The sequence below is a fragment of the Streptomyces sp. NEAU-174 genome, assembly GCF_052665095.1.
Genome location: NZ_JBQTCE010000005.1, coordinates 513,364 through 605,609, shown reverse-complemented (window position 1 = coordinate 605,609; position 92,246 = coordinate 513,364). Strand labels below are relative to the sequence as shown.

72 protein-coding genes and 1 pseudogene (1 of these 73 running past the window's edge) are annotated in these 92,246 nt (G+C 66.0%); 37 read left to right on the top strand and 36 right to left on the bottom strand.

All coding sequences use genetic code 11. The features are described 5' to 3' along the window. Window positions 1–3,811, bottom strand: a 3,811-nt coding sequence (locus ACT2CW_RS18330) for an nSTAND1 domain-containing NTPase (protein WP_445517361.1), incomplete at its 3' end; no start/stop codon positions are given. A 288-nt stretch (window positions 3,812–4,099) separates the two neighbouring features. On the opposite strand from ACT2CW_RS18330, the gene ACT2CW_RS18325 reads away from it, so the two are divergent. Next, on the top strand, window positions 4,100–5,356 hold the full coding sequence (locus tag ACT2CW_RS18325; RefSeq protein WP_164433806.1) for a hypothetical protein: 1,257 nt from the start codon (window positions 4,100–4,102) through the stop codon (window positions 5,354–5,356). A 450-nt stretch (window positions 5,357–5,806) separates the two neighbouring features. Here ACT2CW_RS18325 and ACT2CW_RS18320 read toward each other — a convergent pair whose 3' ends face one another. Further along, window positions 5,807–7,951, bottom strand: a complete 2,145-nt coding sequence (locus ACT2CW_RS18320; protein WP_164433808.1) for an ATP-binding protein — start codon at window positions 7,949–7,951, stop codon at window positions 5,807–5,809. Window positions 7,952–8,422: 471 nt separating this feature from the next. On the opposite strand from ACT2CW_RS18320, the gene ACT2CW_RS18315 reads away from it, so the two are divergent. Beyond that, window positions 8,423–8,842: a hypothetical protein gene (locus ACT2CW_RS18315; protein WP_445517360.1), complete on the top strand. Its 420-nt coding sequence runs from the start codon at window positions 8,423–8,425 to the stop codon at window positions 8,840–8,842. Window positions 8,843–8,906: 64 nt separating this feature from the next. On the opposite strand, the gene ACT2CW_RS18310 is transcribed toward ACT2CW_RS18315, so the two are convergent. From ACT2CW_RS18310 to ACT2CW_RS18280, 7 genes are all read right to left on the bottom strand, one after another. Continuing rightward, on the bottom strand, window positions 8,907–9,509 hold the full coding sequence (locus tag ACT2CW_RS18310) for a hypothetical protein (protein ID WP_445517359.1): 603 nt from the start codon (window positions 9,507–9,509) through the stop codon (window positions 8,907–8,909). A 169-nt stretch (window positions 9,510–9,678) separates the two neighbouring features. Further along, a complete protein-coding gene (locus ACT2CW_RS18305; protein WP_445517358.1) occupies window positions 9,679–9,960 on the bottom strand; it encodes a hypothetical protein in 282 nt (93 codons plus the stop codon). Window positions 9,961–10,053: 93 nt separating this feature from the next. Continuing rightward, window positions 10,054–11,847, bottom strand: coding sequence for a hypothetical protein (locus tag ACT2CW_RS18300; RefSeq protein WP_445517357.1), 1,794 nt, complete (start codon window positions 11,845–11,847; stop codon window positions 10,054–10,056). A gap of 215 nt (window positions 11,848–12,062) precedes the next feature. Beyond that, entirely contained in the window at window positions 12,063–12,311 is a 249-nt protein-coding gene (locus ACT2CW_RS18295) for a hypothetical protein (RefSeq protein ID WP_445517356.1), read from the bottom strand. Between the two features lie 281 nt (window positions 12,312–12,592). Then, the gene (locus ACT2CW_RS18290; protein WP_445517355.1) at window positions 12,593–13,195 is read right to left on the bottom strand and encodes a hypothetical protein; all 603 of its coding nucleotides are present in this window, start codon (window positions 13,193–13,195) and stop codon (window positions 12,593–12,595) included. Between the two features lie 291 nt (window positions 13,196–13,486). Next, window positions 13,487–13,765, bottom strand: coding sequence for a hypothetical protein (locus ACT2CW_RS18285; RefSeq protein ID WP_445517354.1), 279 nt, complete (start codon window positions 13,763–13,765; stop codon window positions 13,487–13,489). Next, window positions 13,762–14,043, bottom strand: coding sequence for a hypothetical protein (locus tag ACT2CW_RS18280; protein ID WP_445517353.1), 282 nt, complete (start codon window positions 14,041–14,043; stop codon window positions 13,762–13,764). The genes ACT2CW_RS18285 and ACT2CW_RS18280 overlap by 4 nt, the downstream gene beginning before the upstream one ends. Window positions 14,044–14,766: 723 nt before the next feature. On the opposite strand from ACT2CW_RS18280, the gene ACT2CW_RS18275 reads away from it, so the two are divergent. Next, window positions 14,767–15,249, top strand: a complete 483-nt coding sequence (locus ACT2CW_RS18275; RefSeq protein ID WP_445517352.1) for an RICIN domain-containing protein — start codon at window positions 14,767–14,769, stop codon at window positions 15,247–15,249. A 1,014-nt stretch (window positions 15,250–16,263) separates the two neighbouring features. Here the strand turns inward: ACT2CW_RS18275 and ACT2CW_RS18270 are convergent. From ACT2CW_RS18270 to ACT2CW_RS18220, 11 genes are all read right to left on the bottom strand, one after another. Further along, window positions 16,264–16,887 carry a DNA cytosine methyltransferase gene (locus tag ACT2CW_RS18270; protein WP_445517351.1) on the bottom strand — a complete coding sequence of 208 codons (624 nt, stop codon included), beginning with the start codon at window positions 16,885–16,887 and terminating at the stop codon, window positions 16,264–16,266. A 232-nt stretch (window positions 16,888–17,119) separates the two neighbouring features. Beyond that, complete coding sequence (locus ACT2CW_RS18265) at window positions 17,120–17,320, bottom strand: hypothetical protein (protein ID WP_445517350.1); 201 nt, start codon at window positions 17,318–17,320, stop codon at window positions 17,120–17,122. Between the two features lie 404 nt (window positions 17,321–17,724). Continuing rightward, the gene (locus ACT2CW_RS18260) at window positions 17,725–18,585 is read right to left on the bottom strand and encodes a hypothetical protein (protein WP_445517349.1); all 861 of its coding nucleotides are present in this window, start codon (window positions 18,583–18,585) and stop codon (window positions 17,725–17,727) included. A 93-nt stretch (window positions 18,586–18,678) separates the two neighbouring features. Further along, on the bottom strand, window positions 18,679–19,239 hold the full coding sequence (locus ACT2CW_RS18255) for a hypothetical protein (RefSeq protein ID WP_445517348.1): 561 nt from the start codon (window positions 19,237–19,239) through the stop codon (window positions 18,679–18,681). Window positions 19,240–19,395: 156 nt separating this feature from the next. Further along, window positions 19,396–19,920 carry a hypothetical protein gene (locus ACT2CW_RS18250; RefSeq protein WP_445517347.1) on the bottom strand — a complete coding sequence of 175 codons (525 nt, stop codon included), beginning with the start codon at window positions 19,918–19,920 and terminating at the stop codon, window positions 19,396–19,398. A gap of 96 nt (window positions 19,921–20,016) precedes the next feature. Then, window positions 20,017–20,658 carry a hypothetical protein gene (locus tag ACT2CW_RS18245; protein WP_445517346.1) on the bottom strand — a complete coding sequence of 214 codons (642 nt, stop codon included), beginning with the start codon at window positions 20,656–20,658 and terminating at the stop codon, window positions 20,017–20,019. Window positions 20,659–20,750: 92 nt separating this feature from the next. After that, window positions 20,751–21,278 carry a hypothetical protein gene (locus ACT2CW_RS18240; protein WP_445517345.1) on the bottom strand — a complete coding sequence of 176 codons (528 nt, stop codon included), beginning with the start codon at window positions 21,276–21,278 and terminating at the stop codon, window positions 20,751–20,753. Window positions 21,279–21,342: 64 nt separating this feature from the next. Next, entirely contained in the window at window positions 21,343–21,726 is a 384-nt protein-coding gene (locus tag ACT2CW_RS18235) for a hypothetical protein (protein ID WP_445517344.1), read from the bottom strand. Window positions 21,727–21,932: 206 nt separating this feature from the next. Next, the gene (locus tag ACT2CW_RS18230) at window positions 21,933–22,154 is read right to left on the bottom strand and encodes a hypothetical protein (RefSeq protein ID WP_445517343.1); all 222 of its coding nucleotides are present in this window, start codon (window positions 22,152–22,154) and stop codon (window positions 21,933–21,935) included. Continuing rightward, a complete protein-coding gene (locus ACT2CW_RS18225) occupies window positions 22,151–22,720 on the bottom strand; it encodes a hypothetical protein (RefSeq protein ID WP_445517342.1) in 570 nt (189 codons plus the stop codon). Before ACT2CW_RS18225 ends, ACT2CW_RS18230 begins: the two co-directional genes overlap by 4 nt. Window positions 22,721–22,778: 58 nt before the next feature. Next, window positions 22,779–23,204: a hypothetical protein gene (locus ACT2CW_RS18220; RefSeq protein WP_445517341.1), complete on the bottom strand. Its 426-nt coding sequence runs from the start codon at window positions 23,202–23,204 to the stop codon at window positions 22,779–22,781. A 274-nt stretch (window positions 23,205–23,478) separates the two neighbouring features. Here ACT2CW_RS18220 and ACT2CW_RS18215 point away from each other — a divergent pair, with 274 nt between their 5' ends. From ACT2CW_RS18215 to ACT2CW_RS18175, 9 genes are all read left to right on the top strand, one after another. Then, the gene (locus tag ACT2CW_RS18215; RefSeq protein WP_445517340.1) at window positions 23,479–23,910 is read left to right on the top strand and encodes a hypothetical protein; all 432 of its coding nucleotides are present in this window, start codon (window positions 23,479–23,481) and stop codon (window positions 23,908–23,910) included. A 70-nt stretch (window positions 23,911–23,980) separates the two neighbouring features. Continuing rightward, a complete protein-coding gene (locus ACT2CW_RS18210) occupies window positions 23,981–24,385 on the top strand; it encodes a hypothetical protein (protein WP_445517339.1) in 405 nt (134 codons plus the stop codon). Between the two features lie 137 nt (window positions 24,386–24,522). After that, the gene (locus ACT2CW_RS18205) at window positions 24,523–24,900 is read left to right on the top strand and encodes a hypothetical protein (RefSeq protein ID WP_445517338.1); all 378 of its coding nucleotides are present in this window, start codon (window positions 24,523–24,525) and stop codon (window positions 24,898–24,900) included. 114 nt (window positions 24,901–25,014) lie between these two features. Further along, entirely contained in the window at window positions 25,015–25,437 is a 423-nt protein-coding gene (locus ACT2CW_RS18200) for a hypothetical protein (RefSeq protein ID WP_445517337.1), read from the top strand. A gap of 356 nt (window positions 25,438–25,793) precedes the next feature. Next, window positions 25,794–26,447 carry a hypothetical protein gene (locus ACT2CW_RS18195; RefSeq protein ID WP_445517336.1) on the top strand — a complete coding sequence of 218 codons (654 nt, stop codon included), beginning with the start codon at window positions 25,794–25,796 and terminating at the stop codon, window positions 26,445–26,447. A 207-nt stretch (window positions 26,448–26,654) separates the two neighbouring features. Next, window positions 26,655–27,059 (top strand): hypothetical protein, encoded by a 405-nt coding sequence (locus ACT2CW_RS18190; protein WP_445517335.1) that lies wholly within the window; start codon window positions 26,655–26,657, stop codon window positions 27,057–27,059. Window positions 27,060–27,135: 76 nt separating this feature from the next. Next, the gene (locus ACT2CW_RS18185) at window positions 27,136–27,447 is read left to right on the top strand and encodes a hypothetical protein (RefSeq protein WP_445517334.1); all 312 of its coding nucleotides are present in this window, start codon (window positions 27,136–27,138) and stop codon (window positions 27,445–27,447) included. A 76-nt stretch (window positions 27,448–27,523) separates the two neighbouring features. Then, window positions 27,524–27,787 carry a hypothetical protein gene (locus ACT2CW_RS18180; protein WP_445517333.1) on the top strand — a complete coding sequence of 88 codons (264 nt, stop codon included), beginning with the start codon at window positions 27,524–27,526 and terminating at the stop codon, window positions 27,785–27,787. A gap of 83 nt (window positions 27,788–27,870) precedes the next feature. Continuing rightward, a complete protein-coding gene (locus ACT2CW_RS18175; protein WP_445517332.1) occupies window positions 27,871–28,776 on the top strand; it encodes a phosphoadenosine phosphosulfate reductase domain-containing protein in 906 nt (301 codons plus the stop codon). Here the strand turns inward: ACT2CW_RS18175 and ACT2CW_RS18170 are convergent. Beyond that, window positions 28,725–29,510: a pentapeptide repeat-containing protein gene (locus ACT2CW_RS18170; protein WP_445517331.1), complete on the bottom strand. Its 786-nt coding sequence runs from the start codon at window positions 29,508–29,510 to the stop codon at window positions 28,725–28,727. The genes ACT2CW_RS18175 and ACT2CW_RS18170 overlap by 52 nt on opposite strands. A 151-nt stretch (window positions 29,511–29,661) precedes the next feature. Here ACT2CW_RS18170 and ACT2CW_RS18165 point away from each other — a divergent pair, with 151 nt between their 5' ends. Beyond that, a complete protein-coding gene (locus ACT2CW_RS18165) occupies window positions 29,662–29,820 on the top strand; it encodes a hypothetical protein (protein ID WP_445517330.1) in 159 nt (52 codons plus the stop codon). Window positions 29,821–29,834: 14 nt separating this feature from the next. Here the strand turns inward: ACT2CW_RS18165 and ACT2CW_RS18160 are convergent, their stop codons facing one another. Beyond that, window positions 29,835–30,128, bottom strand: coding sequence for a DUF6313 family protein (locus tag ACT2CW_RS18160; RefSeq protein ID WP_445517329.1), 294 nt, complete (start codon window positions 30,126–30,128; stop codon window positions 29,835–29,837). 218 nt (window positions 30,129–30,346) lie between these two features. Between ACT2CW_RS18160 and ACT2CW_RS18155 the strand changes: the two genes are divergently transcribed. The 4 genes and pseudogenes from ACT2CW_RS18155 to ACT2CW_RS18140 all read left to right on the top strand — a co-directional run bounded on the left by ACT2CW_RS18155 (window position 30,347) and on the right by ACT2CW_RS18140 (window position 33,327). After that, the gene (locus tag ACT2CW_RS18155) at window positions 30,347–30,634 is read left to right on the top strand and encodes a hypothetical protein (protein ID WP_445517328.1); all 288 of its coding nucleotides are present in this window, start codon (window positions 30,347–30,349) and stop codon (window positions 30,632–30,634) included. Between the two features lie 52 nt (window positions 30,635–30,686). Further along, window positions 30,687–32,489 carry a reverse transcriptase domain-containing protein gene (locus ACT2CW_RS18150; protein ID WP_445517327.1) on the top strand — a complete coding sequence of 601 codons (1,803 nt, stop codon included), beginning with the start codon at window positions 30,687–30,689 and terminating at the stop codon, window positions 32,487–32,489. 109 nt (window positions 32,490–32,598) lie between these two features. Continuing rightward, a pseudogene (locus tag ACT2CW_RS18145) lies at window positions 32,599–32,766 on the top strand (integrase core domain-containing protein); the annotation flags it as partial. A 312-nt stretch (window positions 32,767–33,078) separates the two neighbouring features. Next, window positions 33,079–33,327, top strand: a complete 249-nt coding sequence (locus tag ACT2CW_RS18140) for a hypothetical protein (RefSeq protein WP_445517326.1) — start codon at window positions 33,079–33,081, stop codon at window positions 33,325–33,327. 299 nt (window positions 33,328–33,626) lie between these two features. Here ACT2CW_RS18140 and ACT2CW_RS18135 read toward each other — a convergent pair whose 3' ends face one another. From ACT2CW_RS18135 to ACT2CW_RS18120, 4 genes are all read right to left on the bottom strand, one after another. Next, complete coding sequence (locus ACT2CW_RS18135; RefSeq protein WP_445517325.1) at window positions 33,627–34,199, bottom strand: hypothetical protein; 573 nt, start codon at window positions 34,197–34,199, stop codon at window positions 33,627–33,629. Beyond that, the gene (locus ACT2CW_RS18130; protein ID WP_445517324.1) at window positions 34,196–35,368 is read right to left on the bottom strand and encodes an MAB_1171c family putative transporter; all 1,173 of its coding nucleotides are present in this window, start codon (window positions 35,366–35,368) and stop codon (window positions 34,196–34,198) included. Before ACT2CW_RS18130 ends, ACT2CW_RS18135 begins: the two co-directional genes overlap by 4 nt. Window positions 35,369–35,418: 50 nt before the next feature. After that, on the bottom strand, window positions 35,419–35,970 hold the full coding sequence (locus ACT2CW_RS18125) for a hypothetical protein (RefSeq protein WP_037946853.1): 552 nt from the start codon (window positions 35,968–35,970) through the stop codon (window positions 35,419–35,421). A gap of 85 nt (window positions 35,971–36,055) precedes the next feature. Beyond that, window positions 36,056–36,496 (bottom strand): hypothetical protein, encoded by a 441-nt coding sequence (locus tag ACT2CW_RS18120; RefSeq protein WP_445517323.1) that lies wholly within the window; start codon window positions 36,494–36,496, stop codon window positions 36,056–36,058. A 262-nt stretch (window positions 36,497–36,758) separates the two neighbouring features. Here ACT2CW_RS18120 and ACT2CW_RS18115 point away from each other — a divergent pair, with 262 nt between their 5' ends. Continuing rightward, on the top strand, window positions 36,759–37,247 hold the full coding sequence (locus ACT2CW_RS18115; RefSeq protein WP_445517322.1) for a hypothetical protein: 489 nt from the start codon (window positions 36,759–36,761) through the stop codon (window positions 37,245–37,247). A 951-nt stretch (window positions 37,248–38,198) separates the two neighbouring features. Here ACT2CW_RS18115 and ACT2CW_RS18110 read toward each other — a convergent pair. The 3 genes from ACT2CW_RS18110 to ACT2CW_RS18100 all read right to left on the bottom strand — a co-directional run bounded on the left by ACT2CW_RS18110 (window position 38,199) and on the right by ACT2CW_RS18100 (window position 43,657). Next, window positions 38,199–39,521, bottom strand: coding sequence for a tyrosine-type recombinase/integrase (locus tag ACT2CW_RS18110; protein ID WP_445517321.1), 1,323 nt, complete (start codon window positions 39,519–39,521; stop codon window positions 38,199–38,201). Between the two features lie 1,259 nt (window positions 39,522–40,780). Continuing rightward, window positions 40,781–43,108, bottom strand: coding sequence for an ATP-binding protein (locus tag ACT2CW_RS18105; RefSeq protein WP_445517320.1), 2,328 nt, complete (start codon window positions 43,106–43,108; stop codon window positions 40,781–40,783). Window positions 43,109–43,432: 324 nt separating this feature from the next. After that, on the bottom strand, window positions 43,433–43,657 hold the full coding sequence (locus tag ACT2CW_RS18100) for a DUF397 domain-containing protein (RefSeq protein WP_445517319.1): 225 nt from the start codon (window positions 43,655–43,657) through the stop codon (window positions 43,433–43,435). A gap of 143 nt (window positions 43,658–43,800) precedes the next feature. Here ACT2CW_RS18100 and ACT2CW_RS18095 point away from each other — a divergent pair, with 143 nt between their 5' ends. Continuing rightward, window positions 43,801–47,127, top strand: coding sequence for a tetratricopeptide repeat protein (locus ACT2CW_RS18095; RefSeq protein ID WP_445517318.1), 3,327 nt, complete (start codon window positions 43,801–43,803; stop codon window positions 47,125–47,127). 633 nt (window positions 47,128–47,760) lie between these two features. Here ACT2CW_RS18095 and ACT2CW_RS18090 read toward each other — a convergent pair. Beyond that, window positions 47,761–48,231: a hypothetical protein gene (locus tag ACT2CW_RS18090; RefSeq protein WP_445517384.1), complete on the bottom strand. Its 471-nt coding sequence runs from the start codon at window positions 48,229–48,231 to the stop codon at window positions 47,761–47,763. Window positions 48,232–48,384: 153 nt separating this feature from the next. Between ACT2CW_RS18090 and ACT2CW_RS18085 the strand changes: the two genes are divergently transcribed. Further along, window positions 48,385–49,620, top strand: a complete 1,236-nt coding sequence (locus ACT2CW_RS18085; RefSeq protein ID WP_445517383.1) for an IS701 family transposase — start codon at window positions 48,385–48,387, stop codon at window positions 49,618–49,620. A gap of 238 nt (window positions 49,621–49,858) precedes the next feature. Here ACT2CW_RS18085 and ACT2CW_RS18080 read toward each other — a convergent pair whose 3' ends face one another. Further along, a complete protein-coding gene (locus ACT2CW_RS18080) occupies window positions 49,859–50,647 on the bottom strand; it encodes a hypothetical protein (RefSeq protein WP_445517317.1) in 789 nt (262 codons plus the stop codon). A 2-nt stretch (window positions 50,648–50,649) separates the two neighbouring features. Then, complete coding sequence (locus tag ACT2CW_RS18075; protein ID WP_445517316.1) at window positions 50,650–51,837, bottom strand: hypothetical protein; 1,188 nt, start codon at window positions 51,835–51,837, stop codon at window positions 50,650–50,652. A 435-nt stretch (window positions 51,838–52,272) separates the two neighbouring features. On the opposite strand from ACT2CW_RS18075, the gene ACT2CW_RS18070 reads away from it, so the two are divergent. The 9 genes from ACT2CW_RS18070 (at window position 52,273) to ACT2CW_RS18030 (ending at window position 80,852) form a co-directional block, all read left to right on the top strand. Continuing rightward, window positions 52,273–52,596: a hypothetical protein gene (locus ACT2CW_RS18070; RefSeq protein ID WP_445517315.1), complete on the top strand. Its 324-nt coding sequence runs from the start codon at window positions 52,273–52,275 to the stop codon at window positions 52,594–52,596. A gap of 266 nt (window positions 52,597–52,862) precedes the next feature. Further along, the gene (locus ACT2CW_RS18065; RefSeq protein WP_445517314.1) at window positions 52,863–53,399 is read left to right on the top strand and encodes a hypothetical protein; all 537 of its coding nucleotides are present in this window, start codon (window positions 52,863–52,865) and stop codon (window positions 53,397–53,399) included. Then, window positions 53,389–54,966: a hypothetical protein gene (locus tag ACT2CW_RS18060; RefSeq protein WP_445517313.1), complete on the top strand. Its 1,578-nt coding sequence runs from the start codon at window positions 53,389–53,391 to the stop codon at window positions 54,964–54,966. Before ACT2CW_RS18065 ends, ACT2CW_RS18060 begins: the two co-directional genes overlap by 11 nt. A 31-nt stretch (window positions 54,967–54,997) precedes the next feature. Further along, window positions 54,998–56,497, top strand: a complete 1,500-nt coding sequence (locus ACT2CW_RS18055; RefSeq protein WP_445517312.1) for an SCO6880 family protein — start codon at window positions 54,998–55,000, stop codon at window positions 56,495–56,497. 2 nt (window positions 56,498–56,499) lie between these two features. Further along, the gene (locus ACT2CW_RS18050) at window positions 56,500–57,870 is read left to right on the top strand and encodes an ATP/GTP-binding protein (protein WP_445517311.1); all 1,371 of its coding nucleotides are present in this window, start codon (window positions 56,500–56,502) and stop codon (window positions 57,868–57,870) included. Further along, window positions 57,867–59,678, top strand: coding sequence for a type IV secretory system conjugative DNA transfer family protein (locus tag ACT2CW_RS18045; protein WP_445517310.1), 1,812 nt, complete (start codon window positions 57,867–57,869; stop codon window positions 59,676–59,678). The genes ACT2CW_RS18050 and ACT2CW_RS18045 overlap by 4 nt, the downstream gene beginning before the upstream one ends. Beyond that, window positions 59,671–60,360 (top strand): hypothetical protein, encoded by a 690-nt coding sequence (locus tag ACT2CW_RS18040; protein ID WP_445517309.1) that lies wholly within the window; start codon window positions 59,671–59,673, stop codon window positions 60,358–60,360. Before ACT2CW_RS18045 ends, ACT2CW_RS18040 begins: the two co-directional genes overlap by 8 nt. Window positions 60,361–60,380: 20 nt before the next feature. Continuing rightward, window positions 60,381–60,902, top strand: a complete 522-nt coding sequence (locus ACT2CW_RS18035) for a hypothetical protein (protein ID WP_445517308.1) — start codon at window positions 60,381–60,383, stop codon at window positions 60,900–60,902. Window positions 60,903–60,956: 54 nt separating this feature from the next. Next, window positions 60,957–80,852, top strand: a complete 19,896-nt coding sequence (locus ACT2CW_RS18030) for a UvrD-helicase domain-containing protein (protein WP_445517307.1) — start codon at window positions 60,957–60,959, stop codon at window positions 80,850–80,852. A gap of 28 nt (window positions 80,853–80,880) precedes the next feature. On the opposite strand, the gene ACT2CW_RS18025 is transcribed toward ACT2CW_RS18030, so the two are convergent. The 4 genes from ACT2CW_RS18025 to ACT2CW_RS18010 form a co-directional block, all read right to left on the bottom strand. After that, window positions 80,881–82,062, bottom strand: coding sequence for a hypothetical protein (locus ACT2CW_RS18025; protein WP_445517306.1), 1,182 nt, complete (start codon window positions 82,060–82,062; stop codon window positions 80,881–80,883). Window positions 82,063–82,992: 930 nt separating this feature from the next. Further along, window positions 82,993–83,475, bottom strand: coding sequence for a gamma-glutamylcyclotransferase family protein (locus ACT2CW_RS18020; protein ID WP_445517305.1), 483 nt, complete (start codon window positions 83,473–83,475; stop codon window positions 82,993–82,995). An 18-nt stretch (window positions 83,476–83,493) separates the two neighbouring features. After that, on the bottom strand, window positions 83,494–84,039 hold the full coding sequence (locus ACT2CW_RS18015) for a GNAT family N-acetyltransferase (RefSeq protein WP_445517304.1): 546 nt from the start codon (window positions 84,037–84,039) through the stop codon (window positions 83,494–83,496). 28 nt (window positions 84,040–84,067) lie between these two features. Next, window positions 84,068–85,405, bottom strand: coding sequence for a hypothetical protein (locus ACT2CW_RS18010; RefSeq protein ID WP_385205995.1), 1,338 nt, complete (start codon window positions 85,403–85,405; stop codon window positions 84,068–84,070). 1,001 nt (window positions 85,406–86,406) lie between these two features. On the opposite strand from ACT2CW_RS18010, the gene ACT2CW_RS18005 reads away from it, so the two are divergent. The 8 genes from ACT2CW_RS18005 to fxlM all read left to right on the top strand — a co-directional run. Next, window positions 86,407–86,769, top strand: coding sequence for a hypothetical protein (locus tag ACT2CW_RS18005; protein ID WP_445517303.1), 363 nt, complete (start codon window positions 86,407–86,409; stop codon window positions 86,767–86,769). 455 nt (window positions 86,770–87,224) lie between these two features. Then, window positions 87,225–87,848: a hypothetical protein gene (locus ACT2CW_RS18000; protein ID WP_445517302.1), complete on the top strand. Its 624-nt coding sequence runs from the start codon at window positions 87,225–87,227 to the stop codon at window positions 87,846–87,848. Between the two features lie 701 nt (window positions 87,849–88,549). Further along, window positions 88,550–88,795: a helix-turn-helix domain-containing protein gene (locus ACT2CW_RS17995; RefSeq protein WP_445517301.1), complete on the top strand. Its 246-nt coding sequence runs from the start codon at window positions 88,550–88,552 to the stop codon at window positions 88,793–88,795. Window positions 88,796–88,825: 30 nt separating this feature from the next. After that, window positions 88,826–89,665 (top strand): helix-turn-helix domain-containing protein, encoded by an 840-nt coding sequence (locus tag ACT2CW_RS17990; protein ID WP_445517300.1) that lies wholly within the window; start codon window positions 88,826–88,828, stop codon window positions 89,663–89,665. A gap of 132 nt (window positions 89,666–89,797) precedes the next feature. Beyond that, window positions 89,798–90,154: a hypothetical protein gene (locus ACT2CW_RS17985; protein WP_445517299.1), complete on the top strand. Its 357-nt coding sequence runs from the start codon at window positions 89,798–89,800 to the stop codon at window positions 90,152–90,154. 13 nt (window positions 90,155–90,167) lie between these two features. Further along, entirely contained in the window at window positions 90,168–90,773 is a 606-nt protein-coding gene (locus ACT2CW_RS17980) for a JmjC domain-containing protein (protein ID WP_445517298.1), read from the top strand. A gap of 227 nt (window positions 90,774–91,000) precedes the next feature. Next, window positions 91,001–91,444 carry a DUF6082 family protein gene (locus ACT2CW_RS17975; protein ID WP_385205976.1) on the top strand — a complete coding sequence of 148 codons (444 nt, stop codon included), beginning with the start codon at window positions 91,001–91,003 and terminating at the stop codon, window positions 91,442–91,444. 470 nt (window positions 91,445–91,914) lie between these two features. Continuing rightward, window positions 91,915–92,246, top strand: partial view of a methyltransferase, FxLD system gene (gene fxlM / locus ACT2CW_RS17970; protein WP_445517297.1) — the start only. The gene runs 883 nt beyond the window's last position; the window shows 332 of its 1,215 coding nt (coding positions 1–332); the start codon lies at window positions 91,915–91,917; the stop codon falls past the right edge of the window.

Below are 92,246 nucleotides of genomic sequence, written 5' to 3'. Positions count from 1 at the left end.
CCCAGCTTCCGGTGGCCAGGGTTTTGCCATCGGGGCTGAATGCCACCGAGTTAACGGTGTCGTTGTGGCCTTTGAGTGTGGTACGGACGTTTCCTGTGTCTGTGTTCCATAGGCGTACCATGTTGTCGTTGCTTCCGGTGGCCAGGGTTTTGCCATCGGGGCTGAATGCCACCGCGGGTACGCTGCCGTTGTGGCTTTTGAGTGTAGTGCGGACGTTTCCTGTGTCTGTGTTCCATAGGCGTGCTGTTTTGTCCCAGCTTCCGGTGGCCAGGGTTTTGCCATCGGGGCTGAATGCCACTGCGAGTACGCTGCCGTTGTGGCTTTTGAGTGTGGTACGGACGTTTCCTGTGTCTGTGTTCCATAGGCGTACCATGTTGTCGTTGCTTCCGGTGGCCAGGGTTTTGCCATCGGGGCTGAATGCCACCGCGAGTACGCTGCCGTTGTGGCCTTTGAGTGTAGTGCGGACGTTTCCTGTGTCTGTGTTCCATAGGCGTGCTGTTTTGTCCCAGCTTCCGGTGGCCAGGGTTTTGCCATCGGGGCTGAATGCCACCGCGAGTACGCCACCGTTGTGGCCTTTGAGTGTGGTACGGACGTTTCCTGTGTCTGTGTTCCATAGGCGTACCATGTTGTCGTTGCTTCCGGTGGCCAGGGTTTTGCCATCGGGGCTGAATGCCACCGCGAGTACGCCACCGTTGTGGCCTTTGAGTGTAGTGCGGACGTTTCCTGTGCCTGTGTTCCATAGGCGTACCGTGTCACCCCAGCTTCCGGTGGCCAGGGTTTTGCCATCGGGGCTGAATGCCACCGAGTTAACGGTGTCGTTGTGGCCTTTGAGTGTGGTACGGACGTTTCCTGTGTCTGTGTTCCATAGGCGTACCATGTTGTCGTTGCTTCCGGTGGCCAGGGTTTTGCCATCGGGGCTGAATGCCACCGCGGGTACGCTGCCGTTGTGGCTTTTGAGTGTAGTGCGGACGTTTCCTGTGTCTGTGTTCCATAGGCGTGCTGTTTTGTCCCAGCTTCCGGTGGCCAGGGTTTTGCCATCGGGGCTGAATGCCACTGCGAGTACGCTGCCGTTGTGGCTTTTGAGTGTGGTACGGACGTTTCCTGTGTCTGTGTTCCATAGGCGTACCATGTTGTCGTTGCTTCCGGTGGCCAGGGTTTTGCCATCGGGGCTGAATGCCACCGCGAGTACGCTGCCGTTGTGGCTTTTGAGTGTGGTACGGACGTTTCCTGTGCCTGTGTTCCATAGGCGTACCGTGCCGTCCCAGCTTCCGGTGGCCAGGGTTTTACCATCGGGGCTGAATGCCACCGAGATAACGCCGCCGTTGTGGCCAGTAAGGCGGTTGCGGAGGGAATTTGCGGGGGCTGCATAGAGGGCGGCAGCGGCTTCTTTGGTGTGGCTGGTCTTCCATGCTTTGACGGCCAGGAGTGAGGCCAGGTCGGGTTCGCGACTCAGCAGGTTGGTGGACTGAGCTGCGAGTTGCCGTGACTGTGCTTCGTGTTGTGCCTTGGTGGCGGTGCGCTGCTGATAGAGGGCGACGACTGTGGCAATGAGTGCGAGGGCGAGCATCCCGGCGAGGATGGTGTTGATGCGCCGGGTGCGGCGGACCGCCGCCTGTTGGTGCTGTCGGCTGGCGGCCAGTATTGCGGTGATGTCGTGCGGAAGTGAGCGCTGGTCGGCCCAGTGCATGCCTTCTGCGAGGAGAGTTCCGTTCAGCAGGTCGCCGGGAAGGCCGCTTTGTGCGTGGCGTAACTGTTGTTCGGCGGCGCGGTGCAGCCAGAGCTGGAACTGGTGGTCTTGGGCGAGCCAGTCGCGCAGGTCGCTCCAGTCGCGGATCAGTGCGTCGTGGATGAGTTCCGCTGTGGGCTCACCGAGGGCTGCCTCGGGAGGGGCTGTGGTGGTGCCGGTGGTGATGATGCGGTAGAGGGTCAGGGCTGTCAGCACTGCGTCGAAGGCAGCATCGGCCGATGGGCCGTCGAGCTTGGGATCGGTGGCGAGGGCGCGGAGGCGGGTGAGGGCGACGGGCTGGCGAGTGGTTGGGATGCTGTTGGGTTCGTCGGCGGGGCGTACCAGTGCGGTGAGGATCCGTTGCGCGGTGGGGCGGTGATCGGCGGGCAGCCGGTTGATGGCGGTGTTGCACCAGGCCGTCATGCTGCCGGTGACCTTGCCGATTCTCTCGTAAGCCGCGTGGGTGAGGCGGCCATCGTCGCGGTGGCGTCGTTCCCACAGTTGGCGCAGGGCCAATTCGAGTGGCGCGAGCATGGTGACCGGGGCTTGTCGAGCAGCTGGGTCGTCGTCCAGGACGTCGCTGATGATGCGGTCCACCAGTCCGGCTTCAATGGGCAGGTCGACGGCTTCGGCGGGGCGAGTGATGATCGCCTTCAGCTCGGGCACGCTCAGGGTCGCGGGAACATTGAGTAACCCCGGTAGGGCCGCGTTCATCAGTTGGGGGGCGATCGCATCGAGGGAGGCGTAGAAGTCGTTGCGCATGATCAGAACCACGGTGACGGCAGCGTGGGAGCCGCTCAGCTCCGCGAGCTGGTCCGCGGCGGCCAATCGTCTGTCGGATCGGTGGCTGTCCGTGGTGGGGTCCGGCTGGGTCAGGAGTTCTTCGAACTGGTCGATGATCAGCAGCAGGCGGTCGTGATCGGGTTCGGCCGCCAGGCGGCGTTCGACCGCGGTCAGGATGCCGTCGCCAGTGGTGCCTGGCAGGCCCGCGCCTTCGAGTTCGGTGAGGAGGTCCTGGCCCGGTCGAACGAGGAGGGGGAGCCAGCGGTCGCTGCCTGGCACCGCTCCCTCGGCCAGGGCGGGCAGGACACCTGCCTTGATGAGGGACGACTTCCCCGCGCCTGATGGGCCCAACAGCATCAGCATCCGCCGGTGTCTGCCGAAGGCGGCCAGCATGTTTTCCACGGCAGCCTCCCGGCCGTGGAACCAGTCGGCGTGCTGTGCGGTGAAGGGCTCCAGACCCAGGTACGGACAGACCTGGCTGACGGCCGTCTCCGGCGGGGCTTCCTGTGATGCCTCATCGGGGGTGGCGTACGTGAGGTCCAGGTCCGTCGCGGTCGGTTGGGCGGTGAGTTTGCCGATCAGCTTGAGGGTGTCGCGGGTGGGGGCGGCTTCGGCGCTTTCGTGCATGCGCTGGGTTGTGCGGGTCAGGAGTGCGGGGATGGAGGTGTGCTGGCCGGATCCTGCGAGTGCTTGGGCGCCTAGGAGCAGTAGCCGGTCGGTGGGGGTGACCTCTTCGATGAGGTCGGTCACGGTGCGTGCGACCTGTATGTGCTGGCCGGCGCGTAGTTGTTCGGTCAGGAGGGTGTCGTAGGCGGCTTGGCGTTCGGTTTCCAGGGCGTGCCGTCGGCTGTCTGCCCATTGTCCGGTGACGTCGGCGAGTGCCGGGCCCCGCCAGAGCGTCAGGGCCTCTTGGCAGGTGCGGATTGCGTCGGGGAACCGTTCGCTGTCCCTGAGTTGGAGCGCGGCGGAGGTCTGCTGGGTGAAGCGGTGGTAGTCCACCCAGGCCGGGTCGATGTCCAGCACGTAGGCACGGGAGCTGCGGTCGCTGCGGAGCCATTCCGCTTGCCCGCCGGCCCTTTTGAGGGCGGTGCGCACCTTCCGCACGTAGTTGGTGATGGTCTGGAGTGACCGGTCGGACTGTTCGGCGGAGGTCCAGATGTGGTCGACCAGGGTGGTGACCCTGACCGGCCGCCCGGGGCTGAACGCGAGTGCGGCGAGCACGCACCGTTCCCCCGCGCGGGCTGGACGGGCCATGCCGAGCTCGCCGTGAATCTCCACCGGCCCTAAGAGCCGGATGTCCACTGTTCCCACTGTGCCCCCGTTGGTGCTGATCGCCGTGCAATCCCTCGGTGGGGGTATTCCAGCGGTCCGGCTCCGTCGAAACTTCGCAAGTCTTTTGTGCCTTGCTACCTGCGCTGCCCTCCTTCCTGCCTCGTCTGGTGCCCCGGATGCTGCCCGCCCTGCTTGTCCATGCTCCTCGCAATGCCCGGTCAGAAAGATCGCGAAGGAGCAGGAGATGACCTTTCCGCAGGGGATGGGGACACAGAACGGCCCGGACGCCGGGGCTCGCGGTGTGGGGGGTGTGCGGTGATGTCTGAGGAGCGGTGGTTAAACGGGCCGGTCGGGGTGGACGCGCACAGCCGGGTGCTGCGTACCGGGTGCCGCAGCGTGCTGGTCGTCGTACCGTTCGTCGTCGCAGGGACCCGGCTGATGGATGTGCTTCCGCTGTTGGAGGCAGACCACCGGGTCGTGGTGATGTTCACGGTGCCGCCGGCACCCAACGGGGCCAGGTGCGACGGAGCGGAGGAATTCGTGCGCGCGCACGGTGGCTTGCTGCTTCCATGGCACCAGGCTGTCCAGTGCGAGTTCGATCTGGTACTGGCAGCGAGCGATAGCGCGGTGAGCCATCTCCACGGCAAGGTGTTGCTCCTGCCGCACGGAGCCGGTTCGATGCGATCGCGGCTGCGCTCTCGGAGCGCCGGCCCGCAGGCCCTGCCTGTGCACGAACTGGACCGTGCGACGTTGATGTACCGGGGGCGGCTGGTGCCGTCCGCGCTGCCTCTGACACACGACGATGAACTCGCCGTCCTGCGGGAATCGTGTCCCGAGGCAGTACCGGTCGCGGTCGTGGCGGGCGATATCTGCTTCGATCGGATGATGGCCAGTGTGCCCTTGCGTGACCGCTACCGCGGCGCGCTGGGCCTTCGGGAGGGCCAGCGGCTGGTGACCGTCACCTCGACCTGGCAGCCGGAGTCCACACTGGGCCGCCATCCGGATCTGCTGAACCGGCTGATGCACGAGTTGCCGCCTGACGGGTACCGGGTGGCGGCGATTCTCCACCCCAACATCTGGGCTGTGCATGGGCCCTGGCAGGTACGGGCGTGGCTGGCGGACTGCCTGAGGGCTGGACTGCTGCTGCTGCCGCCCGAGGAGGGATGGCGCGCGGCGCTGGTGGCCGGCGATGTGGTCATCGGGGACTACGGGTCAGTCACCAGCTACGGCGCAGCGATCGGTGTGCCGGTCATGCTGGCGGCGTCCTTGCCGGAGGACTACATCCGGCAGGGCAGTCTGTCCGAGGCCATGGCCCGGCGAGCCCTCCGGCTACGGCTGGACCGCCCGCTGGCCGATCAGCTGTGCACGGCAGTCGAGGCCCAGGAGAATACTGGGCACGTCGCCATGGCCGAGCTGATCACGTCTCGGCCGGGCCGGGCGGCCGCCATTCTGCGCGGCACCATGTACCGCCTGCTCGGTATTCCCGAACCGATGAGGGCGGCATCGGCCCCGCCGGTCCCCCTGCCAAAGCCGGTCGCACATCCCGACGGCCTCGCTCTCAGGGAGGGAACATGAACACTCACCGGAGCCGAGGCAAGGTCGTGGGCCCGGACCCCACCCCGAGGCCGACCATCAGGATCATGTGCTGTCCGCGGCACAGCATCGTGGGGAGCGGCGTCGGCGTATGGGGCTGGAGCGTGCGGCCGCTTCCCCGAACGCCGTGCCCGTGTGAAGGGGGCGATCGGTTCATTGCGGTCACCGAAGAGGCACCCACGCGGTGGGTACAGAGTGCCGATGTCCTCATGTGCGCCGCGCAGCCCTCGGTGCGCGGTGCCCTCGGGGCGAGCGGTACCTGGCTCAGGAGCCTGCCCGGCTGCGCCCTGGTGGCCGTCCCGACCAGGCGGTACGGCACCGTCTTCCGTACCCGGGCCGAACAGATTGTTGATCCCCTAGGGGTCGGTGATCCGTGGTTGCGCGCGGCATGGGCCTATGCGTGGACCATTGCTGGGCACCGTTTGGGCGACCTCACCGGGCCGGATGCTCCTCATCGTCTTCCCGCTGCCTCGTCTCGAGACGGGTTTCCACCCGGCTCAGCGCGTCCTGCACCGGTTTCAGGTTCGGCACCCCCGCCTCTATGAAGAAGGCGCGGGCTTTCAGCAGGCGATCTCGGGCGGTGGGCAGGTCGTTGAGTCCTTCTGCTGCCTGGCCCCAGACCATCATGACGCGGGCCTGGTATTGGTTTGAGCCCGAGTTCTCCACGACGGTCCAGGCGGCCTGTGCAAGTCCGAGAGCTTCGGACGCACGATCGGCGCGCGTCAGCGCTTCGGCGAGACAGACTCTGCTCATCGCCTCCACTGCCGGGTCGGACAATCTCGCGGCCAGTTCGCACGCCCGTTTCAGCTCATCAACCGCCTGAGTGGTCTGCCCGGCCGCGTAGAGTGCCTGCCCCAAGCGTCGCTGCGCAAGAGCTTCACTGTGAACCTGCTGCGTCCGGCGGTCGATTTCCACCGCCTCGCGTAATGCCTCGATCGACTCGTCGAATCGGCCCAGGGAACGCGAGGCCATTCCTACCAACTGCAGCGCCTCGGACTCTGCCAGTTCGTGTCCAGCGGCGCGCGCTGCGGTCAACGAGTCTCTGCCTTCTTGGAGAGCCTCTTCTTCCCGTGACAGATTATGGAATCCGATCCCGAGCCGATTGCGCATCCGGGCCTTCGCGCCTTGATTACCGCACCTTTCGGCTGCTGCAATGCCCAGTTGGTAGGCGGCGATCCAGTCCTGGAAATGCTTGCGGTACAAAAACAACGACCACATAGCCTCGCACAGTTGCCACACCAACTGATCCAGCCCGCGCTCGAACGCGGCCCGCAACACCGCCATCAGATTGGGAAGCTCGGACTCCAGACCATCCAATGCCTCAAGGCTGCTCCTGTAGACGGCCGGCCCGCCGCCCTCCCGCTCGTACGCCGGCCCTACACGCCATTCCAGGGGCATCACCATGCGGTCAGCGACCACCGCGACGGACAGGTAGTACTCCGCGATGCGCTCCACCACAGCGTCGCGCTCACTCTGGCTGTCTTCTACTTCGGCGCGCCGCCGGGCGTGCAACCGGATCAAGTCGTGGAAGCGGTACCGGTCGGTTCCGCTGTCCTCCAGCACGCTGGCGTCCACCAGCGTCTCCAGAACCGTGGCGGCCTCCTGGAGGGGGAGTTCCACTCCCGCGGCAGCCGTTTTGAGGTCGAAGTCAGGGCCGGGATGAAGGGCCAGCCACCGATACGCACGCGCCTGTGGCGCGGACAGCCCTTCGTATGAGACATCGAAGACACTTGTTACCGACACTCCTCCCTCCACTGACAACGCTGCCAAGCGGCGCTGCTCATCGGCCAGTTCCCGCACCACCCGGCTGACTGGCCAGCGTGGACGCGATGCGAGCCGGGCACCCGCCACACACAGGGCTATCGGAAGCCGGCCGCACAGCCGAGCCAGATCCCCCACATGCTGACTTTCCGCATCCGTTCTGGCCCGACCCACCGAACGCGTGAGCAACTCCACCGCGTGATCTTGCGACAAAGCCGCGACCTCCACCAGCACGCCGCCCTGGGCCAGCACCCCACCCAGCCGCCAGCGACTGGTCACCAGAACCATGCAGCCAGCAGAACCCGGCAGCAGGGGAGTGACCTGTGCTGCCGAGATCGCGTTGTCGAGCAGCACCAGCAGCCGCAGCTCCGCGGTCAGCGAGCGGAACAACGCAGCCTGCTCGGCCAGGTCGACCGGCACCTGCTCCGGCGCCATGCCCAACCCGCGCAGAAACCGCACCAGTACCTCTCCCGGAGCGACCGGCTGCTCTGCGCGGAACCCACCGAGATCCGCATACAGCTGACCGTCGGGAAAGTTCTCCGATGCGGAGTTCCCCCAGTACGAAGCCAACGCCGTCTTGCCTGCGCCTCCGGGGCCGCTGAGCAGCACCAGCGCTGGCCCCCCGTCCCGCTGGCCGGCCAATGCCCCATCGAGCAGCCGAGTCTCAGTGGTTCGGTTAGTGAAATGCACAGGGGCAGCGGGCAGTTGCCGAGGCCGCAATCCTGCGAAGGACTCGTGATGAACGTGCACACCGCCGTGGATCGTGCCTGCCTGCACACTCATGCCGAACGATCCGCCGGAGATCTGATTGCTCACCGTACTCCGTGCCGTCTCGACCGCTCTGGTGGCCTCTGGCTCACCCACGCCCTCACTCCCTGGCATCAGACCCTGGTTATCACGAAGAGTACGCAGCGTAGGCACCGCCCGACACCTGCCTTCGCGCCGCCGGCGCCACCGACATTGGCATGAACGGCGCGATGGACGCAGAACTCGAAGAGGCCGACTGCTGAAAGAAGGGCTCGTGCATCCCTCGGGAGAGATATGTGCGGGCTGGCCAAGGCCACGGCCAAGAACCTCTTCAAAACGGTCCCGATGAGGGTCTGGAATCAGATGTGGATCCCCGCTATCCGCTCGGTGCCGGCGAGGAAGGTCAACAGGTGTACCGCTGGGTTTCCGAAATCCCAGGTCAGAGACTGTCTGCGTGGGGACGCGACAGTAACGGTGCGGGGCGCGCACTGTTCGGCGGCTGCTCCGACCGAGGCAGCTTCCTCTAATGAACGGAAGCGCATGACTGCCACTTCTTGGAACCCGAAGCTCACCAACGTCTCCGGCAACGACGGGACCGTCGGCTCCGGCCGCTACGCCATCTCGAACGGCATCTGTGCCTTCACCGCGATGATCGTGGCGAAGGAGGAGACGAACGCGGCGTCGAACGCCGGATTCGGTCTCACCCTTCCGATACCGGCTGCGGATGGGGTTCGCTACACCTTCCAGCTCAGCCTCGACGGTCGTGATGCCGACCACGGCGTCTGGACGGGCGAGGCGCAGATCTACTCTGGGTCGGACGGCTCGCAGATCGACCGGCTGCGTGTGACCGGCACATCAAACGGTGCCGCTCTCCAGAACGTCAACCGCCTCTACGGTGATGCCGAGGGCGCGAAGTATGCGGAGATCATCACGGTGACCGGGTCGTACCTGGTGGCCTGATCCAGCCGATGAGGGGCCGCCGGAGCACGCGTTCCGGCGGCCCTTCGCCGTTCCGCTGCGGCGCTCATTGCCGGCTGCCGTGGGGCTCCTGAACGCGGGGGCGGAGCCGCAGCCGGAACCTTCGGGGCTGGAGGGCTCGGGAGACCTCGCGGCCGAATCGGTCGAGGGCGGCGTCCAGGCGGGTAGCATCCTCCACTCTCGATGCTGCGGCCAACAGGTTGTCGACGGCGGTGGCCACGCCTTCGTCGGGGTGGCGTACCAGCGGGGCCGCGGCGGTGGCGAGGCGCAGCATCGGCCCTTGCACTGTAGCGGCGTGCTGCTTGCTCGCTCGTCGGTCGGCGCCAAGGAGGTGGGCCGCTGCCCCGAGCCCAGCGACGAACGCGAGCCGGTCAGAGCCGCCAGCAACCCGTGTGCGGGCCGCTGCTCCCGCGCAGGCGAGGGTGGCCAAGAGCCCGGAGCGGGCACGTTCAGGCCAGCCCTCGTACAAGATTCGGGCGGAGGCAGCCGCGGCCCGCACGTCCGCCACAGCGACGACCAGGGCGTCAGCCTGGATCTGGAGAGCGCTTCTCTCGGCTTCGCGATCGGCGCGCTTACGGGAGAGGTTGGTCAGCCACCAGGTCAGGACGGCGACGGTGACCGCGACCGCGAGGTCTTCAATCTTGTCCACGCGGGCAGCGTCTTGTTTGTCGCCGGGAGACCGAGTGGCTGTTGCGGCTCTGGCGCCGAACGCTGGTGTGCTTGTTACATAGCGGTCGCCCGGCACATGCCCCCGGGCCTTTCAGATCGGCGCTGGGCCTTACGGCCATCTTCCCCTCGACGTGTCGGCCGCGGCGGGTTCAGACCGTGCTCTGGCCGCTGGCGCAGATCGGGCAGCCCGCGCTCGCGGCGTCGAGGTCGGCGCAGACGACACAGTCCTGTTCGCCGTCGCCGGCGGGAGGCATGTCGCTCAGATCGAGCCCGCACAGCGCCCGGTTCGGATCGCAGCAGTAGTAGTGGGCGATCGGCTCGGTCGGCCGCGTCGCTGTCGCGGTGGGGGCCACGGCCGGGAGCTCACCGCGGACTCGCGCGACAACGGTTCGGGTGGCCTGGTCGAGAGCTGCAAAGAACGGATCCGCCATGGACAGGCAGAGTAGCGCGACGCGGGAATGCGAGTGTTGTGAAGTGCGTCGCCGTCCTCGCACGGCTTCAAGGCGTCATCGGCCACGCATTCTTCAGTTGAGGAGGCCACGGCGGCGTGGTTTGTGCAATGGCTCCGGCTCGTAGAGGGCAAGCAGCACGGCTTCGGCACGGTCCGGCGACTTCATGCCGCGCGCCTTCATCGCCCGCTTGCTCTCGACCTGGGTGTAGCCGCTCGTCGTCGACAGCAGCTTAGGCGTGGAGAGCTGCGCGGCCGCCTTCTTGTCGACGTGAAGCCGCAGCCGCCCCCGACCAGACGACGGGTCCGGCTGGAGGAGGCTCCTGGTTGCCAGCCACATCTCGTCACGCTTACGCCACGGCCGCATGACGGCGCCTGGGTCGTTCTGACTCGGGGACTCCGACACCATGACGCCGACGATTTGCGCGCGGTGCCGCCCGGTCTCCGCCCACCGCTGGAGCATCGAAACGACACCGTGGCCGATGCCGTTCTGGTCGATCTTGACGCGCACGGGATGCGGGGAGTTCAGGACGTCGGCGAGGCGCTGCGCGGCGTGGATCTCCTCGAGGACGCGCTCGGCGACGGACACCTGGTTGTCGTTGGCGGCGCCGGCAGACGCGTGCCGGAACTCGACGGCATCGCCGATGGAGCGGTACACGGTGAATTCATCACCTCCATCGGCGGCAATGTCGCAGCCGAGGCGGACCCAGGCACCTTCGCGGACGGTGTGCTGGGCGGTCTCTCCCTCCAGGCCGAGGTCGCAGAGCTGGTGCCAGCCGTTGCCCGTCGGATCCTCGTACGACATGGCGGCCTCGACCCAGCTCGGCGGGACGACGATGCCGCCACCGCCCTTCGGGAACTTGGCGAACACCTTGGCGATCACATACGGATGGTCTTCGCCGTAGGAGCGGATGGTGCGGTCCACCCAGTCCTGGTCGGGCATGTGATCGGCGAGAGAGTGCCGGGCGACGCCTTCGGGGCAGTCGGTGCAGTACGGGGCCAGTTCGCCGGTGATCGCCGGGGAGTCGAGCGAGGAGATCGGGATGGTGACGGTGGTCGGCTCGCTCGGGTCGTCGCCCTCGATGCACAACTCTTCGAACCAGCTGGCCGGGTCGTCCATCGCGGGGTTGCCGATAGCGAGCATCGCGGCGTGGCCGCCCGTCAGCAAGTTGTTCGTGCCGTGGCCGATCATCGGGGCGATACCGCCCGCCTCGTCGACGATGAGCAGCAGGTGGGGCATGTGGATGCCCTGCATCGCGGCCTCGTCGCCGGCTGGGGCGGAGAAGCCGTAGGCGGCCACGAAGTCGTTGCCGTACGGGTCGGGCATCTTGTACTGGACCGTGTCGCAATGGCCTGGCAGAGCGGCGCGGGGCACGACCTTGCGGATATGGGGCCAGAGCTGACGCTGCACCTGGCGGAAGCGGGTCGCGGTGGTGATGCACAGGGCGGTGCCGACCGGGTGCACGTTGACGAACCAGACCGCGGCGCGCGCGGCGAGGTGCGTCTTCCCGACGCCGAAACCGGCTGGGACGGCGACGCGCTTGTGGTCGACGATCGCATCGAGGACGGTGCGCTGCTTGGACCACAGGCTCTCACCGAGAACGTCCTCAACGAAGCCGCTCGGGTCGTCGCGCCACAGACCGTACAGGGAGCCCGTGGCGCGCGAGACCTCCGTCAGGACGACGGCGCGTTCCCGGTCGGTGAGGTAGTGCTTGAAAGCGTTGCGGCGCTCGGTGGGCGGAAGGCGCAACAGGATGTCGGCGACGTTGGCGGCATCGCGGGAGACGATGCCGGGGCGGGCGTGCCGCAGCTTGGACGCCGAGGGGGCCACGCGGGTGCGTGTCGGCTGGTCAGGCTGCATGCGGGACATGCGGTGGACGGTGCCGATCGGGCCTGGTTTGTGTCGCGGTCTGGCTGGGTGCCCATGCCCTGACGTCCCGGCCAGACCGCGGCTTCCGGCGCAATATGAATGTCACGCGGCATCTGCGCTTCGCGCCGGAGGTCTGGCTCGAGGCCCGCGCGACCAGAGGGGGAGAAGTCGCGCGGGCCTCGGCACCTATATGTACGTCGGCAGGCCCGATCTTGTTACGCCTGCACCATGCCGGGGGTGTCGACGGCGGGCTTATGGGCGGCGACGTCCAGCAGCGCGGCGTGCTCCTCGTTCGCGCGGCGTACCGCCTCGAGGACGATCTCCGCCTCGGTGACGGCGATGGCGCGCTCGTCGGCGCTGAGCCGGTACCAGGGTGTGATCTGTGTGCCGCACGCGGCCAGGACCTCGCGGCGGATCTCGTAGTAGTGGCGGGCCAGGGGCAGGGGGCTGGGCATGGTCGTCATGCCGGGGGGAACGTCACCTCTCCCGATTCTGTGACAGCCGCGCCAATCGCTGTGGTCGGGGAACACCGGAACCGCTCTGACACCGACGGTGCCTGAGCGAAGCGAAGGCACCGTAACTACTTGATAGTGGTGCTTGATGATCTTACTAAAGGCGCCTGATCTGCCGGAACCCGGACTCCCGGGACCCGGTTTCACCGGCGCCGGAATTTCAGGCCCCGGTCACCGGCGACTGAAAACCCGGCCCCGGTGATGCTTCAGGGCCGGATTGAGGGACGGGCGGGTCAGCGCCCGCGGCGTCGGTTCGCCCGGCTCTTCAGGTTGCGCACGTACGCGGGGGTGACGTCACCATGCGCGGCGATGCGGTCCGTGGTCCACTCGTACGGCTCCTCGGTGAGGACCAGCGTGACGTCGTACAGGAACGGCATCGCGGCCTTCCTGCGTGCCGTCGCTACCGACACCGTCGCGGCCAGGGACGGCAGCCGGTCGGCGGCGTCCTCGATGTACGGCACGCCGGCCTTCTCGGCGGCGCGGCGACGCTCCTCGGCGGTCATGCGGGCTTTCAGGTCGCCGCCTGGGTTGATCGTCGCCTTCTTGTCGCCGTGCAGGGCGATGCGGCGCATCTCGGAGTACGCATTGGGGAGGATGCCGAGAACCTTGTCCAGGCCGCGGATGCCCTCGTAGAACCACAGGGACAGGGCGGCCTGGTTGCGCTCCTCAGTGTGTGCGGCGATCTCGAGGTCAGCCTGCTGGACGATCTCGCAGCCCCGCTTGAACCGCTCGTCGGGCCGGGCGATGACGCCTAGCTCCTCCTTGACTTCGCGCTCAGCCTCGGCCCGCAGCATCTTGTGGTCGGGGATCGTGAGGTTGTGGTGCGCAGCGGGCATGACTGGCCTCCGTTGGGTGGCGGCACCGCGCGGGTACCGGGCGAAGGCTGGGGCAACCCCATGCCGAACGAACCCGGAAATAGTACAGCGGTAGACGCGGCCTTGTCATAGTGCCCGCCGCGCACTCCTTCTGAGCAGGGCGAACCCAAACCGCCCTACCAAGAACATCCCGCCGTAGACGTCGCACCCTGTACCTGGATCGCGTGGGTGCGGGGCGTCGGTGAAGGCTATCCGGCCGACCGTCGTGCGGGACCGCGGCGCGGCGCAGCACGCCGAGCCCGGTCAGACGCGTCACCACGGCCACCACCGTCGACACCGGGGGAGCGGTTGGAACTCCTCGCTCGCCTTCGCCCACGGATCGCGCTTCCGTGCCTCGTGCTCGGCGCGGGAGTACAGGGCGAAGATCGCCCAGGTGCGACGGCCGATCGTGATGGCGGGCCCGCAGACGCCGTTCGGACTCTCATCGCGGCTGTAGGTATAGCCAATCGCGAACCAGACGCCAGGCGCCGTGGTCCAGGTGCCAGCCGTCCAGCGGCCGAAGTCGATGAACCCGGGGTTTGACCGCCTCATCGGGTCGCTCCCGCGGCTGTGGTGCGCACGCCGTCCGGGGTGAGCCGGTACACGCGCCCGTCGGCGTACTGGACCTCGACCTCGTCGGGGAGCTGGGGGCGACGGACCTTCCACCCGGCCTCGTACGACGGCTTCGGGTTGTCCTCGAACCAGCCGTTGCACGTCGTGCAAACCAGCAGCAGGTTCTGGGCCTGGTTGATCCAGGGCTCGCGGGCGCCGCCCATGCCGCGGTTGACGCGGTGGTGGATCGTCAGCCGATGCAGGGAACCGCACCGCACGCAACATCCACCGTCGCGCTGGTAGACGAGGTCGCGGACTGTGTCCGAGGGGCCGGTGCGTCGTCGGGCCACGGTCGGTCTCCGTCCTGCCCGCCGTCGGGCCGCAAGGGCGGTCCGTTGGGGAGCGGCGGGGCGAGCGACAGGAGAGTGGACGGTGGCCCTGCCTTACGTCGCGTTCTCCTGGAGCCTCCGGTTGGCGGCGACGCGGGGGCAGGGCACCGTTCGGTGGTTGGCGACGCCCTGGTCGTGGCGGCGGGGGGCCCAGAAGCAGGAGGGGGAAGTTGTTGCTGCACGGACAGCGCGATACTGCACCAGGCTAAGCCGTTTCGTTTGGATCAGCGAGTCGTTGGTCCAAAAACGAAACGGCTTAGACCCCCTCAGACATCGATTCCGTCCTAAAGAAAGGGATATTATTATATGTCCCTCTTGTGAGGGATTCTTTCCTTTTCTGGAATCCGCTTCACTTGGTCGTGAGCGCGCCATTTGGGTGCTGTGAACGACGGCGGGGTTTCTATCCGGGCGTGTGTGGCTGCTGTTGCCGTGTCTGTCGTGTTGGCCTCCGGCTCGCGCTGCAACGCGGCCCGCACCGCCCTCCGAAGGGACGGAACGCGGATCAGGTATCCGTCCGCTGCGCGACGCCGCGCCCCTCCGGACGAGGCCCGACCCCTTTGGGCGCCGCAACTCAACAGAACATTTCCATGTTTTCAGCATGAGGAGGGAAACATGTCGTTCATCAAGAAAGCGGCAGTCGTGTGGAGTGCAGCTGCTGCCCTCGCGGGTGCACTGGCGCCCGCAGCGCAGGCGCAGCAGACCCAGGTACTGTCTTTCTATAACCCGGCGGTACATGGAGTGCTGGACGCCTACTGTTCCGGCACCGGCCCCGTCACCTGGACACCCGTCGGCGGGGACTCCTGTCAGCAGTGGAGGCTCGTACCCGCCAGTCAGGGGCTCCTCCTTGTCAACGTCAGCAGCGGGATGTGTGTCCAGGCACCGGCGCAGGTCAGTGAGAACCCGGCCATGGTGACCTGCGACGCACTCGACCCCACCGAACAGTGGCTGATCGAATCGGTCGGTGACCAGGTCTTCATCGCGCAGGCTTCGGCCCCGCACCATGTTCTCGCCGCCACCCAGAATGTCGACCGCATCGAATACCAAGAGAAAACGGGTGTCGCCCAACAGCTGTGGTACACCACACCACCAGTGTGAAGCCTGCCTCGGCACCCACCGTTCTGGTCCAGCAGAAGGGAGCCAGCTCCGCACCCCCGGAGCTGGCTCCGCGAAAGCTGCGCAGTTCGAACGCTGTGCCTGCCGCAGGGGCTGAGCACCGCAGATCGGGTACTCCAGCGCGTTACTATCCGCCCACCAAGGCAATTGGCCCGGCACGTTGGTGGCGGGCCAACGCAACTAGCGGCAGCTCGGGCCACTACCTGACCGGCATCGTCCCTTGGTTAACGGCGAACATCCGGCTGGCGAGTTACTCCAAGCGCTCAGAGGATCAACGACGTGCGCTTCCGTCTACCTTTCACACTCGCGGCGGAGCCGCGCTCGGCCCACTCTTCAAGGAGCCGGGCGCGGCCGCACCGCTATGTGGTCGCAACTTCGCCCTGCGCGCGCTGAAGTAGCACGCGGAGAGCGTCCGTCGCCTGCGCGGGCACCACCCCGTTCCCCAGGGCAGCGAGCTGCGCCGCACGCGGCAGGCCAGGTACGGCGGTCACCCAACCGTCGCGGAGCCCCATCATCCACTCCACGAATACCGTGGCGAGGCGGCCACGAGCATCGATTGCCAGCGGAGCCGCCCGGCCGATCCGTTGCTCCCACCTGGCGACGGCCGGGGCGTATCGCCCCCACACGGCTTCACCCGGGGCCGGGGAGCGGGGACAGCAGGCGTCGCGTGGGGGTGCGGTGAGCGGCACTGCGAGCTGGTAGTCCCCCTCGGCGCTGCCGGGACCACTGGGCGGCTCCTTGCCGTAGTGGGCAGCGCCCGGCAGCAAGTGCTCCACCTCATCGGCGAGAGTGGGTCCGTGCCCGCCCTCGCGCCGCTTGTCAGGGTGCTGGGACCCGCCATTCACCGCCAGTTGTGCCGTGGGGGTCTTCAGCAACGGCGGAGCCGACGGGCAGTCACCCAGCGACCCGGAGGGGGCCGCGTGCCGCCGCAGAGGCGGACGCCCGCGGCCGCGCTCCACCTCGGCTCGCCGGTAGGTCACGCCAGACTCGACGGCTCTATGCCGCCGGCCAGGCGAGGATGAACACGCGCTCACGGCGGTGCGGCGCTCCGGCATCCGAGGCGCGGTGCATCTTCCACTCCGCATCGAACCCGAGGGAGGCCAGATCTCCGAGTACGGCACCGAGACCTCGAAGAGGCCCGGGTCGCTGCTCGCCATCCACTGGCCCGCCTCCTGGTCCCAGGCTGCGAGCGGCCGGTGCGGAGAGAAGACCTCGGACATTTTCGATCACTACCAATCTTGGGTGAAGGGCGCGGATGGCTCGGACGGCGTGGGCCCATATACCGGAGCGGGTGCCGGGCACGATGCCCGCGAGCTGCCCAGCGAGGCTGACGTCCGTGCAAGGGAAACCGGCTGTGAGGACGTCGACGGGTGGGACAGTGCTCCAGTCGACGCGGGCGATGTCCCCGTAGTTCGGAACCTGCGGCCAGTGGTGAGCCAGGATGCGGGCGGCATGCTGTTCGGTGTCGTCGGGGTCGTGCTGACAGTGCCACACGACCTCTCCGCCAAGGAGATCTTGTATCGCCAGGTCCAGGCCGCCGTAACCGCTGCACAGGGAGCCGATACGGGGACGGGGTGGGATGCGAGGACGGGGGGTGCGCTCAGGGGCGCAGAGGTGCAAAGGGACTCCTTACCGAAGGGAGCGTGGCCTCGGATATCCGGGCGCGCGAAGGAGTCGGAAGGCTGCCGTCCATGGTCAGCTTCTGTCTGCCGGGAACGCCGCTGCCGGGCGTGAGGTCAGTCACGCCCGGCAGCGGATCAGCGGGGTTTTCGGGGCTCGGGGGTGATCAGTCGGCGCGGCCCTCGACGTCCAGGCCGAGGCGCGCTGCGGACAACCCAGCAAGGTTGCCTTGTCAGCCGCTACCGGCTACTCGGCGGCCCTTTTCTACACCTACGAGCGCCCACACTGGGGTCGTATAGACGCTCGCTTCGGAGACCGACGCCTTACCACTGAGGATGAGCACGACCCCAGCGACCAGCGCCGCCAAGGCCAGGAGGACCACCCCCTCGTTGCTTGAGGGAATTCCTGGCTGGCTCCAGTCGTTCTTGTTCATGACGCCCTCCATAGCGTCGAGAGCCGCCGGGCCTGGTTGGATGCCGTCCGGCGGCTCGATTTTTGGGTTGACTACTCCAACCCCTTGCCGAGCGATAACGTTCCCGCAGGTGAAAGGGGGGCAAGCGCACGGAGGAGGTGGAAGAGAGCCGCAGGTTTTGCCGTCAGAGGCTCAGTGCTATGTGCTCTCACCACTACAACGCAGTCAGCGGCCCAAAATGTTTCCGGTGGGGAAGGAAACCTCGAAAGCGGTCCCCAGCGCAGTCGGCGCCGACCGCCATTATGGAGTGGGACTACAGCTCATGATCGCCGCCACCCAGGCCGTCGGGAGTTCCTGGCCAAGCGTGCCGATCATGCGAGGGTGCGCCCCGACGGTCGAGCTGAGGCCACCGCGTGGTGGGTGGATCAGCGGGCGAGGATCGAGGCGAGGTGGACCAGGTGGTCAACGCCGACGCCGTGCAGTTCGGCGGAGATGGGCGCGGTGTCGCGGAGGCGGTCGCCCGGGGCGTCGGATGGGGCGAGGTAACCGAACGGACCGGTCGCTGCGCCGAAGGTGAGTCCGCCGTCGTCGAGCTGGTCGACGGGCGTGAACTGCGCCAGGTACGCGGCCACATGGCGGCCCAGGTGGGTGCTGACGGCGGGCACCGGGAAGGTAGAGGGCAAGGTGGAGGGCTCGGCAGCGGGCTCCGGCAGGAACAGCGGCAGCACTCGTTCCATGACGGTCAAGGGGCCGGTGACGGACAGGTCGCACGCCGGTTGCGCGCCGACGAGCGTCACCACGTACCGCACGCCCTGACTGCGCCACGCCACAAGGTGGCTATTCGGCTGGTCGCCGACGAGATTGCGCGGCGCAGCGCCGTGCGCGCGCATAGCGCTGCCGATCAGCTCGAGGTGACGCAGCCGGGTCCGCTCAGCCTCGGCGGGTCGGTGGGCGTACGCCAGGGCGGATGCGTCGTCCAGGCACGGCAGGATGAGCCGCAGGATCTCGCGGGCCACGGGCTCCGGGGCCATCCGGTCAAGGGATAGGTCCGGGCCATACGGCTCGCGGTCGTCGAGCTGCCACGCGATCTCGGTTCGCCAGGGGTGTTCGGCAATGATGAGCGCCCCTGGCCGCCCGGTCTGGGCGAGGCGGTAGGCAGGGCGGGTCGTCCACCACGCCGCGTACGGGGCGGTCGTCCACCCGTTGCCGTCGCGGTGCGGGAGCTGCGCGGCGACGCGATGGGCGAGCGCTGGCGGGATGGTCGCGGGGGTGGTGACAGTGGTCATCAGGCGGTTCCTCGGGTCTTGGTCGGCGGTTGCTCTCCGCCGGGAAGTGGAACGGCAGGGGGCGACTTGCGTCGCTCCCTGCCTGGGGCGGGGCTACTGGGGTGCGCGATTGAGGCAGGTGTCCACGGTGGGGGCATCACAGTTGGGCGGGCACTGCGACGGGGATACGCCCGCAAGGAGTTCGCGCACCGCGTTGGTTCCAGTGGCGTTGGCCTGCGCGGTGATGCTGTCTGTCGGGTACTCGAGCAAGGCACGCAGGATCTTCCCGGAGCGGGCGCCGACGGTGATGTGGCCGGACACGCCGTGCGGGCCGGGCGAGCTGAGGACGAGCGTGTGGGTCACCTTGCCAGTACGCCAGGTCGGTCGCAGCCGCTTGGACTCTGCCAGGTTGGCCACCCCCAGGGTGTACGGGGTGAGGCCGTCGGGCTCGGCAGGCGTGCCGACCATGAGCGTGTCCGCGCGCATGGCGAGCTTCTGGGGCGGCGTGAGCGCAGTGGCAACGTCGAGCAGGTCGCGGTACGGCGGGTGGCCGTGAGCCGGGCACCGGTTGCAGATGAGGATGTCGGGGCGGTCGCTGTCGCCGGGGGCAAGTCGGGAGTCCGGATCGGCGCAGACATAGCAGGTAGCGGGCTTCCAGATGTAGGTGTCGGTCATCAGGGGGCCTCTCAAATCGGGTCGGCCCGGCGGTTGCTGTCCACCGGGAAGGGAACGCGCGGGGCGCAGGGCCCCGCGCGATAGGGCATTTGGTTCAGCCGGTCCTGGCTGTTCCCCGGACCAAGGGCGCGCCGAGTAGGCGCGCCCCGCAGGTGGTCAGAGCCAGGAGCGGATGACGCTCGGGCACTCGTCGTAGTTCTCCGTGGCCACCTTGTGGAAGTCGGCGTCCGGGTCGTCGAGGAGCGTGAGCGCCGCGTTCACGATCAGGTTGTCCAGGTCGTCTGCGACAGTGCGTCGCTCGTGTTTGGCGGCGAGGTCGATGCCGTTGTTCACGGCCTGGGAGACCTGATCGCGGGTGTACTGCGGGTCGTCATCGTCGGTCGGGGCGGGGCCGGGCGCGTAGTGCGCGTTCCTCACGGTGGCCCAGTTCGCGGACGGCTTGTCGAGCAGCGTCATGGCGGCGGCGTGGGCCCAGACGAATCGGTCGTCGCTGCTGCTGATGTTCGCTTCGTCGGCGGCCATGGTGACGCCGTCGGTCATCGCAGTGCGGACGGCGTCGCGGGAGTACAGCTTGACCGGGCTGATCTCGGTGAGTGCCAGGATGTCGCCTGGGCGCAGTGTGCTGAGGTCGATGTCGACGATGTGAATACGGTCGTCGTCGGGGATGCCGATGATGCTCATGGCGTGTGGGCCCTTTCTGCTCGGGTCGGGCGGGCCCGGTTGCTCTCCGGGCCCGGGGCACCGGCCGGGTGGCCGGGGCGGGGTCATGGTGGGTGATCAGCCCTCGCCGTTACGGAGGCTGCGCACGGTGTCGGCGACGCGGGCGGCGAGCACGTCAAGGCCGTCGACGGCACACGCGTCGGACAGGTAGACGGTGCTCTTGATCAGGTCGGACCTGACGTACAGGTCGTCATCGATCTCATCAACGCCGAGGGTGAAGGTGCTGCGGGGCTCGCCGTCGCGGGCCAGGCGCGCCCCGACGCCCCACGGAGTGGATTCGGCGTGCCAGTCGGGGCCGAGGAGCTGCACGGTGGCGCGGCCGATGTCGGAGACGCTGAACTGGTATTCGGTGCCGGGCGCGGGGTTGTAGCGCCCGTGGTCGTCGTACGGGAGGGACGTGGCGTGCGCCGTTTCGAAGGCGAGGATGGCGTCCAGCGCGATCGCGGTGGCGGCTCGACGGATGGGGCGTCCGCCCAAGAGCGGCGTGTCGATGGCCGCGCTTACGGCGTCGATGGCACCGCTGAGCTGCTTGGCGGCGGTGCTCCAGGCGCGGCTGTTCTCGGCTCGGGCCGACGCGTGCGCCTGCATCGGGGTGATCCGCTCAATGAGCATGTCGGCGGCGTACCGGCGACGGGGGAAGGTGGCGTACACGCCGTAGGCGGCGCGGGCCTCGGGGACGAGCGTGGTGACGGTGTTCATCAGTTGGTGCCTTTCGGGTCGGGCCGGTTGCTCTCCGGCCGGGTCATGTGGTCATGCGGGTAGTGCTTGGTCCCGCCCGGTGGTTGGCGTGGTCAAGCGTTGGTGGGCTTGCCCTGGTTGCAGGGCCGTGCGTTGTCGACGCGGACGGCTCTGGCGAGCTTCATCAGGTCGCGCTGGAGGGTGAGTGCGATGGGGAGCCACGCGTCGATGGCGGGCTCGCTGGTGGCGCGTGTGAGCTTTTCGTGAACGAGGATGAGGCGGTGCCGGAGGTCGGTCTCCTGTTGGGCGAGTGCAGGGGTGGCGGGGTTGAACGGGGCGAGCGTCGGCAGGGCGACGCCGGTGAGCGGGGCTTCGATGTAGTCCGTGAAGTTCGCGGGGAACCGGGTGTCCGGGTGGAGCTGTGCCATCTCGCGGGCGTCACTGAGGATCTGGGCCGCGTCCTTGAGCGCCTTACGCTCGAATGCTTCAGCGGCCCGGTCCAGGTGGGATGCGATGAAACGGAGTGCGCCCAGGGTGGCGGGCGGGGCGAACCGGTCGCGGGCGACGTTGGCGGTGATGCGGGCGCGCAGTGCGGCAGTCTCGGTGGCGGTGAGCGTGGCGCGTGGAGCGTTGGAGTTCATGTGGTGGTCTCCGGTGTCTGGGGCCGGGGCGCAGAGTGTGCGCCCCGGCGCAGGCTTGTGTCCGTCAGGCGGCGGCGAGGGTGGCGCGGATGACCTTGTACTCGGCCTTGCGCGGCTTGTAGTTCGCGACGATCTGGGCGACCTGCTCAGCGGTGTAGCGGTAGACGGTGACCACGCGACGGGCACGGCCGTTGAAGGTGCGTCGGATGCGGGCGGCACGGCCCCGGACGCCTGCCTTGCGGGCCTGAGTGCGAAGCGCATCGGCGGCTCCGCTCACGACGTCGAGCGGGGCGCCAGTGGCGATGATGTGAGTGGCCAGTGAGCGGGGACCGGTGCGGACACGGCGGGCGGCGGTGGCGGCGGAGCGGCGTGCGCGGGCCTCAGCGCGGTTGGCACGGGCGCGGTCGCGGATGACGGTGGCGGCGCGGCGAAAGTTGGCAGAAGCCATCAGGGTCACCTTTCGGTTCGGGTCTTGTCGGCGGTTGCTCTCCGCCAACACCTAAAATAGTACAGCATGCGTCGTTGTGGGTCCAGTCGAGGTAAGTGGCGCGATGGCTAAATGCTCACTGAGCAGAGGATTCCATGACCGTTGCGCATGTGGTGGGGTGTGCGTGTCGCTGTTCAGCAACGCGCGCTGTACTACGAGAGTGTGAGTCAGAACAACGTGTCACTCTGCGGTTCGGCGGGCTGCGTCTTCCGGCGGGGCGCGGCCCGGCGCACGGGCATCCCGTCGCCGAACAGGGCGGCGGTGCCGTACGCGTCCGGGGTGGCCGGCACACGGGCGCCGGTCCGCGCGGTGGCCTCGTCGATGAGAGCGAGCGGCGCGGACCCGTCGAATTCGGCGCGGCCCATCTGCGTCCACTTGGGGCCCGTCACTGGCCCTCCTCCGTCTTCTCGGCGTTCTGCAAGTCGATCGGGGTCGCCTGGCTGTCCTCGTCCTGCACCTCCAGCTCCGGCTCCCGGCTGCTGAACGGGTACGGGCTGTCCGGGTCGTCCAGGAAGGCGAGCAGGGCGCCCGTGACCGCACCGTGCGCCGCCCAGCGGGCGGGTATGACGACAAGGAGTTCGTCGGCGTTGTTGAGCTGGCGCACCGGGTCCAGCCCCAGTTCCTGGCGCGGCCAGACGGTGAGCGTGATCGGGTCGGTGAGGTAGGTGTGTGGGTCCGCACGATGCTGGCGACACAGCTCGCACGGGCACGCAGAGTCAACGGGGCGCGGCCGGGCGGCATACGGGATGCAACCGTACGGCAGGTAGCTGACCCCGGCGTCGTGACCCGGGTCGTAGCCGTAGACCTCGCCGAGCACCACGTCCCCGTGCTGTATCCGGTCGGCGCGGACGATGCGCACGGCGGCCTGATCGAAGTCGTACGGGTGTATGTCAGCCGGGCGGGCGCTCAGGCGCACAGGGCGTACGGTCGGGTCGAGGTCGAAGAACACGGGCATGGCAATCCTTTCCGGGGACCGGGGGCGCCGCCGCGTGGCTGCGCCCCCGGCAGGGTGGTCAGTGGTGCTCGCGCCACTCGGCGTCGAGGGCGCGCAGCGCGGCCATGAACTCCGGCGTACCGGGTGTCTCGTCGAGGTCGCGCACCTGGGCGCGACCGTCGGGGTTCTCAGTGCGGGAGCCTCCGGGGTTGATCCAGCCGTACGCGGGTCGGCTCGCTACCGTCACGCACAAGTCGGTGGCGGTACCCGCGCCTTTGCACTCGTCGGGCACGTCCGGGTCGGTGCCGGTACAGGAGACGAAGAAACCGGGGTCCCCGCGCCATTCGATGCCGACGGAGCATCCGGGGGTGCCGAGGGTGGCTCCGGCGTTCTGTCCGTCGTAGACGCTTCCGAAGGTTGCGAGGATGCCGAATGCGGCAGTGGCTAGCCCCCCCCCGGCGAGGAGCGCGAGGGGGCGCGGACGGCGAGTGAGAAGGCGCGGCATGCGCATAGGGAAGTCCCCTTCAATTCGGGTCTGTTGGCCCGGTTGCTCTCCGGGCCGGTGGTGCGGAGCAGGACACTACACACCTCAACAGGATAAGTACAGTTCGCGCCACTCTCTAGGGAATCTCAAGCTACATACGTGCAGTTCAGAGGGCTTTTTTGGGTACGGTCAGGTAATCGTCTGTCGCGTCCTGTAGTATTCTCTGTGTTGGCGGGGCACACCGGCCCGCCGCCCGGAGAGCAACCGGGCCAGACCCGAACCGAAGGGGACACCCATGTCCATCTCGCTCGCCAAAACCACCCGCAGCTTCACCATCCTGATGCAGCACGGCACCGTGCACGCCGTACTCCTCACCCCCGCTGGCGACCAAGAACGCAGCAGACTGCGCGCCGAGTGGTACATGAAGGACTGCCGCGACATGATCGAGGTAAGGGCCATCGACGGCTACGACGCAAGCGTTCAAGCCATGCCTCTGGCCGAGCGTCGAGCGGTCATCAAGACCTACCTGGACCACGACGAGAACAACACATTCCGCGACGCCTCCCGCATCTACCGGAGTTTCCGCGATTACGTCCGCTCCCTGACTCCCGAAGAGCGCGCCGCGCAGTTCAACCCCGACCTCGCCAACAACCCGCCCGTCGGCCCTCTCATCCACTTCGCGTTCATCGAGACCATGCGCGATCTCGGCGAGCCCATCCCCGCCTGACCCACTCGCTCCGCCCCACCACGACCCCGGAGAGCAACCGGGGCAGACCCGAAACCGAAAGGGGCACCCAATGTCCTTGACGCCTGAGAAGACGCCCCGCTCCTTCACGGTCCTCATGCAGGACGGCACCGTGCACGACGTCCTCCCCACCCCCGACACTCAGGAAGACCGCGATCTCCTGTACTTCGACGCGTATTGGGGTGACTGCCTCGACCTGTTCGAGGTGACGGCCGCCGACGCCGACGCCGCGCGCGTCCGAGCCGTCGCCGCCCACGAGCGGACGATCGCCATCGAGGACTACATGAACCGCGTCGGCATCAGCCACCAGGCAGCATGGACCGCCTACCGGGACTGCCACGCCTGGGCCCGTGCCCTGACCCCCGAAGGTCGCGCCTCCTGGCACACCAACATCCTCAAGAGCTACGCGCCTCTCAAGCACTTCGCTCTTATCGAGGCGATGCGCGATCTCGGCTAGCCCACCACGGAGTGACCTGCCGCGCCGCCCGCCCCCTCCCGGCGGGCGGTGCGCCCCGCCCTGACACCGAGCAGCTCGGTGTCAGCGCCGGGCGCACCGCCCCCACAGCACTCCATCCCCGTACCGGAAGGACCCCTGTGTCTCTCGACGCCGCCCCCGCCTACCGAATCCGCCTCAGTAAGGAGTGGGACAACTTCCTACTCGTCGTCGACGACGAGAGCGGCTACAGCCGACTCGTCAACGAGGACGACATTCCCGAGCGGAGAGTCCTGAGCGTCGAGCGCGTCGCCGCTCACCCCGTCGAAGCCACCATGCAGCGCAATGCCCTCGACGAGGAGCTGTTCGAGGCGCCTTACAAGATCCTCACGTACACCGCGCGCAGCGAAGCGCACGCGGCCGGACTCGCGCTGCGCGACCACCACGAGGAATGGGCGCTGCTCGCCCTCGACGACGTCTTCTACGCCGACGAGAACGCGTTCCCCGGCATTGCCGCCCACTTCCATCGGGGCGACTGACCACACGCGCCACATCGAGCCGGAACAGCGCACCAACTTACGCGTGCGCGCGCGTAGAGGGCGCTCAAAACGCTCGAAATTCCATCCGCCCTCCCTTGGAAGGACCCCGTTCCGATGACCGTTTCGATACCCGTTTCTGAGCTGACCCCGGCGCAGATCACCATCACCGTCGACCAGTGGCACCGCCCCGTCGCGGTACTGCCCGACCGCATCGCCATCCGGCTGGCCGCATCGTCCCGCGAGGGCGTCAGGGACTACGGCTACTGCCACTTCGAGTCGCGGCGCTTCGACGCCGACACCTTCGAGACCCGTGCCATTCGCGCACTCCTTGAAGCCGTTGTTCAGGCGTACCCCGAGGCACAGGGTGTCAGCCAGTACCGCACGTACGACGTCGGCTACTTCTATGGCTCGATCGTCGGCGCGAGCGGCTGGGACATGGCCGCGCGCACCTGGAAGGACTACGCCGCAACGGAGCACCTGCGCGTGCGGAGGGGTATCCATCTGCACCACGACGGGCGCAGCCACTTCGGGTCGTGATCGTGCTCCGGGCGCCCGTTCCGGCGGGCGCCCCCTTCCCTACTCACTCTCCGGCTCTTGGAAGGACCCATCCGTCATGCCTGTCTCTCTCGACAAGCCCACCGTCCGTTCACCGTTGTGCACCAGCACGGGGAAGTGCGGTTGGCCGTCTGGCAGTCGGGTACATCGGGCTCCACCTCGCCAGCATGATGACCAACTAGGCCAGCGCGCTGGTTTGGCACAGCACGCAGCACTGCGGGGGTAGATCGGCCTAATTTTCCTGGGGTGAGCATCAACGTGATGACGCATGCTGTACTATTTAAGGTGTTGGTGGAGAGCAACCGCCAGCGAAGACCCACATTGCAGAAAGGCACACCATGCCCAACATCACCACCATGCTGCTCGATGCGCTGGCCACGCACGGAATCTCCGCCTTCTACGACGTGGACGAGGGCCTGCTCATCGCGCACCCGGCCACCATCCCCCAAGAGAAGGTCATGGCGGGCGAGCACATCGTGCTGACCACGCCTGGCACTGCTTCCCCCGGTTGTCACGCCACGGCATGGGCGCCCGAGGGCGCACCGGACTACCAGCAGATCGCCACGGTGTACGAGCCGCAGAGCGGATCGGCGCTCGCCGATGACGTGAACCTGTGTGCGCGGGCTGTCGCCGAGTGGTTCACCACGCCTCGCCTGACCGCCGGAGCCGTGCTGCTCGCTGCGCTGGCCGAGTGGGGCATCACCACGCATAGCGACGACATCGGCATGAGCTACGCCATCCCCCTGGACCCGGCCACCTGCACGGCGGACGTCCGAGACAGGGCCCACCTCTCCGTGGCCGACCGCGACTCGTCGGTGGAGCATGTCCCGGCCGCGCATACTGGCTGGTCGGTGTTCGTCCACGACGGGAACGGCTATCCGGTCGGCGACCCAATGTTCATCGGCGGCGACGGAGGGCCGGTGGACTGCGGCGCCGACTCGGCGGCCGCCGCCGAAGCCATCGCCGACTACCTCACCCACCCCACCCACTGACTGCCCGCCGGGGCGCGGCCGCGCCGCTGCGCCCCGGCGCCAATGCAGGCGGGAGAGCAACCCGCCCAGACCCACTCCGGAAAGGTGGCGGCAGGACAGCGCGGCTTTCCCCTTCGATCTGGTCGCCTGATCGCCCGCCGGGGCGCGACGTTGACCACCGCGCCCCGGCACTTTCTCCTCTCACATCAACTCCCGAAAGGCAGTGCCATGACCGCGCCGTTTTTGTCCGTCTTCCTGCCCGACACCGCTCGCAACCGGGACAGTCTCGCCGTCGCGTGGACGCGGATGCTGGAACTCGGCTATGCGCCGCGTGCTACCCCGGTCGACGAGCCCGAGGGTTGCACCCGCTCCCGTTGCGCGGGAGTCCATAGGGGCTACCCGGGTAGCGAGCACCGATGGGCTCTCACGTGCCTGCTGTGCTGCCAGGACATCGACGTCTACGCCAGCCACATGCGGGACCGGAAGGGCGCCAACCCGGCTCCACCGCGCCGTCACAATGGTTGCCCGTATTCCGGTCCTGGCAAGGCCGCGGCGCGCGCTGCCCGCTACGCGGAGATCGGCCGCGCCATCCCCGACTGGGACACCGAGGCCCGCGCCGCGCTTGCGGCCTGAGACTCCGGCCGAGCGCCACGTGCCCGCCGCTTCCCGGCGCCTTCCCCACCTTTCGCCACCACATCAGGAGGTAATCATGACCACCACCACGACGAACGTCACCATCAAGGACACCAGCCAGCTCGCCCAAGGCGACATAGTGCGCACCCACGGGATGCGCGTCCGGCTCGACCGCGGCGCTTCCCACGAGCGATCCGACTGCACTGTCTACGCCTGGACCGGGACCGTTCTGAACCTCGACGAGGTCCGCGAACAGGGACATGTCCCCATGTCCTTCCTGCGCACCGAGCGGTGGCAGTCCGGCCAGGGCTGGGTGACCGACCGCGAGGACGTGTGGGTCGTCCAGGGCAACGAACGTGCCGAGTGGATTGTCGAGAACCCCTCCTAGATCGCTCTGCCGGGGCGCACACCCGCGCCCCGGGCACCTCCCCCTGCCCCGGCCCGACCAGCTCCCGAGGAGCGTAATGAACTCGACGATCCGCGCCGCCCGCGCCCGGCTGGCCCGTACGCACTCCGCCTCCTTCCGCCGCCGCTTTCGATTCCTGCGCACGATGGCGCTCCGCGGCGAGTGGCGGGACAGCCGTCAAGAGGCCGCCATCCGGCAGTTCGGGGTGGGTAGCGCGTCCGCGTGGCGCAGCGGGGCCTACGGACGCCCCACTCCCAAGCCGCCCGTGGACCGTTCCTGTCTCCCGCGCGAGGAACGAGTCGGCCGCCCCGGCCGCCCGTAGCCACTCCATCGCGGGGCGCTGCTACGTGTACTGCGCCCCGCGCCCCATCTAGCCGTCGCCCTGCATGCCCTGCCGAGGACACCATGACCGCCCAACTCGCCCTGTTCGCTGGGGACCCCGCCCCGAAGAAGAAGCGCGCCCGCCGCATCCACCCGTCTGTGCCCGATGTGCCGGCCACGACCGTCCCTGCCGAGCTGCTGCGCGTCGCCGACTGGATTCTCCTGAACTCCAGTGGTGGGAAGGACTCCCAGGCGATGGCGTCCCACGTGTGCGACCTGGCCGCCAAGCTCGGTCTGCTGCACCGCGTCGTGATCGTCCACGCCGACCTGGGCGACATCGAGTGGGAGGGGACCCGCAAGCTCGCCGAGGAACAGGCCCGCCGCCTCGGCGTGCGGTTCGAGGCCGTGGAGGCAGCGGGCGGCGACCTGCTGGCGCGCACCGTCGAGAGGTTCTTCAAGCTCAAAGCGAAGGCGGAGAAGGAGGCCCGTGAACAGGGGCTTGACCCGGCCCCGGCGAAAGTCGCCCCGGCGTGGCCTTCGTCCTCTGCTAGGTGGTGCACTTCGGACCTGAAGCGGGGACCGATCCGGAAGCTGATGACGCGGCTCGTGGCCGAACTCGGCGACCTGGGGCGCCCGGCGCGCATCCTGAACTGCATGCGCCAGCGGGCCGCCGAGTCGGCTCCGCGCGCCAAACTTGCGGCCGTCGAGATCGACCGCCCGGCGAGCAACGGCAAGAGGCATGTCACGACGTGGAGACCGATCCACGGGTGGACAGATGCCCAGGTCTGGAAGGAGATCGCCCGCTCCGGTCTGCCGTACCACGAGGCGTACGACTGGGGTATGAGCCGAGTCGTTGACCGGACTACGGGAGGACACGTCGAGTGGCGCGTCCCCATTAGGTTCGTTAGGCGCCTCGGCTTGCTCGGGCGTGACTGCGCTCAGGACAACGTTCGGGAGCGGTCCGATGTGCTGTCACCGCGCACGCGGTAGGTACCAGAGCTCACCTCGTCGGACAAGCCGCGGGCCTCTTCTGCGAGGTCGTCAGGCCATGTTGTGTGAAGGTCCCATACGATGGCCGGGCGCAGTTTGAGGTGAATGGTGCCGCGCAGGTTCGCGCCAGTTAGTTTTACGCCGTTCAGGTTCGTGCCGTTCAGGTTCGCGCCTGTTAGGTCCGCCCCGGTCAGGTCGGCGCCGGTCAGGTCAACGAGCGTCAGGTTCGCGCGGGTCAAGTTCGCTCCGTTCAGGTCCGTGCCCATCATGTTCGCGCGCATCATGTTCGCGCCGCTTAGGTTGGCGTCGGCCAGGCTCGAACCGTTCAGTTCCGCGTGTACCAGGTTCGCGTCGGTCAGATTTGCGTGTGCCAGGGTGACGTTGGTCAGGTTCGCGTGCATCAAGTTCGCGTCTGTCAGATTCGCGTCGCTTAGGTTCGCGTTGTCCAGGCGCGCGTCGATGAGCTCTGCGTGGGCCAAGTCCACGCCGTTCAGATTTGCAAGCATCAGGTTCGCGCGGGCAAGACGGCGAGGTGCGTCGACGCCTTCGAGGCGTGGGGTGGCGAGGCGTTCGGCATCAGCGACAGCGTGGGTGGGCAGGTTTTCGCCGGAAGACGCTTCGGCGAGCGCGTGAGCGGTGTCGTTGAGAGCTTCTGTAGACGCGTCCGGGCATGCCAGGTAGAGCAGACCGCGCAGGATGACGGCCTGTCCCTCAGTCTCGAAATCGTCCACCACGGTCTCCAGGGTAGGGCGGTCACACGCTCGGAGCGCGGAGTCGGCAGATCGGGCAGTAGTGGCCCGCGTCCGGGTTGATGGCCAGGAGAAGCCCAGTAGCGGCCCTCTCCGCACGGCGTTCCCGATCACGGGCGCCTGACCGTGGTGGTGGATGGGGACCACGCATGAGCAGGGTCTGGATTTCACGGAAGTGGCGCTCGGCAGTCTTCCAGTCCGGTCCGGACGTTACCGCGAGATCGGAGCCGGGCACGTGGTGGAGGTTTCCGAAAGCAGTGACGGCTTTGGCAATGTCACCACCGCGCTGGTGTAGCTCGTGGAGGCTGATCACGCACCACCCCCCGGGTTGGTAGGGGCTTCTATGAGGGCGCGGAGCTCGGCTATGACGGCGTCGAAGTCGCGAGACTGGTGGCTCTGGATCTGAGAGGTGATGAGGTAGCCAGCAGCGCCACCGACGAAGGCGGGGACCGCGGCCCAGCCGATCACCGAGAGCGGCCACGTCGCCCACTGCGGGTCCACTTCGGCCGGCGACTTGATACCGATGAGGATTTCGTACGCGCTGGCCCAGCCAGTCAGCACGCCGTTCACGATGAAAGTGGCAGCGCAGACGGTGAGCACCACAGAAGCGCGGGTTAATAGCCAGTACGGGAGGCGGCTGAGAGCGTACCGACGGGCCCACCAGGCGGTGACCCTCTGCCCGAGGACAGGCCGAGGAGGGGGGACAGGCGGTGGCGAGGTAGGCGGCACAGACACGGAACCCACGCTAGAGGTGACTACCGCATGAGCGGAATGGAACCGGCGCGCTCTTAGTCCGAAAAAGTCTGTCCTGCTCGTTCTGCGTGCTCGGGTGCGAGGCGGACGTCGTCCTTGCCGCCCGGCTGCGTCCGAAGAAGGCCGCCCAGTACGTTGCCGTGGAAGCGAAGGTCCGCGCCGACTTCAAGCACGGCCTGTCCATGAGGGAGATCGTCGCGCGGGCCAAGGCACTGGACGACGAGCACGGTGAGCTACAGCGGCCCCCGCGCGGCACCGCGCTGTCCGGGTACGTGGGCAAGAAGGCCACCAGCAAGTACCTAGCTGTGCTGTCCGGGGACGTTGGTGACGGGCGGCGCGCCGTGAGGGCTGCTTGAACGGGCGAAGGGGGCCAGGTGATCGGACACCCGAAGTCGGGAGGTATGCGAAATGCAGAACGCCGAAACGGTGCTGGGTGTCCTGCGTGAGCGCGGCAGGCGTGGTCTGCCGTGTGAGGAACTGTATCGACAGATGTTCAATCCGCAGTTGTATCTGCTGGCCTACGGCCGCATCTACTCCAACAAGGGGGCGATGACGCCAGGGGTCACGCAGGAGACCGTGGATGGCATGTCGATGGGGCGGATCGACCGCATCATTGATGCGATGCGCCACGAGCGCTATCGGTTCCGCCCCGCGAGGCGAGTTCACATCCCGAAGAAACAGAGCGGGAAGACTCGACCTCTCGGCTTGCCTACTTGGTCGGACAAGTTGGTCGGCGAAGTGGTGCGGCTCCTACTGGAGGCGTACTACGAACCGGTCTTCTCCGGCAGGTCCCACGGATTCCGTCCCCGGAAAGGCTGCCACACCGCGCTTCGCGAAGTGGTCAACACCTGGACGGGGACGGCCTGGTTCATCGAGGGCGACATTGCCGACTGCTTCGGCAGCCTCGACCACGAGGTCCTGCTCGGAGCCCTGGGCGAGAAGGTCCACGACAGCCGGTTCCTGCGGCTGGTACGGAACATGCTGACAGCCGGATACCTGGAGGACTGGACCTGGCACACGACGCTGAGCGGAGCCCCGCAAGGCGGCGTGGCCTCGCCCGTCCTGTCCAATATCTACCTGCACAAGCTGGACACCTACGTCGAGCAGACCCTGATCCCGGAATACACCCGAGGCAGGCTCCGAGCACGCAGCACGGAATACCGCCGGGTGGAATCGGCAATCGCACGTGCACGCCGCAAAGGTGACCGCGCCGAAGTGCGGTCGCTCTACAAGCGGTTACACCGTCTCCCCAGTCAGGACCCCAACGATCCTGACTATCGGAGGCTGCGATACGTGCGCTATGCCGACGACACCCTCCTCGGATTTGTCGGGCCAAAGGCCGAAGCCGAAGAAATCAAACAGCGTCTGGCGACGTTCCTGCGTGAAGACCTCAAACTGGAGCTGTCGCAAGAGAAAACGCTGATCACCCATGCCCGGACAGGCAGGGCCCGATTCCTCGGCTACGAGATATCGACGGCGAGCACGGACCGCAGAACACGACGGCCGTCCGCGACGGACCGGCGCAACCGCCGATCCCTCAACGGGACGATCGTCCTGCACGTGCCCTCCGACGTGATCAAGGCCAAGTCCGCCCCTTACATGGCACGCGGAAAACCCGCCTGCCAGAACTCACTCGTGAACGAGTCCGATCACGTCATTGTCGGCAAGTTCGCCATCGAGTACAGGGGCGTCGTCCAGTACTACCTGATGGCCGGTGACGTCTTCCGACTCCACCGGCTGCGCTGGGTTATGGAGACCTCCATGCTCCGGACTCTGGCGCGAAAGCACGGCTCGACGGTGTCGAAGATGGCGGCCCGCTTCAAGGCCAAGATCCAGACACCCTACGGGCCGCGCACCTGTTTCGAGGCTCGTATGCCACGGGACAACAGGAAGGAACTGGTGGCCCGATTCGGAGGGATTCCCCTCAAGCGGCAGAAGACGGCGGAACTGACCGACCGTCTGACAGGTCCCGTCTATCCCCACAAGAAGTTGATCAGTCGACTCCAGGGAAATCGGTGCGAGATCTGCGAACGAACCGGTGAGGTGGAGGTTCACCACATCCGGTCACTCAACGACCTCAGCCGAGTGGACGGGCCGTCCCCCGATTGGGCGAATCTTATGGCCAGGCGCCGGCGCAAGGCCCTCGTGGTCTGCGGCGCCTGTCATGAGCGCATCCACACCGGGAAGCCGAAAACGACGCTCACGCAGTAGTCACTGGAGAGCCGGATGCTCGGAAATCGGGCCCGTCCGGTTCGGAGGGAGGCCGAGCGGAAAAGGCCCTGTCCGGCAGGGACCTCGCCGCTCGGCCGACCCTACCCGCACCCTGCTGGACGAGTGGGCCTACCAGCGGCCCTACACCTCAGAAGCCGAACGTCAGGCAGCGTTTCCCGGCTGGCTGGACTGGTACAACTACCACCGACCCCACACCGGAATCAGCGGCCAAACACCAGCCAGCCGCGTCACCAACCTCTCCGGACAGCACACCTAGCGCGCCTCGAACGAGGACACCTCGACCTGGCGGCCTGATACCCGATCGCGCCGCTCCACCACGGGCCGGAGCGCAACCGACCCCGCAGACCCGAACTGGAGTGACCCCACGTCCCGCACCACCCGATCGCACACCATCGCCAGGCACCTCACGGCCGGTGGCCTCGCCCACCTCCACCTCACCGAGGTCGAGCAGCAGGAGGGGCCGACCGGTCGGCACGAACACGACGGATTCGCCGTACGGCAGCACCGCGACGAAGCCGGGACCCTGGTCGTCGTCGCGGGCGCGTACGGCCCGGACTGGTTCGCCACCATGCGGGAGATCCGGTACCGCCTGGAGCAGCCGTACGTGAAGTGCACAGTCCTCTCCGACGCGCCGGGGCTCGGCGACCACGAGGTCCTGGTCCGGTGGGCGACGTCCGAGGAACTACAGGCCCGCAAGCGGGCCCAGGCCGAGCGGCAAGCCCCGCTCGTCGCGCTGCTGCGCAAGCAGGCGGCCGCCGAAGAGGCGGCCGCCGAGCGGCAGGCTCTCGAGGACGCGGGCCAATATGGGTTGTTCTGACTCTGCGGCCAGGCGGTGTCGGTGACGCCCGCGCGCCATGGTCGTCACAGGGTCTCGGAGGTTGCCGCAAGGGAACGACGGCCGCCTCCTGCTCCTGGCGCGGATCCGTACGGCGGCCGTCGGCTGGCCGACCTGCGGGGGTGCGACTGACGTGAGTGGCATAGAGCACCTTGCCGACCCTCGGCTTCGGCGCTACTGCCGAGGGTCACCAACGTCGAGGGCATAACCATCACCGCAGACAGCAGGGGAGCCCGGCCGATGGGTCCGTACCGGCCGGGCCCTGGTCGTGCGAGGAGTGGCTACAACACAACGAACGCTGCCGCAGTGGCTGCGCCGAGGGACGCGCCCGCGACGGTTTGTGCGATGGTGTGGTACGTCAGCGCAACGCGGGACCAGCACACGGCTATGACTAGGCCGTACGCGGCGATCCACCAGGGAGAGTGGACGGCGGCGAGCATCGCGACGACCGCGGAGGCGACCGCGGAGTCCACCGAGATCTTCCAGACGGCGTTCACTGCCAAGAGGCCAACAGTCATGGCCCACAGGGCGAGCATGGCGACGAGGATGCCGGTCGGCGCATGGCCGAGGACCATGGCGAGCGAGCCGAGACCGATCGACGCCAGGATGACGAAGAAAATCGGGGCCCGCTTCGTACGGTCCACCACATGCCGATCTCCCCAGGTGCCGCGCTTGCGCTCCCACTCGATGTAGGCAGCCGGGATGATTCCCGCGCATAGGGCACCGAGCAGACCCCAGGGGATGCCAGTCCAGTCGCCCGCGGCGGCCAGGCCGATGCCGAGCATGCCGATGAGGAGGACATTGCGCGGCTGGAGAACGTCGGTGACCGTCCGGGCCGAGGCGGTGCGCGTCATGCAGCCACTCCTATGGAGGTGAGCAGGTTCTGTGCCTGGGACTGGTTGACCCTCTTGTACGCCTTGGCAACGTGGAGGAGCCAAGCAACCTCGCCTTCCTGATCCATGGCCTGCTGCTGCTCGAACGCGGCAACGGGCCCCGCGGGCGTGCCCTGGCTCTTCGCGGCAAGGGCGGCCTTGATCCAGTGCGCCTGTGCGGCAGCGCCGTTGCGGGTGTCGGCCGTCTCCTGGGCGGCTACCATCAGGCCATCCGGGACGTGGTGGCGCAACCTCTCGATGGCGTCCGCCAGGTCGTTTACCCACCGGCCGAGCTGGAGATCAGCGTCGAGGTCACGGCGAGTCAGCTCTTGTCGGCGAGAGAGAGGAGCCTCCATCGGGATACTGGGGAAGGCAGCCATCAGCTCTCGCCACATCGGGTAGAGACGTACGAGCGCGTACCAGGAGCGCGCGCGGCGTAGCCCCTTTTCCGTGGCAGGGACCGAGACGCCGAGGGCGAAGAAGACGAACAGCAGTTGCTGCATGGCCTCGGTGCTGGCGTCCACGTCATAGGCGAACGTGTGGCTGGGCTGTTCGGCGAGCCAGTACCACATGAACAGCGTCCGGCCGACGGAGTACAGGACGCCGAGCACCATGGCGAATGCCATCATGCCCAGGCCGACGCGGAGCAGTTTGCGTTCCTCGCGGCGGAAGGCACCAGCCCACTGGTAGAGGCAGATTGCGGACGCACAGCTCAAGTAGGCGTAGAAAACGCTCATGTAAGCCGTGGCGCCCCACTGGCCTGCGTGGTCGGAGACGAAGCGATCGCTCGGCTCGGACCGGTCCACGATGGTGAAGAACATGACCGTCATCAGACAGAAAGCGGACAAAGCCGTCTTGGTGGCCACGCGCTGGATGATGCGGGATACCTTCATGGCACGAGCCATGTCGCCGTCGGCGGGGTACTGCCCGTAGACAGCGACGATGTAGTACAGGATCGCCAGGATCGCCGCGCCGGCTGAATAGTGCTTGATGAGGACGGAGACGTCCGTGACCTCGCTGTTGTTGAGCCCGATTCGTACGTACTGGGTCTTGGTCCATAGGGCGACGGCGAACCCAAGGAAGCAGCCCCAAAGGGATCTTCGGCGGGCGTCGGTACCGCCGAGTGCGCGCCAGATGGCGACAGCGGTCATCAGTGCGGCTACAGCGTAGCCAGCTAATTCGAGCAACGGTGGTCCTTCTGTTACGAGCGGGGGTTGGTGAACCGGCGGCGGAACCTTCGGCCGCCTACTGGCCGGGAGAGAGAGTCACCGAGGCGGCCAAGCATGTCGTCGCTCGCGACGTCCCGCGCCATGCGGCGGATCAAGCTGGCGCCGAGTTCGGCCACCTTCTCGTCCTTGCTCTCGTAGTTCGCGCGGGCCTGGATGGGGCGGTCCCCAACGAAGCGCTGGAGGAGTGTGGTGTTGAAGACCGGCATCATCTTCTGGAGGTCTTCAAGACTGAGTGTGCCTCCATGGTCAAACCACTCGTGGGTCAGCTCGTGGAGGATGACGTGGTCGGTTTGATAGACCGTGGGCCGTCGACGGAAGAGAATCATGCTGAATTCGGGGGCCTTCACGCGCAGCCCGCACGCGGTGTTGGGGTGCACCATCCGGTCCGGTAGAGGGACGAGCACGATCCGGCGGTGGCGGGCCTGTTCCATGTTGCGCACGAGGGCGGGGATGCTGAACTTCGTTGGGATGGGAAGGTTGGCTAACCCGTCTTCGCAGACTCTACGCAGCTCGCGCAGGGACATCAGCGGCCTCGACGTTGGTTTCTCTCGCAGCGGTGTGCGATAGGGGTGGGGGTGGTGGTATCGACCGGCTGTGAACAAGTGTTCGCTATGGGGTCGTGGCCTCGGGGCTGCCGTCGCCCTGTTGGAACTTGCGGACCTGCTCGAGGACGAAGTCGAGCATCTCGGCAGACATGCCCTCCTCGCCGATGCTGCGGCCCGCGATGCCGCTGATGTCGCCGGTCCGGGTTCCTGCGAGGAGCGCGAGGCCCGCCATGACGTCTTCTACGACATCGGTCTGGTCTTTGAAGAAGCGCCAGTTGGCGATGCCGAAGCCGAGGGCCAGGGCTTGCAGGGTCTCGTCGCGTACCTCGGTGATCTGGCCCTTCCGCAGTTTGCCGAAGTAGCTGTGGGAGAGGGCGCCTCCGTGGCTCTCGACGATCCGGCAGAACTCACGATCGCTCGGAGCTCCATCCGGGAACGCGTGATCCAGCAAGTAGACGATCTTCTCCTGCAAGGTGTGTGGCTCGTCTCTCTCGTCGCCACTCATTGCCGCCCCCAGCCCGTTCGTGCACCATTTGATCCGATTCGCATGCAAGGGGTTCGGGTGGTGACCCACTCCACTGAGCAAGAGTTCACCCGTCGTTCAGTGATCGATCTTGTTTGAAAACTCGATCAAGACCCGGCTTGCGTAAACATCCTACGTGACTGTTAACTCAATGACACACAGAGCCGCTCGACGGGGGTAGCGCGGCCGGATTGCGCCGTGCTCTGGCTTGATCCACTCGACGGGATGGAGTGATGGACGAACCGTGGCGATCTCCGACACCATGCCTCCGCTCTGGGCCTCCAGTCTGCGGCCCCTCGCGGCCAGGTGTGGCCCCGCTGGCTCGCAGGTCCTCGGCGCGGAGAACTCCCTCGAGTTCCGGACCGGCCCCGAACGCCAACCCACCGAAGCCATGCGCCGCTCGCGCCGGTTCGCCGCAATGGTGCTGCCGGCGCTACTCGGCGAGATGTCGGAAGCCGCAGCCATCGCCGAGTCAGTGCTCGGAGTGCTCACGGAGTTGGTCGACGTCACCGCGCGTCACCGCGCGAGTGTTGACCTGGCGGGCCGGATCTCATGCGACGGGGCGCATGTCCTGCTCACCGTCGGGGAGATGGACCGGCCCCTGCCGGATCCGGAGGTAGAGCCGGGCCTGTATCTCGTGCACCGCCTGGTCGACGACATCGGCCAGTACCGCGGCGACGAGGCTGGGTATGTGACCTGGGCGTCCGTACCGGCTCCGTCGAAGACTCGGTAGCCCCCTTCTCCTTCGCGGCCGCTACAGGAGGCTCCCTGGGCATCATCGCCACAGCTCGCCCAGAGGGCCGTATGCGGCGCCGACCTTCGACTGCTCGATGTACGTGGCTCGACGCCCGCCGCGATCACCCCTTGATCCCGCGCCTACGTTCGTGGGGTCGGGTCGACCGTCATGGAGCGACTCTTGATGGGCGAAGCTGCGAAATTCCGGATGCTTGTCGTTTCGGAAAGGGCGAGTCTCCGTTCCGGGCCCCGTCGCAGGTTCAAAGGTCGTAGCCGGGCGTGCCCACTCCGTCAGTGTGCGTGCCTCAGGGGAGGGTCGCCGACGTCTATCAGTAATCGGCTTGGATTCAATCGGGTTGTGCGTGGGGTCGGTGTGGATGGGGCCAGGCGATATGTCGTCCATGAAGAGTTGATGCCTGGCGCGGCTTGAGCCTCCGAATTCGGAGGTGATCCCGCCGGGAATCGCCTGCCTATTATTGGGGTTGTGATGCAAGCCACAGATCATGTCCACATGATGGACGTGATCTGTTTGGCTTGGTGGGCCTCCGTGGCGAAATCCTCGTCCGTGCGCGGGGCTGACGAGCTTAGGCACTTGTAGCTGCTGCGCTCGGGAAGCGAAGCGGCGCCAACGCAGGTGTGAAGCAAGGCCGGAAACGTGCGTAGCCATCAAAGTAGCCACACGAGGGGCCTTTCCGCATGTTCGCGCAGGTGGGAGCGTCGGGGTGACACTCCCCGGCGTACAGCCCGGTCTGTCCTCTCGCACCCCTCCGGCCCTGGTCAGAGCGGGTATCCGCTCCAGCCTGTGCCTCCGGGGTCGAATCGGGGTCGAATCGGGTGGGTAGACCGTTCCACGGGTCCAACTCACCCTTCGCGCCGCGATGGTTAGCCTCGTTGCGTCAGTGAGTCTTGCATATCGGGGGCCGCTGGGGTCAAGTCCCTCGGCCCGGGTTCACCCTGCCGCGCGGGCCGGATCGTCCGGCGCGTGCGGCGCCGCCTGTCCGGCGTCGGCAGGCCCTGCGGGACCGAGCTGGGCCGGAGCAAAGAGACCGCTGAACGTCGTCACCTTCACGCCCTGCACGGCCACTGGCGGGTGCGCATAGGTATCCCATGTCTCGGAGAACTCAGCGTGACGGGATAGTGCTTGCACCGTCTTCGGGTCATACCTGCCATCCGCGCCCAGCCGACTGGTGTAGAAGTGCTTCAGGTCGTGGAACCGCGTCCCCTCGGGCAGGCCGGCGAGTTCCACCGCCGCCCGCCACTTGTCGTTGAAGTGTCCGCGAGTCAAGGGCAGTCCCGCCCGAGTGGTGACGATCAGCCCCTCGTCCGGCGGCGGCGTATAGCCGCGCTGACGTCGCTTCCGCTGCCCCCTTTTGGAAACTGGTGCCGGCCCCCGGAAGCAGGACAGATGCCTGGCCAGAAGCTCGATCAGGAAGTGGTCGACCGGCAGCGTTGCCCGGCTGGCCTTGGTCTTGAGCTTCGCTGCCCGGCGGCGCTGCCGCTGCTCCTCAACGTAGAGCACGTCCTGAAGCCAGCCCACCGAGGTTTCCTTGAGGCCGAAGGCCTCGCCCTCGCGTAACCCTGCGCACGCTGCGATCCACACGAGGATCTCGTACCGCGGTTCAACTTCCCGCATGGCCCTGGCCAAGTCCCCCACCTGCTCAGGAGAGAGGGACACCTTCACACGGTCCTCGACCTCCGGAAGCTCGATCCGGGACACGATGTTGGCCGGGAGCGGGACGTCCGCGTCAATCATGTAGTTGACCAGGATGCGCCATGTCTTGAAGATCTGGACGACGTAGTGGGCCGATTCGACTCCGGGCTTGTCGATCAGGTGATCCACGAGAGCCGTCGTATCCCGGCGCTTGAGTGTTTTGGCTATCCGGTTCCCCATGAACGGGACGATATGGACACGCAGGTGTGTCGCATAAGTGTCCGTTGTGTTCTCGTTCTTATTCCGCTTCTTCCTGCCTTCGATCAGCTGGTCCGCAAAGGCTTCGACCTTCTCGTTCCCGATGTCCGGATCGACCCAGGTGCCGTTGCGGATGGCCACTCGAACCTCGTCCAGGTGGTCGCGGGCCTCCTGCCAGATGTCAAAGGACGGCCGCCGCGGCTTCCCACCGGGGTCCGTGTAGCGAGCCTGCCACTGCTGACCACGGCCGTGGTCAGCAGACGGGTACAGTGGGTTCTTCTTCGTGCCGCACTTGCAGGGCACGTCACCCTGCTTCGGATATCTTTTGTGCCACCGATCAAACGGTGCATCGGACTCGGCCATGTGCCCCTTCTTTTGAGATTTCCAACTTCTCCCTGCCCGTAACACCTAGGGATCAAGCGGTTTTGATGAGCGAGCGAGCTCACCCTTCTTGATACGCTCGAAAAGGTCATCGACCTGCTTCTCGCTGTAGCGCACCCGACTGCCATTCCTGTTCCCTCCCCGGTTGTCTCCTGGACCGGGTCGGTAGTACGGGCCAAGAGGGTAGGCGCGCAATAGACCGCGATTCGTCCACCGGCGCCGAGTTGAAGGTGAAATACCGAGTCGGTGTTCCACCTCGCGGGGCATCATATAGCGATCGGAACAATTTAAAGAAGGGGCTTCAGTCGCCTTGTTCGTATTGCTCATCGAGACACCGGAACCGATATTTTGAACGAGGCTGAAGAGGGAAACCCGCTGCGCGTGGATCTGATATCCGACAAGACCGCACCTCCCGTGGTCACATGCCCTCCATCTGTGGACGGGTGGGGCTTGCCCGCGAGGGCGTCAGAGCCATCCATCCACAGATGTTGATGAACGGTCCGACGTTAACTCACATCAACCGATTGCGGTAGGCACGGCGATTCCAGAGTGCCGGTTTCGGTAGGAATTTTCCGTAAACGTGTGTTGATGATTCCATGATCAAGAGAATCGCCGCAGTGTGGCTCGAAGGAGCGCCTGCCCATCAGCTGGCCCCTTGCCATGAAGCGGCTTGGTCACTGCGCCGTCCGGAGAATTCAGGTCCTGGAGAGCGCCCTCCGTCTGCTCCGGTGGGCGGATGGAGCCGCACATCGCCGCCTGGTCAGCAAGTTCGCCAGTCTCTCCGGGAAAGCACACGTCTGAGCTGGCTTGGCTTCGGCAGCGTCTTCGCTTGTGTGGCAGATGAGACCCCGGGATCTCGCAAGAGACCTTGGTCCTTTATTGGCCGACGAGATCGGGGACCATGATCCAGCCAGGCCACCCGAAGGGAATTGCTGTATTTTGCAGCCGGGATCGTGACTGCCCTGGTGTGCGATTCACTACCGCGCCAACAGCCATTTCGGCGGTGCTCCCGAGATGGCACTGCCTCCCGCTTCTCCACCAGCTCTTGGAGGATTCCAGCCGGTGACGTGGACCTCACGGTCGACCAGACGGTGAGCGAGCTCGCCGAGATGCATGTTCCTGGCTGGCGGCAAGAGTCGGTGCAGGAAGCAGCCGCAGATATCGGCTGGACGAGGCCTTCTGAGGATCACTGAGGAGCGTCTGCCGCTGATGGAAGGGCGCATCGTGCATGAGTAGAAAGGTCAGGGGGCGGACGGGACGTCGGTGGATGGTGGGATGAGGGTGCGGAGGCGGTTGCGTGTGCGGACGCTGTGGGGGTCGTCGAAGTCTGCGAGGAGTTCGAGGGCCTCGGTCCGGCAGGTGGTGGCCCGCTCAGGTTGGTCGGTGTCGTGGTAGGCGTCGGCGAGGTGGTCGAGAACGTGGGCGAGGTGCCAGGGGGCCTGGGGCTGGCGGTGGATGCGGGTGGCCAGGAGGTAGAAGTCGATGGCTTCGGCGGACCGCCCGAAGGCGTGCATGGTCTGGCCGATGCCGTCGTAGGCGACGGCCTCGTCGGCACGGCTGTGGCGGGCTCTCTGGATGGTTACGCATCGCCAGTAGGCCTCCAGCGCGGTGGTGTGAAGGCCCAGAGCTCGGCAGGTTGCGGCGTGCTCAAGGTGCGCGTCGAAGTCTAGGGTGGGGAAGTCGATTCGTCGGGCGATGCCGAGGGCGGTCTGTACGTGAGGGGCGGCCTGGCTTGGTCGTCCGGCCTCGCGGTGGGCACGTGCGAGGAGCAGCAGCGGGCTGATGTGCAGGCGCTGGTCGGTGCCCAGGGTCTGGTGCAGGGCGATGGATTGTTCAGCCAGTTGTGCGGCTTGTTCGAGTTGGCCGAGGTGGAGGCTGGTGCGGGCGAGGTTGCCCAGCAGTACCGCGATCCATTTGCGGTCGTCGTTATCTTGGGCGAGGGCCAGCGCCCGCTCGAAGCAGGCGTGGGCTTCGGTGGGTCGGTGCCGTTCGAGGTGGGCGAAGCCGAGTGCGGTGATGGTGTCGGCCATCGCGGGGGTATCGGCTTGGCCGGTGAGAATGTCCAGGGCGGCCTGGAGGTGTTCGGCGGCTTCGTCATAGCGGCGGCGGACGTTGCAGGCGACACCAAGGCTCCGGCGGAGAGCCGCCTGGGCTGTGTGATTGTGCAGACGCTGAGCTGCTTGCAGGCCGAGGAGGCTCATGGCGTACCAGTCGTCGAGGGGACTGCGGGCCACGTGCAGGCTGTAGAGAGTGGCGGGCAGCTGCCAGGCGATGTCGTCCAGGCCGGTGTCGGAGGCCGCGCGGGCGGTGCTGAGCAGGTTGGCCTGTTCTGTCCGGTACCAGAGCATGGCCGCATCACTCTCTTCGAACGTCAGCGGGCAAAGGCCGACAGGCGGGGCTTGGGTGAGGACCGGGGGGTAGAAGCTCTGCACAGCGCGGGTGGCGGCGTCGGCGGTGTGGAGGTACCAGCGGGTGATGCGCTCGATGGCTGCGGTGCGGTCCTGTGGAGTTTCGTCCTGGTGGGCCTGTGTGGTGGCGTAGGCGCGGAGCAGGTCGTGGAACTGGTAGCGGTCCGGGCCGGTCTGCTCCAGTAGGTGGGCGCCGACCAGGGTATCTAGCAGGCCCCGTAGCCGGGGCAGGGTCTCTTGGGTGATGGCAGCGGCGGCGGGGATGCCGAACTCGGGTCCGGGGTGGAGCCCGAGCAGGCGGAAGGTTCTGGCGACCGGGGGCGGCAGGGCCCGGTAGGACCAGGCGAACACACTGCGCACGGCGTCGGCTTCTTCCCCGTCCTCGGTGGACAGCGCATCCCACAGTGAGGACTCTTGACGCAGATCGTCGATGAGTTCCGGCAGCGGCATCCACGGGCGAGCGGCGGCACGTTCCGAGGCGATGCGTAACGCCAGCGGCAGACGCGCGCACAATCGGGCCAGTTCCCTCCTCTGCTCCCGGGCGTCGCCGGTGCGGTGCTCGGCGGTGGCGGCGGTGACCAGTTCCACGGACTCCGCCTCGCTGAGCATGCCCAGGGTCAGACGGTGGGCGCCGTCACGGGCCGCGAGAGCGGTGAGACGGTTGCGGCTTGTGATGAGCAGCAGGCACTGAGGGTTGCCGGGCATCAGCGGGCGGACCTGCGCGGCGGTGGCGGCATTGTCGAGTATCACCAGGATTCGTTTGTCCGCCAGCAGCGAGCGGTACAGGTCGGCTCTGGCTTCCAGGTCCGCGGGGATCGCATGCGCAGGCACATCCAGGGCGCGCAGGAAACGGTCCAACGCGGCCTGGGGACCCATCAAGGGTCCGGGGTCGTAGCCGCGCAGGTTCACAAACAGCTGACCGTCACAGAAACGATCACGCAGCCGGTGGGCCCAGTGGACGGCCAGAGCGGTCTTACCCGCTCCCGCTGTCCCCGCGATGATGATCGTCGAAGCGTGCGAATCGGACTGATCCTCAGCTGTCAGCGCGCCCAGGCGGCCAAGCTCTCGTGTCCGGCCGATAAAGCCGCGAACGTCGGCCGGCAACTGCCGCGGGACTGGCACGGTCGGCAGCGGAGGAAGGGCCGAGGCGTGGAAATGCACCCCTCCGTGCACGTCCCGGGCCTGGACCACATCACGCGCCGCACCCGACACATGCGAGTGCGTCCCCCCGGACGCCGGTCCGTGCACAGGCGGCCTTTCCCCCATGTTCCCCTCCGGCATCCCAGCAGCACCCGTGGAGCAGCCCCTTTGGGCACTCTACGATCGCCGCCAGTCCCTCTTGAAGAGCGGACATGGCACGCACCGAGTGAACGAGCCATGGAAGCGATCACCGGGTCCGCACAGAGAGGAAGCTCATTGAGGGGAGATGTAGAAGATCGCGCTGGCATGTCTGGAACAGCTGTTCCAGACATGCCAGCTGGCCCTTTAACGCTGGGGGATGTTGAATTCCCCGTTCCAGGCGCCCAGTAGGAATGCTTCCCACTCGGCCTGGTCGAACGTCAGCTCCGGAACATCCGGGAAACGATTGTTCCGCACTCGAACACTCTCGCCCACGAAGCGCACTTCGACGCAGGTGGCGTTGTCCGGCTGGCTGAAGCTGCTCTTGAACCAGTCGGCGTCGTCTTGAGGGAACGCCAGGCTAACCGTCATTGGGATGTCTCCTCCCGTTCGGGCCGCACCCTTATCGGCGGCCACGGGATAAGCACACCGCTGAGGGGTAACGTGAGGTCAGGCTGAACCGTTGTCATTCATGGTTCACTCATGACATACGTCCGGCATTGCAGGGGGATTGCATGGACGAGCACGACGAAACCCGCCACAGCGGGGACGAAGAGTCGAATCGCGAACAATTGTGCGGGAAATTCGGCCCTGAACAACCCGACAGCCAGGACGACCCTGACCGGCAGCACAAAGCCCAGGATGGGGGCGCGAATTCGGCGTCGGCCGGGGGTGGGGATGCGGTGGCCTTGGCCAGAGCGGCCTTCGCCGCTGAACTGGCCCACCGAAGGCTCGCTCAACGCCTCTCGCAGCAGAAGCTGGCCGGGGCAATGGGCTTCGATCCCTCCTACATCAGCCACCTTGAGTCCGGTCGGCACGCCCCTACCGAGGATGTCGCACGCCTGGCTGAACAGATCCTGGACGCTGGCCAAGCCATCTGGAACCGCTGGCTGGACTACGCCGCCGCCCGTGCCCGCGCCCGACCACCCCGCCCCATGCCTCCGCCCCCACCACCGTCAACAGCCAAACTGGCCGAAGGCCGGTCCACCGCTCCCGAAGTCGGCCAGGACCCCGCGGAGGGTGGCAGCCAGGCCAGTGCCGGGCAGGGGATCGACCTGCGCGGCGCCCAATTCGTACAGACCGGGGCAGGATCCCAGCAGTACAACTACATCTCACCCACTACATGCGTCTCCTGGCCGCTGAGAGTGGGCGCGGTGCCCACGCTGGCCACCGCCTTCCAGCCCCGCACCGCCGTCAGACAAGCGGTGGACGCCGCCCGGACCGGCCACACCACCATCGTCTTGGCCCAAGTCCTCACCGGCGGCGGAGGAGTTGGCAAGTCGCAGCTCGCCGCCTCCTACGCCGCGCAAGCCCTGACCGACCGCACCGACCTGGTGATCTGGGCCAACGCGACCGAAACCGAACAGGTCATCGACCTCTACGCCCAGGCCGCACGACGCATCCAAGCACCCGGCACGACCGGAGACCATGCGGAGAACGACGCACGGGCGTTTCTGGACTGGCTGGCCACCACCCCCCGCACCTGGCTGATCGTCCTCGACGACATCACCGACCCCCAAACCCTCGGCCCCTGGTGGCCCGCGCCCTCACCCCACGGCAACGGTCACGTCCTGGCCACCACCCGACGCCGCGAAGCCGCCCTCTCCGGTGGCGGCCGCGCCGTCATCGAAGTCGACACATACACCCCCGCAGAAGCCAACGCGTATCTGGAAACCCGGCTCACCGAAGCCGACGCCGCCCACCTTCTCGACCCACAGGCCAGCGCCGTAGCCGATGAGCTGGGACGACTGCCACTCGCCCTGTCCCACGCCGCCGCATACATGATCAACGAAGACGTCACCTGCACCGACTACCTCCAGCGCCTGACCGATCACCAGTCCCACTTGACCGACCTGCTCCCCGAAGAAGCCGACACCGAAAGCTACGGCCGACAGGTCACCGCGGCTCTCCTCCTGGCTCTGGACGCCGCCCAGCGATGCAAGCCCACCGGCCTTGCACTCCCCGCCATGCGACTAGCCGCCTACCTCGACCCCGCCGGCCACCCCCAAACCCTCTGGACCACCACCTCCATCACCCATTACCTCACCACACACCGCACCCCAGACCCCAACAGCTACAAAGCCCAAGATCACAGTGAACACGGCCGAGAGGTAAGCCCAGCACAAGCCCGAGCAGCCCTACGCCTCCTCCACCGCTACGCCCTGATCACCTGCGACCCGACCAACGGCCCCCGCGCCGTACGCATCCACGCCCTCACCGCTCGCGCCACCCGCGAAACCACCCCCACAACCCACACGACCGCAACAGCACGTGCCATCGCAGACGCCCTGTACGCAACGTGGCCGGAACACGACCACATCGACTCGGAACTATGCGCAGTACTTAGGGCCAGCACCGACACTTTGGCCACATACAGCGGCGATCTCCTCTGGCATCATGAAGCCCCCAAAGCACTCCTCCGAGCCGGAAACAGCCTGCTCGGCACGGGCCTGTATACCGCCGCAATTACCCACTGGCAGCGCCTAACTGCCGACTCAGAACGACTCCTCGGCCCCACCCACGCTGACACACTCCAAAGCCACGATGGCCTGGCCGTCTCCTACCGGGAGGCGGGACGTATCGACGAAGCTATCCCGATCCAGGAGCGGGTGGTTGCTGAGCGGGAGCGGATCCTGGGGCCTGAACACCCCAACACCCTCCGGTCCCGGGGCAACTTGGCCGCCTCCTACCGGGCGGCGGGTCGAATCGACGAAGCTACCTCCGCCCACGAGCGGGTAGCTGCCGAGCAGGAGCGAATCCTGAACCCTGAACACCCCGACACTCTGCAATCCTTGAATAACCTGGCCCTCTGCTACTGGGAGGTAGGTCGGATTGACGAAGCTATCTCGATTAACGAGCGGGTGGTTGCTGAGCGGGAGCGGATCTTGGGGCCTGAGCACCCCGACACCCTCGTGTCCTGGAGCAATTTGGCCCTCTGCTACCGGCAAGCGGGTCGGATTGATGAAGCTATCTCGATTAACGAGCGGGTGGTTGCTGAGCGGGAGCGGATCTTGGGGCCTGAGCACCCCGACACCCTCGTGTCCTGGAGCAACCTGGCTGTCTCCTACTTTGATGTGGGTCGGATCGATGAGGTCCTCTCCATCGAGGAGCGGGTGGTTGCTGAGCGGGAGCGAATCCTAGGGCCCCAGCACATTGAGACCTTCCGCTCCTGGAACAACCTGGCTGCCTGCTACCGGCAAGCGGGTCGGATTGATGAAGCTATCTCGATTAACGAGCGGGTGGTTGCTGAGCGGGAGCGGATCTTGGGGCCTGAGCACCCCGACACTCTGCAATCCTTGAATAACCTGGCCCTCTGCTACCGGCAAGCGGGTCGGATTGATGAAGCTATCTCGATTAACGAGCGGGTGGTTGCTGAGCGGGAGCGGAACCCGGGGCCTGAGCACCCCGGCACCCTGCAATCCTGGATTAACCTGGCCTTCTGCTACTTTGATGTGGGTCGGATCGACGAGGTCCTCTCCATCGAGGAGCGGGTGGTTGCTGAGCGGGAGCGGATCTTGGGGCCTGAGCACCCCGACACCCTGCAATCCTTGAATAACCTGGCTGTCTCCTACCGGGAGGTGGGTCGGATCGACGAAGCTACCTCCGCCCACGAGCGGGTAGCTGCCGAGCAGGAGCGAATCCTGGGCCCTGGACACCCCGACACCCTCCGGTCCTGGAGCAATCTGGCCCTTTGTTACCAGCAGGTGGGTCGGACCGTGGAGGCAGTGGCCTTCATGGAGAGGGCCGTAGCCGAGCGCACACGGCTGTTTGGTCCACAACATGCCGACACCATAAAGTCAGTGGAATTACTGCGGAAGTGGACGCGCGAACCGCCGTACTGACCGTCCAGCCGCAGAGCACTCTGAGTTGGCAGCCGGCATGGAGTGCTTCGCGATCCGTAGTGTTGGTTAGGTACGGCTGGACCGTCGCAGCGAAAGTCGAAGACAGAGCGAAAAGGACACCGCACAGTCACACTTCCAGCCTTGGCCATGGTGGTCACCGCAGCGGAGGGACTTCACGCTCCGCGCCGGGCGTCGTACGAATAGGCGCAGTTGGACAGAAGTACTTCGAGTGGTGCCGCGCGGGATCCGACTTCGGTCCTTGTCTGGAGGAACTGCCTCTGTGCGGCATGGGTGCGGGCGGCAGTGGAAACGGTGGTTCGCGGCGTTCTCGCCGATGTAAACCTGTAGAGGATTGCGCTCGGCCCCCAAGCGGCTGGCTCTGGCGTTTGTCGACGTTCCCAGGGGCACGAGCGGAGAAAAGTGGGTGGCTGACCTTGCGCGCAGTCCGCCGTGCCTTCCACGATCGGCATTCGGAAGGGACACCATCGGCACGCTAGATTGATCCTGGTCAGTTCACTTGCCGGTGAAGGACTTACGACAAGCCGTTAGTACTCCAGCTGTAGTTCGTGATCTTCATGTCTGCTTGCCGTCGGCGTGGAGCAAGTCACCGCAGGCGGCGGGGCGCAGACATTGTCAGGTGTTGGCGGTGAAGTATGCAGCGGCAGTGTCGATGAAGCGGTCGTGTGCGGCCCGTGCGGTGTCCTGCGCTGCGGTGAGCTTCTCGATGCTCGTGGCGGCATCGACCATGTCGTAGGTGGCGACGACCATCGCCTGTGCGGTGGCGTGGACGACTGGGGCGGGCACGAGGAGCCGCAGGGCGACCAGGGGGCGGGTGATGGCGGCGCGGGTGACATGGGACTTGGCCCGCAGTTCTTCCAGCTCATCGTTGCTGGCGCCGCGCAGCCGAGCCTCCCCACGCATCCACAGGGCCCGGCGGTGGTCGGAGCCGGCGGAGGCAAGTGTGGTCACCGCGTCCAGCTGGTCGCGGCGCAACTGCTCAGCGGCGGCTGCGCGCTCGGCGCGGCCGGCCGCGAGGTGTTGGAAAGTACCGGTGACGATCGATCCGAGAAGCGTCCCGATGACGGCAAGGACGGTGGCGATCATGATCTGCTCCTGGTCGGGCGACTGGTCCCGGCCCGGTGCGGAGACGGGCGCGACCACCGTTGATCATCGTGAGCTGTGTGGACTGACGATGAGACGGTGGCCGCGGGTCACAGCATAGATCCCACCCGATGGCGGGAGGCGTTCGAGGAGGCGATGGGCCAGATCGCGGGCCGGTTCACGAGGGTCGAACCCCGCCTGCGGGCTGGGAGGTTGGTGCTGGGCCTGCTTTCGGACCTTCCGCGCAAGAATTGCTGGACCATCGCGGAGTGGGCCGGGGAGACCAGCCCGCACAGCATGCAGCATCTTCTGTGCCGGGCCGTCTGGGATGCCGACGGCGTCCGCGACGACGTGCGCGAATACGTCGTCGAGCACCTCCACGACGAGGCAGCGGTGCTGGTGGTCGACGAGACCGGCGACGTGAAGAAGGGCACCCGCACCGTTGGTGTTCAGCGCCAGTACACCGGCACGGCCGGGCGGATCGAGAACTCCCAGGTCGCGGTCTACCTTGTCTACGCGGGCGAGCAGGGACACGCGGCGGTGGACCGCGAGTTGTACATCCCGCGCTCTTGGACATGCGACCCGGACCGCGGCCGGGCGGCAGGACTTGGTGAGGACACCGTCTTCGCGACCAAGCCGGAACTGGCCCGCGCGATGATCGAGCGGTTCCTGAACGCCGGACATCGTGTCGGCTGGGTCACCGGTGACGAGGTCTACGGCGGCAACCCGAAACTGCGGTCGGCTCTGGAGGAACAGGGCATCGGCTATGTCCTTGCGGTGGCCTGCTCGTCCGAAGTGACCGCCGGAGCAGGGGCGTTCCGCGCCGACACGTTGGCCCGGAAGGTGCCCAAGCGGGCCTGGCAGAAGCTCTCGGCCGGACGCGGCGCAAAGGGACAGCGGTTTTACGACTGGGTGGTCATCGATCTCGCCGCCTCGACGCCGGGCAACCACCAGCTGCTGATCCGCCGCAACCGCACCACGGGCGAACTCGCCTACTACCGCTGCCATTTCACCGAACCGGCACCCCTGGCCGTCCTGGTCAAGGTGGCCGGCTCCAGGTGGCGAGTGGAGGAGACCTTCCAGGCTGAGAAAGGGCTGGCGGGACTCGACGAGCACCAGGTCCGCCGCTGCCCCTCCTGGACCCGCTGGATCACCCTCGCGATGCTCGCCCACGCCTTCCTCGCGGTGGTCCGTGCACAGGAACACGCGCGCAACCCCGCCCCGGACGACCTGGTCCCACTGTCCTGCAACGAGATCCAGCGCCTGTTCACGGTCGCCGTCCAGCCTCTCCACGACCTGGTCCACCGACTCGGCTGGTCCGACTGGCGACGCCGCCATCAGGAGCGATCACGCACCAGCTATTACCGACGACAAGCCGCAGCCCAGACATGAAGATCACGAACTACAGCTGGAGTATTAGTAGCCGTTCCGGCGGCCACGCACCCAGGCCCAGAGTCCGCCGACTGCGGCTATTCCTAAAGCCTGGAGCGCAACGCCGGTATCGCCGGAGGCGCCGACGGCCTTCGATGCGGCGAGAATTCCGGTGACGATGAGGGTATACGGCAGAAGGAAGAGGACGGTGCGACCAGCACGAAAGAGACCCATACGTTAATTATCCCGAAGTTACCCCCTAGTTAGCCAGGGCTATTTTCCGTGTTTGTTGGTTGATGGCCTGCACTGTCGAGTCACTGCCGGGGATGGCGACGTCCTGAAGAAGCTTGACGATGTGATGGGTAGACGCCTTCGCATCGTCAGGCTGAAGTCGGCGCCAGCAGCCGACCGCGTTGCCGACGGCAAGGATGGTGGCGCTGTGTTGTGCACCGAGGTGAAGATGCCACGACCGGGCCATGAAGATCCAGCTTTGCAGGCCGTAGCGGAAGTCCTGGGTGAGCCATGCGATGTCCCCGCGTACGAGGCCGACTGCCAAGGTGTACGGGTGGCTGGGACCGTACTGGGTGGATAGCTCGGTGAGTAGCTGATCGGCGTCGGGGACTGCTTCGGCGAAGTGGTCCTGGCTGGCGGTTGCGCATATGGAGGCGAGTCGCCCGCGGTAGGGCTCAGGTAGTGGTTCGTACGGACGGCCGGGCGGTACAGGAGTCGCAGTAGTTGGCGACGGTATCGAGGGTTGTGGAGTTTGGGCGGTCGTCTGGGGCAAGTTGGCGGGGAGGTGCGCCTCGTTGCTCAGGAGGTGACTGGTGCCGTCGGGGTTGACCTGGATCGACGTGGTGTAGCTGGCCTGCTCGTCTTGGATGACTGCACGGATTGGCGTCTCCAGGGCGGCGGCCTCCAGTTGGAGGTGGGCCAGGACTGCTTCGTTGAGGGACGAGCCTGAGGGAGTGGTGAAGAACTCCTCGTCGATGAAGCAGGTCCCATCAGGGGTGATCCGGACCTGCACTGCGTCTGGAGGTATCGGGTTCATTTCTAGCCCGTCTTCTTGTCCGGGTGGAGTGGGATGGTGCTGGTTCCACCGGCGCTCGGGAAGCTCGGTTCGGCCCATCCGCGGTACCGCAGACGCCAGGCGCCGTCCGTCAGCTCCTTCCGTGGAACGATCGCGATCTTCCCCTGACGCGGGTGGTCGTCGGCCACGTCGTTGCTGGCGACCTGGTCCTTGCCCAGGTAGAGGGCGACATGTCCCGCATCCGAGCCGGTGTCGTAGAAGAGCAGTGCGCCTGCGGGTGGCGACGAGTCTCCGGGGTGAGCGAGTCCTGCGTCTACGAGCCTGTTCCAGTGCACGTTGGCGGTTGCGGATCCGGAGGATCTCCAGCCGTACGTCTGGGCGACGAAGTTGTCGCACATCCGGTACCAGCCCGTCCTGCCTGCTTCATTCCGGGCGCTCGCTATCGCCTGGGCAGCGGTGCGCGGGTTCCTGGCTTTGAATTTGGCGTTGGGATCTTTGCCCCCCGACGCGGCGGGATCATCGCAGCCCGTGCTGACGGAGGTCACGGCGTGGGTCCCCCACGTCTTGGCCACGAGGGAGCCTGCTGCCGATTCCCACTTGGCGTATTCGCCGCGGTACTTCTCCGCTGGGCGCTGGATGCTCGCGGCAACCTTGGTCAGTGACTTTTTCTGCCAGTTGTCGATTTTGGTGAGCCGGTCGTAGAACTTCCCGGCTGCATACACCGGGTCGGTGAGCTGGCTGACCGTCCCCCAGCCCTGTGAGGGCCGCTGTTGGAAGAGTCCCACGCTGTCCGCGTGGCCGTGGTGCAGGTTGTCGAGTGTGCTTTCCTGCATGGCGGTCGCCACGCCGATGACGGCGGCGCGAGGCGCGAGGGTCCGGGTGCGGGCGACGTTGGTGATGGTGCCCGCGTTGCGTATCTGGCGGGCAGTCCACTTCACGCTGTTCTGTGTGCCTTCCGGGTGCAGCGGCACGGTCGCCTGGGTGTTGCTGGTCTTCTGTGTGCCGTCGAACTTGGGTGCTTCTCCTCCCGCGCCGGCTCCGGTTTCCCCATCTCCGACTGGCTGGAGGCCGGTCTGGCACGTGTTGGCATTGGCCTCGGTCGTGGCGCCGCCGACCGTGAGAACACAGAGCGAGAGCACCGAGGTGCCTGCCGCGACGACTCCTATGGCGGTCTTGCCTAGCCCGTTCATCCAAACCTCAACCATAAACATGTGTGGATTGAATGAGGTCAGTGAACAGGAAGCGCGACGGAAGGGCTACCTGAGTTGCTCGCCGTGATGGCTGCCTGCATCTAGATCGGCCGAGGGTGTGGCGGTGTCGAGCCGTCTCCTTCTGCCTGCTGTCTAGGCTGTCAGGAAGAGCACCGCCGAATGGGGTCCTTCTCTGTCCGGATGGGCCAATGTGTGCTTTGAGCTGCGAATACAAGATACTGACGGAAGATTGCGTCGCTTCCGCGAGGGTGTCAACCCTCAGCGGTGATGCAGAGGGCTCTCTGGGTTCAGGGCTGCCGCCTGAAGCTCCTTCACGTCTCTCGCGGCTCTCTGTCAATCTATAAACGCTTGTTGTCAAGGTTTGCCTGTATGTACCTTTCACCGTCGTGGCCCGGTTCCGGGTCTGCCTCCGAAACGAGGGTGAAGGGAGTCGGGATGTCCGTTTCGCAGCACCCGGTGAAGCTGGCCGCGAGTGGTGACATCGGCACCCTGGTTGACGGGCTGTCCCCGGATTGGGGGCCTTTCGGTCAGCTGGAGACGACAGGGCGGACGGTGATCCAGGCCCTGATGGCGGGCGTCGTGCTCGTTCTGCTAGGGCGCGCGGTCCTTGGTGCCGTGCATCTGAAGGTCGGTGAGGGGCAGCACGACGTAGCGCAGGTCAGTAAGGGCAAGAAGGAGATCGGCGGGAGCCTCATTGGCGCATTCGTCGTCGCCTCGATCGGTACGATCTTCACGATCGTGTACGGGATGGGCATCTGATGGCCTGCCCGAGTTCCCGTGGCGGGGGTACCCGAGTCCTGGTCGACAAGTCGCCTTCGGACGCGGCAGGGAATAAGCCCTGGTGGCGGGGAACGGCCGTAACAGGAGTGATACTCCTCGCGCTGGCGATCCTTGGCGTGTTCATGAGTTTGTCCGAACGAGGTGACGGCTCCGCGTCCGGCGGTTCGTCCGGTGACCAGCGCCAGACGGCCCCGGCCGAGAGGAACGGGACCGGCGGAGATACCCAGAACACAGCGAGGAAGCTGGTGAGCGGTGTCCCGGTCGGCTATGCGCACAGCCAGGTCGGCGCTGTTCAGGCTGCTGTGAACTACCAGGTGGCACGGTCATCTGCCACGTACTTCACCGATGAGAAGGTCCGGCGCGCGACGCTCACCGCCATGATGACCCGCCGGGCGTTGGACGGGCAGATCCGCAACGACGACACGGGGATGCAGCAGGTTCTTACGTCTCTGGGTGTCACCAGTGGCAATGAGGACGAGTTGGTCGCTCGCGGTGCGGCCATGGGTACTCGGGTCACCACGTACACCGATCAGGTGGCCACCGTCGAGGTGTGGATGGCCGGACTGGTCGGAGTCACGAACAACGACGCTCCGATGCCTGTGTCTGCGTCGTGGACGACGTACACGCTGACGTTGCAGTGGGAGTCCGGCGACTGGAAGCTGGCCTCGATCGCATCGGTCAATGGTCCAACCCCCCTGGAGACGGGCAGCGACGAACCGACCAGCGTCGACGAATTCCGCTCGGCAGATAGGCAGTTCAATGCGCCCCCGTATGCAGGCTGAGACCCGCTACCGGGTGTGCACCCGGCTGACCTGGATCGTCGGCCTCATCGCCACGATCTCCGTGCTGCTGGCCCCGGGCGAGGCTCAGGCGAATGACTTCAGTGACTGGTCGTGCAAGAACATCCCGTTCGCGGACAAGGTCTGTGGCGTCGTCGAGAAGACGAATGAGGCGATCGACTTCGTGAGCGATCCCTTGGGGTACATCGCCCAGTTTTTCAACAACGCCGTGACCAGCCTCTTCACGCAGATGATGAAGGCGCTCGCTTCAACCACACGGATCGACTGGCAGGACCCGGGATTCCTGCGGACCTACACCATGGCTTTTGCGGCTTCCACCGTGCTGACTGTGATCTTTTGGCTGATCGCGGTGGCCAAACGGGCGATTCAGGGGGTGCCGCCACTCCAGGCTCTGGGGGAGTCGATCGGGTTTCTCCTTATGTCGGTTTCGGTTTCCGCCTTCGCGCCGCTAGCGGTTGCCTACACCGTGCGGGTCTTCGACCAAGCGGCGGAGGCCATGTTCAAACCCGTGGCAGGAGATGCCGCCGACATGGTTGTTACCGTCACAGCGGCGATGCTCGTGCTGATCAAGATCCCTGGTGGCGCTGTCATCGTGATCTTCTTCAGCTTGGCGTTGCTGACAGCGGTTGCCGGTGTGTGGCTGGAGCTCATCGTCCGCAATGCCTTGATCCTGTCCGGACTTGTCTTCGGGCCCACTGTCTTCAGCGGACTGGTGGACCGCGATCTTTGGGGGCACACCAAGCGCTGGTGTGGCGTGATGGTCGCGATCATCGCCTCGAAATACGTCACCTTCACCGTCATCGCACTCGCCACGGGCACGCTTGCCTCGGATTCTCCGAACAAGAGCCTGGCTCAGTCCTTTGGGACGGTCTTCACGGCACTGGCGCTGCTGATCTTGGCCTGCTACTTGCCGTTCCAGCTCTCGAAGTTTCTCCCGGGTTTCGGCGACGATCTGCGCGACATGTACACGGCGCGCGACGACCTCAAGAGCCGTGCCAAGAACGTCGGCAACCAGATGGGCGACTCCTACAGAGAGCTCAAGTCGCGTATGGGCGGGGGAGACGGCAGCGGTGGCGTGTCCGGCGGAGACGGAAGTGAGGCTGATGCCGCGGACGGTGACGCGATGAGCGGTGGAGGAAACAAGGCGGCTGAGGTGGGAGCTGCTGAAGGAGCAGCTGCGGCGACCGGACCCGGCGGCGTGGCAGTGGCCGCGAAGAAGGGGGCCGACAAGGCCAAGGACGAGGCCGAAGCCGTGGAACGTGGTGTCGATGGAGCGACGGTCGGTCTTGATTCCGGGGGCTCCTCCCCATCCTCCGGAGGCGACGGCGAACCCACGAGCAGCGGTGATCACGCGGCCAGCGGGGGCGCCCCGATGACCGGCCGCGTGAGCGCCGAGGAGGAGCCGCCGGGCCCAGGGTCCCAGCCCTGGCCACCGTCCCTGCCGCTCGACGAGGAGCCGCCAGGCCCGCGGCCGCAGCTCTGGCCACCGCCCGAGCCGCCCGTCGAGCCGCCGGAATCGCTGCCACCAGCGGACGAAGAGATGCGCTGATGCACTTCCCTCCACACGACTAGGAGTAGTCATGGCACGAACCTTCACCTACCCGCGGCCACGGCCTCGCGGACTGCTCGGGCGCAAGCTCGAAGCGGACGAGCAACTCGTGCTGGGCGCCGGCCTGGTGGGCGGACTGCTCGTGGCTTGGATCGTCACGAGTATTCTGTTGAAGATCGCCGGATTCGTGCTGGTCGCGGGTGTCTGCGCATGGGCGACCCTGGTGCCATACCGGGGCCGCACGTACCTGAGATGGTTCGAGATCCATCGCACGTACAGGAAGCTGCTGCGGGACGGATCACTGCTCTACAAGTCCAAGGTGCCGTACGCTGGCCGATTCGCGGACGGCAGGAGAGTACCCGTCGACGTGCCCGTCGGGGTCCCGAGGGACATGGACTGGATCACGGCTCGTACGGCGTTCGGCGAGATCGCGATCGTGCTCCAGCCGCACGAGCTGATGTTCACCGCGACCATCGAAGTTGAGGGCCAGCGGGACTTCGGCTCCCTTGACACGGTGGACAAGGAAGCGCTGATCAGGGCGTACGAGCACCTGCTCAAGACGACGGCCGACAGCGGCGGACGGATACGCCGCCTTCAGTGGATCAGCAGGGTCATCCCCACCGACCCCAACGCTCACGCCCGCGATGCCAGGTCCCGTAGAGACCCCGAGAGCCCGTCCTGGCTGGAGCAGTCCTACGACGAACTCATCCGGCGAGTCGCGGTCACTGCTGAGGACCGCCGATTGCTGATGGCCGTGGGAATCCCCTACACGTCTGATCTCGTTGCCGAGGCGCGCCGCTACAGCACTCTCCACGAGGGATACGCGATCACCCTTGGACAGGAGATTGAGGCCTTCATACGCACGCTGGGACGGGGGCAGTTGCGTCACGTCCGGAACCTGGACGAATCAGCCCTGGCCTCTTACCTGCACCATGCCTACGACCCCAGCCACTGGATCGACGACACCACGGGGATGGACCGCGTCACGTGCTGGCCTGCTGTGCTCGACGCACGGGACAAGAAGCACATGGCTTCTCGCAGCTGGGAGGGGTCCGAGAACTCCTGGTACTCGATGACGGCCTGGGTACGTGAGCTTCCGGTACTCCCTGTGGGCATTAACTTTCTCGCGCCTGTCCTCCTCTACATTCAGGACATCATCCTGTCGGTGTCTGTGGTCATGCACCTTGTCCCCACCGACCAAGCGATCACCGAGGCGATGGCGGACGCCACGAACGAACTCGGCCAGGCCGACAAGAAAGCCGGACGGATTGAGGACCCCCGGGAGCAGAAGGCCCAGAGCGCTTCCCTTAGCACCATGAGGGACATCGCAGACGGCGCGGCTGGCACTCGGCTCGCGGCCTGGATCACCGTCACCTCCTCCAACCGCGACGCGCTGCGGCGGGATGCGGATACCGTCCGGGCCGCTGCCATGCGAGCGGGCTTGCGTTTGGACTGGTGCGACGAGGAACACCATCGCGCCTTCGCCAACACGCTCCCCTTCACCGGCGGCTTGCTGAAGGAAGGGCTGTAGCAATGCTGGAGTTGCTGCGGCGGCAAACGCAGACGCGTAGGCGAGCCATGCACTCGACCACCAGCCACGCCTGCGGCCTCTATCCGGCGGTCGGCGCGGCCAGCATGGATCCACGAGGCGTGATCATCGGCCGGGAGGCCTACAGCGGCAAGGCATACATTTATGATCCGTTCATCCTCTACAACCCCGCGGCGCGAGTCCGGCTCGCCAGTGGACATGCCCTCATCTTGGGGAAGTCGGGCTATGGCAAGTCCGCACTGGAGAAGACCTACGTACTGCGCCAACTACGGTTCCGGAACCGGAGTTTCTGCGTACTGGATGCTCAGGGCGAGGACGGATCCGGTGAATGGGACAGTATCGCCCGACAGTTGGGGATCACGCCAATCCGGCTTGTCTACGGTGCGGGCACCAGTTCCGAAGGTGTGAGGATCAACCCACTCGACCCACGAGTGCCCGCCGAGCATCAGTTCAAGGTGCTGGTGTCGATGATGGAGATCCTTACCGGGACGCTGTCCTCTCAGACGAAGTTCGCCCTGGCCGAGGCCCACAAAATGGCGAGCGCAACAGCGCGCGAGCAGTACCGCGTGGCGACCCTCTCTGACGTACTGGACGCCCTGACCGCCCCGAAGCCAGCGAGGCTCGGCCAACAGCCTGTCGCCCCTGTGGAGCTGGCCGAGTGGGGGCAGCCCGCAGCGCTGGCGCTGGACGGGCTGTGTAACCCGGACCGTGACCTAAGTGGCATGTTCGACGGGCCGACCAGTGAGGGCATCGATCTGGGCGCGAGACTGATCGTCTTCGACTTGACGCGATTGCCACGTGAGGGTGAAGCGATGCCCCTGCTGATGGCGGTGATCGGCCCATGGCTCAGGTTCGGATGGATCCGACCGAATGACCAGATCAAGCGTACGTTGATCGTCGAAGAAGCCTGGCACATCCTCTCTCACCGGCCGGTCGCACGACTGTTTGAGGAGCTGGTCAGATACGGGCGGCGCCTGGGACTGTCCTTCTGGGCCGTATTGCATCACCTCGGGGACCTGATGCTGGAGCAGGCCCCCGAGGCTGCCGCGATCTTGAAATTGACGGCGACGAGGGTCCTGTACCACATGGACCGGGACGAGGCCGAGACCACGGCCGACTACTTGGGCCTGCCTGACTGGGCGCGCAAAGCGCTTGCCGATGGTGCCAACGTCTGTGCCCCCGGACGTGGGATCTGGCAGGTAGGAGCCCGGGTCAACCTGGTTGAACATATCAGGACGGCAGTGGAGGTCCGGCTGACGGACACAAACCGGCGAATGTCCGAGAAGATCGTTAACGACGATGCGGTGCAGCCCTCGGTTCCTATGCTGCGGTTGCAGAAGGGGACCGCAGCATGATGCCCAAGGCTGTCACCCCCAAGACAGCCGCCCGCCTTCGTATCGGGCGTGACGTGGTGTGGGTCATCCCCCTGATCGCTGCGTTCGTGCTCACGATACTGCTGTGGCTCACTGCAATCCTCTCCGGTGTCCTCGTACAGGGTCGTCCGGCGGCGATCGGATGGGACTGGTCGGGCGACGCGATGGTCACGGTCTTCCGCCACCCGGGGGATCCAGCCGAAGCCTGGCCGGCCGCCGGTGTCGGCGGCCCGTTCGTCTTCTGGGCAACCTTTGCCTTACTTCTTGCCGGGGCGGCCACTGGAGTGTGGAAGACGTACTGCTGGTGGAAGCGCCGGGGTGCCGACGGGGCGGATGGTATGGCCGCCCGTGCCCAGCTGGAGATGGCGCTGGGCGAACAACGGGCCCTGGGCAGTGCTGGATCAGTGCGTCCCGATCTCGCGGAGAAGAACGCCAAGGCCGTGACGGTCCGCGATGTCGCGGTCTACGCCGGCTGCGCCGACCCCTCGAAGATCCATCTGTGGATCACCATCGAGGAGTCCGTCATCTTGGTCGCGCCGCCGCGTGAAGGTAAGACGTCGCAGATCATCCTCCCGGAGATTCTTGAATTCCGGGGGACGGTTCTCGCGACGAGTAGCAAGACGGACGTCCTCTACAACACCGCCGTCATCAGGGAGAAGCACGGGCCTGTGTGGGTATCGGATCCCACCGGGCTGTCCGGTTGGCCCCATCAGCTGCGCTGGCCGCTCACCGCAGGCTGCGAGGAGTACCAGGTTGCTCGAAAGCGGGCCGAGACTCTCGCGTCGACCACCAAGACGGAGGAAGGAACAAAAAACGGCGGATACTTCGCGCTCAACGCAAAGACGCTGATCACGTGCTGGCTCCACGCAGCAGCCCTGCACAAGCGGCCAGCGCTGGACGTCCTGAGATGGGCCACCGATCCCGACAACCGTGAGGCAGTCGACTTGCTCGCGGCATCCGGCAAGCACATGCTTGCCGCCGCGCTCGCTGGCCAGCACACCGCGGCCGAGGAGGAGCGGTCAGCCACCTGGCGCACCGCCGAGCAGTCCTTCGTCGCCCTGTACGACGACAAAGTCGCCCAGATCTTCGCACCAGAGGGAGATGTCGAGGTCTTCGACATCGAGAAATACCTCACCGAGTCCGGGACGCTGTTCCTGATTGGCGAAGACGAGGAAGGCTCCGCGCTCGCCCCTTTGAACGCGGCCTTCGCCAAAGCCATGTTCGACACCGCCAAGCGCCTGGCCGCCCGTGGCAGAAACGGCCGCCTGGCCGTACCGCTCGGCTGCTTCCTGGATGAGTTGGCCAACGTCGCGCCGCTGCCCGAGATCCCGAGCCTGATGAGCGTCAGCGGCTCGCAGAACATTTTCATCATGGCCGTCCTCCAGGGATACGCCCAAGCCGAGGAACGCTGGGGACAGCTCGGCGTACGAAAAATGTTCGCCAGCGGCACCGTGAAGATCTTCCTCGGCGGTATCAGCGATCCCGAGGAACTCAAGGCGTACAGCTCACTGGCAGGCGAGTTCGACGAGGACGTCGAAAGCGTCTCCGACGACGGAGACCGGGTCTCGGTGTCCACCTCCGTACGCCGCCGGGCCGTACTGGAACCTGCCGACATCCGGATGGTCTCCGAGCGCGGCGGCCTGGTCATTCACCGCCGTACTCCGGCCACTCGTGTGACCTTCATTCGGGCACACGAGGGCCCGCGTGCACAAGAGATCAAGGAAGCGACCCGTCTCGCGCACGAGCGCGTCAACAACCGGGTCCGGCTGGACAAGAGCAGCCATGGCTAATAGCAACGGCTTCGACAAGATCTTCGCTGCCATCGCCTCCCAGAACGAGGAAATGATCTCGGTCAACGCCGAGATCGTGCTCCTCGGCGAACGTGTCAAGGTTCTGGAAGAGGGACAGGCCACCGGCGGCAGCGGCTCGGCGGATGGAGGTGAGGAAGAAGAGGAGCGCATGGCCGGCGCTCCCGTGTGCTGGGACGACCTGTCGGCAGTCCAGCGTGCGAAGCTGTGGCCCGAGTTCGTGGCGTGGGTGATCTGGCTCGCGGACCGGAAGGAACTGACCAACGACCAACTGCCCCGCCAGTGCTGGTGGAAGCACGGAGCCGTTGTCGACGAACTGACCGCTCTATGGACCTCCCACGAGTCCGCGTACGCGAGTGGAGAGGACGCCGGATCAGCCCCGTACCTGTGGCAGGACGCACTCGACCGCGGCATCGAGCGCATCGGCCGACGTTGGCTCGGTACCTGCCGCAACGGTCAGCACCGAGACCGTCACCGCTCAGCGTGGGCCAACGACGCGGCCTATCTCGCCGAGCTCCTGGCAGCGGTGACAACCGACTGCCACCAGACCCCCGGCGACAAGCGGGAGTCCACCGCTACCCCGTCCGGTAACGAAGGCGAAGTCTCCGCGAGCGAGCCGCCCGAGGACCCGACCGACGATGACACCCGTTTCGACGACCAGTGAACAGCATCAAGGAGCGAACGATGGCAATGAACCGATACGGCATGGAGGCCCGTGCCTACTGGAAGCGGTGGCTGCCGAAGCGCTACGCCGCACTGCCCGACCCGATCGCCTTCTTCACCAACCTCGGCGAGCAGGCCGAACAGCAGGTGGGCGACCTGTGGGACCAGCTCATACTCAAGGACGAAGCCCCCGCCGCCGAATCACACGAGCAGCGCGTCGGACGGCTGGGCCTCCTCAAAGCGCAGGCGGAGTACGAAGTCCTCGGAGAGTTGGTGCGACTGACCCCCGAGTCCGGGACCGCCGAGACCGACGAGGACGAGGGGCTGGAGAGCGACACGCAGTTCCAGGCCCGCATTCGGCGCACCCAGGCGCGCACCGAATGGCTGGGTGCCACCGCTGATGCGCTCATCGACGGCACCACCACCCTTGACGACCTCGATGACGAGCAACTGCGCGAGGTCCTGGACTACATGACGCCCTCCTTCCTGCGCCTGCTGGGAACTTCCGTCGAGGACCTGCGCACTCAGGGGCGCGACGTGTAGCGGACCACCTCACCTCGCACGCCCGACCGCACGACGCAGTGGTGGAGGACAGCCGTGTATCAAACGCCCCGTCAACTCCCCGCACTTGACGCACACGCGGCAGGCGAAGCGATCGTCTACCGCGCCTCGACCCCTCCGGATGCCGGCCCTTGGCAGTACCGTCTGTATGCCATCGGCCCGCACGGGCCCGAGGCAGCAGTCACCGAGCGCGGAAAGTTCCTGCTGGTCAGGGTCGACGAGAACGAGGGTGTTCACGAAGTCGCCGGACCACGGACGCTGCTTCACCAGCAGTGGGGTGAGCAACTTCTCGACCGCCTGTGGGAGGCGCTGGACAACGACGAACTCCCTGTTGAATCCGCCGACGCGGGCGCCCTTGCAGCAGCTGAGCAGGGCATCGTCGCCGACATCCTCAGTGGTTCGGAACCTACAGACGAGGGAACGCCAAGGCCTGCCAGGGCCGCTTCGTCAGATACCTCGAACGCCCCGGCGAATGATCAGCAGCGCTCCATCAGCGATGTGCCTGAAAGCGCCGCGGACTTCGCACCCGGTGACATCGTGTGGCACCGCGACGGAGAGACCTCGCAGGACGGTGAGGAAGAGCCGCTTGAGGCGGTCTTTGTCCAGCTGTCCGACGAGAGCGAGGGCGCCCTCCTGGTCCAGGACGTGGACGGGGACGACGAGCCCTACCTCATCCACCTGGACATGGTCGTCGCCCGCGAGCGCCTCACCGCCGGGTCGCCCGCTGGTGCCATCCGCTTCCGGCCGCGAGGCCAGAACGATCTCGGCCCGTCGGGCCGTGTCGCCCGCATCCGTGCGAACATCGCGGCACTGCGCGTCCTTCATACCCTGCGGGACGAACAGCGTCCGGCGACGGCGGCCGAACAGGCCGTGCTCGCGCGGTGGAGCTCCTGGGGTGCCGTTCCGGAGATCTTCGACCCGCGCAAGCGCGAGTTCGCCGGCCTCCGCGGCGAGCTGCGCAGCCTTCTCAGCGAACAAGAGTGGTACGCGGCCGAGGCGACCACCCGCAACGCTCATTTCACAGACGCCGCGCTGGTCGAGCCGATCTGGCAGGCGCTCAAAGACCTCGGGTTCGAGGACGGCCGACTCCTGGAGCCGGGCTGCGGCAGCGGAAACTTCTTAGCCTTTGCTCCGGATACAGCGCAGATGACCGGTGTCGAGCTCGACCCGGTCACCGCCGAGATAGCCGCTGCGCTTTACCCGGACGCCGAGATCCGCGCGGAATCCTTCGTCGACACGCGGTACCCCGAGGGCTACTTCGACGGCGCTATCGGAAACGTCCCGTTTGACGAGGTGGCGCTCACCGACCCGGTCCACAACCCGCTCCGGTTGCCCACCCACAACCACTTCATCGTCAAGGCGCTGGAAATGGTCCGGCCGGGCGGCCTCGTAGCCGTCCTTACCAGTCGCTTCACCCTGGACTCGATGGGCAAGACCTCTCGTTTGGAGATCGCCGACAGGGCAGACCTGGTAGGCGCCGTACGGCTGCCCGCTGGCGCTCACCGTAGAGCGGCTGGCACCAACGCCGTGAGCGACCTGCTCATCCTGCGGCGACGCGACGACCAAGCCCTCGACATCGTCCCGGAATGGCTGGGACTGGCCCCGGTACAGGTCGACGCGGAAACCAACGTCATGGTCAACAGGTACTTCGCCAGGCACCGCGAACGCGTGCTCGGCAAGATCAGCGTGATCAATACCCAGTACGGCCATAAGGACATCACCGTCCATCCAGACGCAGACACGCCCTTGCCGGAAGCTCTGAGCGATGCCCTGGCGACGATTACCCGGCAGGCCCGCGAGTCCGGGCTGACCATGAGCGCATCCCCTGACGCACTCCAGAGGGCAGAAGTCGAGCGTCGCGCCGAACGGATGCGCCGCGCCGAGGAGATGTTCGGTGAGGAACTTAGCCGATTCGAGGGAACCCTCCTTGACCAGGAGGACGGAACCTTCCTTCAGCTTGTCGGGGGTGAACTCGTCGAGCGGCCCCTATTCAAGAACTCCGTGGAGGAACTGCGTTCCCTACTTAGGCTGCGCGACACCTACGTCGCCTTGCTCAGCGTCGAGTCCTCCGGCGACGGTGAACGAGCCACGGCCCTGCGGCAGCAACTCAACGAGCGGTACGACGCGCACGTCGGGAGCTACGACTTCCTTAACCGGCGAGACACCCGGCGCGACCGTCGGTCGGCCCACGGGTGCTTCCGGACCGACCCGTACGCCGCGGGCGTGTACGCGCTGGAAATCTATGACAAGGAAGCGGGCACCGCAAAGAAGAGCCCGATTTTCACGCGGGCGGTCAGCAGCCCCAAGTCGGAGCAGCGCACCGCGGACACCCCGCAGGACGCGCTGGCCATCAGCCTCAACACCTACGGGAAGGTCCAGATTAGCGAGATCGCCAGCCTGCTGGGCATCGACTCCCTCGACGAGACTCGGGATGTCCTCGGCGAACTCGTGTACAACGAGCCGGGCACCCAGCGCCTCGTTCCCGCCGCGGAATATCTGAGCGGCAATGTCAGACAGAAGATCCAGCAGGTCGAGAACGTCCTACAGATGGTCTCCGACGATTCACGGAGCCAGCACCCCTTCCAGCGTAATCTCGCCGCACTGCGCCGCGTACTGCCGCCCGACAAGCAGCCCGGCGACATCGAAGACATTCAGTTCGGTGCCACCTGGATCAAGCCCAAATTCTATGAGCAGTTCCTGCGCCAGCTCCTGCAAACCACCTACCTGACAGTGACTCGTGTCTCGGGAGCGGACTGGGAGGTCGAGGCGCCCTCGAACGTGCGCAAGTCGCGTGCGGCGACTAAGGTGTACGGCACCCCAAAACGCAACGCGATCGACCTCGCTCAGCGGATGCTGCGCAGGGCCTCTCTCGTCGTGCATCCGCCCAGGCTTGATGAGGACGCTGCCGCCCAGGACATCCTTGACGCCAAGCGCTGGGCCGCTGAGCAGACCGAGCAGACCATCGCCAAGTCGGACGAGATCAACCGCCTGTTCGCGGACTGGCTCTGGCAGGACCCTGAACGTTCGGTTGAATGTCTCGCCGACTACAACCGCCTTTACAACTCGTACGTCGCTTACGAAGGCGACGGGAGCCACCTCACCTTCCCGGGTCTCTCGGACGTGATCACACCGCGCCCGCACCAGCGGGCTGGCGTCGCCCGAGCACTTTCTGAGCCCGGAGGGAGCTTCTTCGACTACGAAGTTGGTTTCGGAAAGACGCTGACCATCGCCATGACGTTGATGGAAATGAAGCGTCTGCGAATGGTTAACAAGCCCTGCGTCGTTGTCAAGAACGCCACGGTCAACGATTTCCGGAACGACTTCCTCAAGGCATATCCGGGTGCCAGGGTCCTCGCAATCGACAGCAGCGAGTTCACAAAGGACACCGCAGCCGCCTATATCGCCCAGATCGCCAATGGTGACTGGGACGCGGTCATTTTGCCGCAGTCCCTGTTCAAGCGAATCCCGATGTCGGGGCGCGGGCAGGAGCAGTTCGTCGCTGACCAGACTGCTGAATACCGGGCCCGTATTCACCAGGTGCTGACGGGCAGCGACGAAGCCCTGTCCCCGGAACTCAACCCGGGCGGCGATCCGCTCGTCTCGGAAGCGCTGGACACCGTTGCCGCCCTTGGCGGCACGAGCGGTGCAGCCCCGACCAAAGACACCGTCAAGAAAATGCAAGGCGATCTCAAGCGCCATACCCAAAGGGCAGAGAAGAACCTGGTCAAGCAGACCACGAGCGGGATCAGTTGGGAACAGACCGGCATCGACTTCATCGCCGTCGACGAGGTGCAAGACTTCGCCAACGGCGAGGTCGGCGCCAACAACAGCGAACTCGCCCTTCCCGTATCAGCTCAGGCCAAGGACCTGAAAGTAAAGATACGGACAATGGAAAAGGCCTATGGTCCCAAGGTGGCGTTAGGATCTACCGGAACGCCTTTCCCGAATGCCATGCCGCAGGCCTTCGTCATGCTCGACTACTTCCGTCGGGACCTGCTGGTAGCCGCCGAGATCGATGCATTTTCCTCCTTCCAGGCTCAATATCTCATGGACCGTGTGTCCCCTGAGATATCACCCGAGGGAATTCCCCGGATGAAGGAGCGGATCGGCGCCTTCCGTAACTCGCGGTCATTCCATGTGCTGTGGAAGACGATGGCGGATGTCAAGACGAAGCATGACATCCAGTTGCCGGTACCGAAGCATGTCAGTACAACCGAGGTCGTCGCTGCGACAAACGCTGACCGCGAGTACATGGAAGACATTGCCTTCCGTGCCGAGGTCGTGCGGGCTGGAGAAGTCGACGCATCGGTAGACAACCTGCTCAAGATCTCCAACGACGGTCGGCTTGCCGCTATGGATTTGCGGATGGTCGGAAGTACACCCGACGGCCCCGGGAAGATCGAGGCCGCTGCGGACAGGATCTTCCAGATCTACCAGGAATACAAGGACCGCGCCTACACCGACCGTGAAGGTGCTCCCAGTGCGCTCCCAGGCGCGCTCCAACTTGTCTTCGCGGATCGCGGCACTCCGTCCGACGAGAATCGCAAAGCCGGGAAGTTCATCGCCTACGACTACCTGAAGGATCAACTCGTCGAGCGAGGCATCCCGGCCGGACAGATCCGTTTCTCCCAGGAGGCTAAAAACGCCGAGGAGAAGGAGGCGCTGTGGTCCGCCTGCCGACGGGGACAAGTCGCAGTCGTAATCGGCTCCACCGACACCATGGGAGTCGGCGTCAATGTCCAGGACAGGGCGATCGCGCTGCACCACCTGGATTGCCCGTGGCGGCCAAGTGACGTCACCCAACGCGAGGGCCGGATCGTCCGCCAGTTCAACCAGCACTTCGACCAGAAAATCCCAGTCCAGGTTATCCGCTGGGTGAAGGAGGGGTCTTTCGACTCTTTCATGTGGCAGACCGTGGAGAGGAAAGCCCGGTTCATCGACCAGGTGCGCACCGGCCGGGACCTGGAGGAACAGGACCAGGCACTGGATGGTGACCTGGGCAAGGACTACCTGGAATTCGGCGAAATCAAGGCCATCGCCACAGGCAATCCATTGCTGTTGAAGAAAATGCAGGCCGAGGAAGAAGTACGCCAGCTGGAAGCGGCCTACACGAACTGGAAGCGTACCAACCAGCATCTGCGCAACGTGGTCGACACCGGGGACGAGACCCTGGCGAAGGCCCAGGAGAATGCCGACCTGGTTGGAAGGGCGGCGGGAGCATATACGGAGACCAAGGGTGACTCCTTCCGGATGGAGCTGCCCAACGGGAAGACCGTCACGAAACGCCAAGACGCTGCTACTGCTCTGCGCACCCAACTAGCACTGATGCACCGGCAGATGCGGGGCGCGGACGCCAGCTCCTGGGAGCACATGGCGACCCTCGGCGGTCAGGAGTTCCACGCCCGGATCGACGCTTTCAACGACTACATCGGCTTCAGCATCCGCGGCTTGAGGGACGTTTCTCAGGCAACGTTCACCGTCTCCGACGTTAACGCCGTGCTCAGCGACGGCAAGCCACCCCTCGGCCTGATCACCCGGATGGAGAACCAGGCTGAGAAACTCGATGGTCTGCACGCCACCCTGCTCGCCGTGGTCGACGAACTCAAACAGGAGATCGACCGAGCCCAAAAGCTCGTCGACCAGCCCTTCGCCAAGGCCGACAAACTGCGTAGAGCACGAGCGGACCTGCTTCAGCTCGAAGCAGAGATCGACACCCAGGCAGGAGCCGGTAGGGATGACCAGACCGAGGACGAAACCTCCTCCGGCACCGGTCGGCAGGACAGCGGGGCCGCCGAAGCCGACGAACTCATCCAGGTGTTCCAGGACTGGAGGGGCGCACCGACGTTCGTCACATGGCGCTTTGAAGCGAGTCGGTCCGGTAACAGCTCCGCCGAAGACTCCCAGCGCAGCCTGGTCGAAGCCGCAGGCGATGCCCTCATCGAGGAGATCCGACAGCAGCGGCAAGCCGCGGCCGCGGAAGGGCGCACCCCGGACTTCCGCGCGCTGGAGCAGTGTCAGGCACTGTTGGAAGCCGCGAGCGCTTACCTCGACGTACTGGGTAGCTTGTCCGACGACGATCTCCAGCACGACGCCCAGGAGGTGACACGGGAACTCATCTACGGCGTCAGGGACTATCTTGCGCAGGCCGACCGTGCCCCTACCGCCTCGGATACTCCTGCCGCGGCAGAGAACACACCGCACCCTGCCGAGCCGGTGCCTTCCCCTAGCCTCGCAGAGCGGGAGCCACCGCCGGCGGCAGGGCGGCCAGTGACGGTTGGTGCAGGCCCCCATCGCCGGGCTGCCGAGCCGTACGCCGACCGGACCGAATCCTGGGCCGCAGAGCAGAGCACCTTGGACACCTATCGCGCGTGGGCCGAGGAGTTCGGATCCCGTCTCGATGAGGACAGTCCCCAGGGGCAAGCTCTCGCCCGCGCAGCTCGACAGGTGTTCTCCGAGAGCTCGCAGACCCGACAGAGCCGACTCCTGGGCTTCGCAACCTTCGTGAACTGGGAGGCGGGCCAGGCCCTCGCCGACGCCGCACGCGCGATCGCTGATCAGTGGGACCGCGAACAGCAGGGCCATGCGGCAGTGAGCCGTACCTGGGAGATGCACGCGGCCGTCCGCGATCATTTCGCCCGCTATCGGGCGACCACAGAGGACCCGCAGAGCACAACGTTCCTGCAATGGGCCGGAACAGATGAGCCGATCACGCTCGACGACGAGGAAGCCCTGGAGTTCATCCCGGGCCTGTCACTATTCGATGAGTACACCGTGACGGGCCCCGACGGCATGAGGACCGACCCCGCGACCGGAGCCGACCTGGCGGCGGGCATCGCCCAACTCCTCGCCGAAGGCGTTGTGGTGGAGGAGGCCCACGACGGCCTAACGCTGACCGCCACCAACGGCACACGCTTCGACATCACCCCCAGCACGCTACCCACGTTGATGCAAGACAGCGATGACGGCCCGGGACTCCGGCCGGGCGAAGATGATGACTCCCTACTGGAGCAGCTCATCGCCCAGGACATGGCAGCGATGGCCGGGGCGGGCTGGACAGAGATAGTGCACCCATTCGGGAGCCAGCAGGAAGCCATCGCCGAGCGGGACAGGGTAGAGGCCGCCTACGAGCAGTGGGCGGCTACCCAGACGGCCCTGCCGATGCTGGTCGACGCCCAGGAAGAACTGGCCGGTGAAGAACTCGGAGTCACCAACCCTGCGGGCTACGTCGCATCGTGGCATCACCGCAGCCGTATGGCCGCCACCGCCGCAGGCCCTACGGGCGGGCGCATGGTCGTGGAGCAGTTCGAAGGCCTGGCGCAGGCCGCTCGCCGTGCGGACAGTCACCTGGCCGAACAGGGCGCGTACGACTCTGAGGCCGACCGGGCTCTCCTGATCCAAGTGGCGGACAGCGCCGCCCGGTACGCCCAGCGCCTGGCAGCCACCCTGGACGTTCTGGCGGAGCAGCGCGCCCAGGATGACCCAACTCAAGCACGCATGCACGAGGTACGGGCGCTGGAAAGCGCGATCGAGTACCTCACTGACGAGGGCGACACCTTCCGCATGAACAGGCGCCGCAGCTCGTACACCGACCGTGAGGCCGCTGGCACCCGCATGAGGCAGGAACTGCTCGACGCATTAAGGGAGTTCGCTGAACTCCCGCCGGAAAGGCAGAACCTCGACACCGACGCGCGTGTTCTGTACGGACACATCCGGGGCATCCCGCTGTATGTCGGCTGGCGCGACCTCGGCGGACCCCAGGCCCGAGCGGTGCTGGGATTCGATCAGCTGTCCCTGCTGGAACACGACAGTTTCACCGCTGCCGAGCTGGAAACTCTGACGCCGTCGCAACTGATTTACCGCATCGACGGCAGACTGGCACTCGATGCCCTGGCGGCCATCCGCGACCGGGAACTGAAGGCTATTCAAGCTCTTCTTGTGGCCGAGGCAGAAGGCGAGACCGGCGCAGGTTCGACCGAGGCGCAAACGGAGCAGCAGCCGGGCGCGGACTTCGAAGCCTCCGCTGACGGCCGGGGGGCTCCGGCTCCAGCTGCGCCGGAGGAGTCGGGGACGCCACTGCAAGTGTCCGAAGAGCAACGGACGAGCTTGAAGCCGGTCCATCAGGAGACACCGGGCACCACTCGCATCCAGGCGCAGAAACTTTCGGTGCTCCTCGGCTTCTACACCGACCCTGGCGAACTCGTCGCCGGCCGGGAACTCATACGAGAGACGGTCGTGCAGTTCCAGGAAGTGGCAAAGCAGCGTACGGAGAACACCCCCCAGGGGCCACACCTCGCGGGTCTGGTCGCAGAAGTCTCCGAAGCGAGCTACGCCCTCGACGCTGCGCCGCAAGTCTCCCCAGCCGATATCTTCCCGCTCTACGACCGCCTCGCAGCGGCTGCCTCCAGCCTCGCCGACGAGACCGACGGCGACCTTGCCCAGAAGGCCCACACACTCCTCCAGCGCACCGAGCGGCACCTCGGCCGCATGCACGCCACAGGACGAGACCTCTTCGACGTCCTCCTTGATGCGTCTGCGCTCGACACAGGTTCGTGGCCCGTGCTTGCCCGTAACGACCCCCTGAAAGAGCGGCCGACTCCCTACACCGATAACTCCCACCTGAACTTCGCGCGTCAGATCATCTTCGAGACGTACGACCGCTGGCCACAGGTGTACAGCAGCACCGGCGGCGAATTCAGCGACCTGCTGCGTGGCGCCATGTGGGAGATCCGGCAAACCAGCGACACAGCGGTCGGCACCGCTCTGCCAGACTGGATGAACGTAGTCTCTTACGCCCTGGCGGCGGCTGAAGAAGCCGACGAAGGAGTGAGCCGCAGCGTCCTGCGAGATGTAGCGCAACGCGCATACCAGCATCATCAGAGCCTTGCCTCCTTCCAACTCGCTGCCGAACGCTCGGAGCCGTACGGCGCCGAGCGGTCCTATACCGATGGAACGGGCACGGTGGCAGGCGCCTGGGACGCCTGGATGGCCACCGGCACCGCTGCCGACCTCGCCCGACGAGAGATGGCGGACCCGTCAGCAGATGCCCCGCAGTCGCACCAACGTCACGCTCAGGAAGAGATGCGTGAGGCCCTCTACGCGGCCGACTGGGCGCAGACGGACGACGGCACCCTCGACGAGGTCACCCGGCGCGCGACGAAGGCGGCCCATGCCGCGTACGCCCTCGTGCTCTGCCTTCGGGAGGGCAGCTACCGTAACCGCGAGGACGCCAACGTCCTTACCCGGCTGGTGCGGACGTGCTACGAGCATGCTGCGGCATGCCGTGTTTTCGACCCAGACGCTATCTCCGCAGTGCGTGGTCAGCTGGCGGAACGCCAGGACCAGCTCCGTGCCATGCGACCGGACGGTACGCAGACGACTACCAAGACGGAGCCGTCAGCGGCCCGGGCCTCCGACGCCGCGCTGTTGGAGATCGAGCACCACTACCGCGGCACCGTTGTACGAAGGGTGACTAACGAGGCGAGCGACACTCCAGTTCGCGGGGCGCTGGAACGCCACGGCTTCAAGCTCTCGAAGGACCAGACCTTCTGGTACCTGCCCCGGCGCTTGCTGCTGACCAACCGCGACGTACACCTGAGGAAGCTAACCGATGACCTCACCCGCCTGGGCCGCCGATACGAGGTGGACGACGAGCCGCCTCAGCAGCCACAGCCAGAGATCACCATCCCCATAGGGGAACCGTATATCTCCAAAACGGAGGCCAGCCAGGACTTCGAGGAGATATCCGCAGCCCTGTGGCGCATGCAGGACACCCCAGCCGGACGGCGCCTGATCACCCGAGGCAGAGACGCTCGTCCGGACGGCGCCGCCGTCTGGCTCGCGATGGAAGAACTGCGCCAAGGCCCCGTGGGCAGCAACCGCGACCCCTTCGTACATCCTGCCGAGGACGTCGTCAGCCGGTGCACCACACTCGCCCAAGCCGCCCTTACCCTCGCTCACAACCTCGAAGAAGAGCGCTACCGCGCTCCCGTCGCGCTGCCACATTTCCGGACTGTGACGCAGTACGCCACGCTCCTGGCCTCGCGCGTCACGGCCACCGCGGCGCAGGAAGGGCTGTGGGAGGAACTCTTCGCCACACCTGGCACGGAGACGGCTACACCGGGTACCGAAGCGGATGTCACCCCCACCGTTTCCGACACGGCAACCACCACTGGGACCGAGAAGAATGCCCCGGAGTCTGCTGGAGCCAATGAGCCCCAGGCTGCTTCCGACCTGATCGAGCCGGGCCCGGCCGTCGACCCTCTTACGGCGGGTCCCTACGGCGACGAGGAACTGCGGGCAGCTGTTGATCACCTCCAGTACCTGTACCAACAAGCAGCCCAAGCGTTGCCCACCTGGCACCGCCCCGATGGGCCGCCGGGACCGTCCGGCGACGTAGAAGCGTGGTACCGGGGTCCAGGCAAGATCGAGGTTCCTGAAGGGTTCGTGCCGTACACAAACGACGGAGCCGCCCTCAAAGTCGGTGACGTCATCCGCGAGGGACACCCCCGCTGGCTCGAATCCAAGAAACTGTCCTACAAGACAGTCGTGATCACCAGCGGCCGAGACCATGGCGACGGCTACTACCGGGCCGACCCGAATACGCGTGTGCATCCCCGAGAGATCGTTGCGGTACCTGCTGACTCTCGGCTCCTCGCCGGAGCCGAGGAAGACCGCTACACAATCCGCGGCACCTTCTGGGACCGGTGGAAAACCGCCGAGGTAGCGGGTGACGCAAGCATCCGAGGTGAGTTGCCGCTGCCCGCGACCATCGATGCGTACCGCCAAGCTGTCATCGCCACCAGCGCACTCGCACACATCCTGGACCAGACGGCGGTGCCCTACGAGGCCGAGGCCCTGCTGACACGACTGAGCGAAGCGACTGAACACCACATCGTCCGACTCACGCTCACACACCGGATCGCCGACGAGCGAGCGGAGAGCAAGCAGCAGCGGCAGCAGGAACATGAGCCGCAGCAGGCGAACGATGACGAACGGCCGTCCCCGACCGAGCGGGCTCAAAAACGCGCCGAAGTCGAGGCAATGATCAACGAGAACCTGGCCCGGACGCACGGGATTGCCCGCGAGCGGGCTGTACAAGTTGCCTTGGCGGACCCCTATGTGCAGTCGATATTCGAGGGCGCATCCAAAGAGGAGATGCGCCCGCGCTTCCGCGAATGGCTGCGGGTCCGGAACATCCCCGACTCCGACGGTACGGAAGGACGCTTCCAGGACTGGTACCGCGACAGCGGGCCGGACGCCGAGGACACTGGCGCTGCCGAAGTGTTCGAGCAGGTGTACGCGGAGCTATCCGCGGCAGCAGGGCATGCCTCCAACCAGTCCATCGCCGCAGCCCCGCAAAACGAGACACCAGACGCATCGACACAGCCGCAGTTCGACCAACCCGCCGCCCTCAGCGCTGAGCAGAACGTGCTGTTCGACACACTCGATGGCGCTGACGCGCAGACAGCCGCAGCAGCGCCGGCCGAGGCCCATGCTCCCTCCGCCAGCAGTGACCCGATGGGCACACCGCTGGCAGAGGAACACCTCCAGTTCCTGCCACATCGCCCCGAACCGCGGCGTGAGGACGATGCCCGGCTAGCTGTTGTGACGACACTGAATCTCCCCGATGGCCAGGTCCGCGATGTCCTTCTGCTCCTTCAGGCCGTCGAGGTAGCCCCCGACACCGGCGATGGCCCGATCGTGCGCGGAGCGCAGATCGTCCCGGCCAACGCGCTGATATCCACCAGTCTCAATGGCCGGTGGCTCCCCGCAGACCTGTTGGCCATGGCCGACGCACGGGTGCTGCCTCTCGCCGCCCCCATTCCGTGGCCCGAAGTGGAGCAGCTCGCCACGCTCCCCGCACATCGAGCCCGACTTGCGCTGCCCTTGGGAACCTCGGCGACCGACAGCACAGACGCCGCATCAACGGCCCGCACCGAGCGCCAAGCCCCACGTCAGGCTGCGGAGCCCACACAGGCACCCGAACAGGGTGACGCGCTGCGACAGCAGTTCGACGGACTCGCCGGTCGACTCATCGTCGGCCACATCGGCGCCGGCATGCCGACGGAGCACCCCTCTGCAAGCCCTACGCCTCACACAGCCGCTCCGGATGGGGAAGCCCCGCAAGCTGAAACAACAGCAGCCGACCAACAAGCAGCGATCGGCCCCCGGCAGGAGGAGGCCCCCGAGCCGCCACCGACGTCAGAACCGGCCAGTAAGCCGCAGCAGCAGGAGGAGAGCGTGACGGTTACCGAGCCGGAGCCGACGCAAGGCCCGTGGACCAGCCGCATCAAGATCATCATGGAAAGCGGCGCCACTTTCGTCACGGGCACAGGCGGTGATTTTTGGACGCAGGAGAGAGATCTTCGTGAGCTGCTGAAGAAGAACAGGAACTTCGCGTTCCGGGGCGGCCGGTGGCGTTACCAAGGTCGGGCCGCCAACCGTGAGCGAGTCCTCGACGAGGTCAGGGCCTTCCTCGCGGCCAAGGACGCTCAAGAAGCAGCCGCTGCTCCAGCCCCCTACAAGGAACTCCCGCCCACCGAACAGCAGCAGAGGATCATCGACGCCTTCATGGCGGGCCAGGACATTGTGGTCCAGGCCCTCGCCGGGACCGGTAAGACCTCCACCTTACAGATGCTCACGCGGCGGACTCCGGAGCAGCGGTTCGCATACGTCGCGTTCAACAGCAGCATCGCAGCCGAGGCCAAGCGGAAGTTCCCCAACAACGTCACCGCGAGGACCAGTCATAGCTTTGCCCGAACCGCCATGCAGAACACCCCATTACGGAAGAAGATCGAGACAGCTGGCCGCAACGGAGGCGCGCGCCGCCCCAAGGACGTGGCCGCCGCGCTGGGTATCACCGAGCCCTTCGTCGTGGCGCGGGTCAAGGGCCAGACTCAACACATGGGTGCGGAGGACGTCGCCCGGGTGGTCACGGGCGCGATACGCCGATTTCGGGAAAGCGCGGACGCGGAACTCGCCCCCCAGCATCTCGGCGAAAAGTGGGCGAACAGCCCCGCCGCCGCAGCCCTGTTAGACGTCGCCCGCCGTGCCTGGGCAGACATTAAGGATCCCAACAGCGACAAGCTGTTCTTCTCGCACGACGACTACCTCAAACTGTGGGCGCTCACCAACCCCCGGCTGAACTATGACGTGATTCTCTTCGACGAGGCTCAGGACATCAACGCCGTCCTTAAGAAGGTGATCCAGGACCAGAGCGCCCAGACCATCGTGGTTGGCGACTCCAACCAACAGATCTATGAGTTCCGCGGAGCAATCGACGCCCTCAAGGGCTGGCCGGCGGACATCGTGCTCCCGCTGACGCAGTCCTGGCGGTTTGGCCCCGAAGTGGCCGAGGTCGGCAACGCCTACCTCAAGATGCTCGGATCGGACCTGCTGCTGGAGGGCAACCCGAACCGGGACACCGCCCTGGGCCCGGTGGAAGAACCCGACGCCGTCCTGTGCCGGACCAATGTCGGGGCGATCTCCGCCGTGTTCGCCGGGTTCGAGGCAGGCAAGAGGGTGGCACTGGTCGGCGGCGGCCGCGACATCGAAGACATCGCCAAGGCCGCACAGGACCTACTCCGAGGCCGTCGTACGAAGCACCCGGAACTCGCGAACTTCGAGACGTGGCGTGAAGTCCGGGAGTACGCGGAGACCGACGAGGAAGCCAAGACGTTGCAGATGTTCGTCCGGCTCGTCGACCGCTACAGCCCAGAAGGTCTTCTCGGCATGATCGGGGACCTGGTGCCGGAAGACGCGCGAGATGAGGAGACCCGTCCAGAGCTGGTGGTCTCCACCGCTCACAAGGCCAAGGGCCGTGAATGGGATCTCGTGCGCATCGGCGCCGACTTTCCCCAACCCAAGGAGAACACCGAAACCGGCGAACTCGACTTGCCGTCGGCGGAGGAACTGCGATTGGCATACGTGGCCCTCACCCGTGCCAAGCAACGACTGGAGACCGGTTCCCTCGGGTGGATCTACGACATCGCCGACATGAGTCCCCGGCACACCAATCAGACTGCCATCACCGCACAGGTAGAACAGCAGACGACGACCGAAACCGAACCGGTACCGGAACCGGAGCCGACCAACAAGACCCCCACCGCGGCCGAAGCCACTGAGGACGAGAGAACGGCGATCATCCACGAAGGAAGCGAGAGCCGCACCGCCACGCAGGCGGAAATCGCCCAGTCGCTCGGCGACATGACCAGCGCCGACGGGACCTCTTACCTCGACCTTTTCAACGAGTCCCTTGCAGAAGGCCGGACAGGCGGCACCTCTCAGGCCGAGGATCTCACTGCCGACGAGCCCTTGCCACGTGATCCGAAGGAGCTGGAAGAGCGGGTCTCGGCCGACTATGCGGCCATGGCCGCCGGCCCGCGCTCGGCCGACACCGGCGGCGACGGCTCAGGGGAGGCAGAACACAGCGATGCCGAGCTCGCCTCTGCGGCGCAGGCTGCGCAGGTGGCCCCACTGCCATGGGACGAAGACAAGATCCGCAAGCGGACGCAGGCAGGAACCCGAAGGAGCGCGTCGAACGGCATCCCCAACCTGGCGCGCGATATCAGTCAGGCGGTAGGGGACAACCAAGCGCGTGCCGTCTGGGAGCAGGACCACCCCTTTGCCCAGTACGAGACAAACCTCCACCACACATTGGCCGCGTTCGACGCACAGGACACGGCAACCCGGTCCCTGGTTGAGGAGGTGGCCACCCAGCTTCAGAACCAGATCGGCCGGATCGCCTCCCGGGCGGCCGAGCACTACAACAGCCTGATCGCCCCCAACGGTGGAGATCCGATTCTGCTAGCGGCACTCGACGAACAGTTGACGGCCGACAACCGCCTCCCCGAGCTGAACAACCCCCTCGTCCGCGAGGCCCTGATCCTCGTGCTGCGCACGATCGACGAATCCGAGCGCACGGCCCGAAGCCGCAAGCTCAAGCCGACGGCTGTCCGCAACGCTCTTGACCAAGTGGTGGGATTGGCCGGGAGCACCAGCGTCGACGGCGAACTCTTCCCCCACCTAGATGCTGCCCTGGCCCCGGTCAAGGTCCAACTCGATACGGCCCGCGAGCGCATGGCGGAAATGGGCCTTAATGCCACGGTCCTGGACAAGTACACACACCTACGCAGGCTGATCACCACCCATCAGGAGCAGGCTGCCCAGGACGCAGGGCAGGCCGAGGGTTCCTCAGATGCTACAGAACACGACGGAACCTCGGCGGCGGAGAACGAGCAGGAACAGCAAAAGACGCCGCCCGGGCCGCTCACCGATCGGGACATCGCCGCCGGACTCAGCCGGATCTCGAACTGGGACTTCGGCCAACTGATCCTCGACATGGATCGGGACAAGAGGAGGTTTCCCGAAGTACAAGACGGCTACTTCCGGCTGCCGGTCGGTCCCGGCAATGAGGAAGGCCGCGATCGGGGGAGCGCCTATTCGTCCCGTGCAGGGTTGGACATCGAGATCAAGGACGTGTCCGACACGAGGCTTCGGGCAGGGCGGGTCACCTGGAACAAGGCGCTGGCCTGGATCGCTCCGGCGCTGACTCCCCTCCGGCGTGCGCTGGTGACCGAAACGTGGCGGACCAGCAATCTCCTGGAGCGTACGAAGGACGCCTTCTTGGCAACAGGGGAGTACGGCCGCTACGCGGCTGTTCACCAGGAAGTACGCGATCTTCTCGGCTTTATGAAAGAGACGATCACCACCGAGTCACTGGAGGCCCACCTCACAGGGCGGGTCGAGAACCTGAAGGCCAAGAACCGTCTGTCAGCCCAAGAGACCGGTGACAGCCTCATCAGTGTCGACGAGCTTGCTGACCCGGAAAGTGCCCGCGTGCGGGCTGCCGAAGAAGCGGCGCTGGAACGAGTGAGGCAGATGCAGGCGGTGATGCCTGAGCGGCACACGGGGATGAAACCGTTGCGTGAGGTCAAGCCGGGGGACGCCTTCTGGCAGGTCTCACCGCAGAATCTGCCGTTCGTCGTACGGCAGCGCCCTGTCGCGCAGGGCGATCAGGTCATCATCGAAGGCGACCTGGTAACTGGGGCAGGCCAGTTCGTTCCCTACACCTGGACACGGCGCGAGAACAGCCTCGACGACGTATGCCAGCCTCTGCTGCTGCCTCAGTCGCTCGCCGACCTTGTTGATCTGCCGGCTGACGGACCGGACCCCGCGCAGCCGTCTCTCGCCGAGACCCGCATGGAGGCGCAGCGGAAGGCGGTGGAGGCTGCGCCACCGACACCGAACGCCGGGCGACAGGAGACAAGCGAGCGCCTGGCGGGGCCGACTACGCTGCCGGCTTCTGCACAGGGCGGGCGATCCCGGCAGCCCGAACAGCGACGGTCGCCCTTGCCGGACGGGGCAGCCGGAGCAGCGGGTGCACCGGCAGGCCCGAAGCCGACTGCACAGACGCCGCCCGGCGTCCCTACAGCGGCAGAGTCTGCCGCACCGTATGGAGTGCTGGACCACTACCTGGTCGACCTCGACATGATGCGCCGCACATACGAGGAGTGGGCGGCGTGCACGACCGGTCAGCGTCTCCTGGACGAGGCCCGGGAACTGCGCGAGGAGACCGGCGTCGACGACGCGAATGAGGCTGGACAGATCAGGAAGCGGTTGCACACTGTCCTGCTCGTCGCGGTCGGGATCGACACCGACCCGCAGGAACTGATCGCCAGTTACGAAGCGCTGGCATCGGCCAGCACTGAGGCTGGAAGGTCCCTGGACCGCCAGCTGGGCTTTGCCTCGGTTGAGGACAGGCGGCTTCTTCAGCGTCTGATCGCACAGGCCAGGGCACAGGCTGCTCGCCTGAGTACAACGCCGGGGGCCGAAGGGATGCTCAATGGCGCTCTGCAAGGCGTCGCACCGGTACAAGATCTGATGAAGGCTGTAGCCGCCCTCACGAACGAGGCCACCCCTGCCGCGTCCATCGCGGCGACGCCGGACTCGGAAGAGTCCGCAGTACAGGGTGTAGCGCCCGACGGGGAGACGGCAGAAGCCGAATCGACGCCTGGAGACGGCGACGTAGAGGACCCCGTGGTGACGGTCGAGTCGGCGTCCGAAGAGGCAGAGGAAGCCGATCTCACTGCCGGGGCCGATGCGGAGCCGGACGACGGCTTCGACTTCTGGCACGACGTGATTGGCGATGACCTGGTCGTCGGCGGGGTGGTCTACAGCAGCAGCGAGTGGGAGCCGGATGGGGAAGGCGGAGTCCAACGGCGGCAGGAGCTCGACGAGATGGCCGACGCACTCAGCGAGGGGACTGGAGCCGTCACAGCCACCACCGGGGCCGATGCCACGCCCGGCGGGGAGGAAGAGACACACCGACCTGTCGACCTGCCCGTCGGTACCGATCACGGCCTGTCGGCCGACAGCAGCCCCGAGGAGGAGCCCGTGGCGAGGACCGCAACCGGTACGGGGGAGTCGCCCTCCCCCGAGCCGCAAGGCACCGACAGGATCCAAGACGCCTTCCGTCACGAAGCCGCAGAGCAGAAGAAGCGCTTCACCGAAGAGGCCATGACTGGTGGGACACCAGCCGAAAGGAGGAAGGACGACCTCGATCTTCACTACGAGACCGTCCGCGCGATGATCTCAGGCCCCAAAGCGGCGGCGCAGACCTCGCCCTCGGAAATCCGGTCTGGGGGCGCTGGGCATGACGAGTTGGACGAAAGGTACACCGAGCTGCGCGGACAGCTTTCCTTGATCCTTGGGTCCATCGGTGCCGAACCGATCCTGGAACAAGCGTCGGACCAAGCGGAGGACGCGGCCGACGCCGCAGCTCTCGACGCGGCCATGGGCGCGGCACAGCAGGAGGCCGACTCCTATTGGGGCACTCCCGAGTGGGAGATGATCCGCCAGGTGAGTCAGGCTGCACAAAGCCTGCGAGTCGCCGTACGCACAGCGGTTGGAGAGTACGCAGAGACGACCGTTCGCGACATTCGCGTCCACGGACTCAGCCGGGCTATCCAGGCCAGGACCGCGCGGGCAGTCTCGCACGCAGCGTTCCTGCTGGCACGTCGCCTGGACCGTGGCGGCCGACGTGACTCCAGCGCTTGGCGGGCGGTGTGGCGATTGCACCGGGCCGCCACGACCCGTGCCGACCGGCTCACCGGGCTCCTGCCCTCTGGCCAACGCGTCGACCTGGCTGATCAACTGCGTGGGGCTTGGCAATGGCTTGCCGTGCGTCTCCCCAACCGAGAGCAGACCGAGGCTGGCGAGGATGCGGTACCAGGCCGCCTCCGGACCTTGATGGCGCGAGGCTTTGCGACCATCCAGCAGCACTATAAAGCCGTGACCGAACGGATCGGCGACCTCGCGCGGCACCCGGTGTGGCAGCGCGTCACGTCTGCTTTCGAATCCGCTCGCGAGATATTCGACAAGGCACGACTTGGTGTGTACCGGCTCGCCGGGAGCGCTGCCACCCTGGGCACGGGACGGATGCTGTGGGTCCGCACTGTGGAGATGATCGCCCACGGTGTTCGGACGCTGCTGGATCGTCTGGCACGCAACGGCGGACGTGACAGCCTGCGATGGAACGCACTGCGTGTCCTGCACCATGCCGCCGAGGAGCACGTCTCCCACCTCCGCGGCATCCGGCCGGAAGATGCCCGCAGCCCTCTGGGCACGTACTACGACCCCGACGGTATGGAGACCGATGCACCGGAGACCACGCCGGACTCGCCGAGCACCACCTCAATGGCAAAGCCGAATGCGGATGACAGGCCCAAAGATCCTCAAGAGGACGAGCGCCCGCCCGAGGTCGCAGAAGACGCCGACCTTCTGCGAAACGCGGTCGAGCTGGTGACCACGACCAACTCGGTGAACCAGCTCACACTCCAGCGTCGCTTCAGGGTCGGCTACCAGGAATCCGGTTCACTGCTCAAGCGCATGGAGGAACTGGGGATCATCAGCACCCCGACGAGGGGCAACCGCACGGTCTTGATGGAGCCCCAGGAGGCGCTTCGTACCGTGAACCGAGCCAGCTCGGCGCAGCAGGCGATCTCGCACTGGGCATCGGCCCATGATCCCTTCCGTAGCCAGTGGTTCAACGACGTACGAGCGGCCCTGCCCCGTGAGCCGCAGCGCGAAGGCTATCCAACCCGTGGAGAGATGATCAGCCTGCTCTTCCACGAGAACACCCGAGTTGTCCGGAGACAGGCGGACCGGGAAGAGGCCGGCCAGCGAGCCAACCGTGCGATGGAGCTTTACCTGACCGGGCGAGGGAACGAAGTTCCGGGAATGCTCGCGGGCGAAGGCTACGCCTACGTCCGTAGCCCCGGAGGCGGTTGGGAAGCTCAGGAGAGCCCGGTCCACGATCCGGCGGCAGGTGCCGCGCCCGAGGCGCCGTCGTTACCGCAGCGGCGACGGGCGCCCGAGTCCGCTATCGCAGCAGCGTCGCCGACAAACCGCACTGCGTCCCCTGATGCAGCGCCGAGCGTCAGCCAGCCGTCCCCAGGCTCAGCCGAAGACAGGGCAAGGAGCACCCAGCGTCTCTTGCAGACTCAGGCAGCTCGGCTCCAGGACCGCGGAAACTTGGCCAGGGCCGTCGCGACGACCCCGGCGGAGGAGCGCAAAGCCACTCTGTTGTACGACCTCGCGGACAAGACGAAAGCCGCCGCCCAGCAACTCGCGGCTTCGAAGAGCGGTGGGGTAAAAGAGCCGGCATCAGGGGAGGTGATGGCAGAGCCATTCCTGGCTGCGCTACGGGCCCACGCGGCGGCCAGGGGAGCAGCCCTGCCGGACGATGTAGTGCAGAGTGCGTGGGCTGCCGCAGTCAAGGCAACCACCGCGATGCGGAACCAGACGGCAGAACCAGTGGGCGCAACTACCGGTACGGCGCCGAACGGACCGCAGAGTAAGAACCGTCACGTGGCACCGGAGCAGCAGCACCACCGGAACGGCCGTGCCCCGAGCACGCCTGGGATGAGGTAGGCATGACGCCCGGGGCACGCGTTCGGCTTCAGCCGCGGGGGTAGACCGCGAGTACGTCGCGGGTGCGGAAGACCCCGTGTCCATCGGCGGCGAGGTACATGGGGACCACGGCCGCAGAAGGCAGGGCCGTAGCCTTGCCGTCGCTGAGGTCGACCCGCGCGGTGTCACGCCGAGGGATGTTGGCTCCGTCCGCGACGATCGGCAGCCGTCCGTACAGGCCGGTGGCGTCCGTTCCGTCGCTGGTGTGGACGACGCCGTATGCGGTGCCGTCGCCACCGATAGCGCTCAGATCAATGCCCTTGCTGTTGGACGTGCTGGTGTAGCAGCGGCCTTTACGCTTCTTGAGGTCAAAGCCGACCTGGCCAGAGACGAGGAACCTGCCGCCCGGGCCGAGGAGAGTGGAGGTCTGCGCAGCGCCCGGCTGGAGCGTTAGCGAGTCAGCCGAGGTGCACGGGACCGAAGCGAGAACGCGTCCGTCACTGAGGTCGTGGACCGCGAAAAGCGTCTTCTGGTCCTCCGCGAGTGCAGGCTGATCGGTCTGCGTATGGTTCTTGTGCCAGGCGGCGATGAGGTACTGGCCCGTGGCAGCGAGAGGAATGCCAGTGTTCATGCCTGCGGGAGCGACCGCGGTGCTCGTCCAGGAATCACCGGTGCGGAAGCCCGTGGTGCACGCAGTACCACCGTTTCCCCACTGGTCACAGCCGGAGGTCTGCTGGAAGGCGGACACGACACCGACGGAGGTGGCGAACGCCGGAGACGCTTCAGCGGTGCACGTACCGCTCTCACAGTCTCGGATCCTCGCCATGGACGCCTTGACCGTTCGCTGCCTTCCGGTGGCGGAGTCGATGACGGTGGCCTGACTGCTCACACCGTTGTCGTCAGACCCGATCAGAAAACCGGTGTCCGTGGCCACGAATGACGCGGAGGCGTCCTGCGGCGCCAACAGGTCCAGGTGATGCGTGGCAGGCGCCTTGGCGGGAGAGTCGGCCGACAGGATGTCGATGCTGATGGCCTTGGATGCCTTGCCCAGTCCTTCATCACCGGTCTTGCCTTGGCGCGCCAGTAGAACGCGCTCGGACCCGCCCGCCGACTGGACGAAAACGCCGGTGCGTGCACTGGCCAGGGCCTTTGGCGTGAAGGTCCAGGCGACCTTTCCCGTGTCCAATGAGTATGCCTGGACACGGGAGCCGTCAGCGGTCGTCTGGATCACGAGTCTGCTGCGAGGGGCGATGGCAACCAAGGGAAACCCACTCGACCCTGCCGTCATGTCCTGCGCCTCTGGACTGGCCTCGACACTCCACCCAGCGGATGTATCAAAACCGTTCGGGGCGGGGAGACGGACCCTCGCTGCTTCGGAGGTGGTCCAGCTGGGGGAAGGGTTGCCCTTGGCCCCCGCGCTGGAGGAGTCACAACCGGACACGAAGCCGAACGCGACAGCGACCGCGGCCGCCCCAGCACCTCGTGCAGCACGGTTCCGCGTCCTCGCCCGCCGTAACGAGCCACGTCCGGGGCCGAGCCGAGCAGACATCAGGCGATGGATCATCAACCCTCCATTTGGACCGCAAGCTGATAGATGTTGGAAGGGGCAGGTGCGGCGCTCACACCGACCTTAAGTTCCTTAGGGTTTCCGGACATAGGGTGTCGCCGGTCACGTATTTCTCCATCAGCGGCGTCAGGTTGTCCACTGAATCGTTCGAGCTGATGCCCTCATAGCAGTCCTGCCAGCGCCAACGTGTCATCCCCTCGGGCTACCGGGAGATGGCGGCCAGCAGCCCCTCGCCTGGCACCCCCGGACTGGTCCAACCAGGGGCATCGGAATTCCACCGTCCAGTTCCCAGTCCGGGAGACCTGGGTCTGGGAACGCGAGTTCTTCACCGAGAACCGCGGACTGCCACAAGCGCGTCACCGATGTCTATAACCACTGCTCCATCGTGCTCGACACCCACGACGGACTCTCCTACCGGGCGTGTGACGCCAGCCTGTCACCGCGATGCGGTCGTCGCCGAATTCGGGATGTGCACGGATCCCTTCCCGGGCCCCAATGCGTTCAAGGGCATTCCGGGGGTTACCAGAGCCACAGCACACGCCGCCGAGCTGTGGCTCGGGCCTCCCATCTGCGAGAGGCCCGAGTTGCGGCTGATCAACAGGCTGGCGAATCCCGCTGCACGGTACTGGCCTTGAAACGCGCCGTGTAGGCCGAGAGGTGACGTGCTGCGAAGTGGTCCGCTCGCCAATCGTGAGGAAGTACTTCCTCGCCTGGCCAGATGTATGCCCAGCCCGTGGACTCCTCAGCGAGTGAGATTCGCCGGAGGTCATATCGGGCATCCTCGAAGTCGTCGAGGATCTTCCATTCGGCTTCGCTCAGGTCTTCCAGGAGAAGCCCGGTCGCAGTCTGCCCGGGGGCTGGGACAAGACCGGGGTAGACGCGGTGTTCGAGAGCCGCGGCTCTCCATCCCGGGGCCGTTGTGGGCTTACCAACCGGTATTCGGCCGATCAAGCCTTCCAGGACCGTAGGGAATTGCAGCGTCCCGTACACAAACAGGACATCAGGGCGAGCGGCTAGACGGTGCCGGTGACTGGTTGTCAGCGGGGCCTGGCTCTCGGTGGTGACACAATGGCGCATAGCGTGCGTCTTTCTTGATCAGTTCGAGGGGAGGAACATCGCATCGTAGACGGGGCTTTCCGGTGCGTGCTTGATCTGTCCCATGATGCTGTAGCCCCAGCGTAGGTACGCATCGTGGGCTGGCTGGTTGCCGATGATGCACGTCAGTGTCGTGGCGCTCTCCGCCCGCCCAGCAATGACCGTGTCGTGGATCTGCCGTCCAAGGCCGCGGCTCTGGCACTCGGGAAGGACCATCAGCTCGCGCAACCAGAAGACTTGGCGGTCATCGGCGAGCTTCCGTAGCTTCTCCGGCCTTTGATCACCGAGGGAGAGCCACCATGGCTTATCAGCCGGCAGTGTGGCGCCGTGCACGTATCCGACGATCTGTCCGTCTTGCCAGGCGGTCACTGTCTCGAACCCTTCGGAGCCGAAGGCGGCCACAAGGCGGTCGCGGAACATGTCGACCGAGAAGAACGGGTCACCGACATACGGGGGCTTGTCGTACACCCTGGCATACACGCTGATCAGCTCATCTGCGATGCCCTTGGCCGACGGCCCATCATGCCGCTGGAAATGCACATCCACGCTGAACGACTTCCCTTCTTTTTGGAGATCAGGCGATGCACTCGCTGATCTGCTCCAACAGGTCCCGTACCTCTCGGCTGCGATGGTGCGGGGCCAGCCCTCGATGGACGATCCTCAACTGCTGGGCAGTACGTGTCGAGGACATTCCGCTCTCGATCAGGCGCAAGGATTCTGTGGCGGCGTCCACGCTGTGGTTCAGGTCACCGTTCTCCAGTGCAGCGGCAGAGAGCCGCCCGAGGCACATGCCCCGGTTTCGGGAGTGCTCGATGTCTTGTAATTTCTCTGATCGCGCGAGGAGTTTTTGTGCGCGAGCACCCTGACCAAGATCAAGGCGGCACATGCCTTCAAGGCAGACCATTTCGGCCTCGTTAAGGAAGGTCGTCCAGTCCGGATCGCGGTCGTCGCGCCCGCGCTCCCATGCCTGCCAGGCGTCCCGGATGCTCTTCTCGCAGGAGATGGCGTCACCCAGAGTGGCGTGACCTTGCGCTTCCCTGATAGCTAGGAGAGCCGCGACGCGAGGAGGCGCAGCCCATTCCTTCGCGTGGGCCTGCGCAAGCCGGGAGAAACGTACGGCCTCCCTACCCTTATTGAGGTCAACGGCTTGTCGTGCCATGTTGCTGAGGGTGCGGCTCGCTAGTTTGTCATCGCCGGTGAAGTTGGCAGTATTCAGTGCCTCGGAGAAGTAATACCGGGCTTCAGCTTGCAGGCCGGCGTCATAAGAGAACCAACCGAGGCTCGTGGTGAACATGCCAGCGAGGCCGTGGAGCTGTCGGCCAAGTGCGTCGTCATAAATGCCACGGTCAATCATCTGATGAACCCACATGAGATGAGCCCGTGTCGGGCGCCACAGCCGATTGGCCCCAAACCGCTGGTCTGTTGCATCCAAATCGTTGGCAGACTCACGAAGAAATTCAACTTCGGCCTCCTCAATACGCCACTCCATCGCATGGGCCGGGCCAGTACCTGGGGGCGTGAGCCACGGAAGACTCTGCCCGACAGTGGGGCCCCCGGGGGCGGCGACCGGACGTGGCGAGGGAACCTCGACCACGGGTGTAGGAGGGAGTGCAGGCACCACCGCGAGGTCCGGCTGCTGCACGTCATGACCTGGGGTGAACCCGAGGGTGTCCACTGGTCGTTGAAAGTACTCCTCAAGGACCTTTCGCGCGGGGGGATGTGGCCACGGAGGATTTTTACCCTCCCACTTGCTGTACTGCCGGACGCTGACCTCCACGAGCGTGTCGAGCTTGCCGTCCGCATGCATACGGGCTGCACACTCCGCCAGCTTGCCGACGATCTCCTTCTGAGTGAGGTTTGCCGCCACGCGCAGTCGCTTCAGTGGGCTGCTGGCTGGCGTTGACTCGGCCATGGATGCCTCTCACGGTCGCTTTCCTGTGCCTCACCGTAGTGCTTGCCTGACGCGCAGGGGGAGTTGTCCTCCGGCAATCGGCCTGCCAAGGGGCAGAAGGGCGGGGAAAGGGCGGGGAAAGGGCGGGGAAAGGGCGGGCCGAGGGCGGGTCAAGGGCGGCGAAGATTCCGGTTAAAAGACCTGGTCATAGCCGCCAATGTTCGCTGCACTAGGTGACCCGCCCAGCACGCACAGTGCGTGCTGGCAACAAGCGGTAGAGACCGGGAGTGCATGATGGCGACACCGATGGCGATGCCACCGATCGGGGCCGACATGCTCAGCGCCTGGCTCGCCAAGGCAGCGCCTCAACCAGACCTCGCCGCGGACCTATGGCGCCTCAACCCGACGCTTCCCCGACGGCTTCGCTGCGGGGTCGTCTTCGACGTGATCCTTGGCAGCCAGGAACTCGTTGGGGCAGCCTTCCGACTCCTCGCGGAGTATGAGCAACCTCTGGGTCCGGCCGTCGCCTTCCCTCCACTGAGCGCTGCGGCGGTGTTCGTTCCGCGCGGCACCGATGCTCGGTGGCGTGAGCTGGTCGCTGCCACCCAGTGGCCGGAGCGGACACGTCGCCCTATATGCCTGGGACGGGGACACGCCCTTCAGGTACCCGCACCGGAGCCTGGGGCTTCCTCGACGTCCATGTGGCTGAGGGCCCCGGAAGTCCCGGACAGGTTCCCCCCACATCTGACCAGCCCAGTCCCGCTCGCCCGCTGCCTTGCTGAAGCCCGTGCCACGCTCGATGAACAGAAACCGACATGCCGCCACGCCGGTGGCCGGACGGTACTGCGCAGCCCTTGGGGGGCTCGATGATGACGACTTCTGCGTGGCCTCCAAGGGCCCGCGACCGCTCTGCCCTCATGTACGCATACGCGGACCTGCTCAGGTGGCCCTTATTCATCGGCACAGAGCTGATGCGGCCAGGCGAAGTAGAAGCCCACTTCGTACACGATCCCAGCACCGTCGTGCTGACTGCCTGCGACGAGTTCGACGCGGTCTCCGTCCCGCGCATAGCCGCCACGGATGCACTCGTCAGACTCGACAGGAAGGGGAAGGCCGTGCCCTGCCTCCTGCACGGTGACACGGGCACCTTCTTGACCGCGCGCGGCACCGGACCGTATGCCTCCACGCTCCCCAACGTCCAGGTCAAGGTCGGCCGGGATGCGCGGATCATCCTGCCGCCGACCATCGGGGCCCGCTGGGACACTCCGCCTTGGCACCTCACCGAACGGGCCCCGCTGGAACTGCCCAGCGCCCGTCTCCTTCACTCCTACCTTGGCGAGGGACTGCGTTTCTACGGTCTCGGCGAGACGGGGGCCAGGCCGTGATGGCGGCAACCAGGAAACCCCTGGAAACGGGAGCAGTTGGGCTGGTCAAGCGCGGCAGACCCTTGTGCTTCGCAGAGCTGCCCGACATATGCCGGGAGGTATTCGGCAAGGTGGGCTGGTATCCCCCATGGCCTGGCACGTCGGTGCCGCTTCCCGACCGTGTCAACCAGACGCACGTCTGGTGAGGGCCGCCGCCCCTGCTCCAACTGCCAGGAAGGGAGGGGCGGCGGCAAAACCAGGCGTGACGTGAACCCTCTACTCCCTCTTCGGCACCTTCTTCCCGTTCCCCCGCGGAGTCACAAGGCCGCCGAAGAGGGGCTCTACTCGCAAAGCACATTCCGGAAGGATTGAACATGCGTCGGGACCAGCACCTTTCCCCCGTCGGCGGGATGCTGCCGGACTACTCCAGTGCTGTCCTTCGGCGTCCACGACCGCGTCAGCACTTCGCGGGCACCATGCGCGTGCCCTACATCGCCCCCTGGACAGGAGAAAACGCGCCCCCGGCCGCGATCACGACGCGACATGGCCGCGACGGTATCGGGATCGGCTACGCGGACGAATACGGCATCGCCGACCGTCGGCGGGGCGCACTGTGGATCAGGGTGCCGGTCGAGCCTGGGGCTGGCGCACCACTACTCGACCGTGTGCACGCCCTGCGCCAGCGGCAGGCGATGAACCACATGCTGTGCCGGTACTGCGGCCGGCCCACCGATGACCGACCCGATGGGCGGCATCTGTTCTTGCTGCCCGCGGGGACCGGCAGGCCGATCACAGATGGGGAGAGGACCACCACGCCACCTGCATGCGATGGCTGTGCCGTCGAGGCATGGGGCTGTCCCTCGGCGCGGAGGGAGTGCGTGGCGGTGTGGGTGGAGGAGGTCACGGCCTGGGGTGTAGCTGGCGATGTGTACGCACCCGCGACCCTCCGGCCGGTGCCCGGCGAGCACGGCGAGCGGTTCACGCTCGTGGCCTACGGCGACCCGCGGCTTCGTTGGACACTCGCCTGCCGAGAAGTCGTCGCGCTCCACGGCTGCACTGCCGTGGACCTTGAAGACCTGAGGGAAAGCACCGCCGCCTGAGCGGTCCATCCCTGTGCCATCCCACCAACTAGGTATCGAAACGGGAAGGATCACGGTGACCAGCCAACCGCGCCCATCGCCGGGCCGCTTGAGGCTGTCCGCTCGCGAGCGCGAAGCCCTCCAGCTCACGGCGAGCGGTATGACGCCGGCAGAAGCGGCCGCGGAGATGGGTGTGTGTACCTCCAGGGTGAACGACTGCCTGCGGTACGCCTCGGCCAAGCTCCAATCACCGGAACGGCCGGGTGCCGTACACCGGGCCTACCTGCTGGGGGCAATCTCCCCGCCCGAGCACACAGACGACGGTGTGGACCTCGTGCTCAGTACGGGGCAGCACGAGGTTCTCCGCGGCTTGGCGGGTGGCCAGGATCTGGAATGGATCGCTGCGAACGCTGGGGCGCGTGTGGACCGCGTGCGTGGGGATATGCGTGCACTGATGGCGCTGGTGGACGCCAGAACCACGGTGCATCTTATTCGCCGTGGCTGGGAGCTCGGCCTGCTCGGACCGACACGGAATGAAGTATCCAATCCCTCGACTATCAGGAGTTCAGGGTGATCTCCGGACGGGACTAGTCCGGTCAGCTACTCATAGGCAGTTCACCCTCGGCTCTCAGAGCCTGGCCTCAGCTGCTCATCCATCACTATCGCAGCCGGAGCCTCTTCGGTGACCATCATTAAGCACAAGCCTTTTTAGGAATTTAGCCATGACTGCCAAGTTGGAAGACCTCCCTCGTGTGCCGCGAAGGAAGATACTTCTCGGGAAGGAACGTGAAAGCTTCCGCGTGAGCGTCAGTGCCGTCTATGTGAGCAACCCCGACGTGAGCATTCGGGATATATGTGAGGTTACGGGGCGCTCATTCGGGTTTATTTACAAGATACTCATTGAATCGGATGTAGAGCTGCGCTCACGCGGCGGAGCACGCCCTTTGCGTAAAGACGCTGGAGATTGAGAACGTCGGCAAGCCGATAGCAATTCTGTCATGAGGCTGAGGGTGCTCCGCGTACTCGAATGGCTGGCCTGTCGAGGGGAGATGGTGACGATTACTGTTCCGGGTGTGGTGCAGAGCCGAGTCGGTGTGCTCAACAAGGCTTGTGCGATTCTCGCTGTGCTGGAAGAGGAGCCGGCGTGTCTGGGCACGGTGATTTCAGAAACCGGCCTGAAGCGTCCCACGGTGCATCGACTCGTTCTCGCCATGGAGGAGCTCGGCCTGGTCGAAGCCGACCAACAGGGGCAGTTCATTATCGGGCCGAGGCTGATCCGCCTGGCAAGGGCAGCGCAACGGGCGATCGCTGACCTTGAACTGCGGCAGGAGCTCAGCACACTGCGGGCAGCAACCGGCGTACGGTCCGTCCGCCTTGAGCAGCGTCGTGGCGATCAGCGGATCTGCATCGCCGAGGACCAGCGACTCAAGTCGGCGGCCAGTGACGGCAATCGGTCCAGGGCGGTGGCGATGGGGGGAGACCCCGTCTCAGGTGTCTTCCTCGCCTGGCGGGGGCTCAGCCAGGGCCACGCAGCGTGGAGCGATGCCGCTGCGTGCTCCGGGACACGGTGTCGCGGCTGGGTGCAGGGTGTTGCCGACGGGTGCCTGGTTCTGGCGGTGGCGGTGGGAGGCGGAGATGGGGACCTGTCCGCTGTCCTGTCGCTTTCCAGCCCCTTGCGGCGGACACGCCGCGAAGTCTCATACGGCCGCGAGGTGATCACGGCCGCGATAGAGGCTGCTGCCCGCATCTCTGACCGCCTTCGTGTCCAGGAGTCGACCGGTCTGGTCAAGGGGCTGGAGGACCGCGTTCGGGGAGTCGGACCACAGTCCGTCGAATAGACCCCGCTCGGGGCACCGGTCGACACCGGTCCCGGTGCCTCGAGCGGTATCGCACTCCCGGCGCGGAATAGGTGGAGCACGACTATCGCGCTGGGTTCATTAAGAGATCAGGCACTCACAGAAGGAGAAGAAGTGACAGTTCTCGCTTCCGAGCCGCTGGTGGAGCAGCAGGCGAATCTGATGCGGCACCTGGTCGAGGTGCTCAAACAGCATGAGATCGGCGGGTCTTTCCGGCTCATGTTCGTGCCGTCGGAGCTGGAGATCTCCGAGGACGAGGTCTTGGTCCAGGACGTGAATCAGGAGAAGCGCGTGGTCGAGATTCGTCCTCGCGCCCTGACCGAACTCAGTACGAGCGACGTCCTTCACGCAACGCAGGTCATCGATCCCGCTGACGAATCGCTCACCGCCCGTGGCCCAGGACCTTTTGGGAAGGATTGCAAGGTGTCGCTCAGGCTGAATGGATCCAGGGGACACCTGTACGCGACTTAGGAGCATGGGGTCGGTGGACACTCATTCGTACCACGAAGTGGCATTCAGCTTTCTCGCCCGCCTTGGCGCGGTAATGTGGCCGAGGCTCACGGCAAGCCAGCCCGTACACGTCCAGCAGATATTTGATGCTGCATGGATCGAGAGCGTACCTCTGCCTTTGGCGGAACAGAAGGCGGCAGGTCAAACAGTTGCGCTAGTCGATGGCATGGACTTCCACCGTAAATTGGATCAGGAGGCGGTTGCCCGTGCTTATCGGGAGCGGCAACGTACTCGGGTCTATGAGAGCCTGGATGTCCGCAGTGACGGATGGTTCAGCCTCGTCACGCACCGACTGACCGTGTTGATAGGTCGCTGTGTGGTCTGTACCGCCTATGAGTCACATGCTGGAGACCGAAATCTCGGCGCACACGATGACGAATGGCTCGGCGTGATCGCTCAAATGCGCGGCGCGAAACGCTGGCTCGTCTGGCCGGAAACCACTGGTGCACCCGAGGAGATAGTCACCAGGGCTGGAGATCTACTGATCCTGCCGCAAGGGGTGAAGCATGAGGTGAGCACCCCAGAATCACCCGGCTATTCGGTGCATCTGGTGTTCGCCATTACAGACGAACCGGTGTGACACCCCAAAGGCAAGGTAGCTTCTAATGCTCCGTGGGTGCCGATAGATAGGTCGCCCCGGCCGAGCCCCGGCTGGCCGGGGCGACCGACAGATGGCCCTCTCGCAGCCACCCTGACCGAGCGTCAGCAGCTCACTCAGCTGGCCAAATTCCTATATCGCTTCCGTAGGGAAACCCGAATGGGCTGCGGGGCGGGCTTTCCACAGCAGATCACTACGAAAGGTGTGGGATGAAGACCTCATACGTCGTTCTCGCGGCCGCAGCAGTCGGCATTGCCCGGCTGGTGCAATCCGAGAGGCACAACCGGCAGCGGCTCGCCCTGCACGCCGAGGAGATGCACCAGGTGTGGATCTCCGAGGTGGCTTCCGATCCCGAGCTGAGGGCAATGTGGACGGCCCCCGGCGAGCCGCCCGCCGAAGAGTACTCCAAGCTTCTGCACTGCAACCGGCTGATCAGCTTCTTGTCGGTCAAGTACCGGGCGGGCCTGCTCGACACCGCCTCCTTAAGGATCCAGGCGCGGTGGGTGATGGAACGCGAGGTCGGCCGGACGTACTGGACGACGTTCGGGGCCTTCCGGGAGGAGGAAGCGATGGACCGGACCGATCGCACCTTCAACGCGATCATGGCCGACGAGCACGCCGCCCTCGTTGACGCGGACGCAGCCGCCACCTGACGGAATTCCCTGCGCTGCTGCACTGATAGCGGTGCGGCGGCGCTCCCAGGACTGGGGCTTCCTCCCGGTCGTGAGGACCACTCCCGTGTATGGGAAGGTCCCCGGCCGTGCCTCTCGGAGGAGGCGGCGCATGGGCGCCCCGGCCGCGGCTCGTGGGGAAGCTGCGGTCGGCCCTCCATCCCCGTACCCGGTTCCACCAACCACCTGGCCGGGGCCACTGTCCCCGGCCGAATCACCCTGGACAGGTCGAGCGGCCGGGGACACGCATCACTCGGGCGGGCGAAACCAGCGAACAGCTTCCTGGCCCCCTATCGGCCTCGCCTGCCCCACGAGACAACAGCAATCGCACGATGAACCGACCGACAGCAGAAGACTGATTCTCACCCTTGTCCCCGGAACCGGATGGCGCGGCCAATGGGGCATCGACATCATCACGGGTTCACGTACACGCACCGCAAGGAGACCAGCACATGACCGAACTCCCCGACGAGAACCGCGCGACTGAGCTGCGGAACAAGGTCGTGGACCAGCTCGCCGAAGACGGCACGGTCGCCTCACCTCGTGTCGACGCGGCCATGCGTAGGGTGCCCCGGCATCTGGCTGTGCCGGAAGCCTCTCTGGATGAGGCGTACAGCACCTACGACCCGGTCATCACCAAGCGCAGCGAGAACGGCACCCACATGAGTTCCGTGTCCGCCCCGCAGGTCCAGGCGATGCAGCTGGAACAAGCCGACATCCGCCCCGGCGACAACGTCGTGGAGTACGGCACGAACGGGCCCAACGCCGCCTACATCGCCGAGCT

What these genes read in the sequence shown, in the direction of transcription:
- ACT2CW_RS18325 (WP_164433806.1), top strand. Translation starts at nt 4,100, where the DNA reads ATGTCTGAGGAGCGGTGGTTAAACGGGCCGGTCGGGGTGGACGCGCAC.
- ACT2CW_RS18315 (WP_445517360.1), top strand. Translation starts at nt 8,423, where the DNA reads ATGACTGCCACTTCTTGGAACCCGAAGCTCACCAACGTCTCCGGCAAC.
- ACT2CW_RS18305 (WP_445517358.1), bottom strand. Translation starts at nt 9,960, where the DNA reads ATGGCGGATCCGTTCTTTGCAGCTCTCGACCAGGCCACCCGAACCGTT.
- ACT2CW_RS18300 (WP_445517357.1), bottom strand. Translation starts at nt 11,847, where the DNA reads ATGTCCCGCATGCAGCCTGACCAGCCGACACGCACCCGCGTGGCCCCC.
- ACT2CW_RS18295 (WP_445517356.1), bottom strand. Translation starts at nt 12,311, where the DNA reads ATGACGACCATGCCCAGCCCCCTGCCCCTGGCCCGCCACTACTACGAG.
- ACT2CW_RS18290 (WP_445517355.1), bottom strand. Translation starts at nt 13,195, where the DNA reads ATGCCCGCTGCGCACCACAACCTCACGATCCCCGACCACAAGATGCTG.
- ACT2CW_RS18285 (WP_445517354.1), bottom strand. Translation starts at nt 13,765, where the DNA reads ATGAGGCGGTCAAACCCCGGGTTCATCGACTTCGGCCGCTGGACGGCT.
- ACT2CW_RS18275 (WP_445517352.1), top strand. Translation starts at nt 14,767, where the DNA reads ATGTCGTTCATCAAGAAAGCGGCAGTCGTGTGGAGTGCAGCTGCTGCC.
- ACT2CW_RS18265 (WP_445517350.1), bottom strand. Translation starts at nt 17,320, where the DNA reads ATGAACAAGAACGACTGGAGCCAGCCAGGAATTCCCTCAAGCAACGAG.
- ACT2CW_RS18260 (WP_445517349.1), bottom strand. Translation starts at nt 18,585, where the DNA reads ATGACCACTGTCACCACCCCCGCGACCATCCCGCCAGCGCTCGCCCAT.
- ACT2CW_RS18255 (WP_445517348.1), bottom strand. Translation starts at nt 19,239, where the DNA reads ATGACCGACACCTACATCTGGAAGCCCGCTACCTGCTATGTCTGCGCC.
- ACT2CW_RS18250 (WP_445517347.1), bottom strand. Translation starts at nt 19,920, where the DNA reads ATGAGCATCATCGGCATCCCCGACGACGACCGTATTCACATCGTCGAC.
- ACT2CW_RS18245 (WP_445517346.1), bottom strand. Translation starts at nt 20,658, where the DNA reads ATGAACACCGTCACCACGCTCGTCCCCGAGGCCCGCGCCGCCTACGGC.
- ACT2CW_RS18240 (WP_445517345.1), bottom strand. Translation starts at nt 21,278, where the DNA reads ATGAACTCCAACGCTCCACGCGCCACGCTCACCGCCACCGAGACTGCC.
- ACT2CW_RS18235 (WP_445517344.1), bottom strand. Translation starts at nt 21,726, where the DNA reads ATGGCTTCTGCCAACTTTCGCCGCGCCGCCACCGTCATCCGCGACCGC.
- ACT2CW_RS18225 (WP_445517342.1), bottom strand. Translation starts at nt 22,720, where the DNA reads ATGCCCGTGTTCTTCGACCTCGACCCGACCGTACGCCCTGTGCGCCTG.
- ACT2CW_RS18220 (WP_445517341.1), bottom strand. Translation starts at nt 23,204, where the DNA reads ATGCCGCGCCTTCTCACTCGCCGTCCGCGCCCCCTCGCGCTCCTCGCC.
- ACT2CW_RS18215 (WP_445517340.1), top strand. Translation starts at nt 23,479, where the DNA reads ATGTCCATCTCGCTCGCCAAAACCACCCGCAGCTTCACCATCCTGATG.
- ACT2CW_RS18210 (WP_445517339.1), top strand. Translation starts at nt 23,981, where the DNA reads ATGTCCTTGACGCCTGAGAAGACGCCCCGCTCCTTCACGGTCCTCATG.
- ACT2CW_RS18200 (WP_445517337.1), top strand. Translation starts at nt 25,015, where the DNA reads ATGACCGTTTCGATACCCGTTTCTGAGCTGACCCCGGCGCAGATCACC.
- ACT2CW_RS18195 (WP_445517336.1), top strand. Translation starts at nt 25,794, where the DNA reads ATGCCCAACATCACCACCATGCTGCTCGATGCGCTGGCCACGCACGGA.
- ACT2CW_RS18190 (WP_445517335.1), top strand. Translation starts at nt 26,655, where the DNA reads ATGACCGCGCCGTTTTTGTCCGTCTTCCTGCCCGACACCGCTCGCAAC.
- ACT2CW_RS18185 (WP_445517334.1), top strand. Translation starts at nt 27,136, where the DNA reads ATGACCACCACCACGACGAACGTCACCATCAAGGACACCAGCCAGCTC.
- ACT2CW_RS18180 (WP_445517333.1), top strand. Translation starts at nt 27,524, where the DNA reads ATGAACTCGACGATCCGCGCCGCCCGCGCCCGGCTGGCCCGTACGCAC.
- ACT2CW_RS18175 (WP_445517332.1), top strand. Translation starts at nt 27,871, where the DNA reads ATGACCGCCCAACTCGCCCTGTTCGCTGGGGACCCCGCCCCGAAGAAG.
- ACT2CW_RS18165 (WP_445517330.1), top strand. Translation starts at nt 29,662, where the DNA reads ATGGGGACCACGCATGAGCAGGGTCTGGATTTCACGGAAGTGGCGCTC.
- ACT2CW_RS18150 (WP_445517327.1), top strand. Translation starts at nt 30,687, where the DNA reads ATGCAGAACGCCGAAACGGTGCTGGGTGTCCTGCGTGAGCGCGGCAGG.
- ACT2CW_RS18140 (WP_445517326.1), top strand. Translation starts at nt 33,079, where the DNA reads ATGCGGGAGATCCGGTACCGCCTGGAGCAGCCGTACGTGAAGTGCACA.
- ACT2CW_RS18135 (WP_445517325.1), bottom strand. Translation starts at nt 34,199, where the DNA reads ATGACGCGCACCGCCTCGGCCCGGACGGTCACCGACGTTCTCCAGCCG.
- ACT2CW_RS18130 (WP_445517324.1), bottom strand. Translation starts at nt 35,368, where the DNA reads ATGACCGCTGTCGCCATCTGGCGCGCACTCGGCGGTACCGACGCCCGC.
- ACT2CW_RS18125 (WP_037946853.1), bottom strand. Translation starts at nt 35,970, where the DNA reads ATGTCCCTGCGCGAGCTGCGTAGAGTCTGCGAAGACGGGTTAGCCAAC.
- ACT2CW_RS18120 (WP_445517323.1), bottom strand. Translation starts at nt 36,496, where the DNA reads ATGAGTGGCGACGAGAGAGACGAGCCACACACCTTGCAGGAGAAGATC.
- ACT2CW_RS18110 (WP_445517321.1), bottom strand. Translation starts at nt 39,521, where the DNA reads ATGGCCGAGTCCGATGCACCGTTTGATCGGTGGCACAAAAGATATCCG.
- ACT2CW_RS18100 (WP_445517319.1), bottom strand. Translation starts at nt 43,657, where the DNA reads ATGACGGTTAGCCTGGCGTTCCCTCAAGACGACGCCGACTGGTTCAAG.
- ACT2CW_RS18095 (WP_445517318.1), top strand. Translation starts at nt 43,801, where the DNA reads ATGGACGAGCACGACGAAACCCGCCACAGCGGGGACGAAGAGTCGAAT.
- ACT2CW_RS18090 (WP_445517384.1), bottom strand. Translation starts at nt 48,231, where the DNA reads ATGATCGCCACCGTCCTTGCCGTCATCGGGACGCTTCTCGGATCGATC.
- ACT2CW_RS18085 (WP_445517383.1), top strand. Translation starts at nt 48,385, where the DNA reads ATGGGCCAGATCGCGGGCCGGTTCACGAGGGTCGAACCCCGCCTGCGG.
- ACT2CW_RS18080 (WP_445517317.1), bottom strand. Translation starts at nt 50,647, where the DNA reads ATGAACCCGATACCTCCAGACGCAGTGCAGGTCCGGATCACCCCTGAT.
- ACT2CW_RS18075 (WP_445517316.1), bottom strand. Translation starts at nt 51,837, where the DNA reads ATGTTTATGGTTGAGGTTTGGATGAACGGGCTAGGCAAGACCGCCATA.
- ACT2CW_RS18070 (WP_445517315.1), top strand. Translation starts at nt 52,273, where the DNA reads ATGTCCGTTTCGCAGCACCCGGTGAAGCTGGCCGCGAGTGGTGACATC.
- ACT2CW_RS18060 (WP_445517313.1), top strand. Translation starts at nt 53,389, where the DNA reads ATGCAGGCTGAGACCCGCTACCGGGTGTGCACCCGGCTGACCTGGATC.
- ACT2CW_RS18055 (WP_445517312.1), top strand. Translation starts at nt 54,998, where the DNA reads ATGGCACGAACCTTCACCTACCCGCGGCCACGGCCTCGCGGACTGCTC.
- ACT2CW_RS18050 (WP_445517311.1), top strand. Translation starts at nt 56,500, where the DNA reads ATGCTGGAGTTGCTGCGGCGGCAAACGCAGACGCGTAGGCGAGCCATG.
- ACT2CW_RS18045 (WP_445517310.1), top strand. Translation starts at nt 57,867, where the DNA reads ATGATGCCCAAGGCTGTCACCCCCAAGACAGCCGCCCGCCTTCGTATC.
- ACT2CW_RS18040 (WP_445517309.1), top strand. Translation starts at nt 59,671, where the DNA reads ATGGCTAATAGCAACGGCTTCGACAAGATCTTCGCTGCCATCGCCTCC.
- ACT2CW_RS18035 (WP_445517308.1), top strand. Translation starts at nt 60,381, where the DNA reads ATGGCAATGAACCGATACGGCATGGAGGCCCGTGCCTACTGGAAGCGG.
- ACT2CW_RS18020 (WP_445517305.1), bottom strand. Translation starts at nt 83,475, where the DNA reads ATGCGCCATTGTGTCACCACCGAGAGCCAGGCCCCGCTGACAACCAGT.
- ACT2CW_RS18010 (WP_385205995.1), bottom strand. Translation starts at nt 85,405, where the DNA reads ATGGCCGAGTCAACGCCAGCCAGCAGCCCACTGAAGCGACTGCGCGTG.
- ACT2CW_RS18000 (WP_445517302.1), top strand. Translation starts at nt 87,225, where the DNA reads ATGCGCGTGCCCTACATCGCCCCCTGGACAGGAGAAAACGCGCCCCCG.
- ACT2CW_RS17995 (WP_445517301.1), top strand. Translation starts at nt 88,550, where the DNA reads ATGACTGCCAAGTTGGAAGACCTCCCTCGTGTGCCGCGAAGGAAGATA.
- ACT2CW_RS17990 (WP_445517300.1), top strand. Translation starts at nt 88,826, where the DNA reads ATGAGGCTGAGGGTGCTCCGCGTACTCGAATGGCTGGCCTGTCGAGGG.
- ACT2CW_RS17975 (WP_385205976.1), top strand. Translation starts at nt 91,001, where the DNA reads ATGAAGACCTCATACGTCGTTCTCGCGGCCGCAGCAGTCGGCATTGCC.